Raw genomic sequence first — 115,343 nt, forward strand, 5'->3', positions numbered from 1 at the left:
AGACCTTCAGATTGATCTTTTTCAATTGCCTTAACTAAATGACATTGGTTCACGTCATTCACAGTAACATCGCTTCCTACTCAGCTTCTGTCTCAGTTTCTGCTTCCGCTGCCTCGGATGCCGCCTCTTCTGCCGCTGCCTGCGCATCCTCCGCCGCATCCGCCGCCTCGTCCTCGAACGGAATTACGGCGCCGTCAAAGGTCTCGTTGATGTAATCTTTGATTTCGTCAGATTTCAGAACCTCTACCAGAGCCTTGATGCCCTCGTTGTTCTCGTTGCCCTCTTTTACTGCGATAACATTTACGTAGGTCTTTGCAGCCTCAGAATCAGAAGACTCATAAGCGATCGCATCCTTGCCTACGGAGAAGCCTGCATCCAGCGCATAGTTGCCGTTCAGAACGACAAGCGCTGCCTCTGCGGTGTATTTGGAAACCTGCGCCGCCTCCAGCTCCAGGATCTCCAGATTCAGCGAATTCTCTTCAATATCATTTACGGTTGCGGTAAGACCTGCGCCGTCTGCCAGCTTGATCAGACCGTTGTCCTGCAGAAGAAGAAGCGCTCTCGCCTCATTGGTGGTATCATTCGGAACCGCGATCACATCGCCCTCCTCCAGATCTTCGATGCTGGACTTTGTGCCCGGATAAATGCCAAACGGCTCATAGTGGATACCGCCTGCGTTCACCAGAGAGGTGCCCTGCTCCTCATTGAAGCTCTCCAGATACGGAATGTGCTGGAAATAGTTTGCATCCATTTCACCGCTGTCTACTACCAGGTTCGGCTGTACGTAATCGGTGAATTCCACAACATCCAGCTTCCAGCCCTTTTCCTCCAGAAGCGGTGCCGCTGCTTCCAGGATCTGTGCGTGCGGTGTCGGGGATGCCGCCACGGTGATGGTTCCCTCTTCTGCTGCTGCCGGCGCTGCCAGAGCAAGTGTCAGGGTTGCCGCAAATGCGACTGCTGTCAGTTTTTTCATAATCTTGTCCTCCTTTTTTGTTTTCCTACTTTCTTGCTAGGAATTATATGATTTTTAATCATACACGGATTTCAGCGGCTTGTCAAGTCTATTGTGTAAGAATTTCCAGAAATGTCTGTTTTCCGGAAGCCAAGACTGAAAGCCAGTTTCTGTGAAGCGGTGTTTCCGTCGGATGTGCAAAGCTTCAGATCCCGGAACGCAAGAGCTTCCCGCGCGTAGGCAAGTACAGCCTGCGCCGCTTCTTTTGCATAACCGCGGCGACGGTACTTTCGCGCGATCAGATAGGAAAGCTGCCGCTCCCCCGCCTCGTCATTTTCTATACCGATGCGCCCGATGACTTCACCGGTGCTTTTTTCGGCGATCGTCCACAGCCCGTACCCGTACAGCGGATACTGCCGCTTTATATAGAGGTACAGCGTCTCCTCCGGGCTCTCTGCAAACTGCGTGACGTCCGGGTTCTTTGCTTCCCCGCCGTACATAGCGAGAAACGCTGTGAGATCCTCCATCACCGATTCGCGGATGATAAGCCGCTCCGTCCGGGCGATCGTCCACGGAAGCCCGTAGTGCCGCTGCCACAGCCGGGTGAGTGCGGCATCATCCAGATACGTCCGGACCGATTCGTCTCCTGCCGCGTCCGTCTGACAGCTGCGGCTGCACTCCCGCCGGGTGCCGCCCGGCTTCCCCCGCATATTGTCTCCCTGCAGGATCAGATCCACGCCGTAAACGCCCGCGCCTTTTTTTGTTTCCTGCGCGCTTCCTTCCAGGAATATGCATGGAAGCTTCCTCTGCGCAAGTGCGCGCGCCGCTTCCGGCATCTCTGTTACATAAAATGCGCAGTCTTCTCTCTTTATCGGCGATGCAAGCGCATCTTTAAGCGCCTGCTCATTCTCTACCCTTTGAAGAGCGATCAGCATTTCTCCGGTTCTGGATAATCCACGCCAAAGGTCTCCACCGTCACCGTTTTCATCTTCTGCTCGTCAAGCGGGCGGTCGCTGTAGTCGGTGTCCTCCTCTGCGATGCGGTTTACCACATCCATGCCCTCGATCACTTTTCCGAACGCCGCATAGGAACCGTCCAGATGCGGAGCATCCTTATGCATAATGAAAAACTGGGAACCAGCGGAATTCGGATTCATCGCACGCGCCATCGAGAGCACACCCTCTGTATGCTTCAGATCATTTTTAAAATGATTGCCCGAAAATTCACCTTTAATGCTGTAGCCCGGGCCGCCCATACCGGTGCCGTTCGGACAGCCGCCCTGGATCATAAAGCCGTTGATCACGCGGTGAAAGATAAGCCCATCGTAAAAGCCCTTTTTGATCAGGCTGATAAAATTATTTACACTGTTCGGCGCGATCTCCGGGTAAAGCTCTGCCCTGATCACGTCCCCGTTTTCCATGGTAATTGTTACAATCGGATTTGCTGCCATATTACTTTCTCCTTCTAATCATATATCTTTTGATGCCTGCGAATCACTCCGCAGCCCTAATATCATAATTATGTTTCTATCTGCATAAAAAGTCAAGGTTTTTGTGCCATACAGGGCGATTTTTTACTGCTGATAAATATGGATCCACGGCGTTACCGCTGAAATCGTCGCAAAATCTCCGCGCAGCACCTCTCTTTCGCTGCCGTCCTCGTTGACCACCAGCAGGCGGTCCGCCAGCGAGAGGGAATCGGAGAGCATCATGGTCAGGATCACCACCGCGATCCCCTTATCGAGCAGCATCTCCAGCATTTTCCAGACAAACATGCGGTGAGACAGATCGGCGCCCTTAAAGGGCTGGATGCAGAAAACGACCTTCGGCTTCTGCAGCAGCACGCGCGTGTAGATCATCTGATATTTCTGCTTCTCGCTCAGCTCCTCCACCGGCGTCTCAAAAACCTCCTCCCCAAGGATGGGGCCGTATTCCTGCCGGATGCTGCCGCGGATGCTTCCGCGCAGCCACAGGAAAGGTATCCTGCGCGAGAGGGAGATGCAGAGGTTTTCCATATAGGAAAGCTCCGGGAACACCATGCTCTTTGTGGGCAGCTCCTGTATGACGGCAAGCTTTTCGCTGCCTTTGAATTTCGCCGGTTTTCCAAGGATCCGCAGCTCTCCCGCCTCCGGCTCCTTTTCCCCGGCAATCATCTGCACAAGCTCCTGGAAAATATGGTTTGCCTGGATCTGCACGACCAGGCACTCCCCGCCGGACACCGCAAAGCCAAAGTCGCGGACATATTCCCCGCACAGCCGTTCGGCGCGCAGGACCTCCTCATGCCCGCCGCCATCCTTCTGCCGGCTCTCCAGATGGCTTCTCACCATACGGTCATACTCCGCTGAATACAGGCGAAGGATCTCATCCGCCATCTCCTCCTGGCGCACAAGCTTCTGGATGCGTCCGTTCGAAAACATCGCAGAGCGGTCGCAGACCATAGCGATCTCCTCAAAATGAGGACAGATATACAAAAACGAAAAGCCCTGCGCGGCGTAGTGGTGCAGAATCTCGTGCAGCTTTTTAAGCTCCTCATAGCTGATCAGTGTCCCGATATCATTCAGCACGATCAGCCGGTGTCCCATGACGACCGCACGCAGAAGCTCCACGATCACACGCTCAAATTCCGACAGCGTCTCCACGCGGGCATCCGCAAAAATATGGATGCCGATATCTTCGAAAAACGGCGCAAGCTGCCTGGAGAGCAGCTTTGTGCGCACGATCTCCTGCCCGAAGCTCTGCCGCAGGACAAAAATATTATCCATCACTGTCATATTTTCCACGAGCCGGCTTTTTCCCTCGATGATGCTGATGCGGTTCGGCTGCTTTTTTGCTTCCTTCCAGGAATTGATCTTCTCGCCGCCGTAATAAATGTAGCCGTCATAGAGCGGAAGATTATTCTGCAGAAGCTTTAAAAACGCCGTCATGCCGTGCGCGCTGACCGGGAGTACGCCCATAATCTCCCCGCGGTAAATCTGAAGATTGAAATCCTCCAGCAGCGTGATCTCCTGCTCCATGTATGTCACGCGCTCCATACGAAATATTTCCTGCTTCATCCCAACACATCCCGGTTTTTGATTTCCCGGTCGCTCGTCACGACCGGGAGTGTGATTTCCACATCGGTACCGCTTTGCGGCACCGAATAGACATGGATCCCATATTCATCGCCAAAAATCAGATGAATGCGGTTATTTACATTCGCCAGCGCAATGCCGCCCTGTTTCTCCTCCTCCTGCGAGCCAAGCGTTCCGGCGCTCCTGCCAAGCTTGCGATTCAGCTTCGTTAAGGTTTCCTCATCCATGCCCACCCCGTCGTCGGAAATGCGGATCAGCAGCCGCTCCTGCGTGCGTTCAAAACAAATGCGCAGATTGCCCGTGCCGATCTTCAGCTCCGTTCCATGGATAATGCTGTTTTCCAGGATCGGCTGCAAGGTAAGCTTCGGAATGCGGCAGTTCATGATCTCCGGCCACTCCTCCGGTTCATACTCAATATGTAACTGCAGGCGCTCGCCAAAGCGGTATTTCTGTATACCAAAATACGTCTCGCAATTATCCAGCTCTTCCTCCACCGAGACAAGATTTTCCACCTTCGTGATGGTATAGCGGAAGAATTTCGCCAGCGCCTCGGTCATGTCGGCAACGCCGTCCAGACCGGCGATCAGTGCCTCCCCGCGGATACTCTCCAGCGTGTTGTAAAGAAAATGCGGATTGATCTGATTCTGCAGCGCCAGATACTGCGCCTGCCGTTTATTCAGGTCCATAAACTGCGGAGAGCGGGCGCTCTGCTCGATCAGCATGATCTGGGAATGCATCACCGGCGTGAGCGCGGCAATGTCAAAATCCTTTGTATCCGCCAGCGGATAGCCCTCCGCCAGACGCTGCAGCATTTTTTCGCAGCGGCGGTACGGCAGGACGATCCAGAACCAGCTCACCGCAAGCGCCGCGGCAAGCACGCACAGCATCAGCGCCGCCAGCGCAACGGACGCCTCTTTCCGCCATGCAAGATACAGCTGTGCAGCCGCCAGCGCCGCCAGCGCCGCGGCAGTTACGAGCGCAGTACATGCCACGCGGACCGAGAGATATTTCAGTTTTTCCGGCTGTTTCATGTTTTTTGTCTCTCCTCTATCCGTAAAGCTTCCGGTAGGTTGCCGGCTTCACGCCGACCGTTTTTTCGAAGGTATGCGTAAAATGCTTCAGGTCATTGTACCCCACCCTCCGGCAGATTTCCGCCACAGGCGCGTTTGTCTCCCGCAGAAGGCTCTTTGCCTGCTCCATCCGCACCTGGATCAGATACTTTGCAAAGCCTCCGCCCTCCGTCTTTTTAAAGAGTGTGCTGAAATAAGCGGTGCTTAAGCCCACCGCGCTGCTCACCTCTTCCAGTGTGATCGGCTCGCTGTAATGATTCTGAATATACTCCTTCGCATTGCGGATCGGGCGGACGGCATCATTCTCCCGCTTCTGCCGCAGCTCACTGATCTGCTCCCGCAGAAAATCCGCAAGGCATGAAAACAGTTCCTCCATATTCCGGCACTGTCCGCAGCGTCGGCGAAACGCTTCCAGCCGCTGCGAGCGCTCCTGCATCTGCACATGCGCCGAAAAAATATCAGCAGCGGAGAATACCAGCTCTATGATCTCGCAGCCGCGCACCTCCCTTGTCCGGCGCACCTCTTCCTCCAGCAGTGCCACCGCCGCGTCCGCCTTTTCCACGCTTGTAAGCTCCACAGCCTGTGTGATTTCCCGCAGATAGCGTTCCATCACACTGCTGTTTTTCAGTGCCGACGGTTCTTTTTTATGCTCCAGCACTCTGCCGGTCCCCTTTACGATCCGCTCCTGCATCAGCTCTGCCGCTTCCTTCATGGACACCGCCAGCTCCTCCGGCTGCGTGACGGCGCCTCCGAGCGACATCGAAAAGGTGACGGAGCTGAACAGATTTTTCTGCATCTCGATCTGACCGAGACAGTCCTTGAGCATCCGGCGGACCGCCTCCTGGCGCGATTTTTCATAATTTAAAATTCCCAGACACCAGAAATCCCGGACGCCCAGCAGAAAGCTTTCGCACTTTTCCTTTAAGGAGCGCTCCAGCACCTCGCGCGCCTTTTCCATCAAAACGGCAGCCGAGCCTTCTCCCGGCTCCTGCAGTCCGAAATCCAGCTTCAGGCAAAACGCCTGGAAACAGCCCTTCTGCACCTGCATTCCATATGTTTCCCGGAGGATCTGTGCAGACAGCTCCGTATCCTTTTGCAGAAACAGATTCTCCAGCAGCTCCTCCCGCATACGGCGCACATCCAGCTCCGCCCTGCGCTTCATCTCCTGCCGGTCCTGCTCGGACGCCTGTCTCTGACAGATACGCTCGCGCAGCTTCTCTAAGGTCGCCGTCAGCTCCGCCTTGCTGATCGGCTTCAGCAGATAGTCGCCCACGCCGAATTTGATCGCCTGCTGCGCGTATTCAAAATGCGCATAGCCGCTGATAATAATGATCTCAAGCTGCTTTGCGCTCTGTTTTACCTGCTCGATCAGCTCCAGCCCGCTGCACCCCGGCATACGGATATCCGTGATCAGAATATCCGGGCAGACCTTCTTTACGATCTCACACGCTTCAAGCCCGTTGTGCGCCGTCCCGACGACCTCCATCGACAGCGCCTTCCAGTCGACCAGCGCCTCGATCAGCCGGCAGATCCGCTCCTCATCATCCGCAATTACTACTTTTAACATATCCCCATCCTCACGCCGCTTATCGTTGTATTCCATGATATCATGAAACAGCCCGCTTTACAAGAACTGCGAAAAGACCGCCGGAAGCCCGACGGTCTTTGTAAAGCCGCTGTTTTCTTATTCTGCTTCTTTTGTCAGAACAGATACGCCTGTGTCGGTCACTTCACCGCCAAGGGATTCGCCGCCGATTGCCGCAACTGCTGCCTTTACGCCCTCGTAGCCCATAACATCCGGGTTCTGTGCCATGGTTGCCAGCAGATAGCCGTCGTCGATGAGGTTGAGGATCGCATCGGATTTATCAAAGCCAACGCCGATGATATCCGTGTTGCCGGAAGCCTTGATCGCATTTCCTGCGCCGGTCGTGGAACCTTCGTTGCAGCCGAAGATACCAACAACGCCTTGGGTGATATAGTTCTCAGCGATGGTCTGGGACTTCGCTGCGTCGCCTTCGCCGTACTGTGTTTCCATCAGCTCGAACTCTGTTCCTTCAAATGCTGCGCGGAAGCCTTCCTCACGGTTTACGCAGGAATCTGTTGCCGCGTTTACATTGATGATACCGATCTTGCCGGAGGTGATGCCCTTTTCTTCAAGCGCTTTGAGCATTTCTTCGCCTGCCGTGGTACCTGCTGCCTTGTTGTCTGTGGAGAAGGTAGCCTCTGCGTCCACATTTGCCGGGGAGTCTACGTAAACGATCTTCACGCCTGCCGCTACTGCTTCCTGAAGTGCGGAAGAAATCGCATCCGGACCGTTTGCAGCCACGAGGATCGCCTGATAGCCGCCTGCAACCGCGTTGTTTACACACTCGATCTGCTGAGAGTCATCCTTGGTGTTCGGGGACATGAAATCAACCGTTACGCCAAGCTCCTCCGCTGCCTTCTGTGCGCCCTCGTTCAGGGTGATCCAGTGCTGGTCGATGGAATCCATCGTGATAAGGGCAATCTTTTCTCCCTCTGCGGATGCGCCCATTCCAAACGCCGCCGTTACAGCCAGCATAGATACGGTAAGTGCTGCCAACATTCTTCTCTTCATTTTAAAATCCTCCTTAAATTAAATAGTTTTTATTTCCTATCCGCAGTATGCTGCGGTCTAGTTCTTTTTCTTTTTGCCAAACTGCCCGCTTCTTACGACCACGTCGAGAAGCACTGCGCCGACCACGATCACACCGATGACGATCCGCTGGATACCAACCTGCGCGCCGATCATGTTCAGACCGTTTTCCAGCGTCTGCCAGACTGCCGCACCTGCCAGGGTGCCAAGCAGGATGCCGGTGCCGCCGAGCGGTGATACGCCGCCGATAACGCCTGCCGCAACGCCGTACATTTCATACATATTGCCCGCTTCCATATTTCCCATGCCGGCCTGCGCACAGAGGATCAGACCTACGATCCAGGAGCAGATAGAGCTTACCAGATACGCCTTGATCGTCGTTCCCACCACGTTCACGCCGGAGAGCTTTGCAGCGTCGATGTTGGAACCGATCGCGTAAATGTGGCGTCCCGTGCGCGTCTTCGACAGGATGAAGAAGAATATGATAAATACGATAATAGCGATCCAGAAGGTATTGTAAACTCCCAATGTTTTTCCGTAATAGAAGAAATTCTGGAATTTATCAGCCGTTTCCTTACCGACGCCGGTCGCGATCGCGTCGGTGTTGCGGTTGCCGTTTACCATGTAGGCAACGCCTCTGGTGACAAACATGGTTCCGAGTGTGGCGATGAACGGCGGCAGCTTAAATTTACCTACCAGATAACCGTTTACCACGCCGGTCGCCAGACATGCCAGCAGAGCCACCAGCATTGCAAATACCGGATTTATGCCGTGCGTCATCAGTGTTGCGGAGATCATCGCGCTCATGCCGACCATGGTACCGATGGAAAGGTCGATGTTTCCGGTGATCAGAATGTAGCTCTGCGCGATACCGATCAGCAGGTACTTCGACATGGAACGGAGCAGGTTTAATATATTCTGCCCCGAGAACACCGCCGGGTTAATCACGCCAAATGCAATATAAATAATAATCAGACCGACGAACGCCGTCAGTGCAGCGCCCATGCCCCGGATGCCCAGAAGCTTTTTCAGCGGGCTTTGATTTTTGTTGTTCATGCTATTTCTCCTCCCAGATTACTTGCTGCCGATTTTCTTGTCCTCAAAGGTGGTCGCCAGTGTCAGGATCTCATTCTGCGTCGTCTCCTTCGCCATCACCTCGCCGGTGATCCTGCCGTCGCACATCACGATGATGCGGTCAGCGATCCCCATGACCTCCGGCATTTCCGAGGACACAAACATCACGGCAATTCCCTGCTTCTTGAGCTGATTCATCAGATTGTAGATCTCTACCTTCGCGCCGACGTCGATGCCTCTGGTCGGCTCGTCGAAGATGACTACCCTGGAATCGCGCGCCAGCCATTTGCCGACAACGACCTTCTGCTGGTTGCCTCCGGAAAGGTTGCCGGAGTCGATTTCCACGTTCGGCGTCTTGATCCGCAGGTCATGCACAGCCTTTTCGCAGAGCGCTTCCTCCTTGCTGCTGTTTATCACGCCAAGCTTCCCGCACACCCAGTCGAGATTCGGGAGCGCAAGATTCTGGCGGATACTGAGCTTTGTACAGAGCCCGTCCTTTTTGCGGTCCTCCGGCGCAAGCACTACGCCGTTTTTGATCGCGTCCATCGGACAGTTGATCTTTACCTGTTTGCCATCCACATAGATTTCGCCGCTCTCCTTTGGATCCACCCCGAAGATCGCCCGCGTTGTCTCGGTTCTGCCCGCTCCCATCAGCCCGGCAAAACCGACGATCTCGCCCTCGTAGACGGAAAAACTGATATCCCTTACCATTTTTCCGGCATTGAGATTTTTCACCTCAAATACCTTTTTGCCCTTCTCACACTCCACATGCGGGAATTTTTCTTTGATCTCGCGTCCGACCATGTTTGCGATGATCTGATCCATCGTCATGTCGGCAAAATTTCCGCTCGTGATATACTGCCCGTCGCGCATGATGGTCACGCGGTCGACGATGTGCGACAGCTCCTCCAGGCGGTGCGATATGTAGACGATCCCGTGCCCCTCCGCTTTCAGCTTGCGGATGATGCGGAACAGATCGTCGATCTCCCTCGCCGTCAGCGCGGACGTCGGCTCATCCATGATCAGTATTTTTGCATTAATCGAAAGCGCTTTTGCAATCTCGACCATCTGCTGCTTCGACACCGGCAGGTCGCCGACCGTCTGCCGTGGATCAATATTGATCTTCAGATCATCGAGGATCCGTTTTGCTTCCTCCTCCATCTTTGCGTTATCGAGTGCAAATCTTCCCCGGATCTCCCGTCCAAGAAACATATTTTCCGCAACCGACAGATGACGGCACATATTCAGCTCCTGGTGGATAATCGCCACGCCCGCCTGCTGCGCCTGCTTTGGCGTCAGATCTCCGTACTCCTTTCCGAAGATTTCCATTGTACCGCCGTCCCTTGTGTAGACGCCGCTCAGGATCTTCATCAGAGTGGATTTTCCCGCGCCATTTTCTCCAAGAAGCGCCATGACCTCACCGGAGCGCAGCTCAAAATTAACCGAATCGAGCGCCTTCACTCCCGGAAATGTCTTGGTAATATTTTTCATGGAGACAATGACCTCATTCATTCCGTCGCCCTCCTTTACCGTTAGACAAGTCGCACAGCTTCCGGAGCCTTTCCGGTCGCTGTGTGTACGTTTTCTTTTTCTTAAATCTATTATACTCATTATTTTATTGTGCAAAAAGAGGGGGAGATTTTTGTTTTAGAGGGGTTTTTTATGCATATTGCATTTAAAGTGTTCCGTCGGCGTCACAAATACGTCCGCAGTTCTTCGCTGACACGATCTGCGATCTCATTCGCGATGCGTTCGCATTTTGATCTGTTTAATCCGGCAGCCGTTCCGACCGCCAATAGTTCTTTTCTGCCGGGGTTCGCGCCGTTTCCGTCCACGGAGGTTGTGTGTTCCCCGTAATACGTGCTGCTGTACGTCAGATCATAAGCGGGCGAAAGCCGCCAGGAATCTGTTTTTTCTTCATATAGATAAGTAAAGTTTTTTGCATGGTCGTCGCGGTTGTGCGCAAAAACATTAAAGCACATCCTGCGAAACATATTTTCCATATCCTGCGCATTGTCTCTGGTGAGAATCTTCGTCAGCTTCATCAGCGAATGGTAATCAAGGCTCGGCTGTTCAAAATCAAGCTCCAGAAGCGCCGCTGCCGTGAGCATATGCACGCGCTCTATTTTTCCGTCATTCCCTCGTCTGCGGTCAAACCGCCGCGTGCCAAAATAACCACCGCAGACCTTCGACGGAAAAAGCCTGGTTTCCTCCATCACAATGCCGCACCTTCGCGCGCACACAGAGTAATCATACTCCATCCTTCCCGCCTCCCTGCCATCCACATGCGCCGGAAATTTAATCATCCATTCCTCCCCGTCAATCTGCGTGAGGATTTTCGGCCGCGCGCCGCCGCTGGTGCCGCCGAGACGGTAAAGTGTATCCAGCTCCTCCGTGTATTCCGTATTTAATATTTTCTCACACTGCTGCGCAAGATAGTCCAGATCCAGCACGTTCAGCTCCGACGGCAGAACGATATCCGGACGGTAGACGAGCGCACCCATCCCGGAATTTCCCACAATTGCCAGATGATCCAGCACGTTCAGCGTATCCTCTCCGATATTCTGCGCCCGCAGCATACGGTTCAGCAGAATATTTCCCCAGGCATCCGGCAGGCTGTCCGCAAACACGCCGTACAGTCCGTGAAAATAATGCTTCGCAGTGATAAAAACCTGCTTTTTTAAAGGCAGCGAAAATGGGCTGATGGAAAAGCCGTCCTTAAGCCATGCATCGTCATAAGCAAATGCAATCTTCCGGTCCGACGTCTGCGCAAGCATGCCCACCTTCCGTTCCTTATAAAACACGAATAACTGCTTATCTCGTTTCATTCAGCACCTCCTGTATATCCCGATAGGGAACCTCTGCAAACATCCCGCGGATTTCTTCCGCGCAGTCGAGCGCGACCGCTATTTTCGTAAGTGATAACAGCGAAATCTGCCCTGTCGTCTCAAACCGTTTGACAGAACCGTAGCTGACCCCGCTCGCATTTGCAAGCGCTTCCTGTGAAAGCCCTTTGCGCTTCCGTATCCGTTTTACACGCTTTGCAAGAAGCGCATCCATCTCTTCCGCTGTTTCCCAGATATATTCACTCATGCCTTTTTCTCCCAAAAATAATAGATAATATTTTATCTAAAATCCCTATTTTTAAAGCAATTCAGATAATATATTATCTATTATTATAACACATCTCACGCAAAATATCACGCGCAAAATGGAAAGATTTTTTATTAATGCTTTTTTCACTTGTCTTTGTTTTGCATATCCTGTAAAATGATGCAGGAATGAACAAGATTTTGCAACGATCGGAGGACATGATATTTATGAGTACCATATTTGACACATTGTCGTCGCAGGCCGTCAGTATTTTCGGTCGTATCTTATTTGCCGTGATCGTCTTTTTTGCCGGACGCCTTCTTGTGCGGCAGCTTCTGAAAATGTTTGAAAACGGCGCGTTCCTCTCCCGGATGGACGGCGCCGTCAGAACCTTCATCCAGAGCTTCGCGCATTTCGGGCTTTACTGTGTGCTCGCTATCATCATCGTCAACATTCTCGGCGTGCCGATGACTTCCATCTCCGCACTGATCGCCTCCGCCGGAGTAGCGGTCGGACTTGCCATGCAGGGCGGGCTCTCCAACCTGGCAGGCGGCATCATGCTGATTATTTTCAAACCGTTCAAGCTCGAAGATTATATCGAAACCTGCGGCATCACCGGAACCGCAAAAGAAATCAATTTGTTCTACACGGTGATCGTCACACCGGACAATAAGAGAATTACCGTGCCGAACGGAAACCTGATGAATGCAACCATCATTGACTATTCCGCCGAAAGTCTGCGGCGGGCAGAGGTGATCTTTACCTGTGCAAGAAGTGAAAGCCCTGCAAAAGTACAGGAGCTTATGCTGAAAGCTATGGAAAAAACAGAAAGAATCCTGCCGTCGCCGGAGGCGCCGTTCGCCCGGCTCACCGGCAGCACCGGCGACGCGCTGGAATTTACCGCACGCGCCTGGTGTACCAATGCCGACTACCTGGATGTCCTCTATGACCTGAACCAGAACATCACGGAGGCACTGCAGGAGGCAGGCGTCAAAACGCCCGCCGTGCGCGTCTCTGCAGACGCTTAAACATCACGAAAAGTCTCTCATCCGACAAAAGATCATGCTCCGAAAATTTCCTTCGCCGCCTTCATATTTTCCATAATAGAAACCTCAAACGGGCAGCGGCTCTCACAGGCTCCGCACTGAATGCACTCGCCTGCATGGTGCGGCAGAACTGCGTAGTGCTCTCGCACCGTCTCCGGCACCTCGCCCTGCGCTCTCGCCAGATTCAGGAATTTTGTAACCGACGCCACGTCAATGTGCTTCGGACAGGGCGCGCAATGACTGCAGTACATGCAGTGTCCCTTCCAGCTTATATTCGGGAAAGAGGCAAATGCCAACGCGTAATCCTTTTCCTCCTCAGAAGCCTCTTCGTAAGCAATACTCTGACGAAGCTGCTCTTCTGTGTGCGCGCCTGCAAGCACCGTCGCCACCGCCGGGCGCGTGAGCGCATAATGCAGGCACTGGTTTACCGTCAGCGCTTTCCCCGCCGGAGATAATTTTTCGTCCAGCAGATCTCCGCCGCCAAACGCCTTCATCACGGTGATGCCAACGCCGAGCCGCTGACATGTCTCATATAATTCCTGGCGCTGTGCGTCCATATTTACCAGCGGCGCTTCATAATTTTTCTCCGCCCACAGCTCCTCCACATCCTCACTCGCAGGCTGCAGATCGTAGCAGGGATTCACGCTGAACATCAGCACCTCAATATATCCGCTCTTCACTGCCGCCAGCGCAACCTCCGGGTTGTGGCTGCTCATGCCAATATGCCGGATACTGCCTGCCTTTTTCAGCTCCATCACATATTGCAGAACGCCGCCGTTCATGATCTGCTCCCAGTCGTCCATCGCATCTACATAATGGATCATGCCGATATCTATGTGATCCGTCTGCAGAAGCAAGAGCATTTCCGCAAAACCCTCCTTCACCTCCGCCAGATTTCTTGTCCGCTTATACTGCCCGTTTTTCCAGACGGAACAAACGTGGGACTGGATGATGAACTTCTCCCTTCTGCCCTGCAGCGCCTCCCCGACGCTCGCACGCACCTCCGGGTTCGATGTGTAAAGATCGAAATAATTGATGCCGCACTCCTCGGCGATATCGAAAAAGCGCCGTGTATTCTGGCAATTATCCTCGCCAAAGCCCTCGCAGCCCATGCCGATCTCGCTCACCCGCAGACCGGTCTTTCCCAATTCCCGATAATTCATATATCCTTTCTCCTTTTCTTATGTCGGTGATGCCGGATACAGACAGCCTTCCGCCCTCTGAACCCGGCATCGCAGTATCATCAGTATAACATCTGGAGTTCACTCCAGGTCAAGCATTTCCTCATCCTCTTCCTCCTCCAGCGCTCCCTCCGCCGGACGCCACGCCTGCCCGAACTTCACATCCTTAAAGAGCGCCGCAAGCCCCGTAATCTGCTTCAGACGCAGGATCTCGTCACGATCCATCCCGAGATGCTTGGAAATCCAGGCGTCCGACCGCCCCAGTTCATGCAGCTCCTTTACGATGTTACTCATTAAATCGACGTCGTGGCTTCCGCGCGCACGATTGTGGCGGATCGTGCTCGCCATCCGCTGGTCAAGCGGCTTATTAATCACCGAGACAGGCAGCAGCCCCTTTTCCCGCTCGTAAATATCCGGGTATTCCAGCATAATACGGTAACGGTGAAATCCGTCCACAATAATGTAGGTATCCGTCGTCTTATTATAATAGCAGACGATCGGCATGGTATACCCATCCGCTTTCACGCTCTCGTAAAGCAGCTTCATCTCCGGCGGCGCCACTTTGTTCGGATTGTAGGTATTTGGTTTGATTTTTTCCACCGGAACGGCGATGACATTGTATACCGGACTTTTACGCTCCATTCTCCATATCCTCCAGACTCTTGTATTTTTCGCGGATCAAATCCACCCTTTTCTGCTGCTCCCGTGTCATACCGAAGCCCATGAAGCGACAGGTATGGTCATTTTTCAGAATACAGTAGCACATCCGTTTCCAGCTCGGAATGTCCTTCGTCGATTTAATGTCGTCCGTATCGTCCGGAATCGTTCCGACAAACACGATGCGCGTCTTTTTCTTTAAGGTATAATTTGAAACGCCGTTTCTGCGAATTTTATATCCATGATCGATCAGCTCCTGGATCGTTTCTTCATCCACACCGCCGCCCGTCTTATGCCAGAATTCAATCGAAGTGTTGAATTTTTTCACATAATTATTGCGTAACCTTGCCGGAAGCGTATCCAGCAAAAACAGCGTGTAGGAACGCCATGTGTGACCTTTTGGCAGCGTGATATTCCGGTAGCCCATCGCCTTCGTCCTGCCGTAAATGCTGGCAAAATTTGCCCCGCGCACCCTGCCGACCAGCTTCGTCCAGATTTCCGGATCGATCACCCGGTAAAGATTCAGAGAATCCTTGGAATAATCATTGAACGGCGACGCCACACGCATCTGCGATACTTTCAGCCCCGCCATATAATAAAGATCATACAACCGGTTGTACTCATAGTTAAAAAGATAATTTGCGTGCCAGACATCCTCCGTGGACCAGTCATACAGCGGCGATGCGCACCAGACGTCCTTGAAGGTCCGGCTGATCCAGCACTCGCCCTTGTAGCCATATTTTTTATTTAAGAAGCCGCTGTAACGCTGCAGTGACTCATCCGCCCGCATTCCCAGAAGACACACCGTCTTTTTGTTGCCATGCGAAAGGCGGTACCAGCGCCCGAACTGCTTGGCAAGATCCTCCTGATGCATCCGGTAGCGATAGGTCGTCATCGGATTATTATCCAGATTGATCACATATTCCTTCTGCGGCATCGGACGCACCCAGATATCCTTCTTCGTATCGTCCCACGGATACCAGTACATCTCGTAGCTGCTGAGCGCCGTGCGCGTCGCCATCGGCAGGCATACCCAGTAGGGCTCCACCTCGTCTTTCACGCGCTCAAAGGTCTTCTCCACATACTCTGACGTCACCGTGTACTGCGCCTCAAAATCCTGGTGGAAAACGCCGATCTTCTTCTCCGGGAAGTATTTCCGCTGAAAATCGAGCGTCATATTAAGGAGCAGCCCGCTGTCCTTCCCTCCGGAAAATGACACATAAATATTATCAAACTCCTCGAAGATCAGACGCATCCTTTCCTGAAATGCATCATAAACATTCTGTTTCTCGTATTCCCGTATCATATTGTCACCTTCAAAAACTTCCATAAATTACCAATTTTTCGAGTAACATTGATACTAATTTAACACAAGATTCGACTTTATTCAACAAAAATCCCAAAAGGAAGGACCGAACCCTGCCCCAAGCAGAATTCAGTCCCTTTTACAAAGCCTGTTTTAAAGTATGAAATGCGCCGCGCCTGTTTCTCACAGGAGATATCTTTGTACTGCCGGGCGCTTCTGTATCCATGTTTTCACAAACCGGCTGGTGAAATAACCGACAACTAACCCGATCAGGATTCCCACCGCCACGTCGGTCGGGAAATGCACATAAAGATACAGCCTGGAAAATGCGATGAATGCCGCAAAAACAAACGCCGCGATCCCCCATTTTCTGTGATTTTGATAGATCGCCATCGCGGACACGAAGGACGCCTGCGAGTGTCCGGACGGGAACGAATAGTCGCGCGGATTCGAGACAAGAAGCTGCACGGTATCATTGATCCAGCAAGGCCGGTCCCGCGCCACCAGCGGCTTGATCGTCACGTTCGTGATCAGCGCGCCCACAAGCAGACCGGACAGCATGCAGATGCCGCACACCCGCGTCCTGCGGAAGAACAACAGAAAAATGCCAAGCATGATCCAGAAATCCCTGCCGAACCATGTGACTGTGGTAAAAAAGCTGTCCAGCAGCGGCGTGTGCAGGTTTTGGATCGCATCCAATATAGAAAATTCCCAGCTCATAAAATCCTCCTTTATTTGGGATGGATATATTATATCGAAATCTCTTTTATACTTCAACACAAACCCGTTTGTTTTTCACAGGTTGCTTTTACTTTGGAAATCTCCTTTTGTTTTTCACGGGTTGCTTTTTCTCTGGAAATTTCCTTTTGTTTTTCACAGGTTGCTTTTTCTTTGGAAATTTCCTTTTGTTTTTCTCACGCGGATATTTGTCTTTTTCTGGTTGACACGGCTGGGATTTATGATTATAATAGCGAAAGACATTTCACAATGTCAGATCGTATGATATACTGTGATTTTAGGGCAGGTCGACGCATTCGCTGCTGCGACCGCAAGAGCACGATTTTAGGAGGAAATGAATATGTATTCTTTTGATGAGATCCAGGCAGTGGACAGTGAAGTTGCTTCTGCCATCCGGCAGGAAATCGATCGCCAGAATTCCCACATTGAGCTGATCGCCTCGGAAAACTGGGTGAGCAAGGCTGTCATGGCGGCAATGGGAAGCCCGCTTACCAATAAATATGCGGAGGGCTATCCCGGAAAGCGCTATTACGGCGGATGTGAGTGCGTCGATATTGTAGAAGAGCTTGCAAAGCAGCGTGCCTGCGAATTATTCGGCTGCGAGTATGTGAACGTACAGCCGCATTCCGGCGCACAGGCAAACATGGCGGTATTTTTCGCTATGCTGAAGCCGGGCGATACCGTTATGGGCATGAACCTGGCGCACGGCGGACACCTTTCCCACGGAAGCCCCGCCAATTTTTCCGGCGCATATTTCAACATCGTGCCTTACGGTGTAAATGACGACGGCGTCATCGACTACGAAGAAGTGCGCAGAATCGCTCTTGAAGCGAAGCCGAAGCTGATCGTTGCCGGCGCAAGCGCTTATGCGCGCATCATCGATTTCAAGCGTTTCCGCGAGATTGCGGACGAGGTCGGCGCATATCTGATGGTAGATATCGCTCACATTGCCGGTCTTGTCGCTGCAGGGGTACATCCAAGCCCGATCCCGTACGCGCATGTCACCACGACCACTACACATAAAACGCTGCGCGGTCCGCGGGGCGGCATGATCATGAGCAGCAACGAAATCGCAAAACAGTTTAATTTCAACAAAGCAGTATTCCCGGGCATCCAGGGCGGTCCGCTGATGCATGTGATCGCGGCAAAGGCAGTCTGCTTCAAGGAAGCCCTGCAGCCGGAATATAAGGTATACCAGGAAAATATCGTGAAAAATTCCAGGGCTCTCTGCGCCGGTCTTATGAGCCGCGGCATCAATATCGTTTCCGGCGGCACCGACAATCACCTGATGCTTGTCGACCTGCGCGGCACCGGTATCACCGGAAAGGCAATGGAGAAGCTGCTCGATGACGCAAACATCACCTGCAACAAAAATGCCGTGCCGAACGATCCGGAATCTCCGTTCGTTACCAGCGGCGTCCGTCTCGGTACTGCGGCAGTTACTTCCCGCGGCATGAACGAGGCTGATATGGACAGGATCGCTGAGGCGATCGCACTGATGGTGCAAAGCGCAGACAACAAAGAAAAAGCGATGGCGATCGTTAAAGAGCTGACAGATAAATATCCTCTGAATGCGTGATCTCACAATTTTGAGGGTTACCTGAAGAAAATGTCATATACTGTAAAAAGAGGATGTCCCGATTTTCCGGCGGCATCCTCCTTTATGTTTTTCTATATTTAATATTTCAAAGTACGCATTCGCGCCTGCATTCCAACACGGCATAATTGCGGTGACCCTGTCACAGCTGCGGCCCGGCGTAGAAAAACCTCTGCCCTTTTTATGATCTGGTAATAAACTTTTCTCCGCAGTGCGGGCAGGTGACCTCGATTTTCCCCTTGCCGCGCGGCACGCGCATTTTATTATTACACTTTTTGCATTTGAGATATTTGTGGGTCTTGCGCAGTCCGATCCGCACCTTTAAGCTCTGGAATTTGAAGCGCAGCCTCTCCCGCTGTGCGAGATAGCCCTGGTTTTCCGCCTGCCGCGCACCCAGATTTTTGGAAAATACGCGAAAATATGAGTATATCAGCAGCGCAAACGCGATCAATGTCAGAAGAAAACCGTCCAGCAGCGTGCCAATGATCAAAATAATAAGAGACGTCCAGATGAGAACCATTCCCATCTCATCGATCCCATTTCTGCCCTGCATAAACTGATAAAGCTTATCCTTTAATCCTTTCAAAAAAACTCCCTCCAGACTGCGGCAAAACCTGCCTTTTCCTTAATCACTTCATCCAGTATAAGCTTTTCCTGTTCAAAGCGCAATCAACTGTTTCTAAAATATTCTAAAGATTCTATAAAACAGTAACAGTTCAGCTAAGCTGCCCTGTCACCGGCAAAAATCTACCTACAGGACCTGCCACCGGCAGTTCCCTTCGGATGCATGGCAAATTAAAATCGTTTCACGATGAAATGCATCATTTCCGCTTTCTGCCCGCTGTGATCGCATGTCTGGGACACATTTCCTGACAGCAGTAGCAGCGGATACACTTTTTATAGTCATACACCGGCGGCTCGTTTCTGCCGTTTTTGAAGTTTACCGCTTTTCCCGGCACCGGGCAATGCTCCACGCAGACGCCGCACTTCACACAAAGATTTTTGTCGATCGTCGGACGCCTTGCAAGAGACGTCATAAAATCGGAGTACCGCGAGAGGAAGGTCTGCTTCGTGCCCTGGCGATCCACCTGAAATTCACGGTTGCCAAAGCGTTCCCGAAGAGATGTCACATTGAGGCGCTCGAAGCTGTTATTGGCTTTGCCCGTCGGTTTCGTTTCCGCTTTCCCTCCGCCAGCTTCCGCTGTGGGCACTACCACCTCGATCCGGCTTCTGTGATACGTCCCGATCCCCATCGCCTCGCCCTGCGTGTTGGTCGGTACCAGCTCCGGATTCAGATACACCATCGTGCAGAATACGCTGTCGAGCGCCACCGGATCTTTTGAAAAAAGCAGCACGTTCATCGGCACCGGATCGCCTGAGCCTGGTCCGTTTCCTTCCATTGCAACAATACCGTCCATAATGTGAAGACGCGGTTTCACGCAGCGGTGGATGTCGGCGAGCATCCGCGCGAACACACTGGCATTCGGATATTTTACGTGACCTGCCGCCTTGCGGTAGCCGCAGATCAGCCCGTATACGTTCTTCACAGCGCCCGTCACCCGCTCCAGGGCGTGCGTCTTCATCTTGCAGAGGCTGATGACAGCGTCCGCCTCCGTCACCTCTTTCGCAAAATAAAATTCCTGCGCCGTCATTCCCTCCGCAAAAGGCGTACAGACCTCCTCCGCCATGTCGGCAAGCTTTGCGCCAAAGGTATTTTCCGGCGTCAGCCCGATTTTAGCCGCCGCTCCCCCACAGGAACCGTGCCCCGGAGAATCACCGTATTTCACATTCTCACACCCCGCCTCAGACAAAATGCGCAGCATAGCCCTGATCACCGCTGGATGCGTCGTCACCGCCTTTTCCGGCGCGGCGGCAGAAAGAAAGTTTGGCTTCACCAGTATTTTCTCCTGCGGCACCGCGAATTCCCCGATGCCGCCCAGCAGCTCGATACCGCTGCACATCGCGCGATACACCTTTTCTTCATCGTAAGAATCACATGGTACAACGACGACTCTCGATTTCTTTTCCTCCATTTTCCTCTCTCCCTTCCCACAGCGCACCCCATGGCGGCTGCGACGTAAACTCCATCCTCTGCCCTGTAACCGGATGAAGGAATGCCAGATAACAGGAATGCAGAGCCTGGCGATCCAACAGCCGGTAATCGGGATTATACAGGAAATCCCCGATCAGAGGATGTCCAATATGTTGCATATGAACACGGATCTGGTGCGTACGTCCTGTCTCCAGCTTCAGACGCACCAGTGAATACCCGTCTTTATATTCTACCGTACGATAATGTGTGACAGCGCGCTCTCCGCGCTGAAAATCCACGCAGCGCTCCAGCACGGAGCCTTCCCTTCGCGCGATCGGAGCACTGATCGTCCCTTCCGCCTGCGTTTTTCCCGTCACAATTGCCAGATACTCTCTGTGGATTTCCCGGCGCTTTCCCATCTCAGATAAAAGCGCGCCGCTGAGCATATTTTTCGCCACAAGCATCAGCCCGGTGGTATCCCTGTCAAGACGCGTGATACAGCGATAAACAAACGCCTCCCCCTGGCTCTGGTAATAATACGCCAGACCGTTTGCAAGTGTATTGTCAAAATTATTTATGGACGGGTGCACCGGCATATCCGCAGGCTTATCTATCACCAAAACATCTTCATCCTCATAAACAATATGCAGCTTGATCGGCATCGGAACGATATTTTCCGAGGAATCCTCCTCCTGAAGCGTCACTGTCAATTCATCGCCCATCTGCAGCCGCTCCGACGGGCGCACTGGCCGTCCATTTCGGCATAGCCCGTTTTCCGTCTGCTTTACATGCGTCAAAATGTGACGTGAAAAGCCCTGCGCGCGCAAGAACGCGGCAACGCTCTCCCCTGACCACTCTGATTTTATGTGATATGTAACTATACGCCTCATGCTTTTCCCTGCTCAACTGCCTTTTCCACCGAATTTTGTTCCCTTACTTTTTCAATCCCGGATTTTCTTCCGCCCTTACGACTCAGGTATCCTCACTTCTGACAATGTGTGCTGTACACGTCAACTGTCCTCACTTCTGGCAACGTGTGCTATACACGTCAAGTGTCCTCACTTCTGGCAATGTATGCTGTACACGTTAACTGTCCTCACTTCTGGCAACGTGTGCTGTACACGCCAACCGCATCACTTCTGACAATGTGTGCAGTACACGCTGCTGCGCCCGGCGATCCGGCTGCCGGCCAGAATGCCCCCGCATTTCGGGCAGTGCGCGCCTTTGTAACCGTACACCTGTAAATACGGTGTGTTCCGGTAATCGCTCCCCTCTCCTATTAAATAATCCTCTGCTGAAATTTCATTTTTCTCAACGAAAAACTGCATTGTGCGCGGGATTTGCTCCGCCAGGCGATCCCATTCCTCCGCCGTCAGCGACCGCGCCTCCCGCCCCGGATAAATACCGGCTGCAAACAAAATTTCATCGGAATAAATATTTCCGATTCCAGCGACAAGCTGCTGGCAGAGCAGCCAATCCTTGATCGTCTTTCTGCTGCTTCCCGCCTTTTCGCAGAGATATCCGGCAGTCAGTCTCTCGTCAAATGGTTCCGGCCCGAGCGTTTCTATTCCGGTAAAGTCATCTTTTTCATCCTTTTTAAGATACCACCAGCGCCCAAAACGCCGCATATCCATAAATCGAAGCTCCTGCCCGTTATCCAGTGAAAGGATAAGATGTGTGTATTTCTTCTCCGGCGTATTCTCCGGCAGTACCAGAAGCCGCCCGGTCATGCGCAGGTGCACGACCGCCCGCGCTCCGTCTGCAAATACGATCTGCAGATACTTGCCGCGTCTGCACAGCTGCCCGACCACCGCTCCGCAGACCTCCTGCGCGAACTGCTCCGCCTGCGGGTGCGCCACTACCTCCGGGCGCAGGACAGATAATTTTGTCACTGTCCTTCCTCGAAGCTGCGGCTCCAACACCCTTCTGATCATTTCTACTTCCGCTAATTCCGGCATTATCTCCTCCTGTATTTTTCCATTCTGCGCGGTACTGCTTGTATTCTACACAGCACTGTTTGTATGCTGCGCGGCATTACCTGTATCCTGCGCGGCACTGTTGGTATACCGCACGCATTACCTGTATCCTGCGCGGCACGGTTTGCATGCTGCACGGCATTTCCTGTATCTTTCGCGGCACTGTCTGTATACTGCGCTCATTTTTCCCGCAATAAGGCGCCCGGCACCACAGCACCACACTCTGCACACATGCGTTTCCGAAATCTACGCCCGCCGCTCCCGGCACACGCGCTCCTTCGGCGCAAGGTTACATATAATAATAGAAGCGAACACCAGAAGCATCCCCGCCGCCTGCCACGCATCCACACGATCTTTAAACAGTACAATGCCGAGAATGGACGCCATCACCGGCTCCACAGAGGCGAGAATGGACGCCGTTCCATTTTCCACATAAGACAATCCCATTGTGTAGACAAAGTAGGGAATTACTGTACTCAAAAGCCCGAATACCAGCGAGATACCCGCATGCACGGCATCCGCCGATACTGCCTGCCAGACAGCTCCCATGTCCGCAAACGGCAATACGCCGACAGACGCAAACGTAAATGTGTAAAAAAGGATTGTCAGCGGCTGATATCCGCGTTCCAGCGCATAGCGGCTGAAAATGGAGTACAGGGCATATCCAAAGCCCGCTCCGAGGCCGACCAGCAGGCCCGTCGGCGTCAATGTGTGACCATTGCCAACAAGTCCTGCCACAAGCGCGCAGCCTGCAACCACAAAAACCAGCGCAGCAAGCTTCGCCGGTGTGATTCTCTCATGAAACAGCACTGCTGACATCAGCACCACCATCACCGGTGCAGTGTACAAAAGTACGGCTGCCACCGGCATCGAGGTTTCCATAATTGTTCGAAAATAACAATAGTTAAAAAATACGATACTGCACAGCCCGGTTCCCAGAAAACACCAGATATCACGCAGACGGATTCTCAAAAGTTCTCTTTTAAAAATGAGCAGGATCAAAAACATGCAGCACATTGTTACAAAAGAACGCAGCGCCACGATCTCAAAGCTGGCAAGTCCCCAGGTATTCAGGGTGCGCACAAAAATCCCCATGCTCCCCCAAAGGCATCCCGCCAGCAAGATCAGAAACGGCGCTGCTTTCTTTTTTATATTATTTTTCTCCATGTCCGGCTCTCCTCATATAAATATCACTCATCGCATTTCTTTTCTATTTGAAGCTTCCTTCACTGCGATTTTATTATTACTGTTCGCTCCGTTCACAGCAACCTTCGCAAATCCATTTAAAATTCACTCCCCGAATGGGATTTGCCCACGCTTGAATCACGTTCTCACGCCTCAAGCCCACAGGACTAACTTCGCGTCGCAGCAAGTGTTTGAGACTGGCGTGAACAGAAATATTTTATCATATTTGTATGTGCCGCGCAACTCGAATACAAAAGTAGTATACCATCTATGTTGCTGTAAAAAATAAAAATCTTATGCTGTAAAAAATAAAAATCTTATGCTGTAAAAAATAAAAATCTTATGCTGTAAAAAATAAAAATCTTATGCTGTCAAGCATTTTTGAAAATGTCCCGAAAAAACTGAAACATTAGCACCGGTTTTCCGGTGCTGATTTCATATGGCTACGTGGCAGATGTCCTCTGGAAGCTTAGGGCTCTGCCCTAAGAACCCGCAAGGGACCTGTCCCTTGACCCATAATCGGGCCCTGCCCGAACCCGCCCCGCAGGGGGCAGGAGAAAGGGCATATATCCTTTCTCCTTAGAAACAGCGTTTTCCGTGAGGCTTATCTCAAGAGACTTTCGCGGCATAACGGGGCCCCAACCCCATTATTCCACGGTTCTCCTGACAACGCCTCCGCTCCCTGTTCCTTCCGCCTTTTTTCGGGCGATCTCCTCACGGATCAGCCGTTTTACGGCTCCCTGTTTTGACGGCTGTTCCCAAAACCAGCGGATGATATCAAGGTCTGTGCGGAGGTTCAGTTTTAAGTAAATTCCCTGTGTATGTTCTTTATCATATTTTTTCTGTGCTTTTGTATGCGCTTCGATGCAGTCGATCCAGTCCCTCATGTGATCTCTCCTTTCGGTAGGTATATACCTATCATCTTTTTCTGCTGCTTTTTATGCTGGAACGTCATCCATTAGATGGTGCTCCTGTGTCTTTACGAATTTCTGGAAAGTTTTGCTGCGCCAGGGATGGCTCATTGGCGGAATATAATGTCTTTTTGCTTTGGGCGGCTGATAGTCTGCATCCAGATCCCGGGATCTTTCCATATGTTCGGGGATCTCCTCCAGTGCATGGACATCCTTGTCATTGACACAGCAGAAAAGGCTTCCGTCAAAAGCCTGGATAACCATTATTTTTGTGCCTTTGCGGTAATGTACCTGTTTCCCTCTGGCGTCCAGCATCCGGTAATGGCGGTGCCGGAACTGGATCGCATGCCCGCAATCCACGGTCCGTTCTGTCAGGACAGCGAGAACCAGGTTGATTTTTTCATTTTCCGGTTGCGTTTCAAACACAGATTTGATACCATTAAGGGGAAGCGCGAACTTCTCATTGAATTCTTTTATGTATGAGTGGAGGAATTCATTGGCAGCATCTATGGTCGTGATCCCTGCTAATCGTAATTCGATTGGCAGGCGCGACTGTAGTGTCTGGTTGAGGCGTTCTACGCGGCCTTTGGCCTGCGGGACACTGCTGGATTCCAGCTGAACACCAAGCTGCTTGCAGGCATAAGCGAATTGGGTATAGGTATCCTCATCAAGAGATGGGGAGTTTTTCTTTTTATAGGTAAATACCGTACGGCGGTCTGTGAAGATCCTGTAAGGGATGCCGTAGGTGGTCAGGATCTGGTGGAATACGTGATAGTAGCCCTTTAAGGTTTCCTGCGTGTCAAACCAGGCTCCGGTGACCCGGCCGGTAGCATCGTCAATAGCCAGGTGGAGGTGCCATACCTGCCCGGGGATCCATTCATAGGGAGTTGCGTCCATCTGCTGCAGTTCCCCAAAATAAGCACATCTTGGACGTCTTGAATGAGCATCTTCAACCGCTACGAGATTGGTTTGGAGCACAGCGGCTTCTTTCAGGCTGCAGGCACTTTTCTTTTTATCCTGAAGCTCCTTTTCCATACGCTTTTTCTTGGCCTTTGTAACTTTCGGAGAAAGAATATATTTACTTTCCAGGATCTTAGCTACAGAAGAAGGTGAGACGCAGATGTGTTCATGGGCCTCAAGGAGTTCTGAATAATGCTGGAAATTAGCATCAAAATATTTTGTAAGGTAGAGATCGATGATGCGATTGCGGGTCTCGTCAGGGATGCTGGTGGACGGTTTACGTCCCCTATTGCCATGGATAAAGAAAGCCTTTCCTTCTTTGCGGTATCCAGCCAGCATACGGTTGATATGGCGTTTGGTGCAGCCAAGGGTGAGGGCAGCCCTGTCCTTATTCCCATCCGGGTGATCTGCCAGAGATTTGATCACTTCGTATTTTTTCTGTTCATCCATTGTAAGTATTACCTTTCTGATAATGATTTCCTCCAATCTAAAATAGATAGAGGATATTTTACCACATCCGGGACATTTTCATATGTGGTATACTAGGACATTATCATAAATGGCTTATATATGCTGTAAAAAATAAAAATCTTATGCTTGACAACCCTGTGAGAGTATGGTAATATTTCATACTGTAGCGAGCAATCGCGCAGGCTGATGTGGCACAGGTGGTAGCGCACCTCATTGGTAGTGAGGAGGTCACGGGTCCGAGTCCCGTCATCAGCTTTTGTAAAGTCCGGTGTTGACCGGGCTTTTTATTTTTATAAAAATCTATATAAAAATAGCAGTCAACCACGAAAGATTAACTGCTTATTTCCATAAACCCTGTATTTTATTGCTATTGCTTTGCGTGGACATTTAATTGATATTCTATATCACGTCCGCCGTACATGACACGGATAACGGTTACGATACGTTTTTCTGTATCAGCGATATAGCAAACTACATAATTGTCAATTGGAAAGATACGTAAGCCACGGCTATACCACGGTTCTTTTTCGTACCTCTGATAGCGTTCTGGCATTTCTTCCAGACTTATGATACCCTTTTCCAGCCTGTCAAGCTGTCCGCCGGCATTTTCCGGTGACAGCAGTTCAAAAGCGATATATTCATAGATTGCCCTCAAATCGCTATCAGCCTGTTCCGAAATCTCCACAGTAAATATCATAATCCATAATCCTTACGAATATCAGCAAAGGCTTTTCTTGCGTCCTTTGTACGCCCGCTTTGCATATCCGCATATCCTTTCTCCAATTCCTCATGGAATCCCGCTTCTGACAAAACGCTTATATCAACAGGTTTTTCAGAGGGCAATTTTACTTCAAAAGGAAGCCCTTTCTGTAAGATAATCTGTTTATAAAACATATTGATAGCGTTGGAAGCAGGAATCCCAAGTGCAGCTAAAATGCTTTCTGCTTTTTCTTTTACTTCTGGCTCAATTCTTGCATAGAGATTCGCTGATTTTGCCATAATGTTATCGCTCCTTTCCTAAAGACGTTACGTTTACATCCCCATTATACGCTATTGTCCGTACATTAGCAATACTTTTTTAAACTCCGATAATCTTAAGGAACAGCCACGCTACAGCTCATTTAATACCCGGTAAAAATCCCCCAGCTCCAGCGGCCGGTAAAAATAGTATCCCTGAATCATGTCCCCGCCCATTTCACGGACGATTCGCACCTCTTCCTGCTCCTCCACGCCCTCGGCGCAAACCTGCTTTCCAAACTGATGGCAGGCAAAAATAATCGCTTTAAGAAAGTTCTGCTTATCCCGTGATTCAATGATCCCTTTTAAAAGTGACCGGTCAAGCTTCACTACATTTATGGGATATTTAATCAGAATTCCCATAGAAGAATAACCGCTTCCAAAATCGTCGAGAGCGACAGACATGCCCAGCCTCCGGCAGCCGTCTATAAATTTCAGCAGTTTCTCCGGGTGGGTATCAAAATGGTTCTCTGTAAGCTCCATAATCAGATTATGCCCGTCAATCCGGTATTTTCCGAGCACCTCCGCCATAAATGAAATAAAGCCCTCGTCCATAATCTGCAGATAGCTCACGTTAAAAGACAGATGAAAATTCCTGTTCTCTACAATAATTCTGGCGCAGTGTCTCACTGTCTCATGAAATACCCAGCGTCCGACTCTGCTAATCAGCCCCTTCTTCTCCAACAGCGGGATTAAAACATATGCCGGGACATCTTTTCCCATATATTTCCATCTCAGCAGTACCTCGCCGCCCTCTGCTTTTCCGTCCGCTGCCGATACAATCGGCTGTATCACGATGCGGAAATTGCAGCAATCATTCAGTACATCCTCATTTAAACGCAAGATCAACCCTGCGTCTTCACGGTATTTATCAATCGTGTGAACGGAATAGCTGATGTAATCCGTCTGCACATCCGACTTTGCTATTTCAATAAAGCTGATTATCTTCTCCACCAGCAGTTCCGGAGCGTCAATATCAGACGGATAATGAAATACGCAGAAGCTGCTTGGAACATTTACAAGTACCTGCCGCTTCCGGAAATGATATTTCACACTTTCCCGCAGCTCCGCAATCAAGCTGTCCACCGGTTCCGTACACTCCGGTTTCACGATTACCATAAAGGATACGCCGTCCAGACGGTAAAACCACGCCTTATTTGACAGACGGCTTTCCCAGAACATCGATATTTCCTGGATAAGATTGTCCGCAGCAGCCCTGCCCTTCGTCTCGTTAATTTCCATAAAATGATTCAGCCCGATTCCAATTACAATCGTGTGTTCGCCTCTCTTCTGAAGCATTTCAAGCTTATTCACAGCCGCATTTTCCCTGGGGTAGCTCGTAATCGGATCAATCAGGAATTCCTGTCTGGAAACAAACCCGGCAAAATAACGCGGATGATCCTCTTCATCCCGGTATAGCTTTCCCCGGCAGTGAATCCACAGAAGCTTTCCTTCTTTATCATAGACGCGGTACTTAAAATCATGCTCCTTCTGGTTTTTATTCCAGATTTCCTTTATATCCCGGCGGTAAGATTCCAGATCCTCCGCGTGACATATCCTTTTCTCCCATTTTGTCAGCAAATCATAGACAACATTGCTGTCGAAGCCAAACATCTTGCGCATATTATCCGTTATGTAATAAATATTGGTCCGCAAGTCTCCAATATACAGACAGATAGGCGAATCCGCCATCTCTGTCGAGTCAATCAGCGGACCAATGCCATCCGGATTCTGCTGCAGAAATTGCTGCAGCGTTTCCACGGATTCCTGCCGGAAGCTGATGCCTCTCGCATCATCTGGAGTCCTTTTGCGCTTCCCCTCCATGAAATCCATTTTTTCGTAATACTCGCTTTTATTTTTATACATCTCGCGCTCAGCTTTCGCGATAAGCGCCGGAAGCGCCATTTCCAGCAGGCAGCTCCACGAGGTGCCGACTGCAATGTGACAGTCCTCCCCGGAAATTATTTCCTTCATTCTGCGGCATTTTTCCATAAACATCTGCTGCTCCATGTCAATGCAGATGACCATGAATTCATCCCCGCCCATCCGGTATATCAGCTCCCCGCCGAATTCTCTGCACAGCAGTTCATAGCAGCGGCGGATAAGAGAATCGCCCGCGGCATGTCCGAACAGGTCATTCTCCCTTTTCAGCCCTGTAATATCCCCGTACACAATGCCGACCTTTATATCCCCAAAAAGCTGCTTCTCTTTTTCTTTATACGCATTTCTGTTCAGCGCGCCGGTGAGCTGGTCATGGTGGCTGACATACGTCAGCTGGTAAGATAAATCCCGTCTTTTTAAAAGCGAAACGACAAAGTATCCCATCACCCCGAAAAATGATACGATCATCGGCATCTGATTCTGTCCGGGATTATCCGTTCCCAGGAAACCAATAATCTCTCCTTCGGATTCTAACGGACAAACCGCCAGAGACCGGATGCCCTGCGGTTTTAAAGCGGCATATACCGACGGATGGCTTTCCCGGATCGTCTCAAGTTCCTGAATAAGCACCGGGCGTTCCTCGCGGAAGGTGTCCATCCACCATTCTAACGTCTCCTGCGGCTCATTCTGCAGAAACTCCTTCTGCGGAGCTATGCCGGGAGCGCACCATTCATAGGTATTACTAAATGTGTTATTCCTGCTTAATTCAAAAATATAAACCCGCGCACACTGAAACTTATTTCCCACATAAGAAAGCAGCTGGTCAAAGGTTCCCTGATAAGTCTCCGCCCCAAGCGCACACTTTAAACACTCATTTACGATTGTCTCTATGGAAGTATCCATACTTTGCATTTCGCAATAATCCATATGCCGCTCCTTTGTAATGTATTGTCGTCAGATGAATTGTTTTTTCCATCAGATTACTGCAGCTCTGAGAGGATGCGGAAAATTTCCGTATTATCGAAGCATCCGGAAAATTCCTGCTGCCCGTTGCCAAAAGCGTACACCGTGACGGGCCCTGCCGTATGTCCGTCCGTAGAGAAGGAAATATCCGCCTTTTTCTGAAGGATAGCAAAAAGCGCATCCCGTATCTCTGATTTTTCGCCCGCCCGGTAAGCCTCCAGCAGTTCCTTTTCCTCTTCTTCCAGAAGTAATGTGCCGGAAGAGCCAAGCCCCAGATAATGATCAATCATATCCAGAAATTCCTGCTCGTCCGCATTTTCTTCCAGCAGCTCCCGGATATAGCCATCCACACGGCTCCAGCTCGCGCGCTGTGTCTCAAGCGGCGCAAGATCATATCCTGCCGGAAGCGTAACGCCGCCGGTTTCATGGTCTGCCAGCACAATAATCAGCGTTTCTTCCGGATGCCGTCGGTAAAATTCCACTGCCTCCGCGACCGCGTCTTCCAGCGCCGCCACCTCATAAACTGCGCTTGCCAGATCCCCCTGGTGAAGTGCAGAATCAATCATAGCCGACTCCGCCGCAAGAAAGAAACGCTCCTTTTTTTCCAGAATCCCGATTGCTTCCCGCGTGATATCCGCCAGTGAAACCGTTTCAGTCCCATACTCCTCCATGCGCAGCCGGTCAATTTCATACTCCATAAAAGGAGCCGAATATTCTCCCTCGCAGGTCACAAGCATCGGACCGTCATCCGCGTCTGTCTCCGCCGGCATATCTCCGGTGCCCGGTTCTTCCGCTTCATCCGGCATTTCTCCGTCACCAGTTTCTTCTGCTTCACCTTCATCCAGAATTTCCGCCGCATCCACAATAATCCAGCCGCGTTTTCCCGCCTCTTCCAGAAGTGCGGCACTCTCCATATCCTCAAGCAGAAAGCCGCCGCCTCCCAGTACGTCCAGGAAATCGCTCCGGATCGCCTGTCCGGCAAGGCTGTCATATTCCGCCCGGTCCTTTGCTTCTGCGTAGAACCCCGCCGGAGTAGCATGATTCAGCGGAGCAGTTGAAAGCACGCCAACTGCCCACCCTGCTTCTTCCAGCAGGATGGCAGCCGATTCCCAGCCGGTCGTTCCTTCCCGGTCCATCCCGATTCTTCCGTTTTTCGTCTTATGCCCGCATATCATCGCCGTAATGGCAGCCGCTGAATCTGTCACTTCACCGTAAACGTTGTCCGTATCCATGAAACCCGTGACCGGAAATTCCTGGAAAGAAGGCCTGTGGTCAAGCAGTTTTTCAGCCGCCTTCGTCACTCCATTTCCCATTCCGTCCCCAATAAACAGAAAAACATACTTCGTCTTCGGTCTGACCGGATGTACATGCGCCGCCAGCAGACCGGCTCCCGCTGCAAACACACAGACTGCCGCCGTCCATGCAATTCTTTTTTTATTCATTCGTCACCCCACGGTTATGTTCCTTTCTGGTAATTTTCCCCCATTCCTTCTTATTTTTCCGGTAATTGAAAAATGCGCTGGTGCGGAAAATGGAGATAAGCTGCCGGAAACCAAGGCACTCAATAAAAGAAAACGCGATTACCATAACTACCTGTGACAGCTTCACCTCCGTCGCTCTGGACGAGGTGATATACATGCGTGAGAAAAAGGTAATCATCGTCACTACCGCACTGAAAAAAATAAACAGGAAAAAATACGTTATCATAAACTCATAGTCTATCATTTCCAGCCAGATGGCGAGTACAATATTAATCGCGCCAATAATCTCGATCAGCGGTCCGAGACACTCCATCAGCAGATAATATGTCATGGAAAAAAAGCTCACCAGACCGTATTCCGGGTTGAAAATAATATCCCTGTGCAGCATAATACTCTGAATCATGCCCGTATGCCAGCGCCTGCGCTGTTTTCTGAGGTCATTCAGCGACTCCGGCACCTGTGTCCAGCAGATTGCTTCCTGTTCGTGGACAATTTTATAATCGATCCGGTTGCTGCGGCAGAAATGGTGAAGCTTTACCACCAGCTCCATATCCTCGCCGATAATATCGCTGTCATATCCTCCGCACCGCAGCACAAGTTCCTTCTTAAACATCCCGCAGGCGCCGGAAATAATCATATTTCCGCCCCAGAAATCAAACAGGATCCTGCTTCCCAGAAAAGAGCGGCAGTATTCCAGCATCTGCAGAAGCACAATAATTTTTTTCGGAAAATACTGCTCTTTTACTTCCCCGTTGACAATAGCCGCCTGATTGGCGATCTGAATCATCCCGCCGCAGGCAACCACCCGCTTATCCTCCAGAAAAGCTTCCATCATCCTTCTTACCGCCGTCGGCTGCAGAACAGAGTCTGCATCAATACTGACAAAATGGCTGTAACGCGAAGCGTTAATTCCCATATTGAGAGCATCCGCTTTGCCTCCGTTTTCCTTACAGATCAGCGTGATCCTGGCGCCTTCCCCGACGCTTTCCCACACGCTGACCGCCTTTTTCGTGGGAATCCTGCGCTGGATGGGACGCTCCGCCTTTATCAGATGAAATTCCTCAATCAGCTTCCGGGCAGTGTCATCCGAAGAGCCGTCGTCTACCACAATAATCTCATATTCGGGATAATCCATCTGACGCAGGGAATGCACCGTATCCAGAATCGTGACTTCCTCATTATATGCCGGAACCAGAATTGATACCGGAATATAATTATCATCGTGGTACAGATACATTTTTCTCCGGAAAGTTCTTGTCTTTGCCTTCCGGTGCATCGCAACAGCTCCGCCGATTGCCGACATAAATAAAAACACGGAATATGCCAGCATATAAAAGAAAAAACATACATTCAGAAACTCTACCAGCACCCTAAGCCATGCCATACGCGCCCTCCTTTCTGCCGTTCAGGGCATATTGCAGAATGTCGCGGGCGTACAAATCTTTTCCGCATAAAATCTCTTCGATATCCTCCTGCTGCGCCATTGTCACAAGCGACATGGCATTGTTATAACGGACATGCCAGTTTTTATCGCTGACACGTGCTTTTAACTGCTCCGCTGTCCGCCTGCATGGATAATGAGCCAGAGATTTGGCGGCGATTGCAGCGTATTCCCACTCTCCGGACGCGGCATAGTCCAGCAAAATGTCCAGCGTTTCCTCATCCCGGTATCTTGCAAACAGCTTCAAAACGGCAATCCGCACTTCCTTGTCCTCCTTCGCGTCCCGCATCCGCTGCTTTAATATCCTTACAACGCTTTCATCCGCCCGCTCATCCAGCGCCGAAATAATCCCCACCTGGATGTAGCTTTTCAGTTTTTTCATTTCCGGAAGAATCGCTGCGAAAAATCCCCGTTTGTCCTGACACTCCATCAGCGCATCCGTTATCATCTTCTGGTTTACCTCAATATCCAGACGGTTAATACGCAGAAGCGACAGGCGTGCATAATTTCCGTCATTCATCCGGCAGATACTGTGAAACGCTTCTGACTGAATATCTATATTTTCTGTCTTCTGCATATCAAATATAAAACGAATGCTCTGCGTTGTCCGGATTCTGTATTTTCCAAGAAGCATAATCAGATATGCCTGTATGATTTCTTCAGAATCGCGATATGCATGGAGAACCATATGCATCCACAGCTCCAGCATGGACCGGAAGCCGTCTCCGCTCTTCGCTTCCTTTTGCATCTCGTCCCAGGCCTGCTCCAGAATCAGAAGAGTTCCGGATGTGTGCAGCCTGCTGCGGAACTGTCTGCCCAGCTCTTCGCGCAGCTTTTCATTCTCCCGGTACAGCTCAAGCTGCTGCCCGAAAAAACGCTTCCATTTTTCCTTCTGTTTTTTCTGACTGCGGCGCCGGTATTGCCGGTGTATAATCTCATAGCAGTTAAACAGCCCGATACAGAGGCAAAAAAACAGGCACAAATATAAAATCAGCAAATTATTCTGCTGCAGAATCTGCATATCATCCCTCCTCGCTGTACTCCCGGTAAATTTCCTGTATATATGCATAAGACTTTTTCAGCCGTTCATGCCATGTGGGATCCTCATCCCAACCCTTCAGTGCAAAGGCTTCCATTCCCGCATCATGCAGCTCTTTCCGACCAGCAGTCTGAAGTCCGACGTGGATTTCATCAATTTTCAGATTTTCCACCCCGTAATACACATAATAATCATCGTGGATCTTCATCTCAGAGGGGTCGGAAAAATTCAGCAGCAGCCACGGCAGCCGGATCTCAATGTCCTTTTCCTGGATATAAAAATCCGCAATGGAATAAAAGTCCTCCGACTCTGGATTCGCATTTCCAGGATTCAGCTTTCCGGTATCAAAAATCTGCGGCTTCGTCTTTACGCCCTCGGAAATCTCAATCGGTCCTCTCAGATACTGATAAATCGTATGGAAAACCGTGCTGTCCTTCTGAGGCTGGTTCAGAAACGCATCCTCATTGTTCCAGATATCCCTGCGGAAATTCGCATAGACCATATCATAATATTCCTGGACCGTAACGGCAGAATTTTCTTCTCCGTCTATCGTAATCAGAAAATCCACCGGATACTGGAAGGAAAGCCCCGTTTCTTCCTCGCAAAGCGCTCCCGAATTCGGCGTGATATCGAGCGGAATATAATACTTTTTCCCGTCCACTCCCGCATCGTCGTGAATGCGGAAATACAGAAACTTCTCATCATACTGGAGCGAGAGCGAACAGCCATCTGCCGAGAGCAGCGGTTCCACCTGTTCCCAGTCCGCAATGCTGTCGTCCACATAGCAGATACTTTCTTCCTCTCCCGGATCGAACGTCAGCAGCCCGAAGGACTGTTCATTCGTCTGAAAGTCGCTCCAGAACACGTTTCTTGTCAGATCAACGCCCGGCCACGTATTCCACGTTCTCTTAAACCATTCATCCTGCCATTCAAAAACAATCCCGCCCACACAACCAGCCTCGCGGATATCCTTATAAAGCTCCTGCAGCTCCTCGCCCTGCTGTTTTTCATCCGTGTTTCCCTGGTCAAAGCCCCGCGCTTCGTCATAGCGCGCAATACCGCGCGAGGAGGGAATGCCGAATTCCGCAATGACCACCGGAACAGAGTGGTGCTCATTTAAATCCATCAGATATCTGCGATAGGGATTGCTTCTTCCTTCTTCATCTATGTACTGGGAATACCGTTCTTCAAATTCATAAAACAGCGGATAATATGGATAAACGTGATAGGAAGCAAAGGTTCCGGACAACACGTTTTCCTTAAATATAATGTGCTCGACATCCAGATGCGCAAGATTACTGCTCTGATTAATCTTCCATGTGGCGTGCTCCAGCGGATCCGTCTCCGGCCAGTTTGAGAATGCCACCAAACGCTGTTCCCTGTATTTTCCTGTTTCGTAACGCAGCAGCTCGTCTCCCACCTCAGCCAGCATACACTCGAAAGGCGTCGCCTCCTCTGAAGTACAGATATATTCCCCGTCGTATCCGGTAATCTCCGCCTTTTTATCATCCGTATACAGCACGAGGTCGCTCTCCCATTCCACACCGATGATATAGCCAAGCACGTAGGGTGAAACGTCCCATTTAAAGGTTCCGTATGCATATTTCTCTGTATAGGGAATTTTTTTCCTGCCATGTATGACATCGCTGACTACCCGCACATCCTTCTGCAGCTCACCGCGCATTTCATCCGAATAAGCATCCAGATGGGAGCGCATGGCATAATCATCCACCCATACGCCTTGAATAAGATAAAGCGGCCTGGGATTGTCTTTATTATAGTCATACAGCGCATGGTAGAAATTTTCGCCCTGTATCGTATATACGCGGATGACATTTGCCTCCATCTCCTGAATCAGCTGAAACCACCGCATATACATCTCATAAGTAATTTTGTATTCCGTCGCAAAACCGGAGGGCATACCGGACCCTACATTAACACCGCGGATATCGATGGATGACCAGGTATCCTCTGACCGCAGAAAAATCTCTTTTCCCTCGGTCTTTACAAAAACCTCCGGTTCTCCCTGGCGCAGCGGAAGGTACCATTCCGTCTGATAATAGATGTAATTTCCGGCAAGAAAAAGGGCCGCCGCTGCCAGACATACAAGCAGAAATTTTTTCATGTCAGTTATACTCCTTTACACTGGATTCGGCGCAGAACTGCTTCAGGATATCAATGTGCTCATCCATAAAGGTTCCCCGCTCATGAATACAGGTTTTCAGCTGCTCTATTGCCTCTTCGTAGCTATGCAGATCTCTGGAGCGCGGATGCAGCTCCGGTTTCTGGAAGGAATAGCCCCATACCTCAAAATTTCTGTCAATCGCATCTCCAAGGTATGCTCTGGTATCATCCAGATACTGCATCAGGTATTCTTCACTCAGCACACTCTCCCGAAGCTCATGGTAGCGTTTGATCACAAGGTCCACAAAAATTTCATCCCTGCAGAGCATGACAAACCACGGATAACTCTTCATATTAAAATCATTCACCGGAAAGGCTTTTGCCTTGAAGTTATCAAAGCAGTTGTTAAAGTCCCACACCGGTCCCATCGTCAGCTTTCCGCGCAGATCCTTATAGGCATAAGTAGACAGCACTCCCGCATCCATATTCATAGAAAACTCGTTGATAATAAAATAATCCACAAAGGAATCGACGTCCAGATACCTGGCATAGCCGTAGTCCCACTCATCATAATCCAGGGAATACAGCGCCTTTTCAATATCGCTCAGATCATCCCGGATGTATTCCTTCCATACGTCCGTCAGTTTGCCCGCAGAGGGATAGTTGATGCCCACTTCGTTCGCCGTCTTTGCCGTATAGGTACCGAAATTGTTCAGCGGAACCTCCTGCTGCCCCTCACGTTCTCTGGATATCAGATAACTGGTCTCCGTCTGTCCCTTTTCTATTTCCGTGAGGTTCAGACGGTTCTCGCTGACCTTGATCTTCTCAATCATCAGATACAGTCCCATATACTCTCCGTTCAGCATCATCTCACAGAACCGCACATTGGGCGCCCAGTCCATAATTTCTCCCGAAATGTTGTACATCATATAATTCCGCATCAGCGTTTTATCAAGATACGGCGCATTCAGAACCCAGTCAGATTCCGCCTTCATTCCCATGACCGGATAATCTGCTTCTTTATCAGAGCCTTTTTCTTCTACAAAAGTAATACGGTACTGTTTTTTATCGAAACGACTGGAACTGTTTCCGCGGATTCTGATTTTTGCCCATGTATCCACCTGCGGCGTATCTTCCGGATAGTTGTAGGTGTCCTCATTATTAATGATGGAAATCTTACAGTCCACCGTCTCTTCCTGTATAATTTCATTTCCCTGCGTATCGATCAGCACCAGTGGAAGGTGTGTAGAAAACCGCTCATTGTAATCTTCCGGAACCTCTTTTGCACTGTCTTCCATATGCTGATGTATACGGGTCTCCTGTGTGATCGTCCGGCTTTTCTCCCCATTCGCCCAGAGAATTACGAGGGCTGTGCAGAAAAGCAGAATCATGCAGTATACTTTTCTCTTCAATGTTTTATCTCCCGTCCGCTTTGCCGTCTCCTGTCAGCAGCCTTCATGGCGCTTTTGTTTCTATTCTTTGCCGGAATCTTTAACGACTGAAATCGTCTGTCTGGGAAACAAGGTTTGCTGTCTCCACGCCTTCTATCGCCAGCAGCTTGTCCAGCAGATGCTCTTCGTTTGCATCCAGCGCTTTTTTCAGAGGTCTGGCGCCGATCTCATAAATCAGCTCCGCCGTAAGCTGTTTTTCGTTGCGCACTCTGAGCTGCGGCCGTCTGATATAATTGAATACCACAGATTCCGCCGCTTTCACGCTGGCAGAAGTACAGCGGATAATCAGCATATATTTTCCGTCCTCATGTACCTGCCCCATAATGATAAGAAACAGAAGCAGAACAATCGTTCCGAGCGCCGCGATCGTATACTGGGATACCCCGCAGCAGATTCCTACGGCAATAGTCCAGAAAATAAATGCCGTATCCCTTGCATCCTTGACTGCCGTGCGGAACCGGACGATGGACAATGCACCCACCATACCGAGTGACAGCGCAATATTGTTGCTGATAACCGTCATTACCATTGTAGAAATCAGCGTCATCATAACCAGAGAAATGTTAAAACGTTTACTGTATGCCACCCCTGTATAAGTCGCCCGGTAGGCAATGTAAATAACCATGCCAATCACAAGCGCCACGATAATATTCAGAAAAAAGCTTTCGGCAGTGCGGTCCCCCAGACTCATCACTCCGCTGAAGTTTTCGATGATATAGTCTTTCATGAATTTCCTCTCTTTCCTTAACAGGTTAATCTTGATATTATGTATTTACTGTTGGCAGTCTGAAGTTTATCCAGCGATTTCAGCGTCTCCTTCAAAAAAGAAGGCAGAAACTGATTATATTTTACCTCCAGCACTCCGCTGTCGCTGCCCTGAATGGGAACGCCATGTATCTCTTCATCAAAGAACTGCCCCGTATACTGCGCCGCGCGGACATTCCAGTCATACGTGATCCGGATGTCGCCCATATCATAGAGATAAGCGAGCCGCTCATATTCCACGATCACCTTCGGGCGATATCCGCCAAGCGTAAGCTCCAGATACAATTCATTCAGCCTCTCCTCCTGCATATCCAGGAGCACGCTGAAGTTCCCTCTTATCACCTCCAGCGCCTGTTCCCGGCTGAGTGTAAAGCTATGCTTAATCTGGTCGCTGCCGGCTTTTCGCTTGTGTTCCAGCTTAATCAGCGACATGTCCGGAGCGTAAACGCGCAGCCGCACTTTCGCTTTCCGGTACATTCCGGCAAGTCCCATCTCCAGATCTCTGTCATGCAGCGAATCAAAGTACAGCGAACGGACGCGGTAGGGCGTGTCCCGGCAATGCGCGTCCCGCTGAAGCTGCAGCGCAAGTATTCTGTCCACCCTTGCAAAATCATACATCGATGCGGGAAATTTCAATTCCTTCCGATATACCGTATTCATGGTACTCCTCCTCTCATCCTCTGTATTTTCCAGGCGTTTGCGAAACGCCTGAACCGGCATAAATTCAGGATTTTTTGTTATAAAATCGCTTCATAATTGCCTGATTTTCATGCAGTATAACAAAATTTTTTCTCTTTTTCAGCACTTTTGCAAAGCTGGGCAAAAATGCGGCAAAACTGGGCACCCAAATCCTCTTTCCCGGCAAAATTTCTCTCGTCTGCCGGTAATTGTATCTTTATTATACTGAGAAAAAAGGGAAATTTCTATTACCCGTTTTACCCCCTGAAATGGGTAATACCCGCAGACGTCTCTGCGGGTATTTTTATTGCAGCATATACTGTTTCAAGTCTTTTCTGTTATCTATATCCAACTTTTTCATTGCCTGGGAGATATGGTGTTTCACTGTATTCGCCGATATATTCATGTGTTCGCCGATTTCCGCGTTCGTCCAACCCCTGGCAGCAAGCATGGCGGCGGCAAACTCTGTCGTGCTGAGATCATCTGCCACCTCATGCCCGGTTTCGGGATTATGGACCTTTCTCCATCCGGCAGAAAATTCGTAGGTGATGTTAATGATCCGTTTAAAATCTTCCGGCCATTTCTGCTTGATCACGCTCTCCAGCATTCCTCCTAACAGCCCGTGATGCTCCCCAAATCCTTCGATCAGATCATCCGGGCGTGCCAGTTCCCACGCATCCAGAAGATGCCTTTCTGCCATTTGGGGCTGTTTCAGGCTCATATAATCCATAACGGCTGCCAGATGCAGATAAATGGCGGGTATCGGATACTGCTCCGCTCCCATAGCCAGTGCACACTCTATGATTCCAATACTTCTTTCATAGTTTTTCTGCAAATAAGAGAAATGAGCTTCTACATACAATGCCCAGGCCCGATGTCCCAGGGGCAGGCGGGACAGGAATTCCTGTGCAGACGGCATTTCTTCCGGTAGCGGCAGATGCAAAAGGACAGACGCTCCAGCCGCAATGAAAGCGCCGATCACCTTTGCCTGCGGGTTTCTCTTTTGATCCTCCTTCAATGAATTCCGGATTTCCTCCAACACCTGTTTTGCCTTGTCGATCTGCCCGACAGACAGATTTGCAAAAGCACAGATCATACAGGCGGAAAGACGCAGCTCCATATTTTTACAGATCAGATATTCTTCTGCCTTCTGTTTCGCCTTTTCTGGTTGGCCACTGAAGTAATAATATTCCGCAAATGCAATATCTTTTCTTGCTCCGTCTTTCATATTTGCGAGCAGTTCCCTGCAGCTTCCCGGCTGAAACGGCGTGTTCATCAGCGGCATGAGATTTTGAAAGGACGGATTTCTGGTAACTGTCTGCTTTTTCCCATTTCTCCTGGGGTCTTCCGGCCTCACTGCACCGGAAGGAATCTCCCATGCAATACCGGATTTCCTCGCCCCTTTAATCCGCCCCTGGGCGCAATATCTTTGAATAAGCCGTACAGATATATTCCATTTCTCTGCTGCTTCCTTCGCCGTCATAAATTCCATCGTTATAATCCTCTCTTTTTCTGCGAACACTTTTGTTTTGTTCGCATCTTCCGATTTAGTTATACGCCGTTTTATTTCTGTTCGCAAGGATATTTTGATTTTATGCGGCTGCGGCATCTTTATCCACACCAATTTCCTTTTTACATTTTTGACTTCATCCTGCATCAGCACTTTTGCAAAGCTGGGCAAAAATGCGACAAAACTGGGCAACCCGAATTCCCCCATATCCATTGACATCCGGCAAACCTGCTTGTTACACTATAAACAGATGAACGAATGGGAGATTTTTATGAAACAATTACCGAAACTGATCGCTGCATTATTTCTCGCTGTCCTGCTTTGTATCCCCGCCGTTTTTGCGGTTTTTTATTACACACAGCCGATGGAAGATGTATCTTACGAGCTTTTCCAGTTTGCTGACGATGGCGAAGAATATTGGAATGGCGGAGACGGATGGACTGTTTATACGGAAGAAGCAGGCAGACAGACGGAACTGGTCGCTAATGGCATCGGAGGCTATACGGGACTTGCTTATTCCGGGCAGACTTTTTATTATTCAAAAGAACTGACGGAAGAATCCGACAGCCCTATGCTGAAAATAGACGCCGCCAACCGGACGGTCAGCGTTTTTCTTGACGGGAAAATAATCTACACCGACTGTCCCGAACTGGATAACCGGATCGGATATCTTGCGCTTCCCATGATGGAGTATGACCGGTCGGAACCTGTTACCGTCTCTCTGCCTCCGGATTATCATGGGAAAACTCTGACCATCGCACAATCCACAGCCGCCTCGGAAAAGCAGGGAGATGATGGAACCGTCTGGCCCTGCGAGGTCACTCTGTACTGCGGATACGCTTATGAGAGCGGTCTGATTGCTTCCAGCGCCCGGACAATGATTCCTGCCGTGCTGTTGTTTTCTCTGCTCCTTTTCCTGCTTGCAGTGTTTATCTGGAATGCTTCACAGGGCGCGTTTACGGCAAAGCCGCTGGTCTTTGCCCTTGCCGTCCTGTTTCAGATGTGTGGTATTTTGTCGGAGGCCGATTTCTTTTACCAGTATTTTGGTACGCTCCCCATTGATCTGACAGATATGTTTTTCCATTTTTCTGTCGGGGCGTTCCTGCTGTTTCTCACCCTGTATGCTTCCCGGCTGCGCCTGCTGTTTGCCGCAGCCACTCTCCTGCAGTGGATCAGCGTGCTGCTGTCTTTTTCCATACAGACAGGAAAATTTCTGGAATATGGAGATTTGTATGTGTTTTTTATGAATCTTCCACAGATTACAGGATTTCTTGCACTGGCGGCTGCTCTTACCGGAACATTTATTCTCTGGAAACGTGGAGTCCCTTTTTTCCGTCATATGGGGCAGACTGCCCTGTTTCTCATGATTGGCTATCTGTTGTTTCTCGCTGTCAGCATCCCCATTTTGCCGGACTATGCCGCCAGTGTGTTTACACGTCTGGCACAGGGAGTGATCATGCTCCTTCCTAAATTTGCTTTAACCCTGCTGTGGAATCTTTGCCTGCTTTCCGGTCTTGCCGCAGTGCTTTTTGATTTTATCGAACAGGTGTCCAGACGACGCACCGAACTTGAGGTGCTGTCCTCCAAGAACCGTCTCGCACTCGAAAGTTATGAGAACCTGCGCCTGCAATCAGAAGAAGTTATGATGCTGCGCCATGATACTGTGAAACACTATACGCTGCTGCACACCATGATAAAAGAAAATCCGGAACAGGTTTCCGGTTATCTGGAGGAGCTGATCGGGCAGACCAAGCGGATACGCCCTGTCATATCCTGCCGGAACCAGACGCTGAATATCCTGCTGAACGGAAAACTGGGCATGGCAAAGGCAAAAGGAATTGAAACAGAAATTGACCGCTGCGATGCGCCGGAAAAGCTGCCGCTTTCCGAGCCGGAGCTCTGCTCCCTTATTTTGAATATTCTGGACAATGCCATAAACGCCGCCTCAGTTTCCCAAAAGCCATTGATCCGGCTGGATTTCCATTGTAAAGCACAGCACTTTGTCTTTTCCTGTGAAAACTCTGTGCCGGATAAAACTTCTGACAATATAAAAACACCCACACCGGAGCATAGGTATGGTCTGAAAATCATCCGCCAGATTATGAAGCGTTTCGGAGATAATATGCTCTCCATTGAGCAGACCGGAAACATCTACCGGATTACGGCAGTGATTCCTCTCTGATTCCGTTTTTACCTTTCGATATGGTTCTAGCTTTTCATATAATCAAAAAAAGCCTGCCGCACTTCTTTTACACGGTGCTTGCTGACCGGAACGCTCCGGCCATCCGTAAGTTCCATCGAAGAAGTGCGGAAATTTTTTACATGGCTGAAGTTTACGAGAAAACTCTGATGGCACCGTACAAACCCCTGCCCCGAAAGCATTTCCTCCAGTTCCTTCATAGAAAGACTGGTATCCCATTCCTGTGTTTCCTGCATGATTCTGCTTTTTCTTCCGATAATTTCAATATAATAAATTTCTTTCGGCGCAATCTTCCTCATGTATCCGTCCGCCGGAAGAAGAAGCTCTTTACAGCTGCGCAGTTTCCCATAACAGAAACGCACTGCCTCCGTAAGTTTTTCTATTTCCAATGGTTTTGCCAGATACCTTGCGGCAGCCACTTCATAACCCTGCAGAGCCATCTCCCGGTTACTGGATATGAACACAATCTCTGTCTCAACCTTTTGGTTTCTCAGCGCTCTTGCCAGTTCCATTCCATCCTGCGCCGGCATCAGCACATCCAGCAGAAGCAGCGCATACTCTTTCCCGTTCTGTATCTCCTCCAGAAGTTCTTTTGCCGTCCCATAGCAGACGATTTCCGCCCGGATTTTTTCTGCCCGGCACACTTCTTCTGCCATTTTTCGGATCTGCTCTCTGTCCGCCTCTTCATCATCACAGACAGCTATATGAAACGGATACTTTCTCATTCGTACCACCTCAAATTTATTTCTCAGATGTTTCGGTTTTCATTATAGCATTTCCAGCAGATTCTTTCAAACCAACTTATTCACGTTTTTGTCGTATGCATGGCAACAAAAAATCCCCATCTTCCGATGAGGATTTTTGTCTGTCATTCACTGATGCATATAAATCATCCGGCAGATCTATCTTCTCTGGCGGACGATCTCGTATGCCATCACGCCCGCTGCCACCGATGCGTTGAGGGAGTCGATGTCTCCCTTCATCGGTATGGAGGCGATGAAGTCGCAGTTTTCCCGCACGAGGCGGCTGACGCCCTCGCCTTCGCTGCCGATCACAAGTCCGATGGGTCCCTTTAAATCAAGATCATACATCGGCGTGCCGTTCATGTCGGCACACACGAACCAGATACCCTTCTGCTTCAGCTCCTCAATGGTCTTGGCAAGATTTGTCACCTTTGCCACCGGCGTATAGTTTAAGGCCCCCGCCGAGGTTTTCGCCACTGTGGCAGTCAGTCCGACAGCCCGACGCTTTGGAATGATCACGCCGTGCGCGCCCGCAAGGTTCGCGGTACGGATGATCGCACCCAGATTGTGCGGATCCTCAATGCCGTCCAGCAGGAACAGAAACGGCGGTTCGCCCTTTTCCTCTGCAATTTTCAGAATATCGTCCACCTCCGCGTACTCATACGCAGCTGCGCAGGCGATCACTCCCTGATGCCTGCCCGTCTCGCTCATCTGGTCAAGACGTTCTTTTGCAACAAATTGCAGAAGAGTGTCATGCTTTTTCGCCTCCCGGATAATCGTGCGCACCGGACCGTCCTGGCAGCCGTCAAGCACAAACAGCTTGTCAATCGGCTTGCCGGAACGAAACGCTTCGATCACCGCATTTCTTCCCTCTATCGTCAATTCTTCATATCTCATATGTTTCCCTCACTGTATGTCATTTCCGCGATATTTCAGGCAGCTCCGCCGTCAGTCTCCGTAAAGCTTCCGGCAGACTGCTCCGTCCCTCATCTTGGCAATATTCCAGGCAGACTGCTCCGCCTCTCATCTTCGCAATATTCCAGGCAGACTGCTCCGCCTCTCATCTTCGCAATATTCCAGGCAGACTGCCGCGCCGCTAATCTGCACCGTTGTCCGGACAGTTTTCCGGACCGCCCTTTTCTGTCTGCAGTCCGACCTGCATAAGATCGACAATCCGCGTCATATCCTTTTTCAGATACAGGTAGCCCATCAGCGCCTCCAGCCCGGTCGCCTTGTGATAATCGGAATGGGTGGCATTTTTCGCCTTCGTGTGCGGCTTTGCGTTATGCCCTCGCCGGTAAATGGCAAGCTCCTCCTCTGTCAGAAGCGGCATGATTCTTTCGATCATTGCCGCCTGGGCGGAGGCTTTCACCAGCATACTCGCCTTTTTGTGCAGCTTTTGCACCTGGCAGTTATGCTGACGGACAAGTATCGTGCGGATAACCAGATCAAAAATATCATCCCCGATATACGCCAGCACCAACGGAGAATACTCCCGGAGGTCAGCCTCCGGGAGTTTTAATTTTTCGTCAAGGTAAGCAAGAAAATCTACGCTCTCTCCCATTTTACACCTTCTCTGGTATCCTTCAGGATAATACCTTTGCCTGACAGAATATCGCGGATCTCATCGGCGCGCGCAAAATTCTTTGCTTTTCTCGCTGCCTGGCGCTCCTCGATCAGCGCTTCAATGTCTGCATCCAGCATTTCTTCTTTTCTCTCAACGATCAGGCCAAGAATATCAGAAAGCTCCACGATTTTATCCTTCGCAACTTCCGCAAGCGCCTTCGAACTGTTCTCTGTCACATTGGTATTGGCAAATTTTACCAGCTCAAAAATCGCAGAAATCGCATCCGCTGTGTTAAAATCATCATCCATCGCGTCGTCAAATTTCTTCTCATATTCCGCAAGCGCCTTCTGCGTCTCTGCCTCCGACTCCGTGAGCGTCTCCTGTGACGCATTACCCGCGAGGAATTTCAGATTTTCCACTGCATTGACAATACGGTTCAGACCGTTTCCTGCCGCTTCCATCAGTTCCGCGCTAAAATTAAGCGGGCTGCGGTAATGCGCGCTGAGCATAAAGAAGCGCAGCACCTGCAGGTCATATTTTTCGCTGATTTCACGCACAGTGAAGAAGTTGCCCAGAGATTTGGACATCTTGCGGTTGTCAATATTCAAAAAGCCGTTATGCATCCAGTAACGCGCAAAAATCTTTCCGTTACAGCACTCGCTCTGCGCAATTTCATTTTCGTGATGCGGGAAAATCAAATCCTCCCCGCCCGCATGGATGTCAATTTCTTCTCCGAGATATTTTTTCGCCATCACGGAGCACTCGATATGCCAGCCCGGACGTCCCTGGCACCACGGGGATTCCCAATACGGCTCCCCTTCTTTTTTCGGCTTCCAGAGCACGAAATCCAGCGGGTCCTCCTTCTGCTCTTCTCCGGACACCAGCAGCGAGCGGTTTCCACCGCGCAGGTCGTCCAGATTTTTATGTGACAATTTTCCGTATTCTTTGAATTTGCGTGTACGGAAATAGACTGTGCCGTCTGCCGCCGGATAAGCATAGTCCCTCTCAATCAGAGTGGAAATCATCTCGATCATCCCGTCGATTTCCTGTGTCGCAAGCGGATGTGTGGTGGCAGGCTTTACGTTCATACCCTCCATGTCCTTCTTGCACTCCGCAATGTAGCGCTGGGAGATCTCGTCCGCCGTGACGCCCTCCTCCATTGCCTTCTTGATAATTTTGTCATCCACATCCGTGAAATTCGACACGAAGTTTACTTCGTAGCCCTTGTGCTCCATGTAACGGCGCACCGTGTCGAACACGATCATCGGGCGCGCGTTGCCTATATGGATATAGTTATAGACCGTCGGCCCGCAGACATACATGCTCACCTTCCCCGGCACCAGCGGCACAAATTCTTCTTTTTGCTTTGAAAGCGTGTTATATATTTTCATAGTCCAGACTCCGTATTGTATATAGTTTTCGTTGTCTTCCCTAGTGTATTAAATTTTTCCGGTTTTGTCAACTGATGGAACGGCCCCTACACTAATTCATTGAAATACAGCGGATGCAGCGGCCCTATCCCTGCCGCCTCCAGCACCGGATGCGGACGAATGCCAAAGAGTGCGTCCGTCAGCTCCTGTATCGTCATTTCCAGACAGGGCAGATTCTGAAACTGCCGGCTCATCGCTTCACCAGAAATCACAGATTTCTCTGGCACCGCCTCATTGGAAATCACAGATTGCTCCGGTGCCGCCTCACCGGAGCCGGGATTTTCAACCCGCTCCAGCCTGCCTCCGTCTCCGGATACCTGCAGATAAAACCAGCCGTTGTTCTGCGCTATCCATTTATCTTCTATATGAAGACAGCACGCAAAAGGCGTGTTCGCGCGAAGCAATTTCGCCATTGAAAACAGGTTTGTGATGCGTACCATCGTCATCGGACGCCAGGAGTATTCCCTGCCGGAAACTCCGCTGATTTCGGTGCCGGGAACAAATCCGCTCACCTTTACCGGCAGCTCCTCCCGGAAGTGCTCTGTCACTGTCCGGAGCGCCTGCGCATACAGGAGTGGGTCTTTTGTATCCAATACCAGCTCCCAGACCTCCGCTGCATCCTCAAGACCGGTAAAACACCAGCCCCACAGGCGCAGCTTTTTCCCGGAATTACTCTCGCCGGTTTCCGCATATGCCACCCCGTCGGTTTTACCGCACGCCTCTCCCGGCTCTTCTTCTGTGTAAAACAAGAGGATCCCGCCGTTGACCGCCTCCTGCTCCTTCCAGATTCTCTCATAGTATGCGGTATCGCGTTTCGTATGCATCACGCCGCTTTCCGACAGCACGCGCTCCGAAAAATCTGCCAGCTCTGCAAGCTGTGAATACTTTGCGTGCCTGCAGATAATTCCGCCCCCGGAAGCTCTCTGCCCGCGTAAATTTCCGGTACCGGTGATTTTCTGCCTGCTCTGGATCCCGGCGCCCCCGGAAGCTTTTCCGCCGTATGCCGCCATATCAGATTCTTTTAGCGATGCAGCGCGCACTTCCACCGCTTCCTCTTCCGTCCGCGCCGGGCCAAACACACTCCCAAGCGTCAGTATGTTCTGATAATAGACCGTCCGGAATCCGAACGGCAGATAAATTTTTTCCGACGCCGGCATCAGATAAACAAACGGCTCACCCTCCCTGAAGCTATCAGCAAACGCCTCCAGCAGCAGCTTCTTCATACGTCCCTGGTGACGATATTCCTCTTTTGTTGCAACCGCTACAATGTAGGAGCTGTCCGCCTGCATATCTCCCACACAGATTCGGTAGGGATTGCGGTGCAGCATAGAGACCGCCTGTCCGTTTTCCCAATCCGTGTAGATTTTATTGTGATCTGCCACATATGCATCATAATAATCCAGAAACTGCTGTGTATCCTCCTCAAAGACCATCTCCCAGAGGGCGCGGCTCGCACTTTTCACTTTTTGCGTATTCCACACACCAGATATCCCATCCATCTTCCGCGAACTATCTATATCAGATGCTTTGTCCTCCTTCTGCCCGCTATACATATCAGACGCTTTGTCCTCCTTCTGCCCGCTATACATATCAGACACTTTGCCCGCCTTCTGCCCGCTATGCATATCAGCCGCTTTACCCACCTTCTGCCCGTTATGCATATCAGACACCTTGTCCACCTTCCGTCTGCTATGCATATCAGACACCTTGTCCACCTTCCGTCTGCTATGCATATCAGACACCCTGTCCGCAGCCGCCGCAGCTCTGACAACCTCCGCCGCAACCACCCGCGCTCATATAATCATATTCCATCTGCGAAATATCCACCAACGGCATCAGCAGGCAGATCGCCTGCGCCGAGATACCCTCTCCGCTTCCGGTAAAGCCCAGGCCTTCCTCCGTCGTTGCCTTGATATTCACCTGACTCTCCTCGATACCCAGCGCATCCGCAACGTTCTTTACCATCTGCGGCATGTAGGAGAGCAGCTTCGGACGCTGCGCGATAATGGTCGCGTCAATATTTTCAATTACATAATTATGCTCCTCAAGAAGATCTCCCACATGCTTCAGAAGCAGAATGCTGGAGATCCCCTCATATTTCGGATCGGTATCCGGAAAATGCTTGCCGATGTCCCCAAGCGCAGCCGCTCCAAGCAGCGCATCCATAATTGCATGAACCGCAACATCCGCATCCGAATGCCCAAGCAACCCCTTCTCATATGGTATTTCCACTCCGCACAAAATCAGTTTCCTGCCTTCCATCAGCCGATGCACATCATATCCCATTCCAACTCTCATATCCGCCGCTCCTTTTCTTCTTTATCGTGACCCCCGCCTCCGCAATCTCCATAATACGTCCCGGAAGCAATTCCGAAGCCGGGTGCTGTTTTCCCTTCCACATTACCACAAAATAAAAAACACCGCAAGGCTATCCCTACGGTGCTTCTCATGTTTTCCTGTTCGCAGATCTTGCAGAAACAATTAAGCCTCTGTCTCTTCCTCTGCCGGAGCTTCGGTTGTCTCAGCTTCTGCCGGAGCGTCTGTCTCGTCTTCTGCCGGAGCTTCCGTTGTCTCAGCTTCTGCCGGAGCATCTGTGGTTGCTTCTGTGGTTGCTTCTGTGGTTGCTTCTGTAGTTGCTGCCGGAGCTTCTGTCTCAGCATCTTTGCTGCCGCATCCAACTGCTACCATACCTACTACTGCTGCTACTGCTAATAATGTAACTACATTTCTCTTCTTCATTTCAAAATCCTCCTCAAAATTCAATGCATCCAAAAACTGCATACCTCTTTATTACGTATGATATTCTAGCATATATTCTTGAAAAAACAATATTCAGAATCATAAGATTTTGTGAAGATTTCGTGAAAAATTATGCAAAAAGTATAAATTAGCAATCGCGTTCTCTATATTTACAAACAATACCGCGCTATCAGCGCTGCAATTTCAGCATTTTTCGGGATGTTTTCTACTCATCTCAACGCAAATGCCATCAGATCAATCTGCCCCGCTCCGTGATAATGAAAATACAGCGGCTGTATTCCCTCCACCGGCGTCAGCTCTGCTCGCAGCACTGTCCATTTTTTTGTGGAAAGGCGGACGGGGATCCGTGCAATCGCTTGTTTTCCCTGTTCATCTGTACTCACGATCAGGCTGCCCCCTGCTTTTCCGCGCACCTTTACGGCAATGCCCTTCGGATTTTGAAGATCGAAATATTTAAAACCTGCCGCCGCCCCGTCCCGCATATTAGCGATGTACTGGCGCGCCGTCCGGTCTCCATCTTTTTTGTCCTGTGTAAACCAGGGATATGCCTCATAAACTTTTCGGGTATTCCTGATGTCATATCGCCCGACTCCCTCTTTTCCACGAAGATTACAGGCAATACGCGCCTCGTAGACGCCCCTTCCTCTGAGCGGTCCGCCGTTTAAACCGCAGCTTGTCATCTCCGCCTGCGCAAAGCTTCCGTCCGCTCTGCGCTTTAGTTTTTCCGCGCAGGTCTGCCGCGCGTAGGAATTGCGGTGCGTATGCCGATGATAGAAAATATAATACTGTCCGTTCAGATACAGCATCCCGCCGTGATTATTGCCGGTAAAATTGCGCGCATGTTTTTCGTCCGCGATGCCGTCCAGAAAAACGTCGCCGTTGCTGATCAGCGTTCCGCCGAAGGAAAATCTCCGGTCAGGATAATCGCTTACCGCATAGCAAAGCTCGTGATTATGCCTGGATGAATACACAAAATAATATTTTCCCTCATATTTACGGATAGAGCTCGCCTCAAAAAATTCGTGGTCTGCAAACGAACCCGGTCCCTGCTTGGGAAACAGCAGCTTCTGCGGCGTTTTGATCGTCGTCATATCCGGTTCCAGCTCCAGCACATAGCCGCCGTCAAATTTCAGAGCGCAAAATCCCGTGACCGCCGCCGGAACAGGCGTATAAAATCCGGAATACAGATATACGCTTCCATCGTCGTCAACCAGCACGCCGGGGTCGAACGGGAAGGAATCGCCCTTTTTTCTGCCCCAGATCGTTCCGTCCGGATAGTGAATATGCCCGTAAAATGCATACGGTCCCGCCGGATGATCCGCCACCGCCACGCCCATCATTCCCATAAAATCAAAGGCGTAATAGAGATAAAATCTGCCGTCCGCGCCCCTCGCCACGTCCGGCGCAAAAAGGAGCCGCAGTCCGGAACGGTTCTTCGGATCCTGGCTTTTCCGGTAAATCACGCCCTCATATCTCCAGTTGCCCAGATCATCCGCCGGAGCCGACCAGCACACATAATCATTCATGCAGAACATCGGTCCGTCAAAGCGGTCGTGCGAGCCGTAGACATACACACGCCCGTCAAACAAGTATGGTTCCCCGTCCGGGATGTATTCATATCCTGGAAGATAGGGGTTAAATGCCTGCGTCATACAATTCTCCTTTCTCATCCGAAAACAAAAACTCTGGCATTTACCAGAGTTTTCAGTAGCGGAAGGGAGATTTGAACTCTCGACACCACGGGTATGAACCGTGTGCTCTAGCCAACTGAGCTATTCCGCCATATTTAATTATATGTGGCATCACCTTTCCGATGGTGTACACATAAAAAGTGGGACCTATAGGGCTCGAACCTATGACCCTCTGCTTGTAAGGCAGATGCTCTCCCAGCTGAGCTAAGATCCCACAGGAAGCGGACAAAACCTGTCCACTTCCATAGTATACTATCTGACCGCGCTTTCGTCAAGTATTTTTTACAAAAGATGCGCTCTTATTTTTTACAAAAGATGCGCTCTTAATTCCTCGCCGCTCTTCGGGGAGAGATACGCCGGTGCGATGTCAAACACCGTCTTGCATCCACATGCGCCCTCATCCGCCAGACGCTTTGCCGCGCGCGCATACGCCACCAGCACGCTGGAGGTAAATTCCGGATTAGAATCCAGTTTCAGACGGTACTCAATGATATGCTTGTTGGTTCCGTCGCCGGTTGCTCCGCTGCGGATGACAAAACCGCCGTGCGGGATCCCCTTATGATTTTTATCAAGCTCCTCCTGGCTGATAAACGTCACCGTTGTATCATAATCTGCAAAATAATTCGGCATATTTTTGATCTCCGACTCGATGCGCGCCAGATCCGCGCCCTCCTCGGCAACTACAAAGCACTCTCTGGTGTGCTTCTGTCTGGTCGTCAGATCCGGATTTTCTCCGTTTCGCACTGCTTCCACTGCGCTTTCCACCGGAACCGTGTACTGTCTTGCATCCAGCACACCCTCCACTCTGCGGATGGCGTCGGAATGCCCCTGACTGACGCCTCTTCCCCAGAAGGTATAATCCTTTCCGTCCGGCAGGATCGCATTGCCGTACAGACGATTAAGGGAAAACAGTCCCGGATCCCAGCCAACGGAAATAATGCCGACATGACCGCTCTCTTTCGCCGCTGCATCCACATTTGCAAAATGCTCCGGGATTCTTGCGTGCGTATCAAAGCTGTCGATGACGTTGAACAGCTTTGCGATCTCCGGCGTCTGCTTCGGAAGATCCGTCGCGCTGCCGCCGCAGATGATGCAAACATCGATGTCATCCTTCTTCGACGCCAGTTCGTCATAAGCATAGACCTTTGCGCCCTCCGTAGAAATCTTCACCGAAGCCGGGTCACGGCGTGTGAACACGCCCGCCAGCTCGCAGTCCTCGTTCTGTTTGATAGCGGCTTCCACGCCGCGTCCGATATTGCCGTAGCCTACAATTCCAATTCTGATCTTGTTCATATCCTTAAATCTCCTTTTTTCCAGCCGGAAACTATGTATCCGGCTTTTCATCCTTATCCCACGATAGTTTAACACGTTCCCGGCGCTGCGTCAAATTCATATAACTATATGCTGCAATGCATATTTTGCATATACCTTAATATGCCCGCGTCTCCCGGATACTCTCCAGATCCATCGTGGTGTCGAAGTACGCCTCTTCCATATACTGGATCTTGTCCACATGCTTTCCCGCCGCCAGGGAATTGATGATTTCCTGCAGCTTCGGTCCGTGCAGCGGATTGCACTCAAACACCGCGTTGATGTCGCCTGCTATCATCGCGTCAAAGGCTGCTTTCACCGCGTCAAAGGAGAGGATGATGATGTCTCCGTCCGGTCCGCAGGTTCTGCCTGCCTCCTTGATCGCGTCGACCGCGCCGAACGCCATGTTGTCGTTTTCACAGACTACCACATCGATATCCGCATATTTTTCGAGCAGCGTCTCCATGACCTCCTGCCCCTTCGCCTGTGTGAAATCGCCGTCCAGCATCTCCAGCATTTCCCAGTTATCGTGCCGTCTGAGAACCTTGTCAAAGCCATTTGTGCGTCCAATCTGCGCCGTCGCTCCCGTAGTTCCCTGTATCGTGACAATCCGTATCTTTTCCTCAGCTCTTCCTTCTTTCTCCAGATAAGCCTCCAGCCACAGCCCGGCATCCTCGCCCTCTTTTTCCGCGTTGGTTCCGAGCCAGCAAGTGTAGAGTTCCTCGTCCACATCCGCCATACGGTCATCCATAATCACCGGTATTCCGGCATCCTTCGCCTCCTGCAGAACCGCTTCCCATCCAGTCTCCACGATCGGTGCAAGTACAATATAATCCACTTCCTGCAGAATAAAGCTACGCAGCGCCTTAATCTGGTTTTCCTGCTTTTGCTGCGCATCCTCAAAAATCAGATAAAACCCGTTTTCTTCTGTCAGCGCCTCCTTCACGGACTGCGTATGAGCATTGCGCCAGTCCGATTCCGAACCCACCTGTGAAAACCCTACTACAATCAGATTTTCGTCAACCTCCGTAATCTCCTGCATTCCCGTATACTGCTGTTTTTGCTGCATATTCCCCGCCGCGCATCCTCCGCACAGCAGCAATGCCGCTCCTGCCACGATTCCTCTTTTCATCCGCATCCTTTTCCTAAAATCCTTCCTGTTTCGCATTTTCTCCATCATAACATATCCCGATAAGGGTGTCAAAAAATCATATTTCCAGACTTACAGGCAGTTTACGAAAAAGTTACTGTTCACATCGTTCACAGTAACATTCGCAAATCCATTTAAAATTCGCTCCGCGAATGGGATTTGCTCACACCTGTATCACTTTCTTACCTTCAAAAAGAGGAACCGCTAACCGCGGTTCCTCGCCCAAAAATTTTCATATGTTATTTCTTGCTGTCCTTAATTTTCGCAAAAACACTCTGCAAAATGATAAAGAAGCAAAGCAGGATTGCCGTAATAATATTCGACCACGAGCTAATCAGCTTACCGTTCGTCTTAACCAGCGACGAAATGGTACCGTTAATCAGCACACCCACAAGAGAACCGAACACGTTTCCGACACCGCCCGTCAGCAGCGTACCGCCGATAACCGCCGAGGAAATCGCGCTCATCTCCAGACCCTGCGCCTGCTGCGTAGTACCGGCCATCGTATTCAGACAATAGCAGATTCCGCCAATCGAAGTGAGGAAGCTGGAAAGAACATATGCCTTCAGCTTTGTTTTCTTTACGTTCAGTCCCATCAGTGTAGCGGACTGCTGGTTGCCGCCGATTGCATAGATGCTGCGTCCGAACTTTGTATATTTCAGCATCAGGTAAACAAGTACCACCACAATCAGTGCAACGATAACCGTTACACGCAGATACGGCATCTGCATGATACCCTTCTTATTCTCATAGCCGCCAAACGGAAGCTCAATCTTCAGACTTGACAGCGTGGTAAAAATCTTATCCGAAACAATACTTACCTGGTTTCTGCAGATTACTGCCGTCATACCTCTGGCAAAGAACATACCCGCCATCGTAACGATGAACGGCTGGATATCCAGATAAGCGATACAGAAGCCCTGTACCAGACCGAAAACCAGACCGATTGCCAGAACAAGCAGCATCAGCGCCGGGCTGCTCCAGCCCCACTGCTCAATGCCGACCGCCAGAATCATACAGTCCATCGCAACCAGAGAACCAACCGAGATATCAATACCTCCCGTCAGCATGACGCAGGTCATACCACTGGCGACGCAGATAAGTCCGGCATTGTTAATCAGAATATTGAGGAACGTCTGCAAATGGGTAAATCCCTTGGACGCATAAACGATACAGCCCGCTGCGTACATCACTATAAACAGCACAACGGTAATCAGCAGCAACAGACTATTGCTGTTTATCTTTTTCTTCATGCCTGTGTCGCCCCCTTTGCCATTTCTCTCTTTTTGCCCAGTCTCTTAAAGAAATCCTTTGCCGGTTCCGACTGGATAACAACGATCAGAATTACGACGATTGCCTTAAATACCGGGGACTGCGCCGTGGATACGCCGAGCGCCAGCAGCGTCGTATCAATTGCCTGAATCGTGTAGGCACCGATCAGAGAGCCCGCCAGGTTAAATTTACCGCCGCCAAGGCTGTTGCCGCCGAGTGCAACTGCCAGAATCGCATCCAACTCCATATTCAGACCGATGTTATTTGTATCGGCGGAATAAATGCGGGAGGTTGCCACCATACCTGCCAGACCTGCACAGAGACCGCAGATAACATAACAGAGAAGAATAATCTTTGCAGAATTAAATCCGGCGATACGGGAAGCCTTCTTATTGATGCCGACGCTCTGGATATACGTGCCAAGCGCTGTAAATTTCAGTACCAGCGCCGCGACCAGAATACATGCCGCCGCAATAATAATCGGGGTTGGCATAAATCCCACGTAACCGCCGATTCTCTGGAAGGACGGCACACGCACATACACAATCTGGCTGTTACACAGAAGCAGACCGATGGCTCGCCCTGCCGACCATAGTATCAGCGTCGCCACCATAGGCTGGATATTCATATAGGCAACCAGAAATCCGTTAAACAGACCGCAGACACAGGCAGTTAAAAGACCTGCACCAATACCGACAATCAGCGGAACCGCATAATTGGAAACATTGGTATTTCCGTATCCTGCCAGCAGCATACAGCACATACCGCCGTACAGACTCATAACGGAACCTACCGAAATATCTGTTCCTGCAGAAGAAGATACTACCAGCGTCATACCGATTGCCAGGATCGCCGCTTCCGTTCCGCGGTTCAGGATATCGATCAGACGGCCGTACAGCACTCCGTTTTTAATGGTAATCGTAAAGAAATTAAGCGGCGGGTTTCCACATGCCACATCGTAGACCACGTTAATCAGCATAACGAGAATCATACTGAAAATCGGAAGAAACAGACGCTTCTGCGTTATCTTTTTCAAACTACTCATTACTGTCACCTCCTGCAATCGCTTTCATGACATTCATCTGGTTCATATCCCTTTCCTCAATCTCTCCTACCTTGACGCCATCGCGCAGAACCGCCATACGGTTGCAGGTACGGAGCATTTCTTCAATTTCCGATGAGATGAAAATCAGGCTCTTTCCTTCGTCCGCCAGCTTCAGAACCAGCTTCTGGATTTCCGTCTTTGTTCCGATATCAATACCGCGGGTAGGTTCGTCCAGAATAAGGAAATCCGGATCCGTCGCCAGCCAGCGCGCCAGAATTACCTTCTGCTGATTACCGCCGGAGAGCTGCTTGATCAGCGTTTCACGGCTTGCTGTCTTAATCTGCAGCAGATCGATATACTTATCCGCAATTTCAATCTGCTTCGCCATCGGAATGCGCTTCATGATGCCCGCCTTCGCCTGGAGCGCCAGAATGATATTTTCACGCACAGACAAATCTCCGATAATGCCCTCCGCTTTTCTGTCATCCGGGAGAAGTCCCATGCCCAGATTCATGGCGTCAATTGGATTTTTAATCTTTACTTCTTTTCCATTTACCTTCAGCGTACCGGTCTGGTTTCTGTCCGCGCCGTAGATAACGCGCGCCAGTTCGCTGCGCCCGGAGCCCAGAAGACCAGTCAGACCGATAACCTCTCCTTTATGGATATCCAGGTCAAACGGTTTAATCGTTCCGGCATGGCTCATTCCCCTCGCCTCGATTACCAGAGGTTCTTTATGTTTGTCGCCGCTTCCCTCTTTCTTAATGGAGGCAAGGTCATCAAAGTCTTTACCCATCATCGCCGCTACCAGCTTTACACGCGGCAGATCTGCAATGTCATACTCACCGACAAGCTGTCCGTTTCTGAGCACCGTGATTGCGTCGCACACTGCATACACCTGCTCGAGGAAATGGGTAACGAAGATGATGCCCACCCCTTTTGCTTTCAGACGGCGCATCATCACAAACAGCTTTTCCACTTCACGGTCATCAAGAGAAGAAGTCGGCTCATCCAGGATCAGCACCTTGCTGTCCATATCCACCGCACGCGCGATTGCGATCATCTGCTGCAGCGCCAGTGAATAATCTTCCAGATTTCTCGTCACATCAACGTCAAGCTCCAGCTCTTTCATGAGCTCTTCCGCCTGCTTGTTCATTGCCTTTCTGTTTACCGTACCGATTTTTGTCAGCGGCTCTCTGCCGATATAAAGATTTTCCGCAACAGAAAGGTTCGGACACAGGTTTACTTCCTGGTACACGGTCGCGATTCCTTTATTCTGTGCATCCATCGTGTCCTTATTTACAATCGGCTTATCAAAACCGTCCAGATAAATCTCTCCGGCTTCAAATTTATTTACACCGGTCAGACACTTGATAAGCGTCGATTTGCCGGCTCCGTTTTCACCCATCAGTGCACGTATTTCGCCTTTCCTCAAAGTAAGGCAGGCGTGGTCAAGCGCTTTTACGCCAGGGAATGTCATGCAGATTCCCTGCATTTTTAATACTACACCAGCTTCCAACACACTTCCTCCTTCCTACACCATAAAAAAGAGGGGAGGTACCCATTTACTGGGATGCTCTCCCCTCCCGTTTCTTTCACTTAATCTGAATCAGTCAGCAGAAATTAGTATGCACGACCTGCCAGGATCTCTTCTGTCATCGTTGTTGCGAATTCGCTCTCGATACCCGGTGCACAGAAAGCTTCATCTGTGATAAGTGTGGTTGCTTCGAACTCTTCGCCAGCTTCCATCTGCTCGATAACGCCCTTAACTGTTTCAGCCTGAATCGGGTTGCACTCTACGTCAAGGTTGATCTTGCCGTCCAGTGTGTACTGAAGTCCGTCATGTGTAGCATCGTAGGAGATAAGGATAACATCGCCGCCAACACCATATGTAATACCTGCAGCATCCATTGCATCCATTGCGCCGTATGCTTCGTTATCATTCTGGCAAACAACTACGTTGAACTGTCCTTCATAGGTCTTGATGAAGGATTCCATAACAGCCTGTCCGCCGTCCTGTGTGAAATCACCGGACTGAGAATCCAGCAGCTCCCACTCGGAATGCTCTGCCATAACCTCTGCGAAACCATCTGTACGTCCGATCGCTGCGGATGCGCCTACAGAACCTTCAATCTGAAGAATCTTTGCTTCTGCGCCGTCAAGCTGTTCTGCCAGCCAGTTTCCTGCTGTAACGCCCTCATCATACGGAGCGGTTCCAACCCATGCGTCATACATGGAAGCGTCTGCTTCGATCTCACGGTCAGCGATGATAACCGGGATACCTGCATCCTGTGCTTCCTGAAGTACCGTATCCCATCCTGCGGACTGGATCGGAGCGATAACGATGTAGTCCATTCCCTGTGTGATGAAGTTACGAACTGCTTCCAGCTGCTTTGCGTTGTCATTGTCGCAGTCAATCAGAGACAGCTCATATCCGTTTTCCTCTGAGAAAACATCCTCATAATTCTTGGTGTTTGCTGTACGCCAGTCAGACTCATGTCCTACCTGTGCGTAACCGATCGTAATCAGGTCGCCCTCTGCGGATACACCAACTGCCATAGAAGCAACAACTGCTGTGCAAGCTAACATACCTAAAACCTTTTTGTTCATTTGAAAAATCCTCCTGTTCTTTTTTTTCGTTCTCCAGCCCTTCCGGCTATGATAGTAGTTTACACCGTCCGGCTAAAAAAAGAAACAGAAGGATTTTCTAAATTCGTACAATATTTTTTGGTGATTTTGTATGTTTTTTCTTCCAAAGTTGGTTTTTTTTAGATAAAAGTTAGTTTTTTATAGCGGGAAGCTCCACGCGCACCTCGGTTCCTTCCATAAAAGTGCTGGAAATCCAGATGCCGTATTGTGCACCATAGTTGAGCTTGATGCGCTGGACCACGTTGAACAGCCCGAAGCCGGAGGGATCGCCGTTGTCCGCCTCGTTTTTGTTCATCTCGCGCTGCACCTGCGCCAGGCGCTCGCCCGTCATCCCCTGCCCATTGTCCTGCACGAGAAACACCATCCTGCCGGATTCCAGATAGCCGGTCACCAGGATGCGTCCCTTGCCGCGTTTGTTTTTGATGCCGTGATAGAGCGCGTTTTCCACAAGCGGCTGCAGCGTCAGCTTTAAAATCTGATAATGGTACATTTCCTCCGGAATATCGATCTCGTAGTCCAGAATATCCTGATAGCGGAACTGCTGGATCTTCAGATAGCTGCGGATGTGCGACTCCTCTTCCTGCACCGTGATGTAGTCGCGCCCCTTGCTCAAAGTCGTGCGGAAGAAATCGGAGAGCGCCGTCACCATCATGACCACCTGCTCCGTCTGGTTCGCCTCCGCCAGCCAGACGATCGTATCCAGCGTATTGTAGAGAAAATGCGGATTGATCTGCGCCTGCAGAAGCTTCAACTCCATTGATCGCAGATTAAGCTGCTCCACGCGGATGTCCTCGACCAGATTGCCGATGCGCTCGACCATCTGATTGAAGCCCTCGCCCAGCTCCGCCAGCTCCTCATCACTCTCTTCAAGCTCGGCGCGCACGGTAAAGTCCCCGCGCCCCGCCTTTCTTGTCACCGTACGGAGCTGCTGGATGCCATTCGTGAGGTGATGGGTGATCTTACCGCCCAGAAACAGTGCGCCAATAAGCACCGCCGCGCTGATGACAATGCTGATCTTCACCGCCCGCGACACATCCGCGCGCACGCCCTCGCGCAGCGCCTCCAGGTTCGTCGCCTCATAGTAGATGTACTCCTGCACCTGCTCCTGGATAAGCTGCGTGAGAATGCGGATATCCAGATCCAGACGCTCCATATTTTTATCGTACATGCCACTGATCTGCGCGTCCCGCTTGATCTCCACTACCCGGTCCTCCAGGGTGTCCAGCGACTTCACGAGCCTGGCGAGCTGATTTCTGGCATAGTCGCCATCCGCCTTTTCCGCCAGATCCTGAAATGCCTCCCGCGCCTGTGTGATCAGTCGGTTCGGAAGCTCCGTATCCACCAGCTCCGCCGCGCGCTCGGAATTCGCCACGATAACATACATCGTGTAGTCCACATCCTCCTTAAAGCTGATGTTGTACACATTTGCCTGTGTGATGTTCGCTACGATCGCATCGTAGCGGTCCGAAAAGCGCAGCACAAGAGACAGCAAATACACTGCCACGATCGTCAGCGGCACAAAGCAGACCGCCAGCAGCACATTGATACGTTTGTTGAGTGAAGAGCCTTTGTGCATCATAATTCCTACTCTTTTCTGCGGTTTTTATAGTCCTTCGGGCTGCAGCCCACGATTTTCTTGAAAATGTAACTGAAATAATGAGAGTCCTTGTAGCCCACCTCGTAGCCAATCTCCGCTGTGCGCATACTGGAGCACATCAGCAGCTCCTTCGCCTTGTCCAGACGCACCTGCGTCAGATATTCCACAAAGGTCTGCCCCATCTCCGCGCTGAAGATCGCACTGAAGTAGCTGGGGCTGATATTCACCTGGGACGCCACCGTGTTGAGGGACATATCCTCCCGCTGATAATTTTCCTGGATGAATTTGCGCGCCTCCTCCAGCACTGCACTGTATTTTTTCATGGAATGATGGTCGCGCAGCTTTAAGGTTTCCACAAATAAACGGCTCACCTGCTCGCGCATACTCTCCGGCGAGGTTGCCATCGCCACGATCTCATTGATGTCCCGGCAGCTTTCCGGCATATCGTCCGTGCTGATCTTCAGCCCTGCCAGAAAGTCCGTTGTCATAAAATAAAGATCCATCACCACGTACTGACGGTAAAGCATCGACTGATAATTCTGCTCGCCGATGTCCAGGAAGTACTCGTCCAGGAAGTTGTCGACCTCCTCCAGTGTGCCGCTGCGCAGGAATTTATCGACCAGCTCCCGCTCTTTTTTCTTTGAGCGGATATTGCTGACGTCGATCCGGTTTTCCTCCCCGCTGTGCAGGCGGACGACGTCGGTGGAGTATAATATCTGGTTCGGCTCTGTGAAAAAGCGGCTGGCAAACGCCTTTCCTGCCTCCCGGTACGAGAGCGGAATATCGCCGAGACGCCGCACCACCGTGCCGATACCGCCAAAATATTCCAGATCCGGATAGCCGTCCACCAGCTCCGTCAGCTCTCTTCTGCACGTTTCCAGGCACTCCTGGGCTTCCTCCTCCGACTGTGCCTTGATGAGGAATACCCAGCCCTCCGAGCTTCGCTCAAAGGTAAGCACATTCTCCCATCCGGCGCTCATCTCCAGAATCTTATCCGAGACCTCGATGGTATCCTTCGAGCAGCCGGTGGAGTCCCCGCCCTGCATGATCTTAAAGAGAAATACCAGATAGGCGGATGCCGTGAAATCCATCCCGACCTTCTGACCGCCTTCCAGAAGCTCCGCCGTCGTCAGCTTGTTCGCTACCAGCGCGTTCCAGAGCTTTTGCTGCTCCAGATGGACGTTTTCTTCCATCTCCTTTTTGTAGCGCTCCATCATGCGCTCGTACTCGCGCTCTTTTTCAATAAGCGCGCCGACCTCCTTCACCGCCTCCAGAAGCTTTGCGGAGCTGATCGGCTTTAAAAGATACTGCGTGACGCCGATGTTGATCGCCTGCTTGGCATAGTCAAATTCATTGTAGCCGCTGAGGATCAGGATCTTGATCTGCGGCAGTTCCTTTTTGACGATGCGGCTCAGCTCCAGACCGTCCATAAACGGCATTTTAATATCGGTGATCAGAATATCCGGCTTTTCCTTCTTTATAAGCGGATAGGCCAGCTCTCCGTCGCTGGCCTCTCCTACAAATTCGAATCCTTCTTTTTCCCACGGAATGTTATTTTTAATACCATTCCGCATAACTACCTCGTCTTCTACCAAAAATACTTTTAACATCTGTTATTTTCCCTGTCCGTAATACGCGTTTGCCCCATGCTTTCTGTAGTAATGCTTGTCCTGCAGATCCTGCGGAGCCGGCTGTACCTGCGGATTGATCATCTCGCAGCGCGCCGCCATCTTTGCCACTTCCTCCAGAACTACGGCATTGTGCACCGCCTCGTGCCCATCCTTGCCCCAGGTAAACGGTCCGTGATTTTTGCAGAGTACCGCCGGAACCGCTTCGTAATCCTTATCTTTGAAGAAATCCACGATCAGCAGACCGGTATTTTTTTCATACTGCTTAAATTCATCCCCGGTAAGGCAGCGCGCGCACGGCACCTCTCCGTAAATGTAATCCGCGTGCGTCGTGCCGTAGCACGGAATGCTCCGTCCTGCCTGCGCCCAACTCGTCGCCCATGCGGAGTGCGTATGTACCACGCCGCCGATCTTATCAAACGCCTTGTAAAGCTCCAGGTGCGTCGGTGTGTCGGAGGAGGGATTATATTTTCCCTCCACCTTATTTCCGTTTAAATCCATCAGAACCATATCATCCGGCGTCAGCTTGTCATAATCCACGCCGCTCGGCTTGATCGCGAAAATCCCCATCTCGCGGTCGATCTCGCTGACATTTCCCCAGGTAAAGGTCACCAGTCCATATTTCGGAAGCAGCATATTTGCTTCGTATACCCGTTTTTTCAGATCCTCTAACATTTTTCCACCTCGTCTGAATTTTTATACCGTCTCCACTGCCGCGCGCTCTACTGCCATCGCTTTGGTGTAGTTTTCAATAAACTTGTTGAAGCCTTCCACATCCGCCGGATCCGGGCTCAATGTCTCGCCCTTCTGCCCCGCGAATACCTTGTTGTTCAGGTATGCATCCAGGGTCTCGCCCTCTTCTTTGTTCTTCATGTAGGCAGCCAGAAGCGCGATACCCCATGCGCCGCCCTCGCCTGCCGTCTCCATGCAGGTAACCGGAACGTTTGCCGCAGCCGCCATGATGCTCTGGCCGACGCCCTTTGTCTTGAACAGACCGCCGTGTCCCATCAGCTCATCCAGCGCAACATGCTCCTGCTCAAAGAGGATATCCATACCGATTTTCAGCGCTGCCAGCGAGCTGTACAGATGGGTGCGCATAAAGTTCGCCAGATTAAATTTCGCATCCGGCGTGCGCACAAACAGCGGACGTCCCTCGTCGAAGCCCGTCACCGGCTCGCCGGAGAAGTAGCACCAGGACAGCAGGCCGCCGCAGTCCTTGTCGCCCTCCATCGCCTTGTTGTACAGCGTGCCGAATAATTTATTCATGTCGACCTCCATACCGCAGGTTTCCATAAACTCGCGGAAGAGCCCTACCCATGCGTTCAGATCGGAAGTGCAGTTGTTGCAGTGTACCATCGCCACCAGGCTGCCGTCCGGCGTGGTGACAAGGTCAAGCTCCGGATACGCTTTGGAAAGCTCCTTCTCCAGAACGACCATCGCGAAAACAGAGGTTCCTGCGGAAACATTTCCGGTGCGCTGCTTTACGCTGTTGGTCGCCGCCATGCCGGTGCCCGCGTCGCCCTCTGCCGGGCACACCGGAATGCCTGCCTGCAGCTTTCCGCTCACGTCCAGACGCTTTGCGCCTTCCCCGGTCAGCACGCCTGCGTTTTCACCGGCAACCAAAACCTTCGGCAGAATATCGCGCAGCTTCCACGGGAAGTTTTTCTCCGCCACCAGCGCGTCGAATTTCTGCACCATCGTCTCGTCGTAATCCTTCGTCTTCGGGTCGATCGGGAACATACCGGAAGCATCGCCCACGCCGAGCACCTTTTCGCCGGTCATCTGCCAGTGAATGTAGCCCGCCAGCGTGGTAAGATATGTGATGTCCTTTACATGCTCCTCACCGTTTAAGATCGCCTGATAGAGATGCGCAATGCTCCATCTCTGCGGGATGTTGTAGTTGAACAGGTCAAACAGCTTTCCTGCCGCCTCGCCCGTCATGGTATTTCTCCAGGTGCGGAACGGCACCAGCAGCTCGTCCTTCTCATTGAACGCCATATAGCCGTGCATCATCGCAGAAAAGCCGATCGCGCCGATATTAGTCAGCTCCAGGTCATACTGCTTCTTTACATCCGCCGCCATGTCTGCGTAGGCGTCCTGCAGACCTGTCCAGATGTCATCCAGCGTGTAGGTCCAGATATTGTTTTCCAGACGGTTCTCCCACTCGTGGCTGCCTGACGCGATCGGGTTGCTCTCAGAGTCGATCAGCACCGCCTTGATCCTGGTGGAGCCGAATTCGATACCGAGCGCTGTCTTTGCGTTTTGTATATCTTCTTTAATCAGATTGATATCTCTGCTCATGTTCGTTTCCTCCTATCTGTACACGATGCTGCCAAGCTGCAGATCGCGCTTGAAGTTGCGGATGGTGGTATCCTTGTCGATGTAAACCGCCTCGATGCCCATCGCGTTTGCCCAGTCGCCCATCTGCTCCGCCGTAAGATCGTAGCTGAATGCGGTGTGATGCGCGCCGCCTGCAAGGATCCATGCCTCTGCGCCGGTCTTTAAGTTCGGCTGCGGCGTCCAGAATGCGGTTGCAACCGGAAGCTTCGGCATCGGCTTTTCCACCTTCTTGCACTCTACTTCATTGATGATCAGACGGAAGCGGTTGCCGAGATCAATGAGTGATGTTGCGATCGCCGGACCGGTCTTGGAGGTATATACAAGACGCGCCGGATCTTCGCGGTCGCCCATGGAAAGCGGGCACACCTTAATGCCGATCGGACCGTCTGCAACAGACGGGCAAACCTCCAGCATATGCGCCTGCAGGATGCCCTCCTTGCCCGGCACCAGATTGTATGTATAGTCTTCCATGAAGGAGGTACCCTTCGGATTCTTCACGCCCGCCGTCATGATCTTCATCAGGCGAACCATTGCCGCGGTCTTCCAGTCGCCCTCGCCGCCAAAACCATAGCCTTTTTCCATCAAACGCTGGATAGCAAGTCCCGGAAGCTGCTTCAGCGCGCCAAGATCGCCAAAATGCGTAACGATCGCCTGATAGTTTTTCTCCTCCAGGAATTTTTCAAAACCGATCTCGATGCCTGCCTGCACCGCTACATGCTCCCGGAATTCCTTCGGATCTCTGCCCTCCAGGATGATGTCGTATTTGCTGTAGTATTCCTCAACCAGCGCGTCGATCTCGTTCTGCGGTACCGCCGCCACATACTCTGCGATCTCGTTCACCGGATAAGCGTCGATCTCCCAGCCAAATTTAATCTGCGCCTCTACCTTATCGCCCTCCGTCACGGCAACATTTCTCATATTGTCTGCGATACGGCACACGCGGATGTGGCTGCTCTCCATGATACCGATCGCCGTCAGCATCCAGGACGCGATCTGCTCCTGCACGTCGCGGTCCTCCCAGTAGCCCATGATCACCTTGCGCTCGATTCCCATGCGGGATACGATGTGACCGTACTCGCGGTCGCCGTGCGCCGACTGGTTCTCGTTCATGAAATCCATGTCGATCGTGTCGTACGGGATCTCACGATTGAACTGCGTGTGGAAATGCATGAGCGGTTTGCGGAACTCCTGCAGTCCCAGGATCCAGGACTTCGCCGGGGAGAACGTGTGCATCCAGGTGATAACGCCCGCGCAGCTCTCATCCGCATTCGCCTCGTTGAACGTCTTGCGGATCAGCTCGTTGGTGATCAGCGTCGGCTTCCAGACGATCTCATACGGAAGCACCCCCGATTTATTTAATGCATCTACGATAATTCTGGAATGCTCCGCCACATGTGCAAGGCACTCATCACCATAAAGATCCTGTGAACCTGTACAAAACCAAAACTTGTAATCCTTTGCCGCTTTCATTTTAACCCTCCTGTAAGCATAATTTGATATCATCCAGTATACACCAAAAGGAGTGCAAAGGACAAGTTGTGTTTTATAGATTTTTGTTGAATATTTTTGTATTTATAAAACCACGCACCAGTTTTCTGCATATGATCCCTCCTCCTGTACTGTCCACATACCTTGTAACAGGTTTGTTACTGATAGATTAACATGTAAAAATGCTTTTCGCAAGACAATCAAAAAATCCTCCGGATAGCCGTCCGGGGGATTTTCGTCTGTCACTCTGCATGGAGTAACGCTTTATCTTTTTGCCTGCTGGCATTATAGCATATACCGTTTTAAAATGCAATATTCCTCAAATATCTTTTTTCACATTTTCAGTCCCAAAATGTTACTGCTTATTCAATTGTCACACTGCTTCCGGTACCTTCCGCACCGCGTTTCTTGGTAATGATAATCTTTTTGTCGATCCGTTCTTTTAGTTCTGCCACATGGGAAATAATTCCTACCATACGATTTCCTTCCGAAAGCTCTCCAAGCGCTTTCATCGCCTGATCCAGAGCCTCCTCGTCCAAGGAACCGAACCCTTCATCCACGAACATGGAATCCAGCCGGATCCCTCCTGCGTGAGACTGGATTTCATCGGACAACCCCAGCGCCAGTGACAGAGATGCCTGAAAGGATTCGCCGCCGGAAAGGGTTTTGACGCTTCGCTCCGATCCATTGTAATGATCGATAACATTCAGCTCCAATCCGGCTTTCTCCTTTTTATTTTCGCCATCCTCCTGCCGTTTCAGCTCATACTGTCCGCTGCTCATCGTCATCAGCCGCAGGTTTGCCCTGCGTAAGATCCTGTCCAGATACGCCATCTGCACATAGGTTTCCAGCTCGATCTTTCGTTTGCCTCCGAGAGCTCCGTTTGCCGTATCGGACAGCGATTTTACCCACATGTACTCCTGTTCCACCGCTATCATAGCTTCCTGCCTGCCCTGAACTTCCTGCAAAATTCTCTGATTATTCCGGATTGCAGCATCCTGTGCTGTGCGCTTTTCCGTAAATATCATCTTTTTCTCAAGACGCTGCTGCCTTCTTTCGGAAATCGCCTTCTCATCCAGCCGCTCCGCTGCCTCAAGCTGACCCAAAAGAGTGTTTTCTGCGGCGCGAAGCTGCGTCTCTTTTGTCTTGCCCTCCCGCCAGTTTTCCTCCGCCGCCCCGGCCTCCTCCTCGATCTGTTTTTTCTGTTTTTCCAACGCCGTAATCTGCTGCTCCATCTCCTCTTTCGAACGCCCGTCAAGAGCACAGAGAAGCTCCTCACGCTGCTGCATAAGTTTTACATGATCTGCTTTCAGACCAGCCAGAGTAAGACCGAGCTGCTGGATAGCATCTCCAAGCTCTGCGATTTTCCGCTCTCTGGCAGGAATCTGCTGCTCCAGCTCTTCCTTTTGCTGAAGCTTCCGCTCATTTATACCGATTTCTGCCTCTGTCTCCTGCAAAGCCTCGCCAAGCATCCGGACTGCCTGCATCATCCACTGCGCCTGCTGCTCCTCCGGTTCCGAAGCTGCCATCTGAAACGCATCCTTCCAGGGCATGTCCCTTCGCATAAGACAGCGTACCTGTTTCCGTTTCTCTTCTGCCTTTTTGCTTTTTTGAACCTCCAGGGAACTAAGCAGCTCCTGCAGTCTCTCTCTGCAGCCGGAAAGACGTTTTTCCGATGCCGCTTTTCTTTCTTCCGCCTGCTTGCGAAGCCCGATTTCCTTCTCCGTTTCCCTCTGCTGTCTTTCATTTTCCTGTATCAGGGACGCAAGCCCAAGCAGGGCATTTTCTGTTGTTCCGGCAGAATCTGCCGGCTCCCCGATATGCGTTTCCGCCTGCGTAAAGGCATCCCGGATCTCGTCCAGATGCAGAATCCGTTCTGCCTCTTTACACATCTGCTGCTCAAGCGCCCGGCTTCTGCCTGCCAGATCGTCCGCTTCCCGTCGGATTTCTGTGTTTTCCTTCTCTGCCTGCTCCAGTTCCTTCTTAAGCTTCTGCTCCTGCTTTTTCCACGCTTCCTGATTTCGTCTTCTTTCTTCCGCCTCCTTCAGGTTATTGGAAAGCTGCACTTCATAATTATCCAGCTTCTGTCCGATTCTCTGAAGAAGCCCTTTTTCCGGTACGGCTTCCCCGCTGCTTTCAAAAACAGCAAGCTCTTCCTCAAATCCCGCCTCCTTCGCCGGAAGCTCCAGGGCTGCTTTTTTTAGCTGCGACAGCTTTTCCAGCTTCTGTCCGTCTGCACTTGCCTGCTCTTCCCGTTTTTGCTGAAGCATCTGCCGGAGGTTTTGTATTTCCGCTTCTTCCTGTTCAAGCAGCGCCGTTAATTCCTGCTCTCTGTTTTTTTCCGCATCCGCTTTTTCCTGCGCAAGGACAAGCTTCTGTTCTTCCTGCGTCAGCGCCTCTTTTTTCGCAGCAATTTCTGTGCGAATCTGTTCCAGTGAAATGCGCTCCCAAAAGGCCTTTGCTGCTTCCTGAATTTCTGCCTTTGCATCATCAATCTGCTCCCTTTTATGACCTGCATCACTGCTCAGACGATGGGTTGCTTCCTCCGAAACGGAAAGCACTTTCTTTTTGACCTCCAGCTCTTCCTCCTTCAGTGCTTCCCCCGATAACCGTGCCGGGGATGGATGATGAACGGCTCCGCACACAGGGCATGGTTCTCCTTCCTTCAGATGTTGTGCCAGCACCCCTGCCTGTTCATCTAGAAACTGTTTTTCCAGACCGTGATACTCTGCTCTCAATTTCTCTGTTTTTTGGAATGCCTGTTCATACCGGACCAGCATCTGCTGATATTGTGTTTCCGATTCAGATAGCTTTTTTACTTTCTGCTCCAGTTCCTGCAGCTTTTCCTTTTTTTGTTCAACAGAATCCTGCTCCCTGGAAAGATGCAGCAGCCGGAGATCCGCCCCCTTCACATTCTCCCATTCTTCCTTATGTTTCTGATATTCCTTCTGACACGCCTCTTCCTGCGCAGAAAGCCTTTCCATTTCTTCCGCTGCTTTTTTTGAAGCTTTCTCCAAAGTCAACAGCGCCTTTGCAAAGCCTTTGTACTCCCTGTTTTTGCCCTCCAGTTCTGTAAGGCGATGGCTGCATTCCAGCTCCGCCTCACCGGCATTTTCCACTTCCAGAAGCTTTTCCCCAAGCTCCTCCAACGCCTTTTTCAAAGCAGAAATGTCCTTCTCCGAAGCATCAAATGCTTTTTTCCGGTTCTGATACTGCCCTGCTGCCGACGACCAGTCTGATTGGTACTGTTGCAGGCTGTTCTTCCAGGAAAGATACGTTTCCTGTTTGCCCTGCAGGAAAATCAAAACACCATCGCGATCCTTTCGCTGTGCGATCTCCCCCTCCAGCCTGCGGATCTCCTCCTGAAGCTCCGTCTCCGTCTGCTTCTCCTTTTCAAGCTCCTTCCCCTGTTCTTCTTCCGTCTGCGCAATATCTGCCAACGCCTGCTCTGCGGCCGCAAGCTCCTTTTGGCACTCCTCCAGTTTTTCCCTGCGGTAAAGGAGCCTTGTTTTTTCTTCCCCTGCATTCTGCAAAGCAGCAAGACTCTGCTTTGCTTCTTCAAGCTGCCGTCCCTGCTCCTGTCTTTCCTTTTCCGTTTCTTCTCTGGAGCTGCAGAGGCTGTCTATACGCTCCTGCGCACCTTGTATAAGCGCCTGTGTCTCCTCCAGATTTTTATATTTTTCCATTTTTTCGCTGCAGGAGCGGAGCTGTTCATCCAATTGCCCTGTTTTCTTCAAAGCAGACTTTGCCGCTTCCCATAAAGCTTCCTTTTCTTTTAGCTCTGGCAGCAATGCCGCTAACTCTTCTCTGCACTTTTCCAGTTCTTCCTGACGCTGGCGGTTCTGGCTTGCTTTTCCGAGAAGCTGGTCGTCGCCCGCGATTTCTTTTTCGAGACTGCCGATCTCCTGATTCAGCTCTTCGAGCGCCTGCTTCTCCTGCTGCAAAAGCTCATCCAAAAGCTCCAGCCCGCGCGCTACATTTCCCTCGAATCCTTCCTTTTTCAGGCGCTCCAGCTCCGGAAGGAAGGGAGAATCTTCTTCACATGTCACACTGCTTAAAGACTGGTTAATGCTCCTGCGGATCTCGTCATAATCCCTCCAACGGTTTTTCACCTCATCCCGCAGACAATTCTGCAGCTCCTGAAACATTCCCGTGTGGAAAATCTGCCGGAAAATTTCGCTGCGCTGTGCCGTTCCAGCCAAGAGCACCTTTAAAAAATCCCCCTGGGCGATCATGGCAATCTGGGTAAACTGACGATAATCCAGCCCGATCAATTCCGTTACCGCTTTTGTCACTTCTCTGGACTTTGTAACCGGCTGGCGGTCGTCCGGATAGACAAGCCTGGCATCGCTCTTCTGCATAGTGAATCCGGTGCCCCTTCCCTTTGGGCGCAGGTATTCCGGATTGCGCACCACCGTATAGGATTTCCCCTGATACAAAAATCGCAGTTCCACGTAGGTCTGCGTCTCAGGCTTTGCATATTTGCTGCGGAACATTCCGGAATCGCGAACCTCACCGCTGGCTTCTCCATAAAGGGCAAACGTAATGGCATCAAAGATCGTAGTCTTTCCTGCTCCCGTATCTCCGGTAATGAGAAAAAGCCCGTGGTCTCCCAGCTTTTCAAAATCAATCTCTGTCGTTCCCGCATAGGGACCGAAAGCGCTGATGATCAGCTTTTGTGGTTTCATATCGTTCCTCCCTACTTATCAAAGCCCTTTTCCTGAAGCTTTTGAATCAACCTTTTGACAAAAATCTGCTGCTGTTCACTCATCGGTCTGTTATTCTGCAACTCGAAAAATTCCTCAAAAAGTTCTGCTTCCGACTTCTGCTCTACAGCCTCAGCAGCCTCTACACTGCGGTTTTCCCGTGTTCTTTGATTATCATATTCCAGCCGCATAAGATTGGGATAAATAATGCGAAGCTTCTGCATTCCGTCCGGAATGTCCTCCTCATCGGTCAGAGTAATCTGTAAGTAATCCTCCGTGTTTATCCCCTCATAAAACGACTTTTCCGTTACCTGAAGATACGTTCCCCGGATTTTGCGCATATCCCGAAGGGGCTTTAAGGGAATGGTTCTGATTTCGATATTTCCTTTTTCCTTCAATTCGGCAATGGTGACGGATTTTTCCTGTTCTGCCTCGGAAAAGGAATATTTTAACAGTGTCCCGCAGTAGCGGACCGTCTCTCTGCCTACCCTCTGGGGACTGTGGAGATGCCCAAGCGCCGCATAGTCAAAGCTGTCGAAAAGAGACGCATCGACCTGATCCAGCCCGCCTACCAGAATTTCCTCCGACTCACACCTGCTGGCGCCAGTCACAAACTGATGCGCTACAACGACATTGCGCCTGCTTTTGTCAATCTCGATTTCTCCGATCGCTTTTTTCAAGGCGTCCTGATAGGTGGAAATCTCTGCCTCTTCAAATACATGACGCACGGAAGCGGGTTTTAAAAACGGAAGCAGATAAATGCATACTTCTCCGTATTGATCTGTAAGGACAATGTTTTGCACCTTTCCGTCGTATACCTGAGAAATATAGATGCCTTCCCGCTCCATCAGCTGTGCCCCGAAGGACACCCGCTCCACAGAATCATGATTTCCGCTGATGACAAAAACAGGGAGCTTTCGCTTTGCAAGTCTGGTGAGAAAGCTGTCAAATAACTGCACGGCCTCTACGGAAGGGATGGGCTTATCGTAAATATCTCCCGCCAGGATCACTCCGTCCGCTCCCTCTCTGTCCAGCAAAGAGATGATCTGCGATAATATATATTTCTGATCCTCAATCATGGAAAACTCATTTACACGCTTTCCAAGATGAAGGTCTGATAAATGCATCAGTTTCATACCCTGCCTCCTAATCTGTCCCGGATAGTTGTTTTTTTACAGTATAACATACCGATATCAGCGGCTCAATGGATTTCTGCGATTCACCTCACAGAGTTTCTTTTTGCAGGACAATCAAAAAACTGCCCGCGCAGTTTTTCCTGCGAAAGGCAGTTTCTTTATAGAATACCCGCTGCTTTTACTCCGTCGCCTGCCGTTTCATGCATACCAGCCGCTGGCTGACAGTATCGGAATACAGCTCCAGTCCTTCTGTTTTTGCCACGTGGATAACGCCCGCGTAGGACGTCTCCACAAAGTCTGCGATGCAGTTTTCTTTTTCCAGTACGTAGCTTTCGTTAAAGATCACATCCTTATCCTTCTCAAAAATCGCCGAGTAAAACACACCAGATTCTACAAGGTCCTGGAAGAAGTGGCTTCCATAGGAAAGCTCTGGCATCAGACCGCCCTCCTGGTACGCCACCTCGCAGATAGCGCTCATATGACAGATTTCGGTAAAGTGTACCGGTACGCCCAGCGAAGTGGTCGAGGTGCCCCAGCGCCCCGGTCCCGCCAGCAATACGTGATGTTCCTTTAAGATCTGGTTCAGCTTTCCGATGACGCGCGCCACCGTGTAGCGCTCCTGCTCCGGCAGCGCCAGATATGCCTTCGCCTTTACAAAAATCACATACTGAATCGGAATGCGCACGTTTCCACCCATGAAATTTCCGTGCGTCGCAAAAAAGCATTCCGTTTCTTTTGTGATCTCCGGTATCTCCACCGTCTTTCCAAGCCCCCGCGTCTGCAGCGGGCGGCACTGCAGCAGATTGATCTTGTAATTCCCCTCTTTGTCAAAATTTGCCGCAAACTCGACATCCACCGGATAGTCGTAAACAGTGGAAAGCCGCTTTAAAATACGTCTCATATTGTCCGGAAAATCCGTATATTTCAGCAACCGGTTGAAATTTAATATGTAAAGATTCCGCGTTTTTCTGCCCATATCCTGCAGCCAGCGCATGGTGTCAAAATCCAACGACGAAAACAGATTTTTATTTGTTTTAATATCCATCGCAAGAATCTCGTCCACATCCCTGTGCGTCCACTCGTTCGTTCCGGTATCAAGCAGATCCACATAATGCTGTGAGAACTTCCGCTCGTCGCCATAAGAAATCAGCGGAGGACGTCCCGGATCGTCCAGGCAGACAATGCGCGGATAATCCCCTTCGATGCGGTCTACCGCCCGCGTACCGAGCCCGAACACCAGACGTATCATGCCGGCATCCATATCGATGGACGGATCCCAGACATAAAGATTCGAGGAATTTCCCACGCCCGCCACATGCGGGAAGAAATATTTTCCATAATAATCGCCGGACACGCGCTGGATCAGCAGCGCCATCTGCTCATCCTTATCCCACAGACCGCGGTTCATGCGGTAATTCAGCGCATCCTCATTCATTGTACTTGCATAAACCTGCTTCACCGCTTTTTCAAACGCCTCGTAGCGCTCCTCCAGGGTTCCCTGGTTTACGCAGAACACGCTGTCATACTTGCCGGCGAAGGCATTGCCGAAATTGTCCTCCTGCAGGGAGCTGGAGCGCACAATGATCGGCGACTGTCCGAAGTGCTCCAGCATCGCCTTGAATTTTTCCACCAGATACTCCGGAAAGCTTCCCTCCCGCATCTTCTCCTGCAGCGGCTTTGCGTACTCATAGTAGCCCTCCTTCGACTTCTGCAGGGTGCGCAGGCGCCAGCAGTCGTTGTGTACAATATACGTATAGAAAACGTCCGCTCCCATGTAAAAGGAATCATGGACCTCCAGCAGCCGCGAAAAATTGTATTCGGTATCCTTTTCCAGAATTTTGCGCGCAAGGAACATGCCGACCGCCTTTCCGCCGATGCGCCCGGTTCCAAGCTCCCGCGATTTAATATCCAGCAGATCGCGCAATGAGAGATATTCCCGGCACAGACCCACGATTGGATTGTCCTCCCCGATAAGCAGCCGCAACAGCAGCTCCTTTGCCGTATTCTGCTCCTCCACCGAGCCGGACAGCTTCATGGAAGCCTCCTGGAACACCACGTCCCAATAATCCGTGCGGTTCCGGTCCAGGCTGAAATGAGAAAACAGTGCCGCCGTTTCCGAGCTTGACGTGATCGTCTTCGCCGTCTCCCCGGAAATCAAATGCGGCAGGAACATCGTATCCGATTTGCGCTGCCAGACCTTTAAGGGATGCAGATAATAATTGCCGCCCACGTTGTACAAATCCAGAAGCACCTGCGTCGTGTCACGGATACGCGAAATCGTGTGTTCCGTGTGCGAATCCCGGATCAGCGCAAAATACGCCACCGTATTCAGTTCATAAAGATACGGACATGTCACACGGAAAAAGTTTCCGATCATCAGATCCGAATACCAGTATTTCACCAGATCCGTCAGACAGTCAAAAATATAAAACGCATCCACGCCGATTTCCTTAATAATATGATGCACCTTCATCGCAAAATGCTCGAAGCCAAGCTCCGCGTGGATCCGGTGCACCTGCACGCCCTCCGTCTCCTGAATGACCGGCTCATGCGCGCCGAAGCGCATATAGTGAATCTCGCGCCCGTCCGCCTTCGCCTGCTTCAGATATTGCGCCACCACACGCCGGTAGTCCGACACCGCATCCACCTGCCATACCACGTTATCGCCCATGCGCAGCATGTCAATTACGTCATCCATGCCCCTGTTTCCCGTGCTCACACGGTCTGCCTCTGTGTAAATCCTCATAAAAATCCCCCTTTGACGCAAAAAGGACCGTGCAGATCTCCTTTGATCCGCCTGGTCCTTTTTTGTATATTTTGAGCTGCCCGACAAATAAGCCTCCATCAATTATTTTGCAAACATCATCCTCACAGCTTGCCGGTTCGCGGAAATCCTGCCGCAAACATTATTTACAAAGCTCCGCAACAACCTGATTGATCACCTTGCCGTCCGCTTTGCCCTTCAACTCTGCCATGACCGTTTTCATGATCATTCCCTTGTTTTTCGTCGCAAGCAGATCCGCAAATTTCTCCTGCAGAATCGCCTTCACTTCCTCCGCGGAAAGCAGCTTCGGCGCATAAGCGGAAATTACGTCGTAGCGGAACTGATACTCTGCCTTCAGCTCAGCACGCTCCGCCGGGCAGGTATCGATCTGTTCTTTCACCGTCTTCATTTCCTTCAAGATTACCTGATCTACCATCGACTCCGGTATGTCCTCACGGCAGCCGGCGTCAATGCCCGCCTTTTTTACCGCTGATACAAGTGCGGAAATCGCATCCTTGCGCGGCTTATCCTTCGCTTTCATCGCCGCGATCATATCCTTCTGCAATATTGCCAGTTCCATTTTTTCATACACCTCTTTCTTTGATTACTGCATCTATTTTACTACGTCACACGTTATTTTGCAACGCCAACTCCTGCCGTTCTTCTTATTTTGCAACGCCAACTCCTGCCGTTCTTCTTATTTTGCAACGTCAACTCCTGTTGTTCTTCTTATTTTGCGACGCCAGCTCCTGCTATTCTTCTTATTTTGCGACGTTAACGTTACTGCTCACTCCGTTCACAGTACCCTTCGCAAATCCATTTTAAATTCGCTCCACGAATGGGGCTTGCCGCTACAGCTTCACCACCGTGTACGTATGATGTACGGCCGGCAGAAATTTCTCCCAGATATCCGCCGCCCTTGCTCTGATGCTGCTTGTGTTAATGCAGGGGTGGAAGCCCACATATTCATCATGAAAAACGTCCTCGTCTATCAGGAGGCGCACACGATTTTGTGTATCATTCATCAGACCCATGATACTGACAGAGCCGGGCGTGATATCAAGAAACTCCTCCATGTGCCCCTCGTCAGCAAAAGAAAGCCGCGCCACGCCAAGCTGCTTACTTAAATCCTTTGTCTTAAACGGCTTCCTTCCGGGCATCATCAGCAGATAAAAATCCGTCTGCTGGCGGTTACACAAAAAGAGATTTTTGCAGATCTGGATACCCAGGATTTTATCGACATTGTGACAATCATCGATTGACATTGCAGCCGGATGATCCACTCGCTCATATTTGATGCCAAGCGCATCCAGCAGCCGGTACACCGCCATCTCCTTTGGAAGGCGCCCGTCCGTGGGCGCCTCTGTGTATATGATTCCTTCCATAATCCATTACTCCTCATATCGCATTGTGTTATGTGACATTTTTCCAGATCTCACAATGCCTCTTTCATTGTGCGGATATACTCTTTCACATACGGCACGCAATCCTTCCCATATTGGCCGCAAATGCGCACAATCGCGCTTCCCACTATCGCTCCATCAGACAGCGCCGCCATTTTCTCTGCCTGTTCCGGTGTGGAAATTCCAAAGCCGACCGCGCATGGAATCTCCTTCGTCTCCTTCACAAGTTTCACCATGCTTCCCACATCCGAAGTGATCTCCGCGCGCACTCCCGTCACGCCCATCGACGATACACAGTACACAAACCCGCTGGCTTCCGCCGCAATCTGCCGGATACGCTCATGCGAAGTCGGCGCGATTAAGGAGATGAGATCCAGACCATATTTCTTACATACAGTATCAAATTCTTCCTTTTCCTCAAAAGGTACGTCCGGCAGAATCAGACCGTCCATACCGATTTCCGCAGCTGTGCGGATAAAGCGCTCTGTACCGGATTCCATGCGGCTTAAACGTTCCAGTCCACCCGGCTCTGCGTGACCGGCGCATACCGCCCCATCCTGCTGTTTTTTATGTGACATTTGTCCATATCCATAGGAAAATACTACATTCGCGTAAGTCATAAACACCATCGGGATATCCGTCTTTTTTCGGATACGGCGCACCATCTCAAAAATATCGTCCGTCGTCACCCCATTTGTCAGCGCCCGCAGGTTCGCCGCCTGGATAACCGGTCCCTCCGCCGTCGGATCGGAAAACGGAATGCCAAGCTCAATTAAATCCGCACCCGCCTCTTCCGCCCCGTACACAAGCTGCTCGGTGACATCCAGCGACGGATCGCCGCAGGTAATGAACGGAATAAACGCCTTCCCATTTTCAAATGCTTTCTGAATGTTACTCATGAATATCCTCCCCTCTGTATCTGGCGATTGCCGCGCAGTCCTTATCTCCTCTGCCGGACAGGTTAATGACGATGATCTGATCCTTTCGCATCGTCGGCGCCAGCCTGCGCGCATAGGCAACTGCATGAGCGCTCTCGATTGCCGGGATCACGCCTTCCATCTTCGCCAGATATTCAAAGGCATCCACCGCCTCGTCGTCGGTAATCGCAACATATTGCGCGCGTCCTTTATCGTAGAGATCAGCGTGCTCCGGTCCGATGCCCGGATAATCCAGCCCGGCGGAAATGGAGTATACCGGCGCGATCTGGCCGTACTCATCCTGGCAGAAATATGACTTCATTCCATGGAAAATGCCGAGCCTGCCGGTGGCGATCGTCGCCGCAGTCTCCGCGGTATTAACGCCGCGCCCCGCAGCCTCACAGCCGATCAACTGCACTTCTTTATCCTCAATAAAATGATAAAACGCGCCGATCGCATTGGAGCCTCCGCCCACACAGGCAAGCACCGCATCCGGCAGCTTCCCTTCTTTTTCAAGCATCTGCTGTTTGATTTCTTTGGAGATGACCGCCTGGAAATCCCGCACGATCGTCGGGAACGGATGCGGTCCCATGCAGGAACCGAGTACATAATGCGTGTCCTCCACACGGTTCGTCCACTCGCGCATCGTCTCGGAAACCGCATCCTTCAGGGTTCCTGTCCCCGATGTGACCGCATGGACCTTCGAGCCAAGCAGACGCATACGGTACACATTGAGCGCCTGGCGCTTCGTGTCCTCCTCGCCCATAAACACCTCGCACTCCATTCCCATCAGCGCCGCCGCTGTTGCCGTGGCAACCCCGTGCTGTCCGGCTCCCGTCTCCGCGATCACACGGGTCTTTCCCATCTTCTTTGCAAGCAGCACCTGCCCAAGCACGTTATTGATCTTGTGTGCGCCTGTATGGTTCAGATCCTCCCGTTTCAGATAAATCTTCGCTCCGCCAAGATCCTTCGTCATGCGCTCCGCAAAATACAGCCGCGATGGTCTGCCCGCGTAGTCGTTCAGAAGCTGTGTCAGCTCCTGCTGAAAATCCGGATCGTTTTTATAATGATTGTAGGCTTCTTCCAGCTCCAGAACCGCATTCATCAGCGTCTCCGGAATATACTGCCCGCCGTGTATTCCAAATCTTCCTGTGCTCATCTTTTTCTCCTTTATCATATTTCCCTATTTCTGTCACATCATTATATCTCATGCTGCCCCATATACACTGCATTTCAATCTCTCACATTACCCAGTGCACAGTACAACAGATTTCACATGCCGCTTTCCAAATTTTATCTCAGTGTCCGAATCCCGGCAACCGCCGCAAGTATTTTATCGCGATCCTTATATCCGTCCGTCTCCACGCCGCTCGACAGGTCGAGCGCCCACGGATGAAGCGTTTCCGCTGCATGTCTCATATTGTCCGGCGTAAGCCCGCCTGCCAGTATCCACGGACGCGAAGTTTCCCGAACCAGACTCCAGTCGAAACTCTTCCCGGTACCTTTTCCATTATCCAGCAGAATATAATCCGCCGCGCTTCTCATCGCCTGCTTAGCATCCGCTTCGCTGCGGATCGTAAACGCCTGTATCAGCTCTCTGTCCGTAAGTGTCCGCAATCGCCGGATATATGCTTCGTCCTCGCTTCCATGAAGCTGCGCCATGGAAATAATTCCTTCATTTAAAAGCTGTGCAACCAGCTCCGGCTTTTCATTTACAAACACGCCGACCGGAAGTACCGTCTCCGCCAGATTTTCGCGCAGCCGCGACAGCTGCAGAGGCGTCACGCTCCGGCGGCTTTTCGGATAATTCACCACAAATCCGGCAAAATCCGGCTGCGCCTCATTTACATATGTGATATCACAAGCCCGGCTAAGACCGCAGATTTTTATTTTCATCACATCACTCCCCGCAGCGTATCCAGCATTGCTTTTTTGTCCTTCGCCCGCATCAGCGTCTCTCCGATCAGCACGGCGTCAGTGCCGTTTTTTCGCAGCGCCGCAATATCCTCCGGCGTCTTTATGCCGCTCTCGGAAACAAACAGCACATCCTCCGGCACCATCGCGCGAAGCCTCCTGCTCTGCGCGATGTCCACCTGGAAGTTTTTCAGGTTGCGGTTATTCACGCCGAGGATTCTTGCATCCGCCGCCAGCGCGCGGGATATTTCCTCCTCAGTGTGCGCCTCGACCAGAGCCGATATGCCCAGCTCCTCTGCAAGCTGACCATATGCTCTTAACTGTTCATCATCCAGGATCGCGCAGATCAGCAAAACCGCGGAAGCTCCCAATGCTTTTGCCTGATAGATCATATATTCATCTACGGTAAAATCCTTGCGCAGCACCGGAATACGCACCTGCGATGCGATCTCCTGCAGGTAAACATCCTTTCCAAGAAACCAGTATGGCTCCGTCAGGCAGGAAATAGCGGCAGCTCCAGCCGCCTCATATTCTTTTGCGATCTGCAGATACGGAAACTCCTGCGCGATAATTCCCTTAGAGGGGGAAGCCTTTTTTACTTCACATATAAATGAGATGCCTTCCGCGGCAAGCGCCGCCTCAAACGCGGGGCGCTCCCTGCGTGGCGTATTCTCTGCCGAGGGGCGCTCCCTGCATGGCGCATCCTCCACCGCCAGGCGCTCTCTGCGCAGCGCATCCTCTGCCGCCCGGCACTCCCTGCATGGCGCATCTTCCGCCGCCTGGCGCTCCCTGCGCAGCGCATCCTCTGCCGCCCGGCGCATCGTCTCAGTGGAAACATGGCGCTTTTCCTCTGCGATCCGCTCTCTCGTTTTCGCCGCAATCTCTTCTAAAATATTCATGAATTTCTCACATCCTATACGTTGCTTTCCTTAAATGCCACTTTTTCCATATGCTGCATTTTCACGCGTTGCTCTTTTCCACAAATTCCTCCAGCTTTTTCAATGCCGCTCCGCTGTCGATCAGCTGCTCCGCCATGCGCACGCCCTCTTCCATTGTCTGTGTCTTCCCGGCAATGTAAAGCGCTGCTCCGGCGTTTAAGCATACCGCACAGCGCTTTGCGCCGCGCTCGCTTCCGCTTAAAATATCTTTTGTGATCTGCGCATTTTCCTGCGGGGTGCCGCCTGTCAGCGCATCCTTGTCGCAGCGCGTATAGCCAAACTGCTCCGGCGTGATCTCGTAGGACTGGAACCAGCCGTCGCGGATCTCGCACACGCTGGTCGGCGCGCACATGGAAATCTCATCGAGCTTTTCCTGCCCGTACACCACCATGCCCTTTTTTACTCCCAGCTTTGCCATAACCTGTGCCAGCGGCTCCACCAGAGCTTCATCATAAACACCCATCAGTTCCATATTCGCGCCCGCCGGATTGGAGAGCGGTCCAAGAATATTAAACACGGTGCGGATACCAAGCTCGCGGCGGATCGGCGCGACATATTTCATTGCAATGTGATAATTTTGCGCAAACAGGAAGCAGATCCCGATCTCCTTTAAAAGCTCCGCGCTCTTCTCCGGTGAAATTGTGATATTCACGCCAAGCGCCTCCAGCACATCCGCCGCTCCCGACTTTGACGACGCCGCGCGGTTGCCGTGCTTTGCCACCGGCACACCGCCCGCTGCGATCACAAGCGAGGCTGTGGTGGAAATATTGAAGGAATTCGAACCGTCGCCGCCCGTTCCGACGATTTCCAGCACATCAAGGTCATGAAGCAGCTTGATGCAGTGTGCCCGCATTCCCGCCGCCGACGCCGTGATCTCGTCGATCGTCTCGCCCTTCAGTGAGAGCGCAGTCAGATACGCCGCCTTCTGTACATCAGTCGCCTCGCCGCTCATGATCTCGTTCATCACAGCTTCCGCCTGCTCATACGTCAGGTCCTGTTTTTTCGATAATGCGATAATTGCCTCTTTAATCATGCCTGTTTCCTCCCTTTCGCTATGTTCACAAAATTTTGTATGATTTTCAATCCGTCCGGCGTCAGAACCGACTCCGGATGGAACTGCACTCCGTAAACCGGATACTCCCGGTGCTGCACTGCCATGATCTCTCCGTCCGCCGTCTGCGCGGTAATCATAAGCTCCGGCGGCAGACTGTCTTTTTCCGCCGCAAGCGAATGGTACCTCGCCACTTTTATGTGACCTTTCAGCCCAGCAAACAGCGGCGAATCGCCGATCAGCTCTGCCTGTGAGGTTTTTCCGTGCATCAGCTCTTTTGCGTAGGAAACTACGCCGCCAAAAGCTTCGCAGATTGCCTGATGCCCGAGGCAGACGCCCAGGATCGGCACCTTATCTTTAAAATAGCGGATCACTTCTATACAGATGCCCGCATCCGCCGGGCGTCCCGGTCCCGGTGAGATCACGATTGCCTCTGGCTGCATCGCCTCGATTTCCGCGATACTGCAGGCATCGTTGCGGATCACCCTCATATCCGGCTCTGCGCTTCCGATATACTGCACGAGATTGTAAGAAAAACTGTCGTAATTATCAATCAGTAAGATCATTCCAGCCCCTCCTGCGCCGTCAGAACTGCCTGCACCACTGCCTTTGCCTTGTTGCAGCATTCCTGGTATTCTTTCTCCGGCACGCTGTCCGCCACGATTCCCGCCCCGGACTGCACACAGATTTTTCCGTTTTTCTTGTATACCAGCCGGATACCAATGCAGGTATCCAGATTTCCGGTAAAGTCGAGATAGCCGACCGCGCCGCCGTAGATGCCGCGTTTCCTGCCCTCCAGCTCCTGTATGATCTGGCAGGCACGGATCTTCGGCGCTCCCGACAGCGTGCCTGCCGGAAGAATAGAATCCACAGCGTCCACACAGTCCCTGTCCCCGCGAATCTGCCCGGATACGGTGGAGCCAATGTGCATCACGCAGGAAAACCGCTCGATACTGCAGTACTTTTCCACCTTTACACTTCCGAGCCTGCTGATCCGTCCAATATCGTTTCTGCCAAGATCCACCAGCATGTTGTGCTCCGCGAGCTCCTTTTCGTCCTGCAGAAGCTCCTTTTCAAGGCTCTCATCTTCCTCCTCTGTCCTGCCCCGCGGCCTTGTTCCGGCAAGCGGAAAGGTGTACAGCTTTCCGTCCTCCAGCTTCACCAGCGTCTCCGGCGACGCCCCTGCGATCTCCACATCATCGCTGGAAAAATAAAACATATACGGCGACGGATTGCTTGTGCGAAGCACCCGGTAGCTGTCAAAGAGACTTCCCTCCGCCCTCGCGGTCTGCGGATTGGAGAGTACCACCTGGAAAATATCGCCCTCATGAATGTAGTGCTTTGCGCGCTCCACCATCTGCGTGTACCGCTCTCTGGAAAAATCCGGCTTCAGCTCTTCTTTTAGTTTCAGCGGGCGGAACCTTGCCTTTGCCCCGCTGTTCAGAAGCGCCGCCATCTCCGCAAGCTCATTCTCTGCATTTTGATAAGAGACATCAATATCTTTTGTATCCACTCCGGTGATCAGTACCAGCTTCTGCCGGTAATGGTCAAACACCAGCGCTTTCGTAAACAGCATCAGATCCATGTCACGGAAATCTTCGCCCTCCGCAGAGGAAAGCTGCAAAGTCGGCTCCGCATATTTTAAATAATCATAAGAGAAGTATCCGACCATTCCGCCGGTAAACGGCGGCATTCCGGCTATTTTCGGACTTTTATATTTTGCAAGGATCTCCCGGATAAATTTCCCCGGATGCGCCGCTGTGTATTCCTCGCAGAGATCAAACTCCTCCGACGACTCCCCTCCCGCATTTTCCGGAGATAATTCCTTTATGTCCGCCTCGCCGCCGATGCTTTCTGTCTCCGTTCGGTTTCTGCGGATACGTACCTTTCCGTCCGTACAGGTTATTTCCAATACCGGCTCATAGCCCAGTATAGAATATCTGCCCCACTTCTGATCGTTCTCCGCGCTCTCCAGCAGATAGCAGTGCCGGCTTGCCGCCCGCAGCGTCCGCATCACCTCCACCGGGGTAAATCGGTCAGCGTACAGCTCCCGGCTCACCGGGATCCGCCGGTAATCACCTGATGCGGCGATTTCTTTTACTTTTTCCAGGGTAGGATACATCATAATAAGCTCCTTTCTCACTTTTCTCCCGTATCTGCCTGATATATGTCTCTCTCCTCAGGCTCGCAGAGTTTCTCTGCTCGCTGTCGCGATATTCGCCGGACAGAAACTTCTCTGAGCGTTATTTTCCCGCTGCCGGAATACTTCCATTCCGGTGGACATAGCAGATATCTGTCTGAAATGCAAGCATTTCTCCCGATATCTGCTATGCCCACGAGAACGCAGGCGTTCTCGTCAGCGGCCAGATACCTCCAGATTGTTTCTGCCCGGCTCATTATCCGCGCAAAAAACCCGCCCATGACAGAATCTTCTTCTGTCAAGGACGGGTACAATCTCATTTCTTCCCGCGGTGCCACCTTGATTCACGGCTTGCCCATGCGCTCTGCAAGATACGAACATATCTCCGGCAACTAACGTATGCCCTCACGTCGCAGAATACTCGGATTACTCCTTTCCCTGCGCCCTCGGCGGTCCATTTGGCAGCCTGCATTTCCACCCGGCTCTCACCTGCCCGGACTCTCTGTGCGCGCACAACTGCTTTGATCTCCGCTTCAGCGGTTTAAAGTATTAATTTCTTGTAGTATATGCTTTCAAAATGCATTTGTCAAGAGTTTTTTCAGCTAATTGCTGGCAGAGTTTTTTCAGCTAATTGCTGGCAGAGTTTTTTCAGCTAATTGCTGGCACTAATCGCTACTAATCACTGGCAGGGCGTATGAGCGGAGCCTTTTCTCCTGCCTTAACCATCTCCTCTATTAACTGCCCGGCAAGCTCCGCCCGGATTTCTCTATATGCCGGATCCCGGATCAGATTATGCAGTTCATACGGATCCTTTTTCAGATCATAAAGAAAATCATCCTCATAATAATCGCTGCTTCCCTCGCTCCATCCGTCCGAATCCGGCGCATACACACTGTACAGATAATCCTCCGTGCGGATACACCTGCCCGTCCGGCTTTCGCTGATCTGAGCAAAAATACGGTTGATCCGCCCTTCTGTCTCACCGTCCGCCACTTTTTTCAGATTTTCTCCGATCATGGCATCTCCCACATCCACGCCTGCCATAGCCAGAAAGCTCTTCGGCAGGCTGCCGGTGCTTACCAGATCGGTAATCCTCTTTCCTCCCCGGAATCCGGGACCGCTGATCACCAATGGCACCTTCAGACATCCGGAATGACAGGACCTCTTATAATCGTCACCGCCCCTTAAATGGCTGTCATGGTTTCTTGTCCGGAAATGCGATCCATGATCCGACGCATAGACAATAACCGTATTCTCATATAACCCTTTTTCCTTCAGTTTTTTTACAACACGGCCAAGATTATCGTCCAGACTCCGGCAGCATCCCAGATAATCCGGATACATCTCGCGGTAATCTCCATCCAGCGCTTCCAGATCCCCCGGCAGCTTATAATTTTTAAACCGTTCCTTTGAACCTTCCGGCCCTTCGTAACAGTTATGGTCATTCTGATGGTGCGGTTCAATATGAGAAATTGTCATAAAAAACGGTTTTTCCCCCGTATACTGATCCAGGAATTCCAGTGCAAAATCCGTAATGCAGTCCGCCCGGTATCCTTTAAATTCGCACTTCTGCATATTTTCATCAAAAACATAGCCGTCATATCCATGAGAAGTAAATTCCAGAATATCCGCCGCGCGCCAGAAGCCCTTATATCCGCCTCTTCTCTCGGGCGGAATTGCTTTTGTCTCATAATCAGGCTCCGGCGGCATATCATAGGTTCCCCTGCTGCTTGCCAGATGCCATTTTCCCACATATGCCGTTTCATATCCATTTTCATGAAAGTAATCGGCTATCGTTTTTACATTCAGCGGCAGCGCCTGTGAATTCCTGTAACAGTTTATTTCCGTCGGATACCTGCCGGTCTGGAACAGCGCCCTGCAGGGGCCGCATACCGGCTGCGCTGTGTAGGCCTCCTCAAATAATACGCCTTCCCTGGCGATCTGATCCAGATTCGGACTGATCTCCAGCTCCTGTCCATAGCAGCCCAGCGTATCCGCTCTCTGCTGGTCCGTAAAATAAAACAGAATATTCGGTCTGCTCATAGTCCCTCTCCTCTCTTTTCTATTTCAATCCCGAGGTCACGATCCCCTCCACAAAATATTTCTGACAGCACAGAAACAGAATTACCATCGGCAATGCAACCAGCACAGACGCCGCCATCAGCTGGTTCCACTGAATGGAGGTATCAACTTTAAACATTGTCAGCGCCAGCTGTACCGTCTTGCGGTTATCCGAATTTGTCATAACCAGCGGCCACAGATAATCATTCCACACGGAAACGCTCTTCATCAGTCCCAGCGTAGCCAGGATCGCCTTTGAATTTGGGATGTAGATCGTAAAAAACGTCTTCCATTTATTTGCTCCGTCAATCTCAGCCGCCTCATCCAGCGACCGCGGAAAATTCTCATAAAACTGCTTGCACAAAAATACACCGTAAGATCCGGAAACTAAGGGAATGATCAGACCCGCAAATGTATTGATCAACCCTTTTCCGCCCACACCCAGAATATTATTTCCTCCCGCCAGCGGAAATCTTGCCATGATCAGAAAGGTCGGAAGCATGGTAACCTGCGCCGGCATCATCAGACCTACCATCAGAAGTCCGAAAAGCGCTCCCGAGCCGCGGAACTTCAGCCTTGCAAATGCATATCCGGCAATCGAATTAAACAATAAGGAAAAGGCGACTGCCAACAGCGTAATTAGCAGGGAATTGCGGAAATATACAGGCCAGTTTCCGTTTGACATAGCCATAATATAATTATCAAGAGAAATCTTCTCCGGCAAAAAACTGAAAACTGCCGACCGGATCTCATCCATCGTCTTAAAAGACGTCGTAACCATCATAAGGATCGGCGTCAGCATAATCAGCGAAGCAAGCGTCATAGCCGCTACCCACATCACATGATAAATCTTTTTTTTCTTCATTGTGCCCTCCTATGATACATCAACATCCTGCCCGCGGCTTCCAAATTTAAATACCAGCGCCGTGACAACAATGGAAAACAGGAGCAGCACTACGGACATCGCGCTCGCATATCCCATCTTGAACTCCAGAAAAGCTCTCCTGTATATCTGATGAACAATTGTCGTTGTACGGTTCAGCGGGCCGCCGCTCGTCATAATATTAATCTGTTCAAAAACTGCAAAGCTGTTTACGATTCCTGTCACGAGCAGGAAAAACGTTGTGGGGCGCAGCATCGGCCAGGTGATTTTCACGAATTTCTGCAGGGCATTGGCGCCGTCCAGAGACGCTGCTTCGTATAAAGAATCCGGAATAGACGTCAGTCCCGAAAGGAAAATGACCATCGAATATCCACAGTTTTTCCATATTCCCATAATGATCACGCAGGGCATTGCCATATTGGGATCCTGCAGCCACTGTTTGGCAGACACGCCGAACATTTTTAAAATCGAGTTTAAAAGGCCAAAGGTCGGATCATAAATCCACAGCCATACCATAGACATACATACCATGGACATCACATTCGGCAAATAGAACGCCGTCCGGAATATCGGGATCAGCCGCGACTTCCGATACAGGATCACAGCGACAAATAAGCCCAGAGCCAGCTGCGGAAACAGCGTAAATATACTGTAGAACAGCGTATTTTTTACCGCACTGAAAAAGTCGTCATCTTTCAGCAAATTGATATAATTTTTCAGGCCCACCAGATCCGGCGCCGTATAAAGATTATAATTCGTGACGCTGTAATACAGAACCATGCCGATTGGAATTAAGATAAACACAGTAAACACAAAATATGCCGGAAAGATCATGGCATACGCACAATTATCATATTTTTTCTTTTTTCTTATCTTTACCCGGTCCACTTTTACCCTCCTTCACACTCTCCATACTTTTTAATGGCGGGATGCACAGCTATCCATCCCGCCATCAAATCACTGATTATCTATTTCTTCCTGAATCTTTTCCGCCGCATCATTCAATGCCTGTTCCGGCTCTGCCACATCATACATGATCTGTTCCATTGCCTGTCCGATAATATTATATACGGAGTTCGCATAGGCAACCTTCGGCGAACCTGTGCCGCAGGCGATCGATGTATAAATTGCCTCATGTTTTTCAGGATCCTCCGCGATATATTCCTCTTTCAGAGATTCTCTCAGGACTGCGGTTCCAAGATCCTCATAGCGCGTCCACATATTTTCCGCAGAAGAAACATATTCGATGAATTTCCATACCTCTTCTTTGTGCTCGGTCTCCCCGCTCATGAACATAAAGTTCATTCCGCAGAATGTCGCCTGCTGTGTTCCGGAAATCGGATCCGCCATTGCGATCTTTCCTTCCAGATCACCTGTATTCCAGTTGGCGAAATTGCTGTCACTTGCAAATGTCATCGCCGCTTTTCCGGTTATAAACGGGTTTTCATCCGCATTGTCGGCATTCCAGAAAATCACGCCCTCATCTGCCAGCTCCTTCATAAACTCCGCCGCCTCGATCGCTTCCGGCGTATTGCACAGAATCGTGTTATTGTCGTCATCAACCAGGTTCTTCACACCGTTCTGCTCGATAAAGATGGAAAACCAGTGCTGTGTGTTGGTTCCTGATGTCGGAAGTCCCAGGCCCGTCTGCACGACCGTATCTCCATCCTTTTTGATCAGGGCTTTATGCGCTTCTCTGAGCTCATCCCATGTCGTCGGCGGAGATTCCGGATCCAGGCCTGCTTCCTCAAACATTTCTTTGTTATAAATCAAAATACGCGGATCGGCAATTACCGGGATCCCATACTGTGTCCCGTTAATATTTCCAAGAGAAAGCGCGCTCTCCATGAAATCCTCTTTTCCGTCCCACCCTTCCATATACTCATCCAGCGAAGCATACTGTCCGAGAGGTACGCGGGTTCCCATGGAGGCCAGCGTGAAATTGATAATATCCGGCGCTGTCCCGGAGGCAAAGCCTGTATTCAGTTTCGTCTCAAAATCATCTCCTGCCGGCGCCTCCTGATATTCGATTTCAATATTCGGATTTTCCTCCATAAAACCGTCTACCATTTTCTCCCAGTACGCTTTTTTCTCCGGCTCCGTACCAACGCGCAGAAAAACAAGTTTCACTTCCTCTTCGCTTGTCTCTTCCGCCACCAGCTCTTCATTTCCATCGAATCCGCACCCGATCGTACCGAAAACTGACGTCATCCCCATTACCGCTACACAGAACATTGCTAATTTTCTTTTCATTGCTTACGTCCTCCTTTATTTGATAAATTTATTATAAAAAAACGAAATGCAAAAAAACAGGTTTCTGTTTCTCAAAAATTTGCATTTCGTTTTATCGTTTCAAAATCTGAAGTTAAGTTTCCTCTTCTTTTCAGAGAAATTTGTAAAAATTTAATTTCTTTTTGTATTATTTTGTTTTCTGTACTCAGCCGGAGAACACCCATAACTTTCCTTAAAAGCCCGGCTAAAATGCGCTGCATCAAAAAATCCTGTTTTTTCCGCAATTTCCTGAATCGGCAGCTTTGTATTTTTCAGGAGAACACAGGCATTCTCCAAACGGATCCGCTGCAGATAATCACTGAATTTCTCTCCTGTTTCCTTTTTAAACAATACGGAAATGTACGTCCGGCTCAGATGTATTTTTTCCGCAATGTCCTCCATCAGAATTTTTTCGCCGTAATGCAGCTCCACATAATTCATAACCTCCTGAATCGGTTCCGAATAGTGTTTTGTCTCCCATTTCCGCTGCAGTAAAGAAGAAAGATATGTTTGCGCCTGTTCCACTCTCTGACGTAAGATCTGATACTTCCCGCAGTTTTCTCCCAGCAGCAGGTCGATCATCCCTACCTTCTTCTGTTCCTGTGTATCAAGCGTATACCTCCATAGCCTGTGAATATACGCGGTGAGAATTTCATCGCATATTGATTTCACATATTGCGGCGGAAGAAACACCGCATCGCTTAGTTTTTTCAGCAAAAATTCTATTTTCTCATCCGCCTCGCCGTATTGCTCCTTTTCAATCAGCCCGATGATTTCTTTCATATCGCGTCTGCAGTACAATTCTCCTTCGTCATCCTCTGCCAGAACACTCATTTCCTCATACCTCTGATATCCCGGAACGTCAAAGAAAACACGATTTTTTCTGGCCTGACAGGCCTGCCGGTATAGATCCCTGATCTGACAGAATCCGTCTTTTTTACAGCTGATTCCCACAAAAAGCCTTTCTCCCAGATGTGTCTGCAAGATCTCGTACAATTCCCCGGCAATCTCCGACCGGAGCCAGTCGTTTCTGTGATTATAGATGATCGTATACTCCTGCAGCGCGTTCGGGAAGCCATAACCGGTAAGATGCTTTTCTTCCATATACAGCTCAAAAATTTCTCCCGCTTTTTCCATAATTTCCGTTTTCTCGAAAAAAATATTTATGACGACCAGATTACGGGGATCCAGATCTATATGGTTTTCTTTTATGATATCACATAATTTCTCCTCCGATACACCATCTGTCGCTTCGATCAGGTATCTGAGAGTTTTATCCGTCTGTTCCCCATCCCGCTTATCATTCCTCTGGCCGGAAAGATAGATCCGCGCCTCCTCAAGAATTTTCTCAACTCCCTCCCCGGTGATCTCCGGTTTCAGCACAAATTCATGTACGCCCAGCTTCAGCGCCTGCCGCGCATACTGAAACTCATCATATGCGCTGAGAATGACCGTATAGGGATACTTCCCCAATTCCTGAATATTTTTCAGCAATTCCATACCGTCCATGCCGGACATGCGGATATCAGTGAAAATAACATCCACTTCATGTTCTCTGCAATACTCCAGCGCCTGGCGGCCATTGGCGAATTCCCCTGCAACCAGATAGTTCGAACCCAGTTTTTCTATTTTCTTTTTCATCCACTGCCTGGTAATACTCTCATCGTCAACTATAATTATTCTTATCATCTTACATCTCCCGTCAGGCTTTCCCTTGCCTCAGCTTCCCGCTCTTTCTGCGCCGGCATACATAATTCCACGCAAACGCCTCCTTCTTCCGTCTGACTGACGCTCAGACCGTATTCCTCTCCAAAAAACAGCTGAAGTCTTTCCTGAACATTTTTAAGTCCGATGCTGCTCACCTGTTCCCTGCACTTGCTTTCAGAAGGCTCCTCCAAAATCCGTTTGATCTTTTCCACATCTGCGCCCTCGCCGTCATCCAATACGCGGATCACAAGGTTCTGCTCCTGCCGCCGGCCCTCGATCCTGATATGTCCCATCCCTTTCTTTTCGCTGAACCCATGCGATATGGAATTTTCCACAAGTGGCTGTATGGAAATCCTTGGGATCAGACACTCCATAACCTCTTCATCCACATCTATTTTCCATTCAAAGGTATCCTGGTAACGGTTTCCCATCAATACAAGATATGTCTCCAGCGCCTGCAGCTCTTCCCGAATCGGAATCAGTTTGCGATAATCCGAAAATGTTCTCCTCAGAAGCTTTACCAGCGCCATTAATGACTGGCCCGCCTTATCTTCCATTCCCATCTCCATCTGAAAACGTATGGACGCCAGTGTATTATAGAGAAAATGCGGGTTGATCTGCGCCTGCAGGGCCTGAAGCTCCAGGACACGCTTTTCCTCATCCTTTTCCTTCAGCTGCTCGATCAGCTGCTCGATTCTCTCGATCATCATATTAAACTGCTGACTGAGCTCACCGAACTCATCCATGTTTTCCACTTCCGTGCGGACGCTGAGATCCCCTTTATAGACATTGCGCATATCACGTTTGAGTTTCTGTACCGGCCGGCTGATATATCTGGAATCAACGATAGACATGATAATTTCCAAAGCGAAAAAAACGAGCAGTGCCAGTATGATCCACACGTAGCTCTGATTTGTGCTCCAGACCATCCCCTGTCTTTTCTCGTACATGATGATTTTCCACTGTGTGGATGGGCTGGTCACAAAATATACCTGAGAGTTGCTTCCATTCACTTTCGCCTGAAAGTAGCCATGGTCGTACCCGGTGAGTTTCTCTAAGTAATTCTCTGAGGTGATCTTCCTCCCGATCATCTCCTGGTTTGTGGACGTAATAATAGTCCCGGTATCATCCATCAGCATAACCTCCTGGTTATCCTGCTCGATTCCTGCTGCAAAAATATTAAGGATATCCGTATGCGTAATATTTACGTCAAAAATCCCCACGCAGCGTCCGCTGTTAAAATTTTTAATCAGACGGATGGCTCTGACAGCGCTGTCTTCCCCCAGCGCCTGAAATTCCTCGCTCTGATAGGTCGGAATATAGCGGATCCTGCTCTTTCCGTCCAGCACGGCAAACCATTCCTCTTCTTTTAATTTTTCAAGATCCGGATACCGGGTTGCGATCTGGTTTACATTTTCAGAAATAGAATAATTGACGCCGTTTTCCCCGAGAATTTTCAAATCACATTTTTTATTCGTCCCGGAATATTTATTCTGCTGCATGAATTCGGTTATTGTTCTTCTGGTTGTTACGCGCTCATACTCGCTTTGAAATTTTTCTTTCGAGATCAGACGGTTTATCTCATAATTTCCCATAAAATTTTCCGAATACATAACAATGCTGTTCAGATAATACTCCATACTGGTATTGATCTGATTCAGGATCACGATTCTGGACTGATTTAAGCGCCTGTTGCTCTCTGTGTTGATCACCGAAATAATACCCACGCACAAGATCAGGCAGGGCAGCACAAAAAAGCACATATTTGTCACCAGGATCCTGTGCTGTAATCGCATCGGCTTTCTTTTTATCTTCATAATCGCATCAGCCCCCGAAATATCCCTGTTTTTCACATTGTACAAAGTTATGAACTCATTTTGCCTTTAAATCACTAGCATCAGGAATGGTATCACGATTGGTCTCAATGGTATCACGATTAGTATCGCTGATACCATTCTTTCCGCTGATTTGTGAACATTGCCGCAGTGTTTGAATTCAACTGCAACTATCCCTATCTATAAGCATTTTGAAAAGCTTTTTATAAGATACTGCCATACCTGATGCCCCATTATTCATGTACTTTTTATCTTCTCATGTTACGTATATCATTGTAGCATAGAATTCTTTCTCTGGGTATCGAAAAAAATAGTGTAATGCTATCCTCTTACGGGATTACCTCCTTCAATCGTTTATAATTACATTTTATATACAGAACCAACTGAGTTGGTCGCATACCAGGCGACATTTTAAATAAAAAAGAGAGACTACCCCATAAAAGGCAATCTCTCCCATATCCTGTCTTTGTGCCAACATATTTATCAAGCCACATAATCATTCTAAGGTTGTCCTTTTCTGAAACCATAATTATTTTATGCAAGCTCAACCCCTTTTCTCCATTGTTTTTTCGTTCTGTAAAGTGGGGCTATCATTCCCGACAGCCCCACTTTCAAACAGTTTTTATATCATCTGACAATCTTTCACACCTGTGAATGAATCTGACGATATGAAAAAACTCAGAATATACACTTAGATTAAATACTTCCCTGCAATTTCCTTCAGCGCCTCCGGCTTTTTCGCGAACCACTCATCAAACGTCGTTCCTCCCGCCTGAACAGCCTGGCCCAGCTCTACAAAGAATGCCGGCATGTTTTTCTGCAGCATCATGCCCCACTGCTCGCCAAAGCGCTCCTCTCCTTCCGCGTCGCTTCCGTTTACATGGAAGGTGAACGCCGGCTCCATCACGCCGTCCACGCGCTTTGCCCCGCCGTGGAAGCCAAGCGTGCCGATCTGATGCGTACCGCAGGAGGAGGTACAGCCTGAAATGTGGATTCTCGGCAGCACACCGTCCGCAAAATCGTGCTTTCTCACTTCCTCAATAATCTGGCGCAGCGCTCCCTGGGAATCACGCAGCCCGATCTGACAGATCGTTGCTCCGATACAGGATACCGACGTCTCAAAAAGATTCTGCGCACCATCGTCCGTCACTGCGAGAACCGCCTTTGCCTCGTCGCCGTTCAGATTGATGATATAAATCGTCTCGTCCGGCGCAATGCGCACCTCGACCGCTTCCATATCTTTGATCGTCTCATAAAGCTGTGCAAACTTCGTCACCACCGGAACGCCGCCGATCGGATGGTAAGCAACCGCATAAAGCCCGTCCTGCTTCTGGGCGATCGCGCGTTTATCCGAAACTGTCGTGCCGTTTCCGCTCTTTGCGACCGCTTCCGCCGTTACGTCGATATCCAGCGTTTCACTCTTCTTCACTTCCGCCAGCTTTTCCAGGTAAGCCGCCTTATAGCCGTCCACACCCAGACTCTCCTGCATGTAGCGTGTTCTTGCCTTACCGCGGTTTTCATAATTTCCGTGCGCCACAAAGGTATTCACCATCGCTTTGATGTAATACAGGATCTCCGTCGGCAAAACATCCTCCGCCACCTTCACACCCATGCGCGGATTGTTGCCAAGACCGCCCGCGCTGTACACGTCAAAGGCGCCGTTTTCCTTCGCGACAAAGCCAAGGTCGCGGAAGGTAGCGTGCGTTTCGTTCGCCGGAGAATTGGAGAAGCCGACCTTCAGCTTACGCGGCATCTTCACAGTCTTGATAAAACCCATCAGATAGTCAGAGGCCGCCTCTGCATAGGGCAGCACATCAAAATGCTCTCCCTGCTCCACTCCGGACAGCGGCGATACCATCACGTTTCGCGGGAAATCTCCGCCGCCTCCCCTGGTGACGATCCCTACATCCATCGCCTTTTCCATGATCGCACAGACAGCCTCTGCGTCAAGGTCGTGGAACTGGATCGTCTGGCAGGTCGTAAAGTGCGCCTTTTTCACGTCGTACTGCGCAATCGCCTCCGCAACGAATTTCAGCTTTTCCTTTGTCAGCCTTCCGCCCGGCATCCGAAGCCGGAGCATACTCGCCTCTCCGCCCTTCTGCGCATAGCTCCCGAAACCGCCGGAAAAGCCCTTGTACTCCTTCATGCTCACTTCTTTTGCATAAAATTTTTCTGTCATGTCCCGGAACTGTGCCAGGTCTTCTTTAAATTCCTGCATTAAACTTTCCATGTCATTCTCTCCCAAAAGAATTATTTTCTTTTATTATAATGAAATTGTCGGGAAATATCAATGTAATCTGCTCCAAAAGTTTTTTCAATAAAATTTCCAGAAAAATCAATACCGTTGACCACCTTTCCAAACATCTTGCAAAAGGTACCTCAAAAAATGCTCTGAAAGCTTACCCGATACAGGTGTGAAGTCTCCTGCAGCACATCCACACTCTGATTGATATTTCCGATAAATACCATAGATGCATATGTTTTACACTATTCACACCCTCTTCGATGATTTCTTCATCATCCGAGCTGCAATACTGACCGAGAAGAAACTCCAACACGTACACCGGTACATTTGCTCCTTCTTTGATATGTTTTGTCAGATCCTTGCGGACAACCTTGCCATCAAAATACTGGCGTAATTTTTCTTTAATTACGGATCGTTTATCATCTGTCTCCATAAATTCGTCCATAGTCTCTCCTCTCTGGTATAGAGTTTATTTCTGTATCTTCCACTGACCAGAACGCCTGCTTCCATTTCTTGTAAGCACGCCTTTTTCCTGTAATCTTGGAAGTATTCGCTTAATTGTTCCTAATGAAATTCCTGTTGCTTCGTGGAGTTTCTTTTGTGTGATTCGAGGATTCTTCTTTATCACAGATAAAATCTTTTTTTCATCTTCAATCAATTCAAGTTCAGTCGCACTTTTAGTCGCATTAGTCTCATCAGTCGCACTTTTAGTCGCATTAGTCGGCATTTTATCGGCACAAATCGGCACTTTATCGGCACTTTCAGTCTCATTTGCCAAGCGATTAGTATCACTGATGCCACTCTCTGACTTCACCGAACCAAAATCAAAGGAGTATTCATCATCCAGCGGCACAATAATTCGGAACACATCGCCTTCTATAAACTGCGGTTCCTGTCCGGAATAGAATTTACTATACTTGAACAAATTGCGGACACCAGAACCAAGCTGATCCGCATATCCTATATTTCGAAAAAATGAAGCTATAATCGGATTCTTCGGATTCGGCTCCATATTATCCACTGTAATATAACCTTCCTTCCATGCGCGGTTTGCATTTTCCACATACATACGTTCTTTTTCAATGACAAACTTTGCCGTATAACTGCTGGAAAATTCCCGGTGCATCAAAGTATTGCTAATCATTTCTCTTACAATCGTATTTCTCAGGCTCTTATTTACAGTATCTTCCAAAAAGAACTTGTCCGGCAAATGCTTTCTTCCAAATTCAAGAAGCCTGTCGTAACTTTCAATCAAATTTGTTTTAATAATCTCACGGTCATCATACCGGTCCACATTTACCTTGCGAACGAGTGCATCTGTCACATAAGCCGGTGCCACATTCAGAATCACATCGTCTTTCCCCAACAACATAATTGCAGCAAGATTATAGCCCTCTTCTCCGGTTGCAATATCACGACCATATAATCCTGCACTTTTCAGTAATTCCTGATCATCCATAGTTGTCCACGGATGCTGTCCGCCTGCATGATTCTGTGCCATTATCCGGATTTTAGGCAACAAATCCAATCGCAAATCTTCCATTTTCGCATATGGATATATTTTCTTTTCTGTAAAGATGTTCTGCTTGCGAATGTACATCTGTGCAATCGCACCAGTAGCAGTCACCTTCACATCCGCATCATCTACACGGTCATAAATAACTTTTTTATAACTATGCACTTCCGCACTCGGTGGGATATGCACATGAATAATCGTATGTTTTTCATCGTATTTGATAATTTCAGGTGCAAGATATACCGTAGGGGAAAACAGCAACGGGTTACTCACAACCTTTATAAAATTCTTCACCATATCAGGAGCTGATTTTTCTGGTACCCCCAAAACTGTACCATCATCCAAAACCCCCATGAAAATGTCTCCGCCAAAACGATTCAAGAAGGAACATACCGTTTCATAAGTATCTGAATCAATTCCGTTGCCGCAGCGTTTAAATTCAACTGCAACAGTTTCTCCTATTGTGAGGACGGATTGTAAGATATTCAAATCCATTTTGGCACCTCCCGTATTAAAAAATTTCTTAAACCAATTATTTGTCTGAAATAACTTTCAAATAATCTCTTCCCAAAGAAGTAATAGCATAGGAAGTAGAGCGATTTGGTTTCCTGATATTGGGTAAACGTACACCTTTAGGCTTACTCTTCTTTTGATCTTTGTCCACTTTATTCAAATAATCAACGATTTCATCTATATTTTTATCTCGTTGTTCATCATTTTTGCAATACACTAGACCCAGGCGTTCTAATTTTTCTTTAATCACTGTTACCTGCTCTGTTTTTAAATTATATCTATCACATAAACTTATAATATTTTCTTGCGTATCTCTGCAATATAATGATAAGACATCAATGTCAAGTTGCGTAAGTTGATTGATGGTATCAAAAAACATCAGCATAAGATTATCATTTGCTTCGTTGCTCATTAAATTGATAAAACCATTTACATGATATGGAACTTTTTCCTGTTGTTTTTCTATTTCTAAATTATCTAACAGCCACTCTACATATTGTCCTCTGAATTTTTCTTGTACTTCTTCTGTCAATGCGACATAATTTTCCTCCATTGCATCAATTCTTTTCGCCATTAAAGTCAGAGCACTCTTAACCCGTGTTTCAAAACGATTTTGTTTATAACTTAATCGAATTCCATTTATTCTTGGTGCACAAGCTCCTATAAGAGTCCCTATTATTTCAGCAATACCTTCAGATACTACAATATCTGCGATTTCTTCCACAGATGCAGGAAGCATATCACTTTCGACTACCGAATCAACTATCTCTTCTTTCGATGCACTTAAAAAGTCTTTCACTTTCCCCTTTTTCATTATTTTTCCCTCTTAAAATCCAAGGTAGTGTCAAAAACTACCTGTTTTTTTGTTTCAAAATATAATAAAAACCTTGATTTTAAGGGAAATCTGCAATAAAAAGAGCATTGACCTCCCTTTTCGTGTATAATGTCAATCGCCAAACCAACATCCTACGAAAGGAGCCAATGCTCATGGACATTATACAATACTTACTCTCTGTTATTCAATATCTTTATCAGCAAAACTGCTGGCTGATCAATTTTATCTGCAGATATATCCCCCTCAAGCAGTGGGCTTTTGATGATTCCCATTCCCCTAAATACCAGAAGTTTAGGATCGATGAGCTTCCTCTGGTTACTGACTTCCGCCAGGACTGGACTTACAAAGATCTCATCCCCTACTACGAAAAACGCTACGGTAAGAAGATCCGCCCCGTCAGACGCCGTTCGGAATGCGATATCCCTGACGACTGCTCCTGCCCACGCTGTGATGCCCCCAAACCGTTCCTTTACAAGAATAACGGCTCCAAAGGCCAGCTCCTCTGCAAGGTCTGTGCTGCCAGGTTTTCCCCCGCCGAAAGCCGCTTCTCTTCCCTGAAGCTGCGGTGTCCTCACTGCGGAAATGCCCTCGTCCCCAAAAAAGACAGGAAACACTTTGTCATCCATAAGTGTGTCAATCCCAAATGCCCCTACTACCTCCACAACCTGAAAAAAGTGGATAAGGAAGACCTCAAAGAGGATCATGGCAAAAACAAATATAAACTCCACTACATCTACCGCGAATTCACGGTGGATTTTTTCAGCATGGACTTAAACACCCTGCCAAAGAACGCTTCTTCCCTGAAATTCAGTAAACACAATGCGCATGTCATGTCCCTGTGCCTTACCCTCCATGTGAACCTTGGGCTGTCCCTGCGCAAAACTTCCCAGGCCCTTAAAGACCTGTATAACATCAGCATCTCCCACCAGCAGGTCGCCAACTACTGTAAGACCGCCGCCATCTGCATCAAGCCCTTTGTTGACCAGTATCCCTACGAAAAAGGCGATACCTTCACCGCCGATGAAACCTATATCAAAATCCGCGGTGCCAAAACCTATGTCTGGTTCATTATGAATGCGGCCTGCCGCTCCATCATCGGCTACCAGGTATCTGATAACCGGGGAGTCGGCCCCTGCATCCTCGCCATGCGCATGGCATTTCAGGGCCTTACTAAGCTTCCGGAAAACTTCAAGTTTATCGCTGATGGTTACAGCACCTATCCTCTCGCCGCAATGGAATTTGCAAAGAAGTTTGGCAAAAATTTACCTTTAAGATCACTCAGGTCATTGGGCTTACCAACGACGATGCTGTTTCTGCAGAACACCGCCCCTTCAAACAGATGATCGAACGGCTCAACCGCACCTATAAAGCTTCTTACCGGCATACAAACGGCTTCGATAACATCGACGGTGCCAACTATAACCTTGCGCTCTGGGTTGCTTATTACAACTTCCTCCGGCCCCATAAACATAACTACTATAAAGTACTCAACGAAGTAGAACTGCTGCAGGGTGCTGACAACATGCCGGGCAAGTGGCAGCTTCTTATTCTCCTCGGCCAGCAGACCATTCTGACTATGCAGAAAAACGGTACTGCCACATTGGAGCGGGGCTGTTGTCAATAGAACCGTGGAATACCGGAACAGGCGGCACAGCCGACTGTGAGGATATGCCGCGAAAGTCTATTGACATAAAGCTCACGGATTATCCTGTCCAGCAGAAAAGGGGCATCTGCGCCCTTTTCCTGCCATCCGGCGAGGACGGGTTCGGGCGGAGCCCGCTAATGGGTCAAGGGATTGGTCCCTTGCGGGTTCTCAGGGCAGCGCCCTGAGCCCTCGGAGAGCTTTTTGGAATCAATATCTGCAATTTTCAAGGTTCGTCTGAGCCTATTTTTTTGGCTCAGTTTTTCATAGATTACTTGACACTACCAAATCCAAAACCAAAATTATCTGTAAACGCAATATCCATTATAACCTCATGCCGCAACACTTCTCGAAAATTGTTGTCATCATAAGCAATCAAATAGTATTTCCGATCTTTACTGTACTTTTTGCTCTTGAAAGAGAATCTCAGGCGGAATACACGTTTCACAGTATCTTCGTCTTTTTTATCTGCAACATACAAATGTTCATTGGAAATTCGTATCCCATATCACTTTCTTTGCTTTTAATATGCTCAATAAGAGCTTTGCGCTGTGCAATGGCAATCTTCCCATCAGCTTTTACATATTCCTTTGTGCCAATATCCAAGAAGAGTAAATCACCTGTAGAATAGGCAAGGGACTGTACAATACCTTTTTCACTCATGCCAATTAATTCAGCTTGCTCTGCAATATCTTTTTCTAATTTATTTCTTGCCCATACTGCAAAACTTTATATCGCTGTCTTGCTCATCGTTTTCTCCTAAGTAATCCACATATCTATGATACAATTTGAAAAATGTCTTTATTATATGTAGAAGAATCCACAACCGATACTTTGCAGTTCAACCATCGCATCTTTGTATTCATGCTTCTCTGCAGATTTTCCATGATCATCTTTTTTGTTCGTGTATGTCCGCCAAAGTTTCCTTCTAAAAATAAAATGACATACTTCGTCTTTGTGTCGTCTGCAGAATCCTCTGAAAATACTGTAGTTATTATTTCTTTCAATTCATCCAATGAAGATTTTTTATCCCCAAAAGACCTCGCACCAGCCAGTGCAGCCAAAGTCATTGCAACCTTCTGAGGCACCTCTATATCAAGGCTTTCCCGTCCTTGTACATCAACTTTTGTAGATGTAGTATCTCGTTTTTGGTTATTGGGAAAAATTCTCCAACGGCAATTGCCTTCGTCTCCCAGACAATTTTTTACTTCAATAAAGGATATTGCATCTTTCCCCGCCGAAATAAAATCTACGCCTTTCGATCCTGGAAGTGCATTAAATAAATCACGATAGTATTTTGTATCATCAAACTTAATCGCAATGTTTTCATCTGGAAATCCGAATTTTAATCCACTTTCTTCTCTAATCTCCATAAATGATCCTCTGTTCTCTATCATACATTGCATCAAATTCCTGCATAATCGCATTATGCTTTAAATCTGACGCCGTTTTTTCCATTTCAAATTTCACATCACCCGCCCGCTCATCACGATACAGTGACATGAAGCGTATGTCCAGATGTTCTGAATTTAATTCTGGATATACGGTAAGCATATTAAATTCCTGCTGTACAAAATAATCATGTGTCGTCACAAAAATCTGAACGCCCATTTTTGCCAAAGCAACCAGAGCCTGTACAATTGGCCGGATCATTTTCGGATTCATATTTGTTTCCGGCTCATCCCAGAAAAGTATGGTATTCTTATTCAGACTACCAGATAGAATCATATATACAATCATGGAAAGTTTCCGATAACCATCTGATAACAGCCCCATTTCAAATTCGCCCTCGTCTTTTATTTTCAAAAAGAACTTTTTATCCTTCTGAACAATCTGACCCTTCATAATTTCTTCAAAGTTTTTCAGAACTTCATTCTGCTCATTAGTGTTTGCCCCTTTTGAGAGCGGTCTATCCAGCAATTTCGTGAGATCGTAATACATTTCCTCAAAATCAATATGGTACTCCTCATAAAGAGATGCAAAGTGTTCTGTAGTAGAAATCATTTCCTTTGTAGGAATATAAATCACGTCAAAATTTCCAAAGGATTTTATCTGATCCATCTTAATATCTGCATGATTTTCCTGTCGATATCCAAAGCCTACCGAAATCTGCTGATTCTTATCCAATAACACTGAAAAATCAGTACGGTTACTACCCTGTTTTCTGCTTACCAGGCGACCTATTTTCATGCCATCTGGGCGAAAAACGCCCTGCAGTTTATCCACAAACATCTTTTCTTCTATTTCTTTCGTCGCCCCCTCTTTATATCCTTTTCCAAGAGGCTTTAAAACAGAATACATCACTTTTAATAACGTTGTTTTGCCTGTGCTGTTTTCTCCACAAATGATATTAATATTTTTTGCCCAGTTAATTTCTGCATTTTCAAAAAGCATAAAATTACTCAAAGTAAGTTTATTTACTTTCACCGACTCCACCTCCATTTAGCTCTCCATAATTGCATAATCCTACCAATATTGTTCTCCAATCACCATTTATACGTTTAATAGTATTTCCTGCAACAATCCAATTAAAACTCTATATGAAGAATTATGTCTTTCTCCAATTGTTTCAGTAGTTTTCTCTCAAGCTTGGAAACATATCTTTTCACACCTTCTGCCGTTTCCAACTGCCAGGTGGTTTCCGCAGTAATCGTTTTTATGCTAATCGTTCGTTGCTTTAATTTCTTTCACATATTTTATCATAGAATTCTTTCTTTGGATATCAAAAAAATGGGTGTTCGAGTGATTTTTCGTCATTTATCAAGATTTTTATATGTAAAATTCTCACTGGAATTTTCCGACCCATCGGTAGTAATAACAAATATGACTTTTCCTGCTTTATGTGCTCACTGAAGATATTTCTGAACATTATCAATCTTTTCAATCGCTGCCCCACTGCATCCAGCAATGCCATACAATGTCGGGCGGGTCAGGGACTTTCACCCCTTAGAACGTGCGCCCACCGGGAGCACCTAAAATAACGGCACCCATACGGATGCCGTCGCCTTTTCTTTATAAGCTTGCAAAAAATAATTCGTAAAAATCATCCTGTCCGTCGAGCATGGGAGAATTTTCCCCGCCTCCGTTCGTGCTGCGTTTCATCGCCGCATGAAATTCCTCGCCTGCTGCGATGACGTCCATTTCATAAATAGGATATCCCAGTTCGCGACACTTACGGCAGAACGCCCGCAGAGGATCGCGATCCTGCCTCGTGGCAAGCAGCTCCCGGCGCAGGGCAGCGTCCCGCCTTGCGCGTCCTTGAAGTTCCTCTAAATAATCGATTGTTGTCATCTGCAATTATCTCCCAAAAATATATATCCTGCACCTGCCCGCCTTAATCTTTTTGCATCTTTCCGGACGCCGTGCTCACCTCGATTCCGCTCCGCTTCTTCTGCTCTGCACACTTTCGCACTAGGCTCGAAAACACCTCGCCAAATGCTCAATGCGTCACTGTGGGCGAGCGCCCTATAAAAAGCTCAACACAAGTTTTGCTTTGTGAGCAAGCTCCCACGCAAACTTGTGTTGGCTTTTTGCACGGCTATACCGCTTTTTCAAACTGACTGTTATATAGGTTCGCGTAGAAGCCGCCTTTTTTCATCAGCTCGTCGTGATTTCCCTGCTCGATGATGTCGCCGTCTTTCATGACGAGGATGAGGTCGGCGTCGCGGATGGTGGAGAGACGGTGTGCGATAACAAAGCTGGTGCGCCCTTTCATCAGATTATCCATCGCTTTCTGGATGCGCTCCTCTGTGCGGGTATCGACGGAGGACGTCGCCTCGTCGAGAATGAGGATCTCGTTGTCCGCCAGGATTGCCCGCGCGATTGTGAGGAGCTGCTTCTGCCCCTGCGAAATATTGTTGGTTTCCTCATTCAGCACCATCTGGTAGCCGCCCGGCTGCGTCATGATAAATTTGTGGATATGCGCCGCCTTTGCCGCGGCGATGACCTCCTCATCGGTGGCGTCCAGCCTTCCGTAACGGATGTTTTCCATGATCGTGCCGGAGAACAGCCAGGTATCCTGCAGGACCATGCCGAACATCTCCCGCAGCTCACTGCGATTGAATTCCCGCAGATCATGCCCGTCAATCCTGATGGAACCGCTGTTTACATCGTAGAAACGCATCAGCAGCTTCACCATCGTAGTCTTGCCCGCACCGGTCGGTCCGACGATCGCGATCTTCTGCCCGTCTTTGATATCCGCCGAAAAATCATGCACAATGATCTTATCCGGCTGATAGCCGAACGACACATGGTCGAACTCCACATTTCCCTTCAGCCCCTCGATGCTCACCGGATGCTCGGCAATCTGCGGTTCTTCCTCCTCATCGAGAAACTCAAACACACGCTCCGAGGCAGCCGCCGTGGACTGCAGCATGTTCGTCACCTGCGCGAGCTGCTGGATCGGCTGCGTGAAATTGCGGATATATTGGAAGAATGACTGGATATCGCCTACCTCGATCGCGCCGCGGATAGCGAAAAAGCCGCCGAGCAGCGCCACCATCACGTAGCCCAGGTTGCCGACAAACTGCATGACCGGCATCATCATGCCGGAGAAAAACTGCGATTTCCACGCGGAATCGTACAGCTTTTTGTTTGTCTCCTCAAAGACGCTGATCACGTCTTCCTCTTTATTGAAGGCTTTCACGATATTGTGTCCGCCGTAAACCTCCTCGATCTGACCGTTCACTTCGCCCAGATACGCCTGCTGTCTCTGGAAATATTTCTGCGAGCGCTTCATCACCTGTCCGATAATTCCCATGGAAACCGGCAGGATCAGCAGCGCACAAAGCGTCATCCAGACATTAATGCTCAGCATCATCACCAGCACGCCGATGATCGTTGTCGCGGACGTAATAAGCTGCGTGAAGCTCTGATTCAGACTCTGCTGCAGCGTATCCACATCGTTTGTGACGCGCGACAGGATCTCGCCGTTTGTGCGGCTCTCAAAATAGCTGAGCGGCATCCTGTTCATTTTCTGCGAAATTTCCTTTCGCAGGCTGTAGGAAACGTCGTTGGAAATGCCGCTCATCACATATCCCTGCACGAACGAAAACAGTGCGCTCGCCGCATACAGGCACATCAGCCCGGCAAGGATCGCAGTAATCTTTCCAAAATCGATGGAACCCGTTCCCTGAATTTTTGCAACAAGTCCGTTAAACAGCTCCGTCGTCGCCTTTCCGAGAATCCTCGGACCGATAATGCTGAACACCGTGCCGGCCACAGCAAACACCAGCATCGTCAGAAAACGGAGACGATAGCGCTTCATATACGAAAGGAGCTTCGCCATCGTTCCGCGGAAGTCCTTTGCCTTCTCATTCCCCATTTTGCGTGAACCGCGCATTCCAGATCTTCTCTGCTCACTCATCCTGCCAGTTCCTCCTTTGAAAGCTGAGACTCGGCAATCTGCCGGTAAACCTCGCAGTTTTCCAGCAGCTCCCTGTGCGTACCCATGCCTGCCATCCGCCCCTCATCGAGCACAATGATCTTGTCGGCATGAAGGATCGTACTGATGCGCTGCGCCACAATAATCGTGGTCGTCTCCGCCGTCGCCTCCCGCAGCGCCCGGCGCACAGCCACATCCGTCTTATAATCCAGCGCAGAAAAGCTGTCGTCGAAAATTAGGATTTCCGGATTCTTCTCAATTGCACGCGCGATCGACAGACGCTGCTTCTGCCCGCCGGACACGTTCGTTCCGCCCTGCGCGATCGGAGACGCATAGCCCTCCGGTTTCTCCTTAATAAATTCCTCCGCCTGCGCGATCTGCGCCGCCCGCTCTACATCCGCCGTCGGTGCCTCCGGTCTGCCGTAGCGGATGTTGGAATCGATCGTTCCTGAGAACAGCACGCCCTTCTGCGGCACATAGCCGAGGCGTCCCCGCACATCTTTTTGTGACATTTTGCGGATATCCACGCCGTCCAGACGAATCTCGCCCTTCGTCACATCATAAAAGCGCGGGATCAGATTCACCAGCGTGCTCTTTCCGCTTCCGGTACTGCCGATGATTGCAATCGTCTCGCCCTTCTCCGCCGTAAAGCTGATATCTGAGAGCACTTCCTCCTCCGCATCCGGATACGCGAAGGAAACGTGATCAAACTCCAGCCTGCCCTTCACGGACACATTCGGCGTGCGCGGCTTCTCCGGATCATGGATGGTCGCCTGCGTCTCCAGGATTTCACTGATACGCTTGCCGGAAACACTCGCACGCGGCAGCATAATAGAAAGTATCGTTATCATCAGGAACGACATAATGATCTGCATCGCATACTGGATAAACGCCATCATATCGCCCACCTGCATACTTCCGTTATCGATCGCATGGGCGCCGTTGTAAACGATCAGCACCGTCACGCCGTTCATGATCAGCATCATCACCGGCATCATAAAGGTCATGCAGCGGTTGACAAACAGGTTTGTTTTCATCAGATCGCTGTTTGCCTTCTCAAAGCGCTCCTCCTCATGCTTTTCGCGGCTGAACGCACGGATTACCGGGATACCGGTCAGGATTTCCCGCGTCACCAGATTCAGTCGGTCGATCAGCGTCTGCAGTATCTTAAAGCGCGGCATCGCAACCCTGAACAATATAAATACCACCAGTACGATCAGCACCACGGCCAGACCGATGATCCAGCTCATGGAAACATCCGTGCCAAGCACCTTCAGCACGCCGCCGACGCCAAGGATCGGCGCGTAGCAGACAATGCGGAAAAACATTGCCATAAGAAGCTGCACCTGCTGAATATCGTTTGTACTGCGCGTAATCAGCGACGCCGTGGAAAACTGGTTAAATTCCGCGTTCGAAAAACCGATCACCTTGCGGTATACCACCGCGCGCAGATCATGTCCGGTCGTCGCCGCCACACGCGCCGACAAAAACGTAATACTGATCGCCGCCACCATGCCAAGGAACGCCAGCGCCAGCATTTTCAGTCCGGTGGCCAGCAGATACCGCATCTGCATCGCGTCCATATCCTCGCCAAGGCTGTCGTACTCACTCTGCACAAAGCCGACTGCCATCTGCGTGATGATCGACTCCGGCATCTGATCCATCTGTCCGCTGATGCCAGAGAGCATCCGCTCCCGCATCGCAGCCGGAAGCGCGGCAATCGTCTCAAACAGATCTGCGTTCTCCGGCAGGTTCATCTGCTCTTTGATAGCAGCCGCCGTCTCCTCCTGGGAAAGACTCACCAGGGCGACCTCTGCCTTTCCAAGCGTCCCGTTCAGCTCCTGTCTCTCTTCGCCGCTGATTTCCTGCAGATACCAGGCGTCACCCTGCTCTTTATAGACGGACTTCACCTGCTCCTGCTGCTCCTCGTCAAGAAACAGCAGCAAATGTTTAAACGACTGCGCGCTGATCTGTTCCGGCACGCCGTCCTCTATTCCTTTTTGCTGGATTCCCACATTAATAATATCCGAGGTGTAGGAAGGCAGCGACAGATCACAATATGCCTGCAGAAAAAGCAGCAGCACGATCAGCAGCATATAGCCCACCGATCTTTTCATATATTTCACAAGCTTCAGCATTTCCTTTTCCCCTCACTCTTTTTTCATACGAAGTTAATAAATTTTATTACTATATATATAAATAATCAAGTCCCTTTATAGAAATTTAACAAAACTTTTATAGACTATTACGGTTCACTTCGTTCACAGCAACCTTCGCAAATCCATTTATAATTCGCTTCGCGAATAGGATTTGCTCACGCCTGAATCACGTTCTCACGCCTCAAACCCACAAGACTAGCTTCGCGTCGCAGCAGGTGTTTGAGGCTTGCGTAAACAGCAACTATAGATTACTTTTTTCATAAAAAAAGCAGGAAATTTTTCTTTTCGGAAATATCCTGCCCCTTTTGATTCTCTGTATTCTTTTGCCTTTTTTATTCCCGCGAGCAATGAGCCAAGTGCCGTGCTTGCACGAGCATTTGGCGGTGCTGTGTGCCTGAAAATACCGCCTCACTGCCTTCGCATTCAGAACCGTATCCTCCGCCCCGCAATCCTTGACAGAAGAGGCTCGCTGTGCGACACAACGATCAGTCCGATTCCCCTCTCTTTTGTCTCTTTCAGCAGAAAATTCCAGATCTGGCTCTGCGTGATCATGTCCAGCATGGTGCTGATTTCATCGGCGATCAGAAATTTTGTGTCTCTTCCGAGGGCGCGCGCGATACAGAAGCGCTGCAGCTCTCCGCCGGACAGCTCCTGCGGATAGCGGTTCATCCAGTCCTGCTCGATGCCAAGCTCCCGGATGATGCGCTCCTCGATGTCCTGTCCGTCCGTCAGTGTATCCCTCATGCGCAGACGCGGGTTCACCGCGCGCTCCGGATGCTGCCAGATCATCTGCACCGGACAGTATCCCTTTTTCGGAAGCGGCTTTCCATCCAGAAGGACCTCGCCGGACTGAGGCTTTAAATAGCCCGCCAGAATTTTGCAGAGCGTCGTCTTTCCAAAACCGCTCGGTCCCAGGATCGCCGCGCGCTCGCTGCTGTCTACCCTCAGGGACACATTCTGAAAAACAGTGCCCTCCCTCTCCTCATAGGAAAATGTTACATTATGCGCTTCCAGTACCATAGCTTTCCTCCGTTAATATGATGCTCCTGCTGCATCTCAATTTGCGCAGATGTCACCTGCTGTATTCTGTTCTGCCCTGCGATATGTCACCTGCTATATTCTGCTCTGTCCTGTGAGATGTCACTTATTCGTACCGGCCCGCAATGTGCGTGGTGCGCCTCCACCGCAAGCGGCTCTCCTTTGTACTGCACGCAGCGCACTGTCGCGCAGCCTACGCGCCGCATGGGGACGTCGCTCCGGCACTTTTCCGAATACATGCTGCAGCGCGGTCCGAACGGACAGCCCTGCGGCATATCCTTTACATAGGGCTGCACACCCGGAAGCGGTTCAAATCCATTCTGCGGCATCGCCCGCCACAGCGCTTTCGTATAAGGATGGCGCAGGGTTTCTTCCGAAGCAAAATCCGCAACTGGGGCTTCCTCGATTGTTGTGCCTGCATAGAATACAGCCACCCGGTCCGCCACCTCCAGAGCCAGCTCAATATCATGTGTGATGAGCAGTACGCCATGTCCCTCGTCTGCAAAGGCACGGAAATCCTCCATAGATTTCTTTGCCAGCGCCAGATCCATGCCCGGCGTCGGCTCGTCCGCAATGATCAGCTCCGGCTCCTCCATCAGCGCCGACGTCAGAAGCACGCGCCGGGTCATTCCGCCGGAGCATTCAAAAGGATACTTATTGTCTACATCTTTTCCCAGACCGTAGCGCGCAAAAAGTGATCTCTGACGCTGGCGGCGCGCCGCGTTCTTTTTTCCCTGGCTCACCTGCTCGCCCACCTTCATCAGCGGATCGAGATAGGTCGTGCTCTGTGGGACAAAGGCGATCTTATGCCCACGAAGCTCCTTCATTTTTTCCGCCGTCAGCAGCTCTCCGTCAAAGTACATCTGTCCGCCGACCTTCGCATTATACGGCAGCATCCCCAGGATCGCGTGCGCCAGCAGGCTCTTGCCGGAGCCGCTGGAGCCGACCACCGCCACGATCTCGCCCTCATGGACAGAGACGGACAGCCGGGAGATCACCGGCAACTCCACCTGTCTGCTGCTGCGATCATTCTCATATTGCAGAAAGGAAACCGACAGCTCGTCGATTTCCAGAATGTGACGTTTTTCTGTACAGCTCATAAAATCCTCCTGTATGAAGACACTTTCTGTGGCAGGTTTGCAAAGCAGACATCCTGCCCGGACATAAAACCTATGCATGAACGCTGTTCGGATCGAGCAGCCTGCGCAGCGCATTGCCGCCGAGATCAAACAGCACTACCGTCAGCACCAGCATCATTCCCGGAAACAGCGCCAGCCACCATTTTCCCATGATCAGATAGGTCATGCTCTCCGACAGGATCACCCCGATCGCCGGCTGTTCCGAGGAAAGTCCGAAGCCTAAAAAGGTGATGCTGGATTCGTGCAGGATCGCGTGCGGAAACATCAGCACAAGTCCCACCAGAAACTGCGGCAGAAGGTGCGGAAGCATATGCTTCACGGCAATTTTCCACTTGCTCTGCCCCAGCTTTTCCGCAATCAGAATATATTCGCTCTGGCGAAGCTGCAGCACCTCCGCGCGGATCAGCCTCGCCAGCGACGTCCAGTGTGTCAGCGCCACCCCGATGATCACGCCCTTCAGTCCCTTGCCGCAGGCGTAGGAAATCAAAATTAACAAAAGGATATGTGGAATCCCCATAATTCCGTCAATCAAAAAGCTGATTGCCGCATCCACCTTTTTTCCAAACACCGCTGCGGCAACGCCGAGAAGAAGCGCCATCACCGCGCTGACGCCCGCCGCACAGACACCGATCAGAATACTCATGGAAAGTCCGGTCAGCGTGCGGCAGAGCATATTTCTGCCCAGCCAGTCCGTCCCAAACGGATAAGCCAGACATGGCGTCAGATTTTTCCGTGAAAAATCTGTCTCCATCGCGGCATCGTGGCAGAGAATTCCAGCGATTGCCACACCCGCCAGAAATATCACAGAAAATATCAGCAAAATCTGCGCGCGCTGTCTCTGATTGAATCTCTGCTTCACGTTCCACGCCCGCTGCCCCTGATTTAATTTCTGCCTCATGTCCTACGCCCTCCTTTCCGCATGCGCGGATCCACCACGCCGTACAGGAGGTTCGCAATAAAGTTGCCGAAAAAGACGATTGCCGCCGTAATCAACGTGATGCCCATCAAAAGCGGCACATCACTCCCGGTGCCCGCCGCCACAGCAGCCTGTCCGAGCCCCGGATAGGAAAATACCTGCTCCACCAGCACCGAACCGCCGATAATTTCACTTATTGATGCAAATTGCAGCGTAAGCGCCGGAAGCAGCACATTGCGCAGCGCATGTCTGCGCACGATGCTGCCCGTCTTTTCGCCGCGCGCCCGCGCGAACAGCACATAATCGCTCTCCATGATGTCGATCATTTTTTCCCGCGTGTGCAGGGCAATATTGGATACTCCGGTAATACTTAATGTAAACGCCGGAAGGATCGCGTGGCGTACACGATCCAGAAACGTCACTCCGGCAGCCTCCATTCCGATCGGCACGCTTAAACCGATCGGCAGCAGCTTCAGCCACACACTGAAGATTAACAGCAGCAACAGCGCCAGCCAGAAAGCCGGCGTGCTGGCGATCAACAGGCAATAGCCCTTTACCAGTTTGTCCACAGTTCTTCCGCGGAATACTCCGGCAAGCACACCAAGACAAAAGCCGAGCAGCCCGGAGATCACCCATGCCATCCCCATCAGAAACAGGGAATTTGACAATTTTACCGCGATCACGTCCGTTACCGGCTGGCGGTAAAGCAAAGATGTGCCAAGATCCCCCCGGAGGGCATCCTTCGCCCAGTTCAGATAGCGCTTTACGGGCGGCTCATCGACGCCCCAGTAGGAGCGCAGCTTTTCCTTCTGCGCCTCGCTCATACTGCCGAGCGCCGCCTGCCCCACATTTGCCTGCAGCGGATCGATCGGCGAGGCGGAGACCAGAGCAAACGTCGCGACACTCACCGCCGCAAGCAGCAAAAGCATTCGGATAAAGTTTTTTCCGGCAAATAATAAGTTGTGTTTCATGAAAAATAATTTACTCCCATTCCCACTGATCTACGTTATTAACGATCGACCATCCATGCCCATGCGGATGGATTTTCTGATCGGCTACGGTCAGACCGTCGCGCACAAAATACAGATGATCGATATTGCACAGCCATATCCACGGAATGTCGCCGTCCTGGGTGACGCCGGTCTCGCCGTCCCACTGCGCTTTTTTCCACAGCTCATAGGATTCTTCCAGATCGCTCGTCTGCAGCGCCTCGTCCATGTAGGCATCCACCTTTTCATTAGCGTAAGGCGAAAGCTCCGCCAGACCGCTGTCTGTCGTGTGATAAATATTGTAAAGCTCCATCGGTGTGTGTGCTCCCCAGCCCCACACAAGCGCATCCGACTGCGCGCGTGTGTAGGCGGTATCCCAGCCCACGCCCTCGGTCGTCACATCGATGCCGAGCGCTGCAAGCTGATTTGCGGTATCCTCTGCAAGCGCCTGCCGCACAGAATCGCCATTGGAGAACATCAGTGTGAGCTCCGCACGCACGCCGTCCTTTTCCCGGATGCCGTCCGCGCCTTCCGTCCAGCCTGCCTCCTCCATCAGCTTTTTCGCCTCGTCCAGGTTATATTCTGTCACCGCCGCGTCATTGTACCACGGCATTTTATCACATACGCTGTACGCCGCCGTTCCATAGCCGTTTAAAACATTTGTGATCATTTCTTCCCGGTTGATTGCAAGATTGATCGCCCTGCGCACATTCACATCACATGTTAATGCATTTCCGTAAGTGACGCCGTCGATTTCCTGCGGCTCGGTGCACGGAAGATTGATGCCGCGGTTGTCCACAGTCGCCACACTCAGTAAGTTGTATCCGGCAATATCCATCTCACTGTAGGCGGCCGCTGTGTGCGCCACATCGACCTGACCCGCCATTGCCGCTGCAAGAGCTGCGTCCTCTTCCATAAACAGCACTGTCACTTTTTGAATTTTGGGCGCTTCCCCGTAATAATCAGGATTGGCCTCAAAGATCACCTGCTGCCCCTGATCCCACTGCTTCATAATGTAACGTCCGGAGCCGATCGGATTCCAGCCGTAATTTTCATCGTATGCATGCTCCGGCACGATCCCGACGATCGCCATTGTGTACGGCCAGATGGAATAGGGCGTATTCATATGAAATTCCACCGTCGTATCGTCCACCGCAACCGCTTCCTTCAGCATCGTAAAATCATTCACCGAACTGTTGTCCCGGCAGTTATTGTAGGTAAACGCCACATCCTCCGCCGTCAGCGGCTCTCCGTCCGTGAATTTCACGTCATCGCGGATCTTCACCGTCCAGGTAAGCCCGTCCTCGCTGCAGGAGTACTCCGTCGCCAGGTCATTCTCAATCGAAAGGTCTGTCGTCGTGCGCACCAGCGTACTCTGGATCAGCGGCTCATGTACGTGCTCGCCCGCACCCCAGCCATACGCCGGATCAAATCCCGACGCCGGCTCCGAGGTCGCCGGCATCGTCACGATCACGGAATTATCCTCCGCATTTGCAAGCGCTGTCGTTCCAATAAAAAGTGTGCCCGTCAAAATTGCCGCACAGAAAAGCCCCGTTATTTTTCGTACTGTCATATTGTTACTCCCTTTCTGGTCTCATTTTAACCGTGATAAATTTCAGGTTTCGCGAAATGTCGACTTTTCACTATCATTGAAAGCCGCGAACCGTTCCTTTGGCAATTTCACCCGCGTTCGCATAGCACCCCGGCTTTCATTAGTGATATTATATACGTAAAAAAATCCCCCCACAAGCCCGGTGGGGGGATAAAAATTTAACAATCTCTCAGGAAAGGATCTGCGCGGCAGACTGTTCGAGCTGCGCTTTCGCTCTGCGGATTTCCTCCAGCTCCGACTCGGAAATCTTATCCAGCCGGCACTTATTAAGCAGCTTTTGCAAGGTGTTGCAATCATTTTTGATCTGCTTTTTATCCGCCTTGTCAAGATTCTTTTTTTCTTCTTTCAGCGCACGCTGTACCTGCGTGACAAGTGTCTGCGCCTCACGCGTCAGCTCCATCGCATCCACGCGGATCTGATCCTGCCCGGCGTACTCGTTCGCATCGCGGATTGCCTGCTCGATCTCCGACTCAGACATGCGGTCATTCGCCGTGATGGTGATCGACTGCTCCTTTCCGGTGTCCAGATCCTTCGCAGACACCGTCAGAATACCGTTGGTGTCGATATCAAATGTAACCTCGATCTGCGGCACGCCCGCCGGAGCGCGCTTGATTCCCTTTAAGCGGAATTTTCCGATCGTCTTATTGTCCCGCGCCATCGGCCGCTCACCCTGCAATACGTGGATCTCTACGTCGCGCTGATACGGCGCCGCTGTAGAGAACACCCGTGAAAAGCGCGTCGGCAGCGTAGAGTTTCGCTCGATCAGACGGGTGGCAACGCCTCCCACCGTCTCGATGGAAAGGCTGAGCGGAATCACATCCAAAAGCAGCAGATCCTGCCCGGCGCCCGCTGTCACCAGCGCATTTCCCTGCAGGGTGCTTCCAAGGATCGCCGCGCCCTTCGCCACGCACTCGTCCGGGTTGATGTTCCTGGAAGGCTCCTTTCCGGTAAGCGCGCGCACCTTCGCCTGGATCGCCGGAATTCTGGTGGAACCGCCGACCAGCAGCACTCTTCCAAGCTCGGAAGCAGCAATGCCTGCATCATTCAGAGCGTTCTGCACCGGTTCCGCAGTCCGTTCAATTAAGTCTCTTATTAATTCCTCAAACTTTGCACGCGTGAGGACAATGTCCATGTGTACCGGGCCTTCCCTGCCCGTTGTAAGATACGGCAGTTCAATATGTGCACTGTCTGCCGTAGAAAGCGTTTTTTTCGCCTGCTCCGCCGCCTCGGTGACTCGCGTCATCGCCGCAACATCACGTGTAATATCTATGTGATGTTCCTCACGGAAGCTGCGAACCAGCCAGTCGCGGACGCGCGCGTCAAAATCATCACCGCCCAAGTGATTGTCGCCCGCCGTCGCAAGCACCTCGATGACACCCTCGCCGATCTCAATGACAGAAACATCAAACGTGCCGCCGCCCAGGTCATAAACCATCACCTTCTGCGGCTCCCCGTGGTTCAGCCCATAGGAAAGCGCCGCGCTGGTCGGCTCGTTGATAATGCGCTTGACATTTAATCCGGCAATACGCCCGGCGTCCTTGGTCGCCTGCCGCTGAATATCATTAAAATATGCCGGAACAGTGATAACCGCCTCCGTCACCGGTTCCCCGATAAAGCTCTCCGCATCTTTTTTCAGCTGCATGAGGATCATCGCGCTGATCGTCTGAGGCTTGTACTCCTTGCCATCGATCCGGATGCTCCAATCCGTTCCCATGTGACGTTTCACCGAGCTGATCGTGCGCTCCGTGTTTGTCACCGCCTGTCTGCGCGCCGCATCTCCGACGATGCGCTCGCCCGCTTTCGAAAATGCCACCACGCTCGGCGTCGTCATCGCGCCGGAGCTTGCCGGAATGATCACCGGCTCCCCGTTTTCCACAACGGATACGCAGCTGTTTGTTGTTCCCAAATCGATTCCTATTACTTTACCCAAAGCTTATCCTCCTAACAGCACCGGCAGAAGGTGCAGAAAAATTGCAGCATACAAAAACTCATGCACATGCGGTTAAAGCCCTCCGCGTATTTCTGGTAATCCTGCCCGTTTTGATTATATGTGTCCCCGGTCTGCTGCATACACTGAAGCGTCTGCCGGTAAACCGTATTATCCGGCTCCCTCTGGAGCGCTTTCTGAATCTGCTCCACCGCAAATATCGTGTTGCCAAGTCCATGATTCGCGAGCGCACTCAAATAGTACCATCTCGCATTGCGGTTCGCGCTGACAATACTGTTCAGCGTCTGATTGGCATAGCTGTATTGTTTCATATTAATAAAGTCGATCGCCTTCCGGATGTCGGCACTATCCTGCGGCTGTGCATTTGGACGTGGCATTTCCCGCGTCTGTCCAAAGCCAAACAGATCGTCAAAATCAAAACCGCCAAATCCACCGTAACCGCCATAGCCACCTGATCCGTTTCCATACCCGCCCTGCTGTCCGCCGTAGCCGCCTGAACCACTTCCATAGCCGCCCTGCTGTCCGCCGTAGCCGCCCGAACCGCTTCCATAGCCGCCCTGCTGCCTGCCATAACCACTATAGCCGCCTGAACCATTTCCATAGCCGCCATAAGAGCTTCCCGGACCGCGCGACTGCTGACGGTTCTGATATTTTTCCGGGTTATTCAGCATATCATATGCCTCATTTACCTCGTTCATCTTCTCTGCAGCCTTCGGATCATCCGGGTGCAGATCCGGGTGATATTCTTTTGCCTTTTTGCGGTATGCCCGCTTTATTTCATCCTTCGTCGCATCCTTTGATACCCCAAGTACTTTATATGGATCGTCAATCATGGGATTTCTCCTTTCCCAGTATCCTTGCGTAGTATTGCTGCCATACTCCGCCATACAAAATATTTTTCAGCAGGTGCTCATCCTGCACCAGCGGCAGCTTCTCAAACTGATGTGTGGCGTTTCCAATCGCCATCGTAAGCACCGCTTCCATCTCCTCCGGTTTTTTCTGCATACTGACCAGCGGATTGTAATTTTTCTTTTTCAGATCTTTTTTGTAATCCATCGCGGCATCCATCAGATAAATAAACCGCCCCAGCTCATACCCGAAGCTGCGCAGACTATTGCTCCAGAAATCCTCCTCATACACAAAAAGCTCAGAGAGCATTTTCCCGGAACAGTTCACCGCATCATCCGGTATACTGTTATGTGACTTTTCAATCGCAGCCAGCTCTTTAATGCTGCTCGCCACGATCCGGCTCTGTCTGGGATATTGCTGAACCGTTTTCTGGAAGCTGTCCTCCAGTATTTTCGCATAGCGGTATTTCAAATGATTTCGCTCGTCCTCCCAGTCATCCAGACATTTATAATAGGTCATGAGCACCGTCATATCCGCGGCATATTCCGTGAATTTATTTTCCACGGCAATTTTTTTGCGGGTCGGATGAACCGCGCAGCGAAAGCTCTCCTCCTTTTCCGGCGGCTCATAAAGCGATGACAGGAACAGGATCACAAACGTCATATCATACGTCAGACTCATCCGCTCCATCTGTCCGTACCGCTCCCCCAGTGTTTTACAGAGTCCGCAATACACTTTCTGATACCGGTCAAGCTCCTCCTGTGAAAGTCCTTTTTTATTACAAATGATATATCCAAACATATTTTTTGCTCCTTATCATTCTGCTACAGATAATTGTACCTTTCACAAAAAATAAGTCAACGGCTTTTATGATTTTTTTATGGTTCTGCGTAATTTTTTATAAATCCAAAAGGATGTCACGTCCTATTTGTGTGACATATACTTTCTGTGAATGAAAACGGAAGCTTCTCTATCTTCTTCAGGTTTTCATCCGAATGCTCCACCTCGCGGGAATAGCGGTACACCACGTCGATCACATCTTCCTCATCAAGCTGCCGTCCGTTTTTCAGCCAGCGCGCTTTTAAGATTTCCCCGATCGCCTCCGCGCTGAGCAGCGCCATTTTCATTTTGGAAAATACCTGTCCGTCGTAAACGGCGCCGCAAAAATATGTACTCACAAAATATACGAGAAGCTGTTCCTTCTGAATCTCCCACACCGGATAGTTTTCTGCAAGCCAGCTTTGAAAATCCGCCGTAACAAGCGCATACTCCTGCGCCGTGTGTCCCAGAAATAAAAACTGCTCCACCTCCAAAAGCTGTACGTCCCACTCCTGCCGGAGCAGCTCAAGCTGAAAAAGCCCCCGGAAATTTTTCTTCGCCACCGCAAAGCTTCTCCCGGCATCCGCACCTTCTTCACACATTCTTTTTGCTGCAAACTGCCGTGCCGCTTCACGCTGATATTTTTCCAGCACCTCCTGACAGGCAAACAATTCTCCCTGGTCGATGCGGCGCTGCATATCGTGTGCAATACCGTATACCAGCCGCTCCCGCACTCCGTTCGGAAGCGTGCGGTCCTGCAAAATGTGAAGTATCACCTCACGCGCATCACATAATGCGGAATACAGAAGAAGATCAAAATCCTCCTCATACGTCTCCCGACGCTTTGTCTCCGCCCGCTGAAA

The 115,343-nt window shown here is 50.2% G+C and carries 91 protein-coding genes, 3 tRNA genes and 2 pseudogenes (1 of these 96 running past the window's edge); 5 read left to right on the forward strand and 91 right to left on the reverse strand.

What is annotated here, in order from left to right; translation table 11 throughout:
* Positions 1-76 precede the first annotated feature (76 nt).
* The 11 genes from ACLU9Q_RS02050 to ACLU9Q_RS02100 all read right to left on the reverse strand — a co-directional run bounded on the left by ACLU9Q_RS02050 (position 77) and on the right by ACLU9Q_RS02100 (position 11,873).
* On the reverse strand, positions 77-973 hold the full coding sequence (locus ACLU9Q_RS02050) for a MetQ/NlpA family ABC transporter substrate-binding protein (protein WP_296839777.1): 897 nt from the start codon (positions 971-973) through the stop codon (positions 77-79).
* A 71-nt stretch (positions 974-1,044) separates the two neighbouring features.
* A complete protein-coding gene (locus ACLU9Q_RS02055) occupies positions 1,045-1,887 on the reverse strand; it encodes a GNAT family N-acetyltransferase (protein WP_296908030.1) in 843 nt (280 codons plus the stop codon).
* Positions 1,881-2,402, reverse strand: coding sequence for a peptidylprolyl isomerase (locus tag ACLU9Q_RS02060; protein ID WP_296908032.1), 522 nt, complete (start codon positions 2,400-2,402; stop codon positions 1,881-1,883). Before ACLU9Q_RS02060 ends, ACLU9Q_RS02055 begins: the two co-directional genes overlap by 7 nt.
* 123 nt (positions 2,403-2,525) lie before the next feature.
* A complete protein-coding gene (locus ACLU9Q_RS02065) occupies positions 2,526-4,004 on the reverse strand; it encodes an ATP-binding cassette domain-containing protein (protein WP_296908034.1) in 1,479 nt (492 codons plus the stop codon).
* A complete protein-coding gene (locus tag ACLU9Q_RS02070; protein WP_296908036.1) occupies positions 4,001-5,053 on the reverse strand; it encodes a sensor histidine kinase in 1,053 nt (350 codons plus the stop codon). The genes ACLU9Q_RS02065 and ACLU9Q_RS02070 overlap by 4 nt, the downstream gene beginning before the upstream one ends.
* A 16-nt stretch (positions 5,054-5,069) precedes the next feature.
* Positions 5,070-6,659, reverse strand: a complete 1,590-nt coding sequence (locus tag ACLU9Q_RS02075; protein WP_296908038.1) for a response regulator — start codon at positions 6,657-6,659, stop codon at positions 5,070-5,072.
* A gap of 117 nt (positions 6,660-6,776) precedes the next feature.
* A complete protein-coding gene (locus ACLU9Q_RS02080) occupies positions 6,777-7,688 on the reverse strand; it encodes an ABC transporter substrate-binding protein (protein ID WP_296837374.1) in 912 nt (303 codons plus the stop codon).
* Positions 7,689-7,745: 57 nt separating this feature from the next.
* The gene (locus ACLU9Q_RS02085) at positions 7,746-8,762 is read right to left on the reverse strand and encodes an ABC transporter permease (RefSeq protein ID WP_296837371.1); all 1,017 of its coding nucleotides are present in this window, start codon (positions 8,760-8,762) and stop codon (positions 7,746-7,748) included.
* A gap of 18 nt (positions 8,763-8,780) precedes the next feature.
* Positions 8,781-10,292: a sugar ABC transporter ATP-binding protein gene (locus tag ACLU9Q_RS02090; RefSeq protein WP_296837368.1), complete on the reverse strand. Its 1,512-nt coding sequence runs from the start codon at positions 10,290-10,292 to the stop codon at positions 8,781-8,783.
* 182 nt (positions 10,293-10,474) lie between these two features.
* Complete coding sequence (locus ACLU9Q_RS02095) at positions 10,475-11,608, reverse strand: type II toxin-antitoxin system HipA family toxin (protein WP_296837365.1); 1,134 nt, start codon at positions 11,606-11,608, stop codon at positions 10,475-10,477.
* Entirely contained in the window at positions 11,595-11,873 is a 279-nt protein-coding gene (locus ACLU9Q_RS02100; RefSeq protein ID WP_296837361.1) for a helix-turn-helix domain-containing protein, read from the reverse strand. Before ACLU9Q_RS02100 ends, ACLU9Q_RS02095 begins: the two co-directional genes overlap by 14 nt.
* A gap of 227 nt (positions 11,874-12,100) precedes the next feature.
* Here ACLU9Q_RS02100 and ACLU9Q_RS02105 point away from each other — a divergent pair, with 227 nt between their 5' ends.
* The gene (locus ACLU9Q_RS02105) at positions 12,101-12,901 is read left to right on the forward strand and encodes a mechanosensitive ion channel family protein (protein WP_296837358.1); all 801 of its coding nucleotides are present in this window, start codon (positions 12,101-12,103) and stop codon (positions 12,899-12,901) included.
* A gap of 32 nt (positions 12,902-12,933) precedes the next feature.
* Here ACLU9Q_RS02105 and ACLU9Q_RS02110 read toward each other — a convergent pair whose 3' ends face one another.
* The 4 genes from ACLU9Q_RS02110 to ACLU9Q_RS02125 form a co-directional block, all read right to left on the reverse strand.
* A complete protein-coding gene (locus ACLU9Q_RS02110) occupies positions 12,934-14,082 on the reverse strand; it encodes an aldo/keto reductase (protein ID WP_298514871.1) in 1,149 nt (382 codons plus the stop codon).
* A gap of 99 nt (positions 14,083-14,181) precedes the next feature.
* A complete protein-coding gene (locus tag ACLU9Q_RS02115) occupies positions 14,182-14,742 on the reverse strand; it encodes an IbrB-like domain-containing protein (RefSeq protein WP_296837353.1) in 561 nt (186 codons plus the stop codon).
* Positions 14,732-16,063: a phosphoadenosine phosphosulfate reductase gene (locus ACLU9Q_RS02120; protein WP_296837351.1), complete on the reverse strand. Its 1,332-nt coding sequence runs from the start codon at positions 16,061-16,063 to the stop codon at positions 14,732-14,734. Before ACLU9Q_RS02120 ends, ACLU9Q_RS02115 begins: the two co-directional genes overlap by 11 nt.
* A 183-nt stretch (positions 16,064-16,246) precedes the next feature.
* Positions 16,247-16,783 carry a phosphatase PAP2 family protein gene (locus tag ACLU9Q_RS02125; RefSeq protein ID WP_412624593.1) on the reverse strand — a complete coding sequence of 179 codons (537 nt, stop codon included), beginning with the start codon at positions 16,781-16,783 and terminating at the stop codon, positions 16,247-16,249.
* 358 nt (positions 16,784-17,141) lie between these two features.
* On the opposite strand from ACLU9Q_RS02125, the gene glyA reads away from it, so the two are divergent.
* Complete coding sequence (glyA, locus tag ACLU9Q_RS02130; protein ID WP_412624594.1) at positions 17,142-18,380, forward strand: serine hydroxymethyltransferase; 1,239 nt, start codon at positions 17,142-17,144, stop codon at positions 18,378-18,380.
* 199 nt (positions 18,381-18,579) lie between these two features.
* Here the strand turns inward: glyA and ACLU9Q_RS02135 are convergent, their stop codons facing one another.
* From ACLU9Q_RS02135 to ACLU9Q_RS02165, 7 genes are all read right to left on the reverse strand, one after another.
* On the reverse strand, positions 18,580-18,984 hold the full coding sequence (locus tag ACLU9Q_RS02135; RefSeq protein ID WP_296837344.1) for a hypothetical protein: 405 nt from the start codon (positions 18,982-18,984) through the stop codon (positions 18,580-18,582).
* A 235-nt stretch (positions 18,985-19,219) separates the two neighbouring features.
* Entirely contained in the window at positions 19,220-20,431 is a 1,212-nt protein-coding gene (locus ACLU9Q_RS02140; protein WP_412624595.1) for a DUF362 domain-containing protein, read from the reverse strand.
* Positions 20,391-21,320: an RluA family pseudouridine synthase gene (locus tag ACLU9Q_RS02145; RefSeq protein ID WP_412624596.1), complete on the reverse strand. Its 930-nt coding sequence runs from the start codon at positions 21,318-21,320 to the stop codon at positions 20,391-20,393. The genes ACLU9Q_RS02140 and ACLU9Q_RS02145 overlap by 41 nt, the downstream gene beginning before the upstream one ends.
* Before the next feature lie 243 nt (positions 21,321-21,563).
* A complete protein-coding gene (gene mutM, locus ACLU9Q_RS02150; RefSeq protein ID WP_412624597.1) occupies positions 21,564-22,388 on the reverse strand; it encodes a bifunctional DNA-formamidopyrimidine glycosylase/DNA-(apurinic or apyrimidinic site) lyase in 825 nt (274 codons plus the stop codon).
* A gap of 264 nt (positions 22,389-22,652) precedes the next feature.
* Positions 22,653-23,573, reverse strand: coding sequence for a DMT family transporter (locus ACLU9Q_RS02155; RefSeq protein WP_412624598.1), 921 nt, complete (start codon positions 23,571-23,573; stop codon positions 22,653-22,655).
* A 665-nt stretch (positions 23,574-24,238) separates the two neighbouring features.
* Positions 24,239-24,478, reverse strand: a complete 240-nt coding sequence (locus ACLU9Q_RS02160) for a hypothetical protein (RefSeq protein ID WP_412624486.1) — start codon at positions 24,476-24,478, stop codon at positions 24,239-24,241.
* Positions 24,479-24,529: 51 nt separating this feature from the next.
* On the reverse strand, positions 24,530-25,912 hold the full coding sequence (locus ACLU9Q_RS02165) for an ISNCY family transposase (RefSeq protein WP_412624485.1): 1,383 nt from the start codon (positions 25,910-25,912) through the stop codon (positions 24,530-24,532).
* Positions 25,913-26,115: 203 nt separating this feature from the next.
* Here ACLU9Q_RS02165 and ACLU9Q_RS02170 point away from each other — a divergent pair.
* Positions 26,116-26,188 (forward strand) — tRNA-Thr (locus ACLU9Q_RS02170).
* A 112-nt stretch (positions 26,189-26,300) separates the two neighbouring features.
* Here ACLU9Q_RS02170 and ACLU9Q_RS02175 read toward each other — a convergent pair.
* The 11 genes from ACLU9Q_RS02175 to ACLU9Q_RS02225 all read right to left on the reverse strand — a co-directional run bounded on the left by ACLU9Q_RS02175 (position 26,301) and on the right by ACLU9Q_RS02225 (position 40,265).
* Complete coding sequence (locus ACLU9Q_RS02175; RefSeq protein WP_412624599.1) at positions 26,301-26,630, reverse strand: type II toxin-antitoxin system RelE/ParE family toxin; 330 nt, start codon at positions 26,628-26,630, stop codon at positions 26,301-26,303.
* The gene (locus ACLU9Q_RS02180; RefSeq protein ID WP_412624674.1) at positions 26,627-26,935 is read right to left on the reverse strand and encodes a type II toxin-antitoxin system RelB/DinJ family antitoxin; all 309 of its coding nucleotides are present in this window, start codon (positions 26,933-26,935) and stop codon (positions 26,627-26,629) included. Before ACLU9Q_RS02180 ends, ACLU9Q_RS02175 begins: the two co-directional genes overlap by 4 nt.
* Before the next feature lie 108 nt (positions 26,936-27,043).
* Positions 27,044-29,758 carry an EAL domain-containing protein gene (locus tag ACLU9Q_RS02185; protein WP_412624600.1) on the reverse strand — a complete coding sequence of 905 codons (2,715 nt, stop codon included), beginning with the start codon at positions 29,756-29,758 and terminating at the stop codon, positions 27,044-27,046.
* A gap of 53 nt (positions 29,759-29,811) precedes the next feature.
* On the reverse strand, positions 29,812-31,236 hold the full coding sequence (locus ACLU9Q_RS02190) for an alkaline phosphatase (RefSeq protein WP_412624601.1): 1,425 nt from the start codon (positions 31,234-31,236) through the stop codon (positions 29,812-29,814).
* The gene (locus tag ACLU9Q_RS02195) at positions 31,229-32,659 is read right to left on the reverse strand and encodes a glycosyltransferase family 2 protein (RefSeq protein ID WP_412624602.1); all 1,431 of its coding nucleotides are present in this window, start codon (positions 32,657-32,659) and stop codon (positions 31,229-31,231) included. The genes ACLU9Q_RS02190 and ACLU9Q_RS02195 overlap by 8 nt, the downstream gene beginning before the upstream one ends.
* Complete coding sequence (locus ACLU9Q_RS02200; protein ID WP_412624603.1) at positions 32,646-33,737, reverse strand: HEAT repeat domain-containing protein; 1,092 nt, start codon at positions 33,735-33,737, stop codon at positions 32,646-32,648. Before ACLU9Q_RS02200 ends, ACLU9Q_RS02195 begins: the two co-directional genes overlap by 14 nt.
* Position 33,738: 1 nt before the next feature.
* A complete protein-coding gene (locus ACLU9Q_RS02205; RefSeq protein ID WP_412624604.1) occupies positions 33,739-35,880 on the reverse strand; it encodes a hypothetical protein in 2,142 nt (713 codons plus the stop codon).
* Position 35,881: 1 nt separating this feature from the next.
* Positions 35,882-37,291 carry a CotH kinase family protein gene (locus ACLU9Q_RS02210; RefSeq protein ID WP_412624605.1) on the reverse strand — a complete coding sequence of 470 codons (1,410 nt, stop codon included), beginning with the start codon at positions 37,289-37,291 and terminating at the stop codon, positions 35,882-35,884.
* Between the two features lie 79 nt (positions 37,292-37,370).
* Complete coding sequence (locus tag ACLU9Q_RS02215) at positions 37,371-38,057, reverse strand: DUF4956 domain-containing protein (protein WP_412624606.1); 687 nt, start codon at positions 38,055-38,057, stop codon at positions 37,371-37,373.
* A 17-nt stretch (positions 38,058-38,074) separates the two neighbouring features.
* The gene (locus tag ACLU9Q_RS02220; RefSeq protein ID WP_412624607.1) at positions 38,075-38,755 is read right to left on the reverse strand and encodes a polyphosphate polymerase domain-containing protein; all 681 of its coding nucleotides are present in this window, start codon (positions 38,753-38,755) and stop codon (positions 38,075-38,077) included.
* 322 nt (positions 38,756-39,077) lie between these two features.
* Positions 39,078-40,265 carry a LuxR C-terminal-related transcriptional regulator gene (locus ACLU9Q_RS02225; RefSeq protein ID WP_412624608.1) on the reverse strand — a complete coding sequence of 396 codons (1,188 nt, stop codon included), beginning with the start codon at positions 40,263-40,265 and terminating at the stop codon, positions 39,078-39,080.
* A 289-nt stretch (positions 40,266-40,554) separates the two neighbouring features.
* On the opposite strand from ACLU9Q_RS02225, the gene ACLU9Q_RS02230 reads away from it, so the two are divergent.
* The gene (locus tag ACLU9Q_RS02230) at positions 40,555-42,465 is read left to right on the forward strand and encodes a sensor histidine kinase (protein WP_412624609.1); all 1,911 of its coding nucleotides are present in this window, start codon (positions 40,555-40,557) and stop codon (positions 42,463-42,465) included.
* 26 nt (positions 42,466-42,491) lie between these two features.
* On the opposite strand, the gene ACLU9Q_RS02235 is transcribed toward ACLU9Q_RS02230, so the two are convergent.
* The 43 genes and pseudogenes from ACLU9Q_RS02235 to ACLU9Q_RS02445 all read right to left on the reverse strand — a co-directional run bounded on the left by ACLU9Q_RS02235 (position 42,492) and on the right by ACLU9Q_RS02445 (position 95,965).
* Positions 42,492-43,208 (reverse strand): LytR/AlgR family response regulator transcription factor, encoded by a 717-nt coding sequence (locus ACLU9Q_RS02235; protein WP_412624610.1) that lies wholly within the window; start codon positions 43,206-43,208, stop codon positions 42,492-42,494.
* Between the two features lie 177 nt (positions 43,209-43,385).
* Entirely contained in the window at positions 43,386-44,123 is a 738-nt protein-coding gene (gene rlmB, locus ACLU9Q_RS02240; protein WP_302592779.1) for a 23S rRNA (guanosine(2251)-2'-O)-methyltransferase RlmB, read from the reverse strand.
* Between the two features lie 199 nt (positions 44,124-44,322).
* Positions 44,323-44,790, reverse strand: coding sequence for a Mini-ribonuclease 3 (locus ACLU9Q_RS02245; RefSeq protein WP_302592777.1), 468 nt, complete (start codon positions 44,788-44,790; stop codon positions 44,323-44,325).
* Positions 44,775-46,184, reverse strand: coding sequence for a cysteine--tRNA ligase (gene cysS, locus ACLU9Q_RS02250; RefSeq protein ID WP_302592775.1), 1,410 nt, complete (start codon positions 46,182-46,184; stop codon positions 44,775-44,777). The genes ACLU9Q_RS02245 and cysS overlap by 16 nt, the downstream gene beginning before the upstream one ends.
* 86 nt (positions 46,185-46,270) lie before the next feature.
* Entirely contained in the window at positions 46,271-47,956 is a 1,686-nt protein-coding gene (locus ACLU9Q_RS02255) for a GNAT family N-acetyltransferase (RefSeq protein WP_302592774.1), read from the reverse strand.
* Position 47,957: 1 nt separating this feature from the next.
* Entirely contained in the window at positions 47,958-48,521 is a 564-nt protein-coding gene (gene ispF / locus ACLU9Q_RS02260; protein WP_302592773.1) for a 2-C-methyl-D-erythritol 2,4-cyclodiphosphate synthase, read from the reverse strand.
* A 183-nt stretch (positions 48,522-48,704) separates the two neighbouring features.
* Positions 48,705-48,962 (reverse strand): hypothetical protein, encoded by a 258-nt coding sequence (locus ACLU9Q_RS02265; RefSeq protein ID WP_298512306.1) that lies wholly within the window; start codon positions 48,960-48,962, stop codon positions 48,705-48,707.
* Between the two features lie 230 nt (positions 48,963-49,192).
* Positions 49,193-50,635, reverse strand: a complete 1,443-nt coding sequence (locus tag ACLU9Q_RS02270; RefSeq protein ID WP_298512308.1) for a family 43 glycosylhydrolase — start codon at positions 50,633-50,635, stop codon at positions 49,193-49,195.
* 56 nt (positions 50,636-50,691) lie between these two features.
* Positions 50,692-50,765, reverse strand: a tRNA-Met gene (locus ACLU9Q_RS02275).
* A 50-nt stretch (positions 50,766-50,815) separates the two neighbouring features.
* Positions 50,816-50,888: transfer RNA gene (locus ACLU9Q_RS02280), tRNA-Val, on the reverse strand.
* 92 nt (positions 50,889-50,980) lie between these two features.
* Positions 50,981-51,967: a diaminopimelate dehydrogenase gene (locus ACLU9Q_RS02285; protein WP_298512310.1), complete on the reverse strand. Its 987-nt coding sequence runs from the start codon at positions 51,965-51,967 to the stop codon at positions 50,981-50,983.
* A gap of 136 nt (positions 51,968-52,103) precedes the next feature.
* Entirely contained in the window at positions 52,104-53,123 is a 1,020-nt protein-coding gene (locus ACLU9Q_RS02290) for an ABC transporter substrate-binding protein (protein ID WP_334295197.1), read from the reverse strand.
* A 251-nt stretch (positions 53,124-53,374) separates the two neighbouring features.
* Positions 53,375-54,388: an ABC transporter permease subunit gene (locus tag ACLU9Q_RS02295; RefSeq protein WP_296834697.1), complete on the reverse strand. Its 1,014-nt coding sequence runs from the start codon at positions 54,386-54,388 to the stop codon at positions 53,375-53,377.
* Positions 54,385-55,452, reverse strand: coding sequence for an ABC transporter permease (locus tag ACLU9Q_RS02300; protein WP_006862943.1), 1,068 nt, complete (start codon positions 55,450-55,452; stop codon positions 54,385-54,387). The genes ACLU9Q_RS02295 and ACLU9Q_RS02300 overlap by 4 nt, the downstream gene beginning before the upstream one ends.
* Entirely contained in the window at positions 55,445-56,968 is a 1,524-nt protein-coding gene (locus tag ACLU9Q_RS02305; RefSeq protein WP_412624611.1) for a sugar ABC transporter ATP-binding protein, read from the reverse strand. Before ACLU9Q_RS02305 ends, ACLU9Q_RS02300 begins: the two co-directional genes overlap by 8 nt.
* A gap of 104 nt (positions 56,969-57,072) precedes the next feature.
* The gene (locus ACLU9Q_RS02310) at positions 57,073-58,059 is read right to left on the reverse strand and encodes an ABC transporter substrate-binding protein (protein ID WP_296834702.1); all 987 of its coding nucleotides are present in this window, start codon (positions 58,057-58,059) and stop codon (positions 57,073-57,075) included.
* A gap of 169 nt (positions 58,060-58,228) precedes the next feature.
* The gene (locus ACLU9Q_RS02315) at positions 58,229-59,677 is read right to left on the reverse strand and encodes a sensor histidine kinase (protein WP_298512315.1); all 1,449 of its coding nucleotides are present in this window, start codon (positions 59,675-59,677) and stop codon (positions 58,229-58,231) included.
* 5 nt (positions 59,678-59,682) lie between these two features.
* Complete coding sequence (locus ACLU9Q_RS02320; protein WP_302592336.1) at positions 59,683-61,305, reverse strand: response regulator; 1,623 nt, start codon at positions 61,303-61,305, stop codon at positions 59,683-59,685.
* 3 nt (positions 61,306-61,308) lie between these two features.
* Positions 61,309-61,998 carry an L-ribulose-5-phosphate 4-epimerase gene (locus tag ACLU9Q_RS02325; protein WP_302592337.1) on the reverse strand — a complete coding sequence of 230 codons (690 nt, stop codon included), beginning with the start codon at positions 61,996-61,998 and terminating at the stop codon, positions 61,309-61,311.
* A 21-nt stretch (positions 61,999-62,019) separates the two neighbouring features.
* The gene (locus ACLU9Q_RS02330) at positions 62,020-63,624 is read right to left on the reverse strand and encodes a xylulokinase (protein ID WP_302592338.1); all 1,605 of its coding nucleotides are present in this window, start codon (positions 63,622-63,624) and stop codon (positions 62,020-62,022) included.
* Positions 63,625-63,636: 12 nt separating this feature from the next.
* A complete protein-coding gene (gene araA, locus ACLU9Q_RS02335) occupies positions 63,637-65,133 on the reverse strand; it encodes an L-arabinose isomerase (RefSeq protein WP_296834713.1) in 1,497 nt (498 codons plus the stop codon).
* A 380-nt stretch (positions 65,134-65,513) separates the two neighbouring features.
* Complete coding sequence (locus ACLU9Q_RS02340; RefSeq protein ID WP_302592339.1) at positions 65,514-69,839, reverse strand: AAA family ATPase; 4,326 nt, start codon at positions 69,837-69,839, stop codon at positions 65,514-65,516.
* 11 nt (positions 69,840-69,850) lie between these two features.
* Entirely contained in the window at positions 69,851-70,993 is a 1,143-nt protein-coding gene (locus tag ACLU9Q_RS02345) for an exonuclease SbcCD subunit D (protein ID WP_302592340.1), read from the reverse strand.
* A 178-nt stretch (positions 70,994-71,171) separates the two neighbouring features.
* On the reverse strand, positions 71,172-73,739 hold the full coding sequence (locus ACLU9Q_RS02350; RefSeq protein WP_302592342.1) for a PEP/pyruvate-binding domain-containing protein: 2,568 nt from the start codon (positions 73,737-73,739) through the stop codon (positions 71,172-71,174).
* 160 nt (positions 73,740-73,899) lie between these two features.
* Entirely contained in the window at positions 73,900-74,337 is a 438-nt protein-coding gene (locus tag ACLU9Q_RS02355) for a GatB/YqeY domain-containing protein (protein WP_298512339.1), read from the reverse strand.
* A 271-nt stretch (positions 74,338-74,608) separates the two neighbouring features.
* The gene (locus tag ACLU9Q_RS02360) at positions 74,609-75,142 is read right to left on the reverse strand and encodes a prolyl-tRNA synthetase associated domain-containing protein (RefSeq protein WP_296838551.1); all 534 of its coding nucleotides are present in this window, start codon (positions 75,140-75,142) and stop codon (positions 74,609-74,611) included.
* Between the two features lie 50 nt (positions 75,143-75,192).
* Positions 75,193-76,059 (reverse strand): tryptophan synthase subunit alpha, encoded by an 867-nt coding sequence (gene trpA / locus ACLU9Q_RS02365; protein WP_412624612.1) that lies wholly within the window; start codon positions 76,057-76,059, stop codon positions 75,193-75,195.
* On the reverse strand, positions 76,052-77,236 hold the full coding sequence (trpB, locus tag ACLU9Q_RS02370) for a tryptophan synthase subunit beta (protein ID WP_298512345.1): 1,185 nt from the start codon (positions 77,234-77,236) through the stop codon (positions 76,052-76,054). The genes trpA and trpB overlap by 8 nt, the downstream gene beginning before the upstream one ends.
* Before the next feature lie 134 nt (positions 77,237-77,370).
* Positions 77,371-77,973 (reverse strand): phosphoribosylanthranilate isomerase, encoded by a 603-nt coding sequence (locus tag ACLU9Q_RS02375; protein WP_412624613.1) that lies wholly within the window; start codon positions 77,971-77,973, stop codon positions 77,371-77,373.
* Positions 77,973-78,890: an indole-3-glycerol phosphate synthase TrpC gene (gene trpC, locus ACLU9Q_RS02380; protein ID WP_412624614.1), complete on the reverse strand. Its 918-nt coding sequence runs from the start codon at positions 78,888-78,890 to the stop codon at positions 77,973-77,975. The genes ACLU9Q_RS02375 and trpC overlap by 1 nt, the downstream gene beginning before the upstream one ends.
* Positions 78,891-78,951: 61 nt before the next feature.
* A complete protein-coding gene (gene trpD, locus ACLU9Q_RS02385) occupies positions 78,952-79,962 on the reverse strand; it encodes an anthranilate phosphoribosyltransferase (protein WP_296928605.1) in 1,011 nt (336 codons plus the stop codon).
* Complete coding sequence (locus ACLU9Q_RS02390) at positions 79,959-80,546, reverse strand: anthranilate synthase component II (RefSeq protein WP_296837744.1); 588 nt, start codon at positions 80,544-80,546, stop codon at positions 79,959-79,961. The genes trpD and ACLU9Q_RS02390 overlap by 4 nt, the downstream gene beginning before the upstream one ends.
* Positions 80,543-82,102 carry an anthranilate synthase component I family protein gene (locus ACLU9Q_RS02395; protein WP_296837750.1) on the reverse strand — a complete coding sequence of 520 codons (1,560 nt, stop codon included), beginning with the start codon at positions 82,100-82,102 and terminating at the stop codon, positions 80,543-80,545. Before ACLU9Q_RS02395 ends, ACLU9Q_RS02390 begins: the two co-directional genes overlap by 4 nt.
* Before the next feature lie 693 nt (positions 82,103-82,795).
* Positions 82,796-84,163, reverse strand: a complete 1,368-nt coding sequence (locus ACLU9Q_RS02400; protein WP_298512355.1) for a sulfatase-like hydrolase/transferase — start codon at positions 84,161-84,163, stop codon at positions 82,796-82,798.
* Positions 84,164-84,182: 19 nt separating this feature from the next.
* Positions 84,183-85,046: a carbohydrate ABC transporter permease gene (locus ACLU9Q_RS02405; RefSeq protein ID WP_302592344.1), complete on the reverse strand. Its 864-nt coding sequence runs from the start codon at positions 85,044-85,046 to the stop codon at positions 84,183-84,185.
* A gap of 9 nt (positions 85,047-85,055) precedes the next feature.
* Positions 85,056-85,952 (reverse strand): carbohydrate ABC transporter permease, encoded by an 897-nt coding sequence (locus ACLU9Q_RS02410; protein WP_296837730.1) that lies wholly within the window; start codon positions 85,950-85,952, stop codon positions 85,056-85,058.
* A gap of 69 nt (positions 85,953-86,021) precedes the next feature.
* Positions 86,022-87,317, reverse strand: coding sequence for an ABC transporter substrate-binding protein (locus tag ACLU9Q_RS02415; RefSeq protein ID WP_302592345.1), 1,296 nt, complete (start codon positions 87,315-87,317; stop codon positions 86,022-86,024).
* 150 nt (positions 87,318-87,467) lie between these two features.
* Positions 87,468-89,024, reverse strand: coding sequence for a response regulator (locus ACLU9Q_RS02420; RefSeq protein WP_296837723.1), 1,557 nt, complete (start codon positions 89,022-89,024; stop codon positions 87,468-87,470).
* On the reverse strand, positions 89,021-90,859 hold the full coding sequence (locus tag ACLU9Q_RS02425; RefSeq protein WP_296837719.1) for a sensor histidine kinase: 1,839 nt from the start codon (positions 90,857-90,859) through the stop codon (positions 89,021-89,023). Before ACLU9Q_RS02425 ends, ACLU9Q_RS02420 begins: the two co-directional genes overlap by 4 nt.
* 709 nt (positions 90,860-91,568) lie before the next feature.
* Entirely contained in the window at positions 91,569-93,107 is a 1,539-nt protein-coding gene (locus tag ACLU9Q_RS02430) for a nitrite/sulfite reductase (protein ID WP_296837714.1), read from the reverse strand.
* Between the two features lie 244 nt (positions 93,108-93,351).
* Positions 93,352-93,567, reverse strand: a pseudogene (locus ACLU9Q_RS02435) (anti-phage BREX system Lon protease BrxL); the annotation flags it as partial.
* A gap of 24 nt (positions 93,568-93,591) precedes the next feature.
* Positions 93,592-95,133 carry an RNA-binding domain-containing protein gene (locus ACLU9Q_RS02440; RefSeq protein WP_296837710.1) on the reverse strand — a complete coding sequence of 514 codons (1,542 nt, stop codon included), beginning with the start codon at positions 95,131-95,133 and terminating at the stop codon, positions 93,592-93,594.
* Positions 95,134-95,170: 37 nt separating this feature from the next.
* Positions 95,171-95,965 (reverse strand): hypothetical protein, encoded by a 795-nt coding sequence (locus ACLU9Q_RS02445; RefSeq protein ID WP_412624615.1) that lies wholly within the window; start codon positions 95,963-95,965, stop codon positions 95,171-95,173.
* Positions 95,966-96,138: 173 nt separating this feature from the next.
* Between ACLU9Q_RS02445 and ACLU9Q_RS02450 the strand changes: the two are divergent.
* Positions 96,139-97,610 (forward strand): annotated as a pseudogene (locus ACLU9Q_RS02450) (DDE-type integrase/transposase/recombinase).
* 462 nt (positions 97,611-98,072) lie between these two features.
* Here ACLU9Q_RS02450 and ACLU9Q_RS02455 read toward each other — a convergent pair.
* From ACLU9Q_RS02455 to fliB, 15 genes are all read right to left on the reverse strand, one after another.
* A complete protein-coding gene (locus ACLU9Q_RS02455) occupies positions 98,073-98,291 on the reverse strand; it encodes a hypothetical protein (protein WP_296908582.1) in 219 nt (72 codons plus the stop codon).
* A 113-nt stretch (positions 98,292-98,404) separates the two neighbouring features.
* The gene (locus ACLU9Q_RS02460; protein WP_296908584.1) at positions 98,405-99,001 is read right to left on the reverse strand and encodes a DUF6661 family protein; all 597 of its coding nucleotides are present in this window, start codon (positions 98,999-99,001) and stop codon (positions 98,405-98,407) included.
* On the reverse strand, positions 98,991-100,055 hold the full coding sequence (locus tag ACLU9Q_RS02465; protein ID WP_296908586.1) for an AAA family ATPase: 1,065 nt from the start codon (positions 100,053-100,055) through the stop codon (positions 98,991-98,993). The genes ACLU9Q_RS02460 and ACLU9Q_RS02465 overlap by 11 nt, the downstream gene beginning before the upstream one ends.
* 585 nt (positions 100,056-100,640) lie before the next feature.
* A complete protein-coding gene (locus tag ACLU9Q_RS02470) occupies positions 100,641-100,919 on the reverse strand; it encodes a hypothetical protein (protein ID WP_296908588.1) in 279 nt (92 codons plus the stop codon).
* 247 nt (positions 100,920-101,166) lie between these two features.
* Entirely contained in the window at positions 101,167-102,993 is a 1,827-nt protein-coding gene (locus ACLU9Q_RS02475) for an ABC transporter ATP-binding protein (protein WP_296908590.1), read from the reverse strand.
* Positions 102,990-105,149 carry an ABC transporter ATP-binding protein gene (locus tag ACLU9Q_RS02480; protein WP_296908592.1) on the reverse strand — a complete coding sequence of 720 codons (2,160 nt, stop codon included), beginning with the start codon at positions 105,147-105,149 and terminating at the stop codon, positions 102,990-102,992. The genes ACLU9Q_RS02475 and ACLU9Q_RS02480 overlap by 4 nt, the downstream gene beginning before the upstream one ends.
* Before the next feature lie 444 nt (positions 105,150-105,593).
* Complete coding sequence (locus ACLU9Q_RS02485) at positions 105,594-106,190, reverse strand: ABC transporter ATP-binding protein (RefSeq protein ID WP_296839232.1); 597 nt, start codon at positions 106,188-106,190, stop codon at positions 105,594-105,596.
* Between the two features lie 86 nt (positions 106,191-106,276).
* Positions 106,277-107,308: an ABC transporter ATP-binding protein gene (locus ACLU9Q_RS02490; RefSeq protein WP_296839234.1), complete on the reverse strand. Its 1,032-nt coding sequence runs from the start codon at positions 107,306-107,308 to the stop codon at positions 106,277-106,279.
* Positions 107,309-107,378: 70 nt separating this feature from the next.
* Entirely contained in the window at positions 107,379-108,245 is an 867-nt protein-coding gene (locus ACLU9Q_RS02495) for an ABC transporter permease (protein ID WP_296839237.1), read from the reverse strand.
* Positions 108,242-109,234, reverse strand: a complete 993-nt coding sequence (locus tag ACLU9Q_RS02500) for an ABC transporter permease (RefSeq protein WP_296839240.1) — start codon at positions 109,232-109,234, stop codon at positions 108,242-108,244. The genes ACLU9Q_RS02495 and ACLU9Q_RS02500 overlap by 4 nt, the downstream gene beginning before the upstream one ends.
* Before the next feature lie 10 nt (positions 109,235-109,244).
* Positions 109,245-110,825, reverse strand: coding sequence for an ABC transporter substrate-binding protein (locus ACLU9Q_RS02505; protein ID WP_296839244.1), 1,581 nt, complete (start codon positions 110,823-110,825; stop codon positions 109,245-109,247).
* A gap of 208 nt (positions 110,826-111,033) precedes the next feature.
* Positions 111,034-112,794 carry a molecular chaperone DnaK gene (gene dnaK, locus ACLU9Q_RS02510; RefSeq protein ID WP_296839247.1) on the reverse strand — a complete coding sequence of 587 codons (1,761 nt, stop codon included), beginning with the start codon at positions 112,792-112,794 and terminating at the stop codon, positions 111,034-111,036.
* Between the two features lie 11 nt (positions 112,795-112,805).
* A complete protein-coding gene (locus ACLU9Q_RS02515) occupies positions 112,806-113,645 on the reverse strand; it encodes a J domain-containing protein (RefSeq protein ID WP_412624616.1) in 840 nt (279 codons plus the stop codon).
* A complete protein-coding gene (locus ACLU9Q_RS02520) occupies positions 113,638-114,462 on the reverse strand; it encodes a DUF5685 family protein (protein WP_296839254.1) in 825 nt (274 codons plus the stop codon). The genes ACLU9Q_RS02515 and ACLU9Q_RS02520 overlap by 8 nt, the downstream gene beginning before the upstream one ends.
* A 116-nt stretch (positions 114,463-114,578) precedes the next feature.
* On the reverse strand, positions 114,579-115,343 hold the 3' portion of the coding sequence (fliB, locus tag ACLU9Q_RS02525) for a flagellin lysine-N-methylase (protein WP_296839258.1). It continues 390 nt past the right edge of the window; only the last 765 of its 1,155 coding nucleotides appear in the window; the start codon falls outside the window, past its right edge; the stop codon is at positions 114,579-114,581.

It is taken from the genome of Marvinbryantia sp., from assembly GCF_047017445.1.
In the GTDB taxonomy this organism is placed as follows: Bacteria; Bacillota; Clostridia; order Lachnospirales; family Lachnospiraceae; genus Marvinbryantia.

What these genes read in the sequence shown, in the direction of transcription:
- ACLU9Q_RS02500 (WP_296839240.1), bottom strand. Translation starts at nt 109,234, where the DNA reads ATGAAACACAACTTATTATTTGCCGGAAAAAACTTTATCCGAATGCTT.
- ACLU9Q_RS02420 (WP_296837723.1), bottom strand. Translation starts at nt 89,024, where the DNA reads ATGATAAGAATAATTATAGTTGACGATGAGAGTATTACCAGGCAGTGG.
- ACLU9Q_RS02460 (WP_296908584.1), bottom strand. Translation starts at nt 99,001, where the DNA reads ATGGAGATTAGAGAAGAAAGTGGATTAAAATTCGGATTTCCAGATGAA.
- ACLU9Q_RS02215 (WP_412624606.1), bottom strand. Translation starts at nt 38,057, where the DNA reads ATGAAAGACTATATCATCGAAAACTTCAGCGGAGTGATGAGTCTGGGG.
- ACLU9Q_RS02310 (WP_296834702.1), bottom strand. Translation starts at nt 58,059, where the DNA reads ATGAACAAAAAGGTTTTAGGTATGTTAGCTTGCACAGCAGTTGTTGCT.
- ACLU9Q_RS02085 (WP_296837371.1), bottom strand. Translation starts at nt 8,762, where the DNA reads ATGAACAACAAAAATCAAAGCCCGCTGAAAAAGCTTCTGGGCATCCGG.
- ACLU9Q_RS02265 (WP_298512306.1), bottom strand. Translation starts at nt 48,962, where the DNA reads ATGAAGAAGAGAAATGTAGTTACATTATTAGCAGTAGCAGCAGTAGTA.
- ACLU9Q_RS02345 (WP_302592340.1), bottom strand. Translation starts at nt 70,993, where the DNA reads ATGAAACTGATGCATTTATCAGACCTTCATCTTGGAAAGCGTGTAAAT.
- ACLU9Q_RS02480 (WP_296908592.1), bottom strand. Translation starts at nt 105,149, where the DNA reads ATGCTGAAGCTTGTGAAATATATGAAAAGATCGGTGGGCTATATGCTG.
- ACLU9Q_RS02160 (WP_412624486.1), bottom strand. Translation starts at nt 24,478, where the DNA reads ATGAGGGACTGGATCGACTGCATCGAAGCGCATACAAAAGCACAGAAA.
- ACLU9Q_RS02355 (WP_298512339.1), bottom strand. Translation starts at nt 74,337, where the DNA reads ATGGAACTGGCAATATTGCAGAAGGATATGATCGCGGCGATGAAAGCG.
- ACLU9Q_RS02070 (WP_296908036.1), bottom strand. Translation starts at nt 5,053, where the DNA reads ATGAAACAGCCGGAAAAACTGAAATATCTCTCGGTCCGCGTGGCATGT.
- ACLU9Q_RS02360 (WP_296838551.1), bottom strand. Translation starts at nt 75,142, where the DNA reads ATGGAAGGAATCATATACACAGAGGCGCCCACGGACGGGCGCCTTCCA.
- ACLU9Q_RS02375 (WP_412624613.1), bottom strand. Translation starts at nt 77,973, where the DNA reads ATGAAAATAAAAATCTGCGGTCTTAGCCGGGCTTGTGATATCACATAT.
- ACLU9Q_RS02255 (WP_302592774.1), bottom strand. Translation starts at nt 47,956, where the DNA reads ATGCATAGCAGACGGAAGGTGGACAAGGTGTCTGATATGCATAGCAGA.
- ACLU9Q_RS02495 (WP_296839237.1), bottom strand. Translation starts at nt 108,245, where the DNA reads ATGAGGCAGAAATTAAATCAGGGGCAGCGGGCGTGGAACGTGAAGCAG.
- ACLU9Q_RS02475 (WP_296908590.1), bottom strand. Translation starts at nt 102,993, where the DNA reads ATGAGTGAGCAGAGAAGATCTGGAATGCGCGGTTCACGCAAAATGGGG.
- ACLU9Q_RS02455 (WP_296908582.1), bottom strand. Translation starts at nt 98,291, where the DNA reads ATGAGTGAAAAAGGTATTGTACAGTCCCTTGCCTATTCTACAGGTGAT.
- ACLU9Q_RS02060 (WP_296908032.1), bottom strand. Translation starts at nt 2,402, where the DNA reads ATGGCAGCAAATCCGATTGTAACAATTACCATGGAAAACGGGGACGTG.
- trpA (WP_412624612.1), bottom strand. Translation starts at nt 76,059, where the DNA reads ATGAGTAACATTCAGAAAGCATTTGAAAATGGGAAGGCGTTTATTCCG.
- ACLU9Q_RS02320 (WP_302592336.1), bottom strand. Translation starts at nt 61,305, where the DNA reads ATGTTAAAAGTATTTTTGGTAGAAGACGAGGTAGTTATGCGGAATGGT.
- rlmB (WP_302592779.1), bottom strand. Translation starts at nt 44,123, where the DNA reads ATGAGATATGAAGAATTGACGATAGAGGGAAGAAATGCGGTGATCGAA.
- ACLU9Q_RS02090 (WP_296837368.1), bottom strand. Translation starts at nt 10,292, where the DNA reads ATGAATGAGGTCATTGTCTCCATGAAAAATATTACCAAGACATTTCCG.
- trpC (WP_412624614.1), bottom strand. Translation starts at nt 78,890, where the DNA reads ATGAATATTTTAGAAGAGATTGCGGCGAAAACGAGAGAGCGGATCGCA.
- ACLU9Q_RS02350 (WP_302592342.1), bottom strand. Translation starts at nt 73,739, where the DNA reads ATGAGGATTTACACAGAGGCAGACCGTGTGAGCACGGGAAACAGGGGC.
- ACLU9Q_RS02400 (WP_298512355.1), bottom strand. Translation starts at nt 84,163, where the DNA reads ATGAGCAGACCGAATATTCTGTTTTATTTTACGGACCAGCAGAGAGCG.
- ACLU9Q_RS02165 (WP_412624485.1), bottom strand. Translation starts at nt 25,912, where the DNA reads ATGGATGAACAGAAAAAATACGAAGTGATCAAATCTCTGGCAGATCAC.
- araA (WP_296834713.1), bottom strand. Translation starts at nt 65,133, where the DNA reads ATGAAAGCGGCAAAGGATTACAAGTTTTGGTTTTGTACAGGTTCACAG.
- ACLU9Q_RS02520 (WP_296839254.1), bottom strand. Translation starts at nt 114,462, where the DNA reads ATGTTTGGATATATCATTTGTAATAAAAAAGGACTTTCACAGGAGGAG.
- ACLU9Q_RS02125 (WP_412624593.1), bottom strand. Translation starts at nt 16,783, where the DNA reads ATGAGCTGGGAATTTTCTATATTGGATGCGATCCAAAACCTGCACACG.
- mutM (WP_412624597.1), bottom strand. Translation starts at nt 22,388, where the DNA reads ATGCCGGAATTAGCGGAAGTAGAAATGATCAGAAGGGTGTTGGAGCCG.
- ACLU9Q_RS02055 (WP_296908030.1), bottom strand. Translation starts at nt 1,887, where the DNA reads ATGCTGATCGCTCTTCAAAGGGTAGAGAATGAGCAGGCGCTTAAAGAT.
- ACLU9Q_RS02175 (WP_412624599.1), bottom strand. Translation starts at nt 26,630, where the DNA reads ATGATATTTACTGTGGAGATTTCGGAACAGGCTGATAGCGATTTGAGG.
- ACLU9Q_RS02295 (WP_296834697.1), bottom strand. Translation starts at nt 54,388, where the DNA reads ATGAAGAAAAAGATAAACAGCAATAGTCTGTTGCTGCTGATTACCGTT.
- ACLU9Q_RS02235 (WP_412624610.1), bottom strand. Translation starts at nt 43,208, where the DNA reads ATGAGAAAGTATCCGTTTCATATAGCTGTCTGTGATGATGAAGAGGCG.
- ACLU9Q_RS02405 (WP_302592344.1), bottom strand. Translation starts at nt 85,046, where the DNA reads ATGAAGAAAAAAAAGATTTATCATGTGATGTGGGTAGCGGCTATGACG.
- trpB (WP_298512345.1), bottom strand. Translation starts at nt 77,236, where the DNA reads ATGAGCACAGGAAGATTTGGAATACACGGCGGGCAGTATATTCCGGAG.
- ACLU9Q_RS02300 (WP_006862943.1), bottom strand. Translation starts at nt 55,452, where the DNA reads ATGAGTAGTTTGAAAAAGATAACGCAGAAGCGTCTGTTTCTTCCGATT.
- ACLU9Q_RS02095 (WP_296837365.1), bottom strand. Translation starts at nt 11,608, where the DNA reads ATGAAACGAGATAAGCAGTTATTCGTGTTTTATAAGGAACGGAAGGTG.
- ispF (WP_302592773.1), bottom strand. Translation starts at nt 48,521, where the DNA reads ATGAGAGTTGGAATGGGATATGATGTGCATCGGCTGATGGAAGGCAGG.
- trpD (WP_296928605.1), bottom strand. Translation starts at nt 79,962, where the DNA reads ATGATTAAAGAGGCAATTATCGCATTATCGAAAAAACAGGACCTGACG.
- ACLU9Q_RS02155 (WP_412624598.1), bottom strand. Translation starts at nt 23,573, where the DNA reads ATGGAGAAAAATAATATAAAAAAGAAAGCAGCGCCGTTTCTGATCTTG.
- ACLU9Q_RS02470 (WP_296908588.1), bottom strand. Translation starts at nt 100,919, where the DNA reads ATGACAACAATCGATTATTTAGAGGAACTTCAAGGACGCGCAAGGCGG.
- ACLU9Q_RS02430 (WP_296837714.1), bottom strand. Translation starts at nt 93,107, where the DNA reads ATGGAAAGTTTAATGCAGGAATTTAAAGAAGACCTGGCACAGTTCCGG.
- ACLU9Q_RS02105 (WP_296837358.1), top strand. Translation starts at nt 12,101, where the DNA reads ATGAGTACCATATTTGACACATTGTCGTCGCAGGCCGTCAGTATTTTC.
- ACLU9Q_RS02490 (WP_296839234.1), bottom strand. Translation starts at nt 107,308, where the DNA reads ATGAGCTGTACAGAAAAACGTCACATTCTGGAAATCGACGAGCTGTCG.
- ACLU9Q_RS02195 (WP_412624602.1), bottom strand. Translation starts at nt 32,659, where the DNA reads ATGGCATGGCTTAGGGTGCTGGTAGAGTTTCTGAATGTATGTTTTTTC.
- ACLU9Q_RS02065 (WP_296908034.1), bottom strand. Translation starts at nt 4,004, where the DNA reads ATGAAGCAGGAAATATTTCGTATGGAGCGCGTGACATACATGGAGCAG.
- ACLU9Q_RS02110 (WP_298514871.1), bottom strand. Translation starts at nt 14,082, where the DNA reads ATGAATTATCGGGAATTGGGAAAGACCGGTCTGCGGGTGAGCGAGATC.
- ACLU9Q_RS02245 (WP_302592777.1), bottom strand. Translation starts at nt 44,790, where the DNA reads ATGGGAGAGAGCGTAGATTTTCTTGCTTACCTTGACGAAAAATTAAAA.
- ACLU9Q_RS02205 (WP_412624604.1), bottom strand. Translation starts at nt 35,880, where the DNA reads ATGAAAAAATTTCTGCTTGTATGTCTGGCAGCGGCGGCCCTTTTTCTT.
- ACLU9Q_RS02115 (WP_296837353.1), bottom strand. Translation starts at nt 14,742, where the DNA reads ATGGAGCGTAAAAGTCCGGTATACAATGTCATCGCCGTTCCGGTGGAA.
- ACLU9Q_RS02120 (WP_296837351.1), bottom strand. Translation starts at nt 16,063, where the DNA reads ATGATACGGGAATACGAGAAACAGAATGTTTATGATGCATTTCAGGAA.
- ACLU9Q_RS02290 (WP_334295197.1), bottom strand. Translation starts at nt 53,123, where the DNA reads ATGCGGATGAAAAGAGGAATCGTGGCAGGAGCGGCATTGCTGCTGTGC.
- ACLU9Q_RS02445 (WP_412624615.1), bottom strand. Translation starts at nt 95,965, where the DNA reads ATGAAAAAGGGGAAAGTGAAAGACTTTTTAAGTGCATCGAAAGAAGAG.
- ACLU9Q_RS02190 (WP_412624601.1), bottom strand. Translation starts at nt 31,236, where the DNA reads ATGAATAAAAAAAGAATTGCATGGACGGCGGCAGTCTGTGTGTTTGCA.
- ACLU9Q_RS02485 (WP_296839232.1), bottom strand. Translation starts at nt 106,190, where the DNA reads ATGGTACTGGAAGCGCATAATGTAACATTTTCCTATGAGGAGAGGGAG.
- ACLU9Q_RS02395 (WP_296837750.1), bottom strand. Translation starts at nt 82,102, where the DNA reads ATGTATCCTACCCTGGAAAAAGTAAAAGAAATCGCCGCATCAGGTGAT.
- ACLU9Q_RS02425 (WP_296837719.1), bottom strand. Translation starts at nt 90,859, where the DNA reads ATGAAGATAAAAAGAAAGCCGATGCGATTACAGCACAGGATCCTGGTG.
- ACLU9Q_RS02515 (WP_412624616.1), bottom strand. Translation starts at nt 113,645, where the DNA reads ATGATTGACGATCCATATAAAGTACTTGGGGTATCAAAGGATGCGACG.
- ACLU9Q_RS02200 (WP_412624603.1), bottom strand. Translation starts at nt 33,737, where the DNA reads ATGCAGATTCTGCAGCAGAATAATTTGCTGATTTTATATTTGTGCCTG.
- ACLU9Q_RS02270 (WP_298512308.1), bottom strand. Translation starts at nt 50,635, where the DNA reads ATGACGCAGGCATTTAACCCCTATCTTCCAGGATATGAATACATCCCG.
- ACLU9Q_RS02225 (WP_412624608.1), bottom strand. Translation starts at nt 40,265, where the DNA reads ATGGAATTTATGACGGCGAAGGAAGCAGCAGAGAAATGGAATATATCT.
- ACLU9Q_RS02230 (WP_412624609.1), top strand. Translation starts at nt 40,555, where the DNA reads ATGAAACAATTACCGAAACTGATCGCTGCATTATTTCTCGCTGTCCTG.
- ACLU9Q_RS02330 (WP_302592338.1), bottom strand. Translation starts at nt 63,624, where the DNA reads ATGAGCAGAGATATCAATCTGATTAAAGAAGATATACAAAACGCAAAG.
- ACLU9Q_RS02075 (WP_296908038.1), bottom strand. Translation starts at nt 6,659, where the DNA reads ATGTTAAAAGTAGTAATTGCGGATGATGAGGAGCGGATCTGCCGGCTG.
- ACLU9Q_RS02325 (WP_302592337.1), bottom strand. Translation starts at nt 61,998, where the DNA reads ATGTTAGAGGATCTGAAAAAACGGGTATACGAAGCAAATATGCTGCTT.
- ACLU9Q_RS02145 (WP_412624596.1), bottom strand. Translation starts at nt 21,320, where the DNA reads ATGAGGCGTATAGTTACATATCACATAAAATCAGAGTGGTCAGGGGAG.
- glyA (WP_412624594.1), top strand. Translation starts at nt 17,142, where the DNA reads ATGTATTCTTTTGATGAGATCCAGGCAGTGGACAGTGAAGTTGCTTCT.
- ACLU9Q_RS02220 (WP_412624607.1), bottom strand. Translation starts at nt 38,755, where the DNA reads ATGAATACGGTATATCGGAAGGAATTGAAATTTCCCGCATCGATGTAT.
- ACLU9Q_RS02505 (WP_296839244.1), bottom strand. Translation starts at nt 110,825, where the DNA reads ATGACAGTACGAAAAATAACGGGGCTTTTCTGTGCGGCAATTTTGACG.
- ACLU9Q_RS02140 (WP_412624595.1), bottom strand. Translation starts at nt 20,431, where the DNA reads ATGGAGGAAAAGAAATCGAGAGTCGTCGTTGTACCATGTGATTCTTAC.
- ACLU9Q_RS02080 (WP_296837374.1), bottom strand. Translation starts at nt 7,688, where the DNA reads ATGAAGAGAAGAATGTTGGCAGCACTTACCGTATCTATGCTGGCTGTA.
- ACLU9Q_RS02390 (WP_296837744.1), bottom strand. Translation starts at nt 80,546, where the DNA reads ATGATCTTACTGATTGATAATTACGACAGTTTTTCTTACAATCTCGTG.
- ACLU9Q_RS02415 (WP_302592345.1), bottom strand. Translation starts at nt 87,317, where the DNA reads ATGAAAAGAAAATTAGCAATGTTCTGTGTAGCGGTAATGGGGATGACG.
- ACLU9Q_RS02050 (WP_296839777.1), bottom strand. Translation starts at nt 973, where the DNA reads ATGAAAAAACTGACAGCAGTCGCATTTGCGGCAACCCTGACACTTGCT.
- ACLU9Q_RS02185 (WP_412624600.1), bottom strand. Translation starts at nt 29,758, where the DNA reads ATGGATTATTGCGAAATGCAAAGTATGGATACTTCCATAGAGACAATC.
- ACLU9Q_RS02315 (WP_298512315.1), bottom strand. Translation starts at nt 59,677, where the DNA reads ATGATGCACAAAGGCTCTTCACTCAACAAACGTATCAATGTGCTGCTG.
- ACLU9Q_RS02285 (WP_298512310.1), bottom strand. Translation starts at nt 51,967, where the DNA reads ATGAACAAGATCAGAATTGGAATTGTAGGCTACGGCAATATCGGACGC.
- ACLU9Q_RS02100 (WP_296837361.1), bottom strand. Translation starts at nt 11,873, where the DNA reads ATGAGTGAATATATCTGGGAAACAGCGGAAGAGATGGATGCGCTTCTT.
- cysS (WP_302592775.1), bottom strand. Translation starts at nt 46,184, where the DNA reads ATGAAAATATATAACACGCTTTCAAAGCAAAAAGAAGAATTTGTGCCG.
- ACLU9Q_RS02440 (WP_296837710.1), bottom strand. Translation starts at nt 95,133, where the DNA reads ATGGATTTGAATATCTTACAATCCGTCCTCACAATAGGAGAAACTGTT.
- ACLU9Q_RS02340 (WP_302592339.1), bottom strand. Translation starts at nt 69,839, where the DNA reads ATGAAACCACAAAAGCTGATCATCAGCGCTTTCGGTCCCTATGCGGGA.